Genomic DNA, 113,269 nt, shown 5'->3' on the forward strand with positions numbered 1-113,269 from the left:
CGCTGTACTTGAAGCCCGAGCAGCTTGCGAGGCAAGCGCCTAGCGCCAGGGAAATAACGAAGGAAACGTAACTTTTCATGGAAGGCCTGATGGACGGACTTAAACGAAAGGGTGGTGGCTAGCTCAATAAAACCGCTCTTCCTCAGTGTGCTTCAGCAGCTTTTTCAAATTCCAGAAGGAATACAGCACACAGAGCAACATCAACCCCAAGCAGGAAACAAAGATATAAAAGCCAGTCGTGCCTCGCTCAAACACGGCCTCGATGGCGTCCGCATCATCAAACCACCGTGAGTACACAATCTGGACCGGCTGCCCCGGAGAATAAACCGCCGGGTGGTTAACGTCGTTCTGCGAATACCCGCTCTCAATCACGCGCCCATCGGCCGTGGTGAAACGATAGTGAACGAGGCGATAGTCCCGAAAAGTCGGATGCGGCTCGACAACCCCAACCACCCCCTGCGCAGTACCCTTCGCCAGCAACACCTTCAAATGCGGAATGCCGTCGCCTTTGGACATCAGCATCAGCAAAGCCAGCGGGATCAGCAGCAGGAGTGATACGAAAGAATGGGTGTAGAGGTGGTCTTTGGTGGCTTCGCGGGGGGAGTACATGGGAGTCCTGTGGGGAACAGTTAAAAAGAGATTATGAATACAGCGGAAAGTGATGATGGAAGTATCGCTGGCAGAACCGGAAAAAAGGGGGCAGATTTATTAAATCTACTTTAATTTTGGCCGCCCTGGAACTCACCTTTCAACTCACAGCTCTGATAGATATTAAATTTTATCAACAAACGATCGGTTCCTGTTAACCGCCCCTGCTGGATGCTGGGTCTATGTAGCTCGCAAATTAGAGCTGTTTAATAAATGTGCCCCCTTTTCTTCACTATACATTTTTATTTTTCCATACGAAAAGAATTAAAGGAGAGCAATATATTTGGGCCAACATCTTTGTACTCTTCATCTAGTTGCGACCCCACATAAAATCCCTTTCTTTCACAAAGCACTGCATATACGGAGCCAGAGGGATTACTGCTAAAAACATCAAGGGAAGGACTACTAATTTCACTCCCACACCACGACAGCGTGGCGCCGCGATTCAAGAACCACCTTAGCGAGCTGTTTATATAATTGGTCCAATCGGCAGGAACCGGCCAATCGTTGACCTTTACATCGATGGATAAACTGCAATTTGTCAGGGACTGCCAGCGCCGCGCTTTCGCCTCCGCGCGCCCACACCAAATATCAATAAAACTTTGTATATCTATAGACTCGGGAACCGCACCAGACCAGTACGCATAAAAAACCAGCCCGTTTACTTCGTCCTGGTATACCTGCCCGCTCTCCGGGTCTGAGAACGACCAAAAAATACCCAAGCTATCGATAGTTTTCATAGTCCAAAATTCTTCATTTGTTGACTAGATGGTTTGATGGCGGTAACGACGTCTCAGCAGAAAAGGGGACAGATTTATTAAACTACTCTAATTTCGGCCGCCCTAGCCCTCGCCTTTGATCTCGCAGCCTTGATGGATGAATTTCATCAACGAACCGATCAGCTCCTGCAAACTGCCCGCATTGGATGCTGGGTCTATCTAGCTCGTAAATTAGAGCTGTTTAATAAATCCGTCCCCTTTTCCCCCGATAATATCTGCCCCCTTTCCTGCCGTTAGCGAATTAGAGCAGCCAAAGAAATGCGCCGCCATTTTGATTAGAGCTGTTACTCCGCAGCGTTTGTGTAACGCACTAACCGCGTCCACTCACTTCAACAGGGACACATTATCCGCCGCACAATTGCGCGCTAGCGATGGCGCCGGTGTTTTAGCCAAACGTTCGCCCGTGTCCATGTCGACGATATTCACAAAGCAACCGCTCAGTTGACCAGGCTCATCAACGATGCCACCTCCAATCACATAACGAGCGCCTGGCTTAAACTCAGTCATGAACTGCACCGTGCAACTGCGGTTAGCATTCGCCCAGCCCAGCATCACTAAATGCAATGGGCGCCCCGCCTCAATCGCTATAAATCCCGCCGGCTTTGAAACGTCTTGGTGCACTGAAAACAGCTGCGCCCCCGCCTTGACCGACACCGTACGCCCGTATTTGCAAGCCGTCGTATCCGCCTCGGAAATCTCGACGCCATTGCGGTAGTTGTCCATCGACTTCAGCTCACTGCGAATCTGCGCCTGCGGCGCCCCAGCGGGCACCGCGTAAGGCGGCGCGTGGGTACAGCCAGTAGCAGCCAATAACCCCGACACTACAAGAAACCACTTCATAACCGCTCCAATAGTTAATCACACGCTAATACTATGGCTGGTAGTAGGCTGTATCCACTCGATTACCAAATCTCGTGAGTTTCTGCTCTGTAGCCATTTTCAATGGGGATGGGGTTTTAAATATTTAGAGCGAATATTTACCTCTTAAAAACTTAATAATGTCATGCATGGCAATTAGTGGTGGCAAACCATCTTGGGAATATATGCTACAAGAAGCCATATCCTCCGGATAGTCGAAATCTGCCTAGACTTCCTGAAGTCGGCTTATTTTCTCATCATCGGTATCGTTTGAGGCTTCGATACATGATAAAAAAGCCAATCGCCACTTATCCAAATCAGAAGCACCAACCGGCCTTTCTATTTGCTGGAGCAGCAAGCCGAGCAGTTCCTCGTCGCTCAGATATTCTCCGCCCGCAATAACAGTAATATCTCTCCTGTTCGCGTCTTCGCCGCTCATAAGCAGAGTGATAGCATAGTCAAAAACGTCACCTCTTTTAACCCATCCCCTCCTAAATCCCAGAACAATCGTCGACCAACACATCAAACCTAATCCAATCAGTATCTTGAACGGAGACATTTTTTCCTCCTATTTCCTAGGGATCTGATTCGGCAGCCGCCGTGACTTTCCCGCCCGGAATAAAACGCCGATGAGTTACATTCCCGCCATCAACGATCCATTCAAATGCTCCACTTACTCAGTTGTTGCTAGCTTCAAGCTGTCTTCACAAGAAAAAGGGGACAGATTTTATTAAACCACTCCAATTTCGGCCGCCCTGGCCCTCGCCTTTCAACTCGCAGCCCTGTTAGATGTTGAATCTCATCCACAAACCGATCGGCTCCTGTTAACTGCCCGCGTTGGATGCTGGGTCTATCTAGCTCGCAAATTAGAGCTATTTAATAAATCTCTCCCCTTTTCCCCAACGCTGCATGCTTTCAAGTAGCTGCTGAACAACTAGAGCAATCAACGCGGAATGTCGTTCAGATGACTCCGTGTAAGTGATTTCTTCAATTCTATTTTCAGCATCACACAACAAAGACCTAAACCATCGTTCCTCATATGCGACAACCTCCTGCTCTGCCTTGTATAAAACAGATTGCAGGTCGCTCCCAGCCAACTTACCGCTTAGAAATAAAGCGCACGCACGCTCAACAGCCTGAACTGTCGAAGGATAGAGCCACTCATTCATTCACTGGCCCTACGAAGAATAGTAACCACAAGTTTTCCTGAATTTTCAGTTACCACGCCAACATCTCCGTAAAAAAGGGGACAGATTATTTAAACTAATAATTTGGCCAGCCCTAGCCATAGCTGATAAATAAAATTATCCCCTATTTTGGCATTTGCTTTTCCAAAAGCCGCAGCAGCTGACTTATAAATATCTACCTCGGTCAAATAGGGAATAGAGCTCCCTCTAAAATAACCTCCACTTTTTTACGATCCTCGGGGTGCAACTCCAAATATTTATCGCATGCTAACCGTATATATCTAGCGCAACCATCTTCACTTACAACAATGGTATTCTCTATTCCGGGAGGATAGCCATAGGAAAACTCAACCCCTTCAAAGTTTTCCTCTTCAAATAAACTATCAAGATCTGGGAAACTACAGGAGGCTCCATCCGTGCTACAGCCCCACCGCTTCACGATTAGCTCAAGAGCCTTAATGAAGTGCCCATCATGATACATTCGATCAAAGTAACCCTTTACTACCCAGCAGGGGTCTGATTCGTCGTAAGGCTGGCCAAATAACTCTAGCATTTTCAAACTCACTGTAAAAAGGGGCAGATTTATTAAACGACTGGTACTGCCCCCTTTCAGGGGTGTCCGAAATATCGGGGGTGGTTCAATCCGTCCCCTTTTCCCCCGCAAGTTAGAGCAACCTAATAAATCTGCCCACTTTTTTCAGCCCCTTTCTTTACTTATTTTTCTTTACGCAACCTTTCCGCCAATACGCAGTACGGGACATCAACACCGTCGACATCAACTAATAAAGAAGGCCACCTTTTTCCGAATTCAAAAGCGACTTCCAAGCATAAATCGCGCGATTTGGGCGCGTGATCTAGTCGCATTTCTATTATCGCTCTAGGCGCTCCTCTTAAATACGCCTCCCAACCTAACAAATTTTCCTCATAAAAATCTCGAAATTCATCTTCATATATTAACCCAACCCAAACGGTCGATTCATCACATGCGACCGAACCGCGAAATGGACGAATTAAATCACCGCCCAGAGAATTAATTAGTGAATGAAACTCCTCTTCTGTAACTTCATGAGAGGAAACGATCATTGCTGAGTCACTCATTACAACCCCCCTCTGCTTTTCCCGTAAGCCATAAGTTCTTCCATGCTACTCACAACTTTTATACCAGCATTTCCGTAAGCCCTTATTTGCTGTGCACTAGTTACATTTGGCGCAAATAAAACAACTTCCTTCCTTTCTGGATTAAGCAACTTGTTGTTTTGCAGCTTTTTTCAAGAAAAAGGGACAGATTTATTAAACCAATCTAATTTCGGCCGCCCCGGCCCTCGCCTTTCAACTCGGAGCCCTGATGGATGTTCAATTTCATGAACAAACCGATCAGTTCCTGTAAACTGCCCGTGCTGGATGCTGGGTCCATCTAGCTCGTAAATTACAGCTGTTTAATAAATCCCCCATTTCTCATCCATAATATTTTAGAAACTCCTTCGCCATCAGACCTTCCGAATTCGTCCCTTTGGCCAAACTCAAAAAATCGTCAAAGGAAATGAATTCTTGATTTAAGTATTTACAAAACCCTGATTCTGAGGCGGCCTCTTTGACCGCGATAACACCAAACTCCTCAAACGCACTTTCAAACGCAACCCAATCGAAGCTTTGATTAAATAGCACGATAGGATATCCGACCTTCCCACAAAAAAAATCAAGGGAATTTCTGGACAGCCACTCGATTTTCGCCTCAGATTTCTCCCGATCCACGCAAAAAAGCAAGTTTTCAGCAATCTCGCTGCCCGAAAACTTCACTAATAGATCGGTTTCATAATCGATGTAGCTTCGTAAAGCGAGGCCCTGAACGAGATCCGTATAGCCCAAAAGTGGCCTCTCGAAGAACCAAAACTTATACGTTTCTCCCTTGAAAAGGTTTAGAGGTAAATCTTTTTTAAAATCAACTATGGTCGAAAGCTTATTAATCAGATAGGTCGTTTCCGCCAAGCCAATTTGGGTAGCAGACATTTCCTTCTCCAGAAATCTGATTTCACTAATAGCTCGTTTTTAAATAATCGAAATGAACGGTGCGAAAAATGGGAAATAGTGCAATACCCCAATTTTTCTCACTCCCCTCTTCCCTCCGCCTTTTTTCTAAGCTCAGCTAATAACGCAAGAAAATCATTCTCGGTGTATTCGAACTCAGCTCCTTCCTCCATAGCTATAAGCGATAACAAAATCATGTCGAGCTTTTTGGAAATTTTAATGTCTGGATCTTGATAGATGGCCAACGCCTCTTTCGATACTGATTGAATATCAAACCCACCTTTAACCGCTAAGATAAGCCTTTCTACGATTATTTCTTCAGCTTTCATCGTTGCCCCCAGCTGTTTAATTCCGCGCCAGTTGGTGGATAGTGCTGAGCGTACACCGTTTGGCCGTTTATGCTTTTCGGATGCAAACGAATTACGGCTCCCGAATGGTCATAGCTTTCCATCCATCGTCTAGTGGAAAAAAAGGGGACAGATTTATTAAACTACTCTATTTCGGCCGCCCTGGCCCTCGCCTTTCAACTCGCAGCCCTGATGGATGTTCAATTTCATCAACAAACCGATCAGTTCCTGTAAACTGCCCGCGTTGGATGCTGGGTCTATCTAGCTCGTAAATTAGAGCTGTTTAATAAATCCGTCGCCTTTCCCCCTTCCTTTAGAGCTCATATTTAACTATCAACCTTGCCGCTTCATCCGCTTTAGCCGGATACTTCTCAGCGAGCGCCAACAACGATTCCTTGATAGCGTGACGAACCACGTCCACGCTGTACGCCCTATATTCAGGCACTATTCCGCTGAAGCTATTATCCGCTGAAAAACTATAGAGTTCACTTCCAGCGTAATTTCCTTCATAGCCAAACTCCCATCCTGGATCGCCCAATAGGCCATTTCGCACAGTCAAGAGCCTCGCCAACAAATCATCCATACCAAAATCAGCATATTGTCCAACTGCAGACCAGAGCACCCAAAACAACAAGTCTCTAGAATCACCTGGAAGAGATCCCCACTTCATTTAATCACTCCTACTGGGAAAGCTGTGGGAACATACATCTCGCCATTTCGAATGCTTATCGGAACTTCAAATCTAATATTGCCTACAACCACCTGCTGTGATGTATTTCCCGTGATCTGATATTGAACCAGAGCTCTATGAGCAGCTTCATTTGCCATGCTCGGCATATTTTGATACATCTTCGGATCATATACTGTCTTCACAGCATCCTTGGTTGATTTCGGCAGTTGATATTCAATGCGATTGTATAAAAGGGGACAGGTTTATTAAACTGCTCTAATCCGGCCTCCCTGGCCTCCCCTTTCAACCCACAGCCCTGATAGATGCTCAATCTCATCAACAAACGATCGACTCCTGTTAACCGCCCGCACTGGATGCTGGGTCTATGTGCCTCGTAATTTAGAGCTGTTTAATAGAATCTCCCCATGTTCCTGAGCAAATAACTGAGTGATGTAGCTTCGAAGCAGCTAAATTTCCAGATAAAAATATTTAGCGTGAATTTGCCAAGACACCTGTCCGCCCCCCAATGAATCGCTTAAAGAGCCTTCTAAAACGTATTCCGAGGAATCCGGACTGTCTTCTACCTCCAAATTTTGGAAGTTGGAACCTTTCAAATACATTACACCGTCCTCAATGAAAGCATTTCCAAATGTGTTTTTTTTTGCTGAAAATACCTCCTCGAAAACGAACCAGCAGCCGCCCACGTACTCGTATTTCAATATTTCCTTACTTATAGTTTTATCGAAATATTTTACTAGCTCACCCGTACCCTCAACCCGCGCTTCCAACAAATCATTATCAATTTTACATTCACTAAATTTATTTCTGGTCCAAGGATCATAAAAATACCGTCTTGGAAATAAGTCCCGGCACTCAGGGCCGACTCCAAGACCACCTTCCACATATATTTTCAACTGCTTTTCAGAACTTAAAAAACCCCCATAAACGGCTAAATACGCATCTAACAAATCAAAACTAATATTTATAATCATCTAATTCTCTCCAGGACTATGGTGCGCATACTAGAAAGATCCAGAACAGGTTTTACCCCGTCGGATTGCATAAATGTTTGACCGCTAAAGCGCTCATCCAATCGCCCAGCGTCTTGTACAACCTTAAGATTAATTGACTCTAAGACTTCTGGAGCAGGTAGTTTTCCGTACGGGTTTCTTGCATTCGCATTGATGTAAATTTTTCCGCCGACTTCCAACACGCGCGATGCCTCTGGCAAGAAATCCATCATAGTCCCTCCCGGCCCCATATAGGGGTTTGTAGCTACAATCTCTCCCAAAGACTCGTTTCTAAATGGCAGTTTCGTTGCATCAGCTCTGATCCCTGATTCTATGTCAGGACGTATGTCTATATTTATAGCTCCTGGTGTCTGCGCATTTTTACCACCAAATAACTCAACAATGGGCTTTCCAGAGCTCGTCACTTCCTTGATCGTAGAAGGAAGTTTAATCCCAGCCAACCCGCCATCGATAGCTAGCCCTATACCAATGCCAATGGCGGCACTCGTGGCTGCGTTTTCTCCAACAACGTCTAGGCCACGCCCTTGCATAATATGCAAGTTGTCGAGATATCCCTTCATGCGCATTTCTTCGGGGAGGCTCAGAACCGAGTTCCATGCATCCTCAATATCTCTTACTGCGCAGGACGGGCAATTCGCAGCTCCCATTGCCCACAGTGCTGTTTTAGAAAGGCTGCTAACGCTACCCTCGACAACGCCCGCAGCGCCTTCTGCGCTGCCCTGACCTTTGGCGTTAAGCACCGCCTGCATATAACGCCCGTCACGCTGAAAGCTGAGCGGATCTACGAGTGATACGTTCTGGAGGAGTTTTTGCAGAGCAATTTTGTCGCTGAAAAGCTCCACCAGCCCAACGCGTTCGTCGTTGTAATCTGCCAAGGTGACTTGAAATAACTGATCATTTTTCGACTGACTTAGCTCAGCTCTAAGGTAGCCGGCTGCCCGGCTGGTTTTCCCATCTTCCTCCGTCAAAACGGTGTTCCAGCCACGGTCAACCATCGCGGCGGCGGTGCGCAGAAGCTCTTTTCTCGCTTCATCCACAGTCAAACCATTTGCTTCGGCGAATTTTTTCACCCTGGCATCGTCACTAGCGAACTCAATCTCGTCGGGGTGGAGTTGGCGGTTGTAGCTTTCTACCCCCGAAGCTGTGCCGCCTGCTGTAATTTGCCCAGAACCGTTGCTTCCACTGGCCGCAACCGCGCCAACACCAGTAGCTACCAACTTGCCGAGTGCATCTTGATCGGTCTCGCTCAGCCCACTGTTTTTCAATGCATTGGCAATAGCCGGCATTAGGGCCGCTGAAGAACCGGCGCCCAGCGCTCCTTCGGCAACATTTCCCCCGGCGAGTCCTTGCATTGCGCCTGCGAGGGCGTGGAGCAACACGCGCGCAGCGCCTCCTTCACCCCAAGCTTCGGCCATTGCGGTATCGCCGGCATTCACAGCATCACGCTTTTTCTGCGCCGCATAATTGCCTATGGCGTTATACGTATCTGCGGCTGTCGTGTTAGCGACAATACCGACCGCAGTGCCGCCACTGGTGCCACCAAACCCGGCTGCTATTAACCCAGTCATCACATCGGCGATGACTCGTTTATCACCTCCGGCCTTCCATGCGTCAGCCTCATTCTGCGCGGCTACGGCGGCGGCTTTCTCGTCATCGGTTTTAGCCTTGCTGGCCTTCTCACTCGCTTCCTTCTGCTTAGCTGCCGCGACGGTATTAGCGATGCTCTCGCCCAATTCAGCGGTGCTCTGGATCAGGTCCATGCGCTCCTGCATGGCCTTCTGGTCGGGCTTGTCCAGTGCCTGATTGGCGTTGGCGGTATCGCGGTTGAGGCCGACCAAATCCTTGGCACCGTCTGCGCTGCGCACGGTGATACTGCCTTCGCTTACAGCGCTGCGAGTGGCGCTGTGGTCGTTCTCGGTGAGTTGTAGCGGAATGCCCCCGCCCATGCCCGAGCTGCCCTCAACGGGGGTATTTTTTTTGGTTGCGCCGTCAGAGCTGTAGGAGGCGCTGATGCTGGCCGCTTGGCTTGTTAGCTCGCTGCGGTTTTTGATGTCGCTGACTACAAGTCGGTCCGTACTCAGCAGGTTTTTGCCGGCGCTTGCTTCGCTGGCAATCACTGCGCCGTGCAGATCCGTGGTTTTGCCGACAATGATGTTGTAGCCGCCTTTGCCGGCAAACAAACCGCTTTGGTCCATTACTGCTTCATAGGCGCTCTTGTTTTGGCTGGCGGCAATGTTGGCGCTGCCGCTGACGGTGGAACCGTAGCAAATGGGCGGCACGCAAATGCTCATGCCTATGCCACCGCTTACTTGCTTGTTTTTGCTGTTCTCTTCGTCTTGGCGAGATGCAATATTGAGGTTGCCGCCGATTTGCGCATTGAGGGTTTCAGCATGGACTTGTGCGCCCGCCACGGTGGTGTCTTGGCCGCTGCGCAAGACCAAGGTGCCGGTATCTAGCGAGCTGTTGACCTGCTCTACCGAATTGCCGGTGCCTTTGCCTTTTGCGGCTTGCGCGCCGAGGTCGATAGTAAAGCCGTTCTGCTCGCCGATATTGAAGCTGGCACCCACGCTTACGCGGTTGGTGCTGTTTTTGTTTTCCCACTCGGCGCTGTTTTGCGCACTCTCCAAGGTGATGTTGCGCTTGGCTGCCAGTAGGGTGTCTTCAGCGGTCAGGCTACTGCCAACAACGTGGATATCGCCCTCGGTATTGGCACCCGTTGCCACGATGGACAGGCTACCGCCGCTAAGCAGAGAAGCTTGCTTAGCGGTTTCGCTGCTGTACTCGCTCATGTTTTTACTGTGGGTGGACGCTACTTCGGTCCCGATCTTGATTAACGAGCCGCTGCTGTTTGCTGGCTTGCCTTCGGAGATATTCGCCGCTGCGGTGTCACCGGTGTTGTAAGCGTTGTAGGCCGACAGCCCGGCTTGGGCAATTTTGACGGCTTTTAGGCGGCTGTCGTCGGCATCCTTCGCAGCTTGTAAGTCATTGCGAATACTTTTTGCAGCATCGACGATCTGGCCGCCAACCACTCGGCCTACAGCCAAGCTGCTAGAAGAGTCTTTGCTGCTCTGCTTGGCCGTTTCTATGCCCGCCGCAATCGTAACGTCCGAACCGGTTAAGGTCAGATCTTTGGTGCTAACCAGATCGCTGGCGACGACATCCAGTTTGCGCCCCGCCGTGAGGCTGACGCTGCCTTCGCTGGAGCCGATGGTGCTGCCGGATAGCGTGGTTTCGGCTGCGCTGCTGTTGCCCTTTCCATTGCTAATGGAGAGGTGTTGTTTGCCGGTGATGTCGTCCAGGCCCAGGTTGTTGCCGGTAAGAATGCCGGTGAAGTCACGGCTCTTGACCTTGTATTTCTCTTCACGATCAAAGGTGTTGGTCGCGGCATCCACTTTCAGATCGCGGGCGGCGACCAGTTCGACGTCATGCGTGCCCACGACACCGGAGCCCGTAACTTGGGCATCTCGCGCGGCTTGAATCGAGACGTTATCGCCGGAAATCAGGCTGCCGACAGCTTGCGTGCTGGTCTCGGATACGTCATTGGCGGCTTTGCCGGACTTGTATCCACCCCAGCTGGTTTTACTGGTTTTTTGGTTCTGTAGGCGTTGAGTCAGGTCGGATACCGCGCCAATTTGAACATCGTTACCCGCCACCAGACTGACGTCCGCTTTGGTCGACTCAATCGTGCTGCCCATCACCCGAATATCGTTTTTAGCGATAAGAACCGCATCACCTTTGCTAGTGATGGTGGAGCCGACGTTGGTGATCTGCGTCTGCTCGGTGAGTTTGGACTTCTCGCTACTCGACAAGAAGCCACTGCTCTTTTTCTTCTCATACGCGTAGCTGTAATCCTCGTTCTGCGCAGCCTCCAACTTGAGGTCGCCTTTGGCATACAAATACGCTTCCTGCCCGGCATTCACCTGACTGGAAATCAGCGTGGTATTTGCTCCTGAACTACTGGTGAAGTTGCCGCCAGCGTCGATTACCGAACCGACCTGGCTGACATGGTCTTCGGTGCGCGCGGTCTTGCGGCTGCCGCCTTTGTGTTTGCCGTCGTAGTGGCTTTCGTTGGCCGCCGCGCCGATGGTGAGGTCGCCGGCGGCTTGCAGATCAACATCGCCTTTCGCCTTGACGCTGCTTGCCACTACAGCGAGGTCTCGCCCCGTCTCAGCCGTCAAATCCCCTCCCACCTCGACCACCGAACCAAACTGCTTCACCTGCTCGCGATTGCTATACCCCTTGCGATTGCGGTTGTTGGCGACGTCGGTCTCGCTCTGGCTAACGATCAGCAGATCGCGCCCGGCACTGAGCTCGGCGTTGCCGCCGGCCTTCAGGTTGCCGCCCTGGTTAACGATGTCGCGCCCTGCGGACAAGGTCAGTGCATTGCTGGCTTCGATGCCGGCGGCGTTGTCGACGAAGTCTTCGCGGCGTTCGAAGCCTTTTTTGGCGGATTGGTGGGTGGTGACGCTGCGTTCGTTGGTGATGTCGCCGGTGAGGGCGATGGCGCTGACGTTTTTGCCGGCGATGATGCCGCCCTGGGCGTTGCGAATGCTGTCGGTGGCGAGCAGGGACAGGCGTTCGTTGGTTTGCATCAGGCCGCTGTTGGTGATGCTGTTGGCGCTGACGTTTAGGGCATTAGTGGCGCGCAAGGTGCCGCTGTTGCTGAGGTCGCTGCCGGCGATCAGGGTGACGTCGCGGCCCTGAATCAGGGCGCCGGTGGGCGCTATGCGGTCGGTGGCCTGGGCGAGGTAGAGCACCGGTACCAGCACTTTCTGGCCGTTCACTTCTTGCTCTTGCATCCACACGATGTCGTGGGTGAGCGCGGCCACTTGCTCGGCGCTCAGGGCAATGCCGGGCACCAGGTTGAGCGCGGCTTTGCTGGCGATGGCGTTGTCCATCAGGTATTTGAATTGCGCTTCGTCGGAGGCCAGGCCGTCGAGGAAGCGTTTGCCGGTGCGCTGGACAATGGCTTGTTGCACCAGACGTTGTTCGTACAGGCCGTCGCCGAGGCGGCGCTGGGTCACGTCCTGGTTGTAGCCGATGATGTTGAGCAAGTAGTCGGAGCTGAGAAAGCCACGCAGCGTGGCGAACGCCGGGTTGGTTTCGATCAGGTACGGGTGGCTGTTCTCGGTGTTGACGTGGAACAGGCCGTTTTGCCCTTGGGGCAAGGTGAAGGTGGGCAGCGTGACCGCTTGTTGGGTGGTGTCGGGCGGTAGCTGCGGGTTGATGCTGATGGCGGTGGCGAAGTTGCTGCCGGCGCTGCTGGTGTCGGCGGTGTTGCCACCGGCAACGTAGGCGAAGGTGGGGCGCACTACGCTGCTGTCGAAGTCGGCCTGGGCGGTGATGTCGACCGTGCCGGCTGTCTGGATGATGCCGGAGTAGCTGAGGTCGCCGCTGGGCATTGGGGTGATGACGCGGAAAGCCTCGTTCTCGCGTTCGGTACGGCCGATGAAGTGGGCGAGCGCGGCAATAAGGCTGTTGGAGTCGACGCTGCTCTTGTTCCAGTACGTGGCGGTGAATTGCTGGGCTTCGCGTTGCCAGCTGCCGATGTTGTCGGTGCGCTCGGATTTGAACACGCGATACGTGCGCACTTCGCCGGGTTCGATGCCGGTGTTTTGCAGGTTGGCCACACGCACGGTGAGGTCGCTGCCTGCGCTGATGGAGCTGCTCTGGTTGGTGAGCGTGGTGCCGCGCAGGTTGAGCGTGCCGCCTGCGGTGAGAGACGACGCAGCGGTGCTGTCGGCGCTGACGGCGAGGCGGTCGAATTCTTCTATTTCCCACACGCCATTGCGCTTGCCGTCACAGTCACTGGCGCCGTAGTAACGGCTGCACGGCAGCTCGGTAATGCGAGCGCTGTATTTGCTCTGGGTGGTTTTCAGCACGTCGCGGATGTTGCTGATGGTGGTGGCGTGAATGCTCAGGTTGCCGCTGCTCTCGAGGGTGCCGGAGCGGTTTTCCACCAGGGTGGCGGCATCGCCGGCGTCGTTGGCGGCGATGTCGAGGTTGCCGAGGCTGTATACATCGGCCAAGCGGTTAACAAAGCTCCCGGTACGCAACGCCATATCCGCGCCGCTGAAGATCAATCCGCCGTCGTTAAGCAAGCTGTCGGCTTCGATGCGCAAGGTGGTGGCTGCGCCAAAGGTGCCGTAGTTGTTGAGGGTGTTGGCGCGTGCGAGCAGGCGTTGGGCGGCGGTGATGTTGCCGCGGTTGATGAGGGTGCCGCCGATGCTGAAGTTGGCATCGCCACCGGCTTTCCACTGTGCGTGTGCGCCGGTGTCGACGCTGGCGGCGATTACGGTCAGGTCGCCCTGGCTGAGCAGTGCGCCGTTGCCGCTGTAGGCGCCGGTGAGGGTCAGGCTGAGGGCGCCGTCGGTTTCGATGCTGCCGTCGTTCTGCCAGGTGTCGCCGGTGGCGGTGATGCTTTGTTTGGAGAGCAGTTTGCCGGTGGCGGTTTGGCTGAAGTTGCCGACGTTGAGGCTGATGCTGTTGGCTTGCAGCTGGCTGGTGTTGGTCCAGTTGGCGACGTTGAGGGTCAGGTCGCCGTTGGTGATAAAGCTGCCGCCTGCGTTGCCGACATCGGCCAGGGCCAGGGCGAGCTGGTTGCCGAGGTGGCGCACGGTGCCGAGCTGGTTGCTGAGGCTGGCGCTGGTGAGGCTGAGGGTGGCGTTGCCGACTTCGACCAGGCCGCCATCGTTGCTGAACAGGCCGCCTATTTCGAAGGCGCTGGTGCCGCTGCTGCCGAGGGCGCGCAGTTTGCCGCCGCTGTTGCTGACGCTGCCGGCTTTGAGCTGCAAGGCGGTGGCGGATTCGACCAGACCATCGGTGTTGTCGAGGTGGCCGCCGAGGTTCAGGCCGACGGTGTTGGCGCCAACGGTGCCGTCGCTGTTGTTCAAGCTGGCGGCGTTAACGGTGAGACCGGTTTTGGCCAGCAGGCTGCCGGCCTGGTTGCTGACGGCGCCTGCGGTGAGCGTTTGTTGGCCTTGGGTGGCGGCGATGCGGCCGGCGTCGTTGGTGAGTGTTCCGGTGGTGGTGAGGTTGACGCTGTCGCCTTGCAGGTTGCCGGCGCTGTTGTCGGTATCGGTGGTGACAACGGTCAGCGTGTTGCCGTCGGCCTGCACGGTGCCGCCCGCGTTGTTCAGCGTTTTGGCGGTGAGGGTCAGGCCGTCGGCTTTGCTCAGCAGCAGGCCGTCGGCGCTGTTGTTGAGGGTGTCGGCCAAGGTGAGGCTCAGGGCTTTGTTGCTGGCGAGGGTGCCGGCGCGGTTGTCGAGGTTGTCGGCGGTGACGGTGAGGGTTTGCTGGGCGACGAGCTTGCCGCCACGGTTGTCGATGGTGGTGGCTTTTACGCTGGCATCGCCCACGGCGACGATGGTTTTGCCGGCGTTGTTGAGGCGTTGCAGATCGGTGTTCAAGCGGCCTTGGGAGCTGACGCTGCCGTTGTTGTTTAGCGTGCCGCCTTGGATATCGAGCAGTGCGGCGCTGTTGCCGCTGCCGTCGGCTTTTACGCCGGCTTCGAGGCTGCCGTTGTTGGTGATGGCGGCGCTTGTGAGGCTGAGGTTGGCGCCGCTGGCGAGGCTGCTGGCGATGTCGATCTGGTCGGCGGTCAGCGTGGCGTTCTGGCTGGCGTAAACGCTGTCGGTGAGGTCGATGTGCTTGGCATTGGCGCTCACGCTGCCGGCACTGGCGACGCGCGCAACGGTGAGTTTGCCGTTGGCGTCGATATGAATATCACCGCCGCTGGCGGCCATGTCGGCGGCGAGTTTTACGCCCACGCCGGCCTCGGTACCGACCAGGCGGATAGCGCCGGCGTACATGCCGCCCAGGGCGGAGCTGTCGATGGCGAGCATGGGCTTGGTGCTGCCGTCGTCGGCTTTGGCGGTGGCGGCCAAGGTGGTTGCATCCACCTCGTTGCGGCCGGCGATGATGTTCAGGCGCTGGGCTTGCAGCTCGGCGTTGAGTTTGGCGCTGCGGGTGATGAGGTCGAACTGGCTGATGTTCGAGGCGTTAAGGCCGGCGCCTTCGATGTTGATTGCGCCGCCGTTGACGTCGAAGTGGTCGAGCTTGCCGTTGTCGATGACCGGCGTGCCGGTGGTGAGTGTGGCGCGCGGCGTGTTGATAAAACCGCAGCCGTCGCAGGTGATGCCGTGGGGGTTGGCGACTACGACATGGGCGCCCTGCCCGGCCACTTCCGTATAGCCCTTGAGCTGGCTCTGATTGCCGCCGGTGACTTCGTTGAGGATCAGGTTCGCGGCACGACCGTTAAGGTTGCTGTTGCCGAGAATGACGCCGCCCAGTTGGGTTTCGTTGAACGCCGCGGTGCCGTTGTTGAGGATCAGGCCTTGCTGGCCGACGTTGTAGTCGGTGAATTTGTTGTGGGACAAACCGCTGCCGTTAGGCGTGGCGATGTTCACCACCGGCACGCCATTTTGCGCATTGCCAAGGCTCGTGTTGCCGCCCGCTGCCGCGTCCACCGTCAGCTCTGCAGCGGTGCTGACAATAGGGTTTAGAAACATCACCCCCATCAGGATGCAGGCGATGTTTTGGAACAGCGGGCTACGAACGTCCATTTCGGTACTCTTTTATCGGTGTTTGAAGGGCGCTACCGGTGAAGGCGTTGCCTCACTTCCAAGGTGCGTAGGCGTGCGCACACCACGCCCGCGCAGTGCGCTGCGGGGCGGTGTTTGCAGCACATAAACGGGTTAGTCGCTTTGGTACTTGGGCGAACGCGGGCCATACAGCAGGCCTGAGCCTTTGGCCGTGGAGAGCAGCCTGCCGCTGGTGGTGCCAGCGATGGGGTACGCCGCATCGTCCATGGAGCTGTTGATGATCTGCGTGACGGCAGCCGTCACCAGCATGCCAACCAGCCCGCCTCCGGAGTTGTTGTTACCTTCGTTGCTGGAGGCCGTGGCCGAACCGGTCCACAGCGTGGTGCCGGTTTTCAGGTCGACCAGCTTGGCGCTGGCGGTCACGGTGGTGGCACTGCTCAGAATCAGGTACTGGGTGCCGTACTGGCTCACGGTGATGTACAGGCCGGCATCGGCGCCGAAAATCTCGTGCAGTTTGGCGGGGGCCACCTGGTGGGCATCGTTGGCGGTGCTCAAGCCGTTCTGGCGAAAGGTTTCATCGGCCAGCGCGACCGGCACCACGTAGTAACCGGCTTCGGCGAGCGGCACGGTGACTTGCGCGAGCACGCCGTAGGTGGCTTTCACGTCGGGCGACTCGTTTACCGGCGGCAGAACCAGAATGGAGCGCGGCCGCGCTTGTTTGTACGCCGAATAATCGAGGCTCTTGGGCGGTGCGACGCAGCCGCCCAACAGTGCCAGTGCCACAAGCCATGCACAGGTGCGGTAGGTGCGCGCCATTATTTAACCTCCGAGGTTGTTTTCTTCTTCATCAAGAAGTCCATGTAGGGCGCCGACTCCGGGAACAGTGCCTTCTCGTTTTCAAACGAACGCATCGTCAGCACTTCGTCGCCCTGGCTGGAATACAACATGCCCATCTGCGCGTAGAAACCGGGCGGTATCGCGCCGTTTTTTGCCTGGATTTTCTGCAGATCGGCTTTCAACACCTCGAGCTGCGCTTCGGGTGAACCTCCGTTGAAATGCTCGCGCAGTTGGGGTTGGTAGTTGCCCCACTGGTACAGCGCTGGCTGCTGTGCGCAACCGCCCAATGCCATGCTGCCGACCAGCAACATGGCGGCCATGCCCCGCCCTGAAAACGTCAAATTCATTCCCTGCTTTCCCTGTTTTAAATGCTTCAGTTGCTCAGCGTTACGGCTTCCATGCGCCGCTATCGACTGCGCCTACGAGTTTGTCCACCGCTTCACGCATGGCCAGGTCGAGCACCTTGCCGTTCAACGTGGAGTCGTAGCTGGCGGTACCACCAAAGCCCACCACTTCGCGGTTGGAGAGCGAGTACTCGCCGGCGCCCTGGGCCGAATACACCACTTCGGAGGTGGAGATGTTGACGATGTTGAGCGCTACCTTGGCGTAGGCAACCTGGGTTTTGCCGCGGCCCAAAATGCCGAAGAGTTGGTGGTCGCCCACTTCCTTGCGACCGAACTCGGTCACATCGCCGGTCACCACGTAGTCGGCTCCGCTCAGGCGCTGAACCTGGCCTTTGATTTGGGCTTCCTGAAGGGTTTCGCCCATGTTGTCGCGGTCCAGAACTTTGAAGCGGTTGCTCTGTTGCAGGTGGGTGATAAGGATGGTTTTGGCTTGGCTGCCCAGACGATCCACACCATCCGAGAACACGCCGCGCATGTAGCTCGAGCGGTTATCAAACTTGCCCACGGCGATTGGGCTGCGGGCGCCGTTGTAGGCGGTGGTGGCACTGACTACTTGCTGCACAGGCACGCTGCGCGAGGACTCGGTGGCGCAGCCGGCCAGCCCCATTACCAACAGCGCCAGCAGCGCTGGAGAAGCCACGGTTTTATTCATCAACATGCGGTGAAACTCCCTGGGTAAACGGTTAGAAAAAAAGGTCGACGCGAAAATAGATGGGGTGCTCCTGGCGCTCGATGGCGTCGGGGCGTTCCAGCGAGCGGGCGAAGGTGACGCTGGCCGCTACGTTGCGACCGCGCGTGCTGAACTCCACGGCGTTGCCGGACAGGCGCCCGTGTTGCGCGCCGTTGTGGCCGTTGCCGTGAATCACGCCGAGGTCGTAGGCCAGCGCCACGCCGTATTCCTGCAGGAACGGGCGCAGTGGTTCGAAAGCGATGGGCCGGCGCCAGCGCACCTGGTTGCGCCAGTAGGCGCCGCTGTCGCCGGACAGTGATTGCTCCTTGAAGCCGCGCACCGAGCTGAGGCCGCCCAGGCTGATGCGCTGCGGGCTGAACAGCACGTCTTCACTGCGCTGGCCGTTGACCAGGCTGTCGACGCTGAAGTTTTCGTTCCACAGGGTGAAGGGCTGCAGGTAGCTCGCGGTGAGGCTGTATTTGTTGTAACGGGCCACCGGCTGGTTGCGGTGCGGATCACCTTCGCCCTGGGCGTCGAATGCGCCGGTGCCTTGCTGCCAGCCGACGTCGAGGTTGACGAAGGCGTTGCCGATGCGGCGGCCGTGGTTGAGGCCGAGCTGGTTTTCGGTGAGGCGTTGGCTGGAGACGTCGATCAGGTTGTTGTTCAGGTAGTTGCGGGTTTGCAGGTGCGAGACGCCAAAATTGGCGGCGGTCTTGCTCACGTCGTCGCGGTGCAACACGCGTTCGGCGCGCAGGCTATGGGTTTTGCTGTCGCCGTCAGAGCCGAACACAAAGCCCGCGCCGGCGCTGCGGGTGCGGTAGTAGCTCTGGCTGTAGCTGTAATTGAACGACCACCAGCCGTACGGCACGTTGTAGCCGACGCTTTGGTTGGCGGAGTGTTTCCAGTGATCGCTGACGGTGTCGCCACCGCCGCGCAGGCTCAGTTGGTCGGCTAGGCCCAGCGGGCTGTCCCAGGTGAAGCCGGCGCCCCACTGCTGTTCGCCGGTCGAGGTCTGGCCGTCGTTGTGGCGGTTGAGGTTGGCTTGCCACGGCTTGCCGCGCTCGCCTTGCAAGCGCACGCGGCTGCCGCCCACTTCGCTGCCGGGCACCAGTTCCATCTGCGCCGGGCGCGACGGCAGGCGATTGAGTTGGTCGACCAGTTGCTCCAGTTCGCGCAGGTCGAGCACTTCACCCGGCGTGCCAGGGAACGCCATGTTCAGCTCACGCGGGCTGGCGATGGCGGAAGGCTCCAGCCCTTCGAGGCGACCTTCCACAACGAGCACTTCCAGCGTGCCGTCGGCCAGGTCTTGCTGGGGCAGGTAGGCGCGCGAGGTGACGTAGCCGTGGTCGAGGTAGTACTGGGTGATCGTTTTCAACAATGCGTTGAGCTGCGTGCCGCCCAGGCATTGGCCTTGGTAGGGGCGCAGCAGTTCGGCCTGACGGCTGGGGGAAATCAGCGTGGCGCCTTGCAAGGTAATGCGGGTGATGGCGAAGCACTGCTCGTCCGGGTTGATGGCCGGCGCGGTGGCCTCGGCACTTTTGCCTGGCAGTTGTTGCAGGTCTTGAAGGCGTTGTTGCTGTTCTTGCAGGACTCGCTCCTGACGGTCGCGGATCAGGTCGCGGTCGGCTGGCAGCTCGGCAAATGCGGTGGAAGAAACAGCCAACAAGGTGCAGAGCAGCACCCTAAAACGTAGCGCAGGCATAAGCCTTCAATCCCTTGAAGAATAAGGTTTGGAAAAGCGAAGGCGCGGATTAAACAGGACACGCAAAAATTTGGCGACGCTTTATTGACCGAATGGCCACTATTGCGACATCACGCACAAGTCGGATAGCGAATGGCTTACATCGCGTAAGCAATTGGTACGTTAGTGCGCCGTGCAACCGTTGCGGGGCGGGGATTTCAGCGGGTTTGGGGTTGTGGTCGAGTGAGGGCAAGTAGGATTAAGGGCATCGCGGCTGAAGCCGCTCCTACGGGGTTGTGGGTGGCTGGGCTGAGGCGTTGCGAAGCAGCCTTCAATACATTGGCTGAACGCTCTCAAGGGCGGATGATCCAACCTGCACAGCGGTTGGCATCTCTGCCCCGCGTATAAAGTTAAGGAGAACGTTATGCCTTGGTATGCCTGGCTGATTTTGGCGTTGGCGCTTGGCTCGATCGTCGGCGGCTTGATGATGTTGCGCGACACGGCGAAGAAGCTGCCACTTACGGATGAGCAGCTAAGAAAGGTCCATGAGCGCAACGCGGAGATGGACGCCAAGGAAGCCCAAGACCGCTAACCGGCGGTCACGCGTTCAGGCCAGCCGCAGCACCACGGCGCCAGCAACGATGATGCTGGCGCCGACGATGCGCGCGGCGCTGAGCCGTTCTTTTAGAAACAGTCCGGCGATCAGCACGCCGAACAGAATCGAGGTTTCCCGTAGCGCCGCGATCACCGCGACCGGCGCCAGGGTCATGGCCCACAGCGCCAGGCCGTAAGAGGCTAAGGTGCCGAACGCGCTGACTACTCCCATCCGCCAATACGTTGCCGCGTAGGCCACGAACGCGCGCCTGCGCATCAGCAGCACCCAGCCGATTAACACCAAGCCCGTCAGCAGAAACAGCCACAAGGTGTAGGCCGCCGGGGCGCCAGAGCGGCGAACGCCGAGGCCGTCGACCAAGGTGTACGCGGCGATAACGCCGGCGTTGAGCAGCGCCAGCAGCAAGCCGAGCCGCTGGCTGGGCGTAGGGCGGACAGCCCGGCGCGAAAACGCCATGGCCAGAATGCCCAGGCAGATAAGCCCGATACCGAGCAGCGCCAGCGGCGGCAAATGTTCGTGAAGAAAACCCACACTGACCAGCGCCACCAGCAAGGGCGCGGTGCCGCGCATGATCGGGTAGGTCTGGCTCATGTCGGCCAGGTGGTACACCCGCGCGACCAAGATGAAATACACCACCTGCAAACCCACCGACGCGCCGATATACGGCCAGCTCGCCGCTGCCGGTTGTGCAAGCCAGGGCAGCAGCAACAGCGCCATCACCGCGCCGCAGCCGGTGAGCAAGACGGTGCTTAACAGCTTGTCGGTGCCGCCTTTGACGATGGCGTTCCAACTGGCGTGCAGCAACGCGGCGAACAGCACCACCAAGTAGACCGACAAACGTGCTCCTTAACAGCGTGGCGCTGGCGTCTTAGTGGGGCTTGTTCAATAGCGTGGCGACGGCTTCAAGCAGCGTGTCCATGGCCACCGGCTTTTGCAGGTGCAGATTGAAGCCCGCCGCCACCGCGTCGTCCACGTCCTGCTTGGTGCTGTAACCCGATAACGCAACGGCGGGCGTGTGCGGGTTGGCACTGGCTTGGCGGATGGCGCGCATCATTTGGTGGCCGTCGAGCAGCGGCATACCGATGTCCGAGAGAATCAGGTCGTAGCGGTTGTCTTTGGCCAACGCCAAGCCGCGCTCGCCGTTTTCAGCGGTGGTCACGGTGGCGTCTTCGCCTTCTAGCAGCATTTCCATGACGTTGAGAATATCGGGCGAGTCGTCGACCACCAACACCTGCACGCCGGTGAGACTGCCCGCCACGGCAGCGGCCTCGATGCCGGTTTTAAGTTGCAGCTCGGTTTGCAGACAGATCGGCAGCCACAGGCTGAAACGCGCCCCCCGCCCTCGCCCTTCAGAGAACGCTTCGATACGTCCGCCGTGGGCTTCGACCAATTGATGCACCAGCGCCAGGCCAATGCCCAGGCCGTTTTTGGAGCGGTGCACGTGTTGCATGTCGGCCTGGCCAAACAGATCAAATACCTTGCCGAGGAAATCCGGGTCGATGCCCTGGCCGGTGTCGACCACATCGAGCCGGGCGGCGTCACCATCACGGCTCACGGCCAGACTCACACGCCCACCGGCCGGGGTAAATTTCAAGGCGTTGTTGAGCAGGTTCCAGATCATTTGCTCAAGACGCGTGTTGTCGGCGTTGACGAACAGAGGCTCGCCCTCGTCGCGGTACGTAAGCTCGATGTGGTCACCTTCGGCGATGGGCTTGAACATGTCGAAGGTGTTGCGCACGGAGTCGCTGAAGTCGCGCACGGCCATGCTCAGGTTGAGCTTGCCGGTGCGCACGCGGGAAATGTCCATCAGGTCGTCGATAATGCGCGACTGGTTGCGCACGGCGGCCTGAATGGCATCGCCGGCCCGGTTAAGCGGCGGCGAAGCTTTGAACAACGGCGTGCGGGTCATCACGTCCATGTTCAGTTGAATAAGGTTCAGCGGGTGTTTGAGTTCGTGGGACAGCACGGCGAAAAACTCGTCTTTACGCTCGTTGCTGGCCTGGGCGGTGAACAACAGGTTTTCGCTTTCGTGGGCGCGGCGTTGCTGTTCGGTGAGGTCGTGCGCCACCAGTGCAAAACCGTGCAACGTGCTGTTGAACATCGGCTGCAGCAGGCAATGGCTGGGCACATGGCTGCCATTGCTGCAGACGAAACTGCGCGCCTCGCTGAGTTGACCCTCGCGCTCGGCGCGCTGGCGGTCGCGCTCCGGCAAGCCTTGGGCGCGATCTTCCTGCTGGTAGAGCAGGTCCAGCGACTTGCCAACGACCGAGCTGGCTTCGTGGCCAAACAGCAATTCAGCCCCGCCGTTCCATGAGGTGATGATGCCGGCGCAGTCCATCGTGACGATTGCGTAGGCCTTGATGCTCTGGGCCAACAATTTGGTGTGGGCTTCGCCGGCGCGCATTTTTTCTTCGGCGAAGCGCCGGCTGGTGATGTCGATAAAGGTCAGCACCGAGCCTTGGATGCGGTCGTCGGTGGTGCGGTACGGCAGGAACCGCGCCAGGTACCAGCGGCCATCGGCGCTGGTGACTTCCCGTTCGATCAGGCGCAGTTCTTCAAAGGCGCGCGTGGCATCGCTGATCAGGTCGGGGTAATCGAGGCGGTGGGTGATGTCGAGTATCGAGCGGCCGGCGTCATTGCGAATGACGTTGAAGATGTCGCCGGTGCGCGGGGTAAACCATTTGATGCGCATCTGCCGGTCGACAAACAGCGTCGCGATATCGGTGGAGGAAATCAGGTTTTGCAGGTCGTCGGTGATCTTGCTGGCTTCGTCAACTTTCACCTTCAGCTCGGCGTTCACCGTCACCAATTCTTCGTTGATCGACTGCAGCTCTTCCTTGCTCGTTTCCAGCTCTTCGGTGGCCGAGCGCAGTTCTTCGTTGATGGCCTGAAGCTCTTCGTTCGAGGCGCGCAGTTCTTCGGTGGAAGCATCGGAATGCTCCATGGTTTGTTGCAGTTGTTCTTTGGTCTGCTGCAGCTCGGCTTCCAGATGAGTCAGCACCGAATCTTTGCTGGCGCCACGTTGCAGCGGGCCCGGGTCGAGGCTGTCATCAACCTTGTCGAACAGCACCAGCACGTAGTCGCTGGCCGACTCGGAATCGCGGAACGGCTTGACCACCATGTTGACGTAACTGGCGCTGCCGCCCTGCTCCAGCTTCACACGCCGGGCGTCCACGCTCTTACCGGTCTTGATCGCCTGATACAGCGCGGTGCGCAGTTCCAGTCGCAGTTCCGGGTGCACGACCGCAGGCAAGTTGAGCGTTGGTTCGCCACCGATGTAGCGCAGGAATTCGCCCGCCCGGGCCGACATATGCACGATGTCGGAATCGAAATTAACGATCACGCTTGGCGGCGCGTACTGCTCCAGCACACGCTGGTGCACATCGGCAAACGAGGGTCTGCGCTGCGGCACATTCAGCCCTCGCGGCACGGGCATCGGCAACGGGCCGGAGAACGTGCTGATGGGCATGCTCGGCCGTTTGTGCGAAGAATTCTTAGCGCGGTAGATGCGATTTTTCTTATCCACCACAGCGAACAAATTCGGGCACGCATCGGCTGTTTCCGAACTGCCGAGAAACAGCAGGCCGCCTGGGTTCAGGGCGAAGTGGAACATGCGCAGCACTTCGGCCTGAATGTCGCGGTCGAGGTAAATGAGCAGATTGCGGCACGAGATCATGTCCAGCCGCGAGAACGGCGGGTCGCGCAGAATGTTGTGGGTGGCGAACAGGATTTTCTCGCGCACCTCTTTCTTCACTCGGTAGTAGGCCGCTTCCTTGGTGAAGAACTGGCGCAGGCGCGTGGGGCTGACGTCGGTGAGAATCGATTCCGGGTACAGACTGGAGCGGGCAATGGCCAGGGCGCTGTCGTCGATGTCGGTGGCGAACACATGCAGTTCGGCGTTGCTCATGGTTTGCTCGGCGTGTTCGCTGAGCAGCATGCACAACGAATACGCCTCTTCGCCGGTGGAACAGGCCACGGACCACACGCGAATCTGCGCGTCGCCGTCGCCGTCAATGGGTTTGTCGAACAGCGCGGGGATCACCTCGCGCTCCAGCGCTTCGAACGCTTCCACGTCGCGAAAGAAGTTGGTCACGCCGATCAACATGTCATCCAGCAGCGCCGGGGTTTCTTCCATGTGCTCGTTGAGCAGCGTGGTGTAGGCCGGCATATCGCTGATGCCGTTGACCTGCATGCGCCGCTCGATTCGACGCAGCACCGTGGCTTGTTTGTAGTGCTTGAAATCGTGGCCAGTGCGCGCTCGCAGCAGGCTGAGGATGTCGCGCAGGGCAATCTCGCTGGATTTGGCCAGTTGCGCGTCGGGCTCCTTGCGCACCTCGTCCGGGGCATCCGGCAAGGGAATGTGCAGTTCCTGAATGTTGTTGCTCAGGTGCACCAAGCGGGCTGCCAATTCGGCTACCGGCAGCACGATATCGACCACGCCAGACTCAATAGCGCTGCGTGGCATGGAGGCGAATTCGGCTTCGTCGGGCGACTGCGCGAGGGTGATGCCGCCCTTCTCTTTGATACGTGCCAGGCCCACGGCGCCATCTGCGCCAGAGCCGGACAGCACCATGGCAATGGCGTGGGTTTGGTGCACTTCGGCCAGCGCGCGGAAGAACAGGTCGATGGCGACGTGCATGCCACGGGTGCGTTGCGGCGTGGCCAGGCGCAAGTGGCCGTCGTTCATCGACAGGTCCATGCCCGGCGGAATCACGTAAACATGGTTGGCTTCGATGGGAATGGCCTGGGCCACCTCGTGCACGGGCATGGCCGTGGCTTTTTGCAGAATGTACTCAAGCTGACTTTCGTGTTCAGGCGACAGGTGCATGACCACCACAAAGGCCATGCCGCAATCGTCAGGCATTTGCTCGAAGAGTTTGATCAGCGCCTGTAAACCACCTGCCGAGGCACCAATGCCTACAACCGGAAACGTGAGATGGCTGCGCGTCAATGACGGCGAATCCGAATCGCGCGGTTCTGGGGTGTCGCTCATGAAGACCTCAGGCAGTGAGGCGGGCGACGGGAAAAGTTCCTGATCGACGGCCTTGTGATCGGTGGAAAGCAAAAATAAACGCACAGCAGGCAAACGGCTGGGCACAGAGTTTAAAGCGCAAAGACGCCTCTATGGCAGGCCTTTTTAATAGGGCTGCCCGTGGCCGGAAAGTTCAAGGGGAATACGGCACGGCGCAAGGCTGGAGCGGCTTATGCAAGCCGGCGAATCGTCTGGGTAATGGCAGTGCACGCGCGCTTATCCCACCGAGTACAACGCCAGGGTTTGCTTGAGCAGTTGCGGTTGTAACAGGCGGATGTCGGATTCGATTTCATCGATGATCCGTTCGATGTCATCGCGATGCAGGCTGGCACTGCAGGCGATGCCGGCGATGGACAGCAGCGTGGCGCCGCTGTCGGGTTGGTAGATACGCACCAGCATCGAATGGGTGCTGTCCATGCTGGCTTCCAGGCCAAGGGGTGCGAAATGCTCCTGAAGCAACACACAGGCGGCGGGAAAGGATCGTTTCACGGCCAAACCTCGCGGGTTTCGCAAAAGGTGCAGATCAGCCTAGGCGAGGTTCAGCCGCCCTGCCCCGCATTTGGTCTGATAGCACGGCAGTGCCATGGCAATTGCTCGGCTGGACACTTTCTCTCTGCGCTGTCCCCAGCTTGCTGGCGAATTTCGCTCACGCGGGAAAGAACTTCGTTTCCAGGGTTCGCCAGCAAGCTGGCGCCTACGGAGGTGCCGGCAACGCCGTTTTGATAGCGCCGTTCAATCAGCCTGATAGCAAGATTCCCTGAACCTCTGCGTACCGCCGGCTCTCGATAACCCATAAGCCCACCGTGGGGCTTAACGGGATATTCAGCGAAGGACCTGCCGTAACGGTCGCTCGCTCCCCCCAAGGACCTACCTGATCAGGAGCATCTAATGGCTACGCCGAAAAAACCCGCCGCCGGTAAACCTTCCGCCAAACAAGCTACGCAGCCGCAACCACCGGCCACCGCCGGCCAACCCGCCAGCGCAACTCCGGCACAAGCGGCACAGGCCGAGGCCGTGCACCAAACCGTTGCCGCCTGCCCGTTCAACGCCAACAAAGCCAAGGAATATGGCGCTGCCTCGACCCGGCCAAGCCCAGGCGAAACGGTCGCCGCGCCACCGGTGGTCGGCGCCAGCACCTTGAGCGAAGACAATATCAACGAGAAGATCGGCGCCGCGCAGCCGGGCTTCAATGCCAATAGCGGCGAGCTGCCGCGCGTGCAAGCTGACAGCGCTGGCCAAGGGTTGACTACCAACCAGGGCGTACCGGTGGGCGATAACCAAAGCTCGCTGAAAGCCGGCCTGCGTGGCCCGGCGCTGCTGAAAGATTTCATCCTGCGCGAGAAGATCACCCACTTCGACCACGAACGCATTCCAGAGCGCATCGTGCATGCCCGTGGCTCGGCGGCTCACGGTTTTTTTGAAGCCTACGAAGACCTCAGCGAAATCACCCGCGCTGCGCCTTTCGCCGCTGCCGGTAAACAAACGCCGGTGTTTGTGCGCTTCTCCACCGTGGCCGGTGAACGTGGCTCGAAAGACACCGCCCGCGATGCCCGTGGTTTCGCCGTGAAGTTCTACACCGACCAGGGCAACTGGGATCTGGTGGGCAACAACATTCCGGTGTTCTTCATTCAGGACGCGATGAAATTCCCTGACCTGGTGCACGCGGTCAAACCCGAACCGCACCACGGCATGCCGCAAGCCGCGTCGGCGCACGACACCTTTTGGGACTTCATCTCGCTGTCGCCAGAAGCGGCTCACATGATCATGTGGGTGATGTCTGACCGTGGCATTCCGCGCAGCTACCGGATGATGCAGGGCTTCGGGGTGAACACCTTCCGCTTCGTCAACGCGCGCGGCGAATCGCATTTTGTGAAGTTCCACTGGAGCCCGTTGCTCGGCACGCACTCGCAGGTGTGGGACGAAGCGGTGAAAGTCTCCGGGGCCGACCCGGATTACCACCGCCGCGACCTGTGGGAAGCCATCGAGGCTGGCGCCTATCCTGAATGGGAGCTGGGTGTGCAGGTGGTGAGCGAGGCGCAGGCTGAAGCGTTCAGCTTCGACATTCTCGACCCGACCAAACTGATTCCCGAAGAATTAGTACCGGTGCGGCCTGTGGGGCGCATGGTGCTCAACCGCAACCCTGATAACTTTTTTGCCGAAACCGAGCAGGTGGCGTTCTGCGCGGCCCATGTGATTCCGGGCATCGATTTCAGCAACGACCCGCTGCTGGCTGGCCGCATTCACTCGTATGTGGACACGCAAATCAGCCGTTTGGGTGGCGCGAATTTCCACGAAATCCCGATCAACTCGCCGCTAGCGCCGGTGCACAACAACCAGCGCGATGGTATGCATCGGCAAACCATCAACCGCGGCCGTGTGGCGTATGAGCCGAACTCGCTGGCTGGCGGCTGTCCGTTCCAGACCGGCGAGATGGGTTTCGTGCCCTTCCCCGAGCCGGTGCAAGGCGACGAGGTACGCGGCAAACCGGAGAAATTCGCTGAGCATTACAACCAGGCCACGCTGTTCTTCAACAGCCAAGCACCGTTCGAACAGCAGCACATCATTGACGCGCTGCGTTTCGAGCTGAGCAAAGTGACAGTGCCGGCGGTGCGCACGCGCATGCTCGCGCAGTTGCGCAACATCTCGGAAAAACTGGCCCAAGGTGTCGCTGATGGGCTGGGCGCACCGCTGCCGGAGCCGTTGCCAAAAGCATTGGTGACGCCGGTTAAGCCGGAAGTTGAGCTGTCGCCGTCATTGTCGTTGTTGGCGCGGCCGGGAGACGGCAGCATCAAGACGCGCCAGATCGCCATTCTGGTGGCCAACGGCATTGATGAGGCCAGCGTGAAAACCGTCGCCGAAGGCTTGATTGCCGAAGACGCGGTGGTGCGTTTGGTCGGTCCGCGTGTGGGTGCGTTTACCGGTGCGGCAGGCGGCGAAGTGGTGGCCGATGCGTCGCTGGAAAACCAACCGTCGCCGTTGTTCGATGCGGTGTATGTGCCCAACGGCCAAGCCGCCATCGAAGCGCTGAAAGCCGATGGCCGTGCGTTAGAGTTTCTACGCGACGCGTTCCGTCATGGCAAAACCATTGCCAGCGCGGGCGGTGGCAGTGCCTTGCTGCAACAGGCGAATATCGATATCGCCAGCAGTGTGCCGGGGGTCATCGTGGCGAAGGCGGCCGATAAAGGCTTGGTGAAATCGTTCGTGGAAGCGGTGGCTAAACACCGCCATCCAGAACGCGAAACCAATCCGCCGAAGGTGTAACCAGCAGCGGTGCAGAGCGGCTGACGACGGTGTTCGTCAGCCGCTCTGCCCTGGCGTTAGAAGAGATACCGCGCACCCAGATTGACTGCCCAGGGTTGGTCTACCTGACGGCCTTGCGCATGTTCGACATCCAGAGAAATCTTGGTTGCCTGACTCACCTGCAACACCCCACCAAAGCCGACTTCGACGCGAGCATCAGCCACCTTGTTGTCCAAGGTGTAGCCGTTGACTTCAACCGAACTTTCACCGGCGAACTCGTGCACATACGAGGCTTTCACGTAAGGCTGAAACGCCAAGCCATTGGGCTGCGTGAGCGTTCTGCCTAGCAACACTCCGACCCGGCCTTGTAACGAGCTGGCGTCGCCAGGCGCCACTTTCAGCCCGTTACTTGCGGTGTAGCGCTCGGCGCCTATGTGGGTATAGGTGAGCTCCACCTGCGGCTCGATATACCAGTTGTGTTGCAAGCTGATCTGCCGCCCGAATTCGATATCGGCGGCGTACCCGCTGGCGCGGTAACTGCCTTTGATGCGGCTACCGGTGTTGGCCTGGGTTTTAACCTCGTTCTCCATCCAGTTGTACTTCGCCACGCTGTCGAGGTAGTACCCGCGCGCATCCATCCACGTTGCGTACACGCCCAGCAGGCGGCTGTTGATCTCGCCGTTGGCGCCTGCGCCGAAATGCTGCGATGACGTTGCCGCGCCGACCATGGCGCCGAGGTACAGCTTGGCCTCTGGCAGGTCGATGGCCTGGTCGGCCCCCACTTCCAGGCCACGAACCTGCTGAGTGAACGCGCGGCTGTGGCCATTCTCGACGTTGAAGCGCTTGGCAATGCCGCGCGTCCAGACGCCGCCACGGTCATCGCCCATGCGCAACTCACCCAGGCGTTTGACCAACGCATTCATTTCCGCGCCCCACAGCACGGCAGCCGCGACCTGATTGCCCAGCGCCGCATTGCTGCCGTCGGAGATACTGTCGACCGCGTTAATCGAGGTGTTGCGCAGCAGCCAGTCGTCACCTTCCTTCTCCAGGGTGTAGCGGAACGCGCCGGCATCTACATAAGGCCGACCTGCCAGGGCAAACCTCCCCGCGCCGCCGCTGCCATCGACCACCAGCAGTTCGCCGTTGGCAGCGCCCGGCTCGCGACCGGAGTCGGCGATTATCAAGGTCTGGTCGTCCTGCACGGCGCCGAGCACGGTGAGCAGATCCCCGCGTTCGCCGGCCAAATCGGTGTTTAGGGCGAAAATGCCGGAACCGGTGAGATCACCCTGAACGGTCAACGTCTTGAAAGTTGTGCCGGGCTGGAAGGCCACGGTGCCGCTGTTGTGCAAGTCGACGAGCGTAGAGTCGCCGGTGACGTTCCAGCGACTGGTGTCCAGGACATCAAGTCGATCAAGGTGCTGGACAGCGCCAGTCAGTGTCGAGTTATCCAGATTCAGCTCGGAATCTCCGGTGCTGGCGCCAGCCACCTGGACGTCGCCTGTCAGCACGCTGTGCTGCGCCAATACCCGCACGGCGCCATGGGCGACGCTGGCGCCGTTGACCAGGTTCTCATTGATGTCGAGCAGTCGCTGCCCGCTGACGGTGGTGTTGCTCAGTGTCACGTCGAGTTTCCCGCCAATTACGGCGATGGCCGAACCCTGCCCTGCGGTCAGGCTACCGCCCTCGACCGTCGCTTGGTTCAACTGGTCATCGGCGGTGCCCACGGCGCCCAGGACAATGCTGTCCAAGCCGGCTGCACTTGCCCGAACATTCTCCAGCGTTAGCGTGGCGCCTCGGTTCATTAGGGCGGCGGCCGCGCCGTCACCCTGGGCTGTCACGTCCATGTCGGTGGCGGCAATGCGCGAATCTATCGCCGCCATCAAGCCGACTCCGCCATTGCGGGTATTAACCGTGCCCGTGTTGAGCGTGACCATGCCGCCCGATACGGCAAACGCCCCAACGCCGGCGTCATCAAGGGATATGGAGATGCCGGTGGCATCGATTCTGGCGGTATCGCCTTGGCTATATAACCCGTGGGCTTGTTCGCCCAAAGTCGTGATGGTTACCTTGCGCAAGGTCGCCGTGCCGTCCTGGCTGGAGACTCCGACAGCCCCGTCGCCCTCGGTGCGAATGCTCACGTCATCGAGATTGGCCGTGGCATCTACGCTGGCTAACCACACACCGTGGGCGTCTTCACCCGAGGTGCTGATCTGGCTGCCGCTGACTTGAACCGTGGCGTCGGAATTAACGTTGATGCCAACCGAAAAATCCCCGCGTGTGGTGACACGGCTGTCGACGATGTTGGCGGTTGCCGGCATCGCAGCACTGGTGCCCATGAGCATCAGGGCATGGGCTTCGATACCTGAGGTTTCGACTGCGCTGTGGGTCAGCACCACCCCTGCGTTGTCGAAAACCCCCATACCGATGGCCGACCCACCGGCCGTAGAGACCGTGACGTTTTCCAGTTCCACCCGGGAAGACGTATCGCTAAACACGCCGTAGCCCATGGTTTTGCTGGTAGAAACGCTGCCGTTGTTCAGCGAGATGCGTGCGCGGTCCGTCGCCGACACGCCGATAGCGCTTGAGCCCTCCGCGCTGATCTGCGCTTGTACGAGGTCGATGCGCCCGTCGTTGCTGGCTTCTACCGCCGAGGCGGTGGAGCCGGTCGTGCGCAAGGTGAGGCTGTTGCCAGTCAGCGTGCCTTCTGACTTGAGGGCCGCAGAAGCGTGGCCGCGCGTTGTGATGCTTGAGTGGGTGACCTCCACCACGTCGCCGGCATTGACCGAGACTCCCGGTGATTGGCCGGTGCTGGTATCGATGGTTTGCCCGGTGATAACGGTGGGCGCCGCGACGGCATACGTTTGCATAACCGTCAGATTGATCAGTGCCGCCAGCAACAGCTGGCGCCCCGGCGGTCGCCCCTTTTGGCATGAAAGGGTTCGGGGCATATCTAGTGGGTTCATCATTCAGACTCCGGCAATTTTGATTGCCGGCAGTCTTCTTAGTCAGGGGCACGCGACGCCATGGGAGCATTCGGTTATTGGCCCAGGAACGTTCTGAAGCTTTACAACCAACCCTTTTTCCAAGCCGCTAGTGCACCACCTGCCAGCGCACCCTTCAGCGGTGCGTACGGGTCAATCCACTAGGGACACAATTCAAGCAGTGCCTGCACTAATTCCGACTGGCTAAACGGTTTGCCTATATGGGGCAAGGCGGCGTCGGTTTCGCTGAGTTTGTCGGCGTAACCGCTGGCGAGCAGTACCGGCAAGGTGGGCCAGCGTCGTTTGATGTGTTGGGCCAGTTCGGCGCCGGTCATCACGGGCATGGCCAAATCGGTCACCACCACGTCAATGCGCGCACCGTTGCCCAGCAGGTGCAGCGCCTGGTCGGCGGACGAGGCCTGCAGGGCGGTGCAGCCCAGGTCGTCGAGCATGGCCGCCGTGCTCAACAGCACCAGCGGATCATCATCCACCACCAGCACGTTCAACGGCTGCAATACGGATGTCACCGGCAGCACAGGCGTTTCGGCGCCCAGCCCAGCCACCGGCCCGTCGGCTACCGGCAACCACATTTCTGCGGTAGTGCCCTGCCCCAGCACACTGCTAAGCAGCAGTCGGCCGCCGGATTGCTGGGCGAAGCCATGCACCATCGACAGCCCCAAGCCGGTGCCTTTGCCGACGCCCTTGGTGGTGAAGAACGGTTCGCGGGCGCGCTCCAGCGTGTCGCTGTCCATGCCTTCACCGCTGTCGGTCACGGACAGGCACACATAGCGGCCGGCTTTGAGTTCACCGTCGTCGGCGGCGAGTTCTTCTTCACGCGCGGCGATCACAATCTGGCCGCCACTGGCCATGGCGTCACGGGCGTTGACGGCCAGGTTGAGCAAGGCCATTTCCAACTGGTTGCTGTCTGCGAACAGCGGGCTCAAGCGCAGCGGAAAGCGCACTTCAATGCGGGTTTGCGGCCCCAGCGCACGTTGCAGCATGTCGGACATACCGCGCACCAGTGCCGGCGCGTCGAGTGCTTCAACCACCAATTTCTGGCTGCGGGCAAAGGCCAGCATGCGTTGGGTCAGCGTGGCGCCGCGTTGCGCGCCTTGGATGGCGTTGTCGAGCAAGTTGAGCACTTTCGGGTCGTTGGGCACGCGCCGGCGCACCACTTCCAAACTGCCCAACACCACCATCAGCAGGTTGTTGAAGTCGTGGGCGATGCCGCCCGTAAGGCGCCCCAGCGATTCCATTTTCTGCGCCTGGAACAGCGATTCGCGCGCTTTCTCCAGCGCGTGCTGGGCTTCCATGGTTTCAGTGATGTCGCGGGTGATTTTGGCGAAGCCGATCAGCATGCCGAGGTCGTTGCGGATGGGATCAACCACCACGCTGGCCCAGAAGCGCGTGCCATCTTTACGGATGCGCCAGCCCTGACTTTCAAAACGCCCTTCGCTCACGGCGCGGCTCAGGCCCCGTTGCGGCTCGCCATTGGCGGCGTCTTCGGCGCTGAAAAACAGCGAGTAGTGCTTGCCGATGATTTCCTGCGGCGTGTAGCCCTTGATGCGCTGGGCGCCGGTGTTCCAGTTGGTGATCACGCCCGTGGGGTCGAGCATGTACAAGGCGTAGTCGGTCACGCCTTCGACCAACAAGCGGAACTGCTGCTCGCTCTGCTTCAGCGATTCTTCGGCGAGTTTGCGCTCGGTCAGGTCGCGGGTGACTTTGGCGTAGCCGATCAGGGTGCCGTGGGTGTCGCGGATGGGGTCGATGACCACATGGCACCAGAAGCGCTCGCCATCCTTGCGTTGCCGCCAGCCTTCGCCCTCGAACCGCCCTTCCCCTTCGGCGGTAGACAGCGCGCGCTCGGGCATGCCGCGGGCGCGGTCTTCTTCGGTGTAGAAGCGGGAGAAGTGCTGACCGAGAATTTCGCTTTCTTCGTAGCCTTTGAAGCGCTTGGCGCCAGCGTTCCAGCTGCTGACCAGACCGTTGGCGTCGAGCATATAAATGGCGTAGTCCGTGACCGCATCGAGGAGCATCCGGTAGCGGTCGTCGCTCATGAGAGGGTCGGGCTTGCGCTTTAACTGGGGCATGCAGGTTCCGCGGAGCTGTTGAGTGAAGAAAGAGAGGGGCAAATCTTAACGGTCCTCGCAGCGGTGGGTCCATGGTCCACGCCACAGGAGGCAGTGGTGTCGGGCCTGATGAGGTGTAGAGGCCACCCTTGGGGTTTGGTTCTGTGTAAATGCACCCGCCGAAAGTTGGAAACCCCCACCGTCATACGGCATTCGCTACCGCCACGCACCAGGCTGTTACCGAATGCCCCGTGTTGACGCACCGTTTCGGTGCAATGAAAAATTATCGTTAGTTGCCAAGGTTTTACGGGGCGGGTGGATAGCCAGGCGCGGCGGCTTTCTGATCCAATATGTCGATAGCGGTACAGTGGTTCGAAAATTGCTGGCATACACTCGTTCGGGACTGTTTCCCGTCGTACTTCCGCGTTATCTCACGTGATCTACACACTAAGGACACAAGCAATGAAGAAAGCATGGCTGACTCTTTCTGCCCTGGCCCTTTGCATTGGCGCCGGTGCGCTGCAAGCCAAAGAATTCAAAGAAATCCGCTTCGGTGTCGATCCTTCCTACGCTCCCTTCGAATCCAAAGCCGCTGACGGCAGCCTGGTTGGCTTCGACATCGACTTGGGCAACGCCATCTGCGCGGAGCTGAAAGTGAAGTGCAAATGGGTTGAAAGCGATTTCGACGGCATGATCCCTGGTTTGAAAGCACGCAAGTTCGACGGCGTGATTTCCTCCATGACCGTCACCCCGGCCCGCGAAAAAGTTATCGATTTCTCGGACGAACTGTTCTCCGGTCCTACCTCGCTGGTATTCAAGAAAGGCGCTGGCCTGACCGCTGACCCGGCGTCGCTGAAAGGCAAAACCGTGGGCTACGAGCAAGGCACCATTCAGGAAGCCTATGCCAAGGCCGTGCTGGATAAAGCCGGTGTGAAAACCCAGGCCTACCAGAACCAGGATCAGGTTTACGCCGACCTCACCAGCGGCCGTCTGGATGCGTCCATCCAGGACATGCTGCAAGCCGAGTTGGGCTTCCTGAAGTCGCCACAAGGCGCTGATTACGAAGTGAGCGAGGCGATCGACAGCGAACTGCTGCCGGCCAAAACCGCTATCGGCATCTCCAAGGGCAATGACGAACTCAAAGCCCTGCTGAACAAAGGCATCAAAGCCCTGCACGACGACGGCAAATACGCTGAAATCCAGAAGAAGCACTTCGGTGAGCTGAATCTGTACCTCGGCAATAAATAAGCCGAGCGGGCCGTCGCAATAACGGCCCAGTAACCGCCCACCCCGTCATACGGGTGGGCGTTTTGTTTAGCGATGAGCGTTCCTCATGTTCGAAAACCTGCTGCAATTTCTCGGGCTGTCGGCCTTCAGCTTGAAAGGCTTCGGCCCGCTGCTGCTGCTTGGCACCTGGATGACCATCAAATTATCGGTTCTGTCGCTGCTGGTGGCCGTTGTGCTCGGCCTGCTCGGCGCCAGCGCCAAACTGTCGAGCCTGCGCGCCCTGCGCATTCCGGCGCAGCTGTACACCACCCTGATTCGCGGCGTGCCCGACTTGGTGTTGATGCTGCTGATTTTCTACAGCCTGCAAACCTGGCTGTCGTCGTTCACCGACGCGATGGAGTGGGATTACATCGAGATCGATCCCTTCGCCGCCGGGGTCATTACCCTGGGCTTTATCTACGGCGCGTATTTCACCGAAACCTTTCGCGGCGCCATTCTGGCCGTGCCCCGTGGGCAGATTGAAGCTGCCACGGCCTATGGCCTGAAACGTGGCCAGCGCTTTCGCTATGTGGTGTTTCCGCAAATGATGCGCTTCGCCCTGCCGGGCATCGGCAATAACTGGATGGTGATGCTCAAAGCCACGGCGCTGGTGTCGATCATCGGCCTGGCCGACGTGGTGAAAGCCGCGCAAGACGCCGGCAAGAGCACCTATCAGTTGTTCTACTTTCTGGTGCTGGCGGCGCTGATTTACCTGGCGATCACCAGTGCGTCGAACTTTGTTTTACGACGCCTCGAACGGCGCTACGCGGCTGGCGCGCGGGAGGCGGTGCGATGATCGAGTTACTGCAGGAATACTGGAGACCGTTTCTCTACAGCGATGGCGTCAACATCACCGGGCTGGCCATGACCATGTGGCTGCTCAGTGCGTCGATTTTTTTCGGCTTTCTGGTCTCGATTCCGTTATCGATTGCCCGCGTTTCGCCCTCACGCCTGGTGCGCTGGCCGGTGCAGTTTTACACCTACCTGTTCCGTGGCACGCCGCTGTATATCCAGCTGCTGATTTGCTACACCGGCATCTACAGCATTGCCGCCGTGCGCGAAGTGCCGGTGCTCGACTCGTTCTTCCGCGACGCCATGAACTGCACGATTCTGGCCTTCTCGCTGAACACCTGCGCCTACACCACCGAGATTTTCGCCGGTGCCATTCGCAGCATGAACCACGGCGAAGTCGAAGCGGCCAAGGCTTATGGCCTTAACGGCTGGAAGCTGTATGCCTACGTGATCATGCCCTCGGCGCTGCGCCGTTCGTTGCCGTATTACAGCAACGAAGTGATTCTGATGCTGCACTCCACCACCGTGGCCTTCACCGCCACCGTGCCAGACATTCTCAAAGTCGCGCGGGACGCCAACTCGGCCACCTTCCTGACCTTTCAATCGTTCGGCATCGCAGCGCTGATCTACTTGGCCATCACCTTCACCCTGGTAGGCCTGTTTCGCTTGGCGGAAAAACGCTGGCTGGCCTTCCTCGGTCCCGCGCATTAAGGGTTGCCCATGCGTCATCAACAACACGAGCTTCTCGCCCCGGTGCCCGGCACCGCGCGGCAGATTCATAGCTTTCATTTCGGTTCGGCCTCGGTCGATCCGGCGGCCAAGCGCGCCTACATTCAGGCCTCGCTGCACGCCGACGAGTTGCCCGGCATGTTGGTGGCCTGGCACCTCAAGCAGCGGCTGACCGAGCTGGAAAACGCGGGCCAGATACTGGGTGAAGTGACCCTGGTGCCAGTGGCCAATCCCATCGGCCAGGCGCAAGTCGTCATGGATATGCCGCTGGGCCGCTACGAGCTGGAAACGCGCGAGAACTTTAACCGCGCCTTTATCAACGTCAGCCAGCACGTGGGCGACGAAGTGGAGTCGCTGCTCAACGACGACGCTGCGCACAACCTGCAACTGATCCGCGCCAGCCTGCATCAGGCGCTTACCCACGCCACGCCGACCACGCAATTGCAGTCGCAACGCCTGACCTTGCAGCGCCTGGCCTGTCAGGCCGATGTGGTGCTCGATCTGCACTGCGACTTCGAAGCCGTCGCGCACCTGTACACCACGCCCGAAGCCTGGGAGCGGGTCGAACCGCTGTCGCGCTACATCGGCGCCGACGCCAGCCTGCTGGCCAGCGATTCCGGCGGCCAGTCGTTCGACGAAAGCTTCAGCCTGTTCTGGCTACAGATGCAGCAGCGCTTCGGCGAGCGCTTCCCGATTGCCCAGGGTGCCATTGCCGTAACGGTGGAACACCGTGGCGTGCTCGACGTTTCCCACGCGCAGGCGGCCGCCGATTGCCAGGCCATTCTCAATTACCTGACCCACGTTGGTGTGCTGGCCGGTGAAGCCCCTGCCCTGCCCGCGTTGCGCCAGCCGGCAACGCCGCTGGCCGGCGTGGAACCGGTGACCACGCCGGTGGGCGGCTTGCTGGTATTTTGCGCCACGCCCGGGCAAGTGATGGCGGCGGGCGATCAGATTGCCGAAGTCATCGACCCGATCAGCGACAGCGTTACGCCCATTTATTGCAGCACGGCGGGCCTGCTGTACGCCCGTTCGATGCGCCGCATGGCCACGGCCGGCATGGCCATCGCCCACGTGGCCGGCAGCCAGGCCTACCGCAGCGGCTACCTACTTTCGCCTTGAGGTTTTTCGTCCATGTACAAACTGACCATTGATGGCCTGCATAAAAGCTATGGCGACAATGAAGTGCTCAAAGGCGTTTCACTGAAGGCCGCAAGTGGCGACGTGATCTGCCTGATCGGCGCGAGCGGCTCGGGCAAAAGCACGTTTTTGCGCTGCATTAACTTCCTTGAGCAACCCAACGACGGCGCCATGAGCCTGGACGGCCAACAAGTGCGCATGGTCGCCGACCGTGGCGGCATGCGTGTGGCTGATGAAGACGAACTGCAACGCCTGCGCTGCCGCCTGGCGATGGTGTTCCAGCACTTCAACCTGTGGAGCCACATGACGGTGCTGGAAAACATCACCATGGCGCCACGGCGGGTGCTGGGCGTGAGCAAGGAAGAAGCGGAAACCCGCGCGCGCCGTTACCTGGAAAAAGTCGGCTTGCCGGAGCGCGTCGCCAACCAATACCCGGCGTTTCTTTCCGGCGGTCAGCAACAGCGCGTGGCGATTGCCCGGGCCTTGGCCATGGAACCGGAAATCATGCTCTTCGACGAACCCACCTCCGCCCTTGACCCCGAACTGGTGGGCGAAGTGCTGAAAGTGATTCAGGCGCTGGCCGAAGAAGGCCGCACCATGATTTTGGTGACCCACGAAATGGGCTTCGCCCGTCAGGTGGCAAGCCAGGTGGTGTTTTTGCACCAAGGCAAAATCGAAGAACAAGGCGCGCCGAAGGATGTACTGGATAACCCGCAGAGCGAGCGCTTGCGGCAGTTTTTGAGCGGGAATCTGAAATAATCTTTTCCAGGAATCGAGGCTGAAGCCTCTCCCACAAAGGCCACGATCTCTGTGGGAGAGGCTTCAGCCTCGAGTCCCGCAAACGAACAGCTCGACCCAATAAAAAACCGGGCACATGGCCCGGTTTTTTTATCTTCGCTGCACGCTATCAAGCCTTGGGCAAGGTCACGCCCAGTTGGCCTTGGTATTTACCGCCACGGTCTTTGTACGACACTTCGCACGCTTCATCCGATTGCAGAAAGAGCATCTGCGCCACGCCTTCATTGGCGTAAATCTTCGCCGGCAAGGTGGTGGTGTTGGAGAACTCCAACGTCACGTGACCTTCCCATTCCGGCTCCAGCGGCGTGACGTTAACGATGATGCCGCAGCGTGCGTAGGTGCTTTTGCCCAGGCAGATGGTCAGCACGTCGCGCGGAATGCGGAAGAACTCGACGGTGCGTGCCAACGCGAAAGAGTTTGGCGGAATGATGCAGACATCGCTTTTAACGTCGACGAAGCTCTTTTCATCAAAGTTCTTCGGATCGACGGTGGCCGAGTTGATGTTGGTGAACACCTTGAATTCGTCGGCGCAGCGCACGTCGTAACCGTAACTCGACACCCCGTAAGAGATCAGCGCATTCGCGCCTTCTGCCCGTACTTGACGCTCCACAAAGGGCTCGATCATGCCGTGCTCTTGGGCCATGCGGCGAATCCACTTATCCGATTTGATGCTCATGGCGAGGTGTCCTGAATAGCGAGGTGAAAAAGTGTGGGCATCTTACCGGGAGCCACGGCGAGGTTCAAAGGGGCGCACGCCAGAACCCGCAATCCGCCCCGCCACCCACTCGGAGGCACGCGCCGGAATTGTGGGAGCGACTTCAGTCGCGATGGCCGTTACGCAGTCTCGCGCAAGATCACCTTTTCCAGGGAATCGCGACTGAAGTCGCTCCTACAGGTCTGTGGCTGCTGCCTGAATTTGTAGGAGCGACTTTAGTCGCGATGGCCGTTACGCAGTCTTCCGCAAGATCACCTTTTTCAGGGCTCGCCAGCAAGCTGGCTCCTACGGGTACACCGGTGCGTCAGAACTGCGGGGTGTATTTGACGGTGAACATGACGTTGCGCGGGTCGCCGTAGTAGTTGCCGCCATCAACGTCGTTGTACGCGGTGATGTAGTACTTCTTGTCGAACACGTTGTTAAGGTTCATCGCCAGGCCAATTTCATCGCTGGCCTGGTACGCCACGCGCGCGCTCCATACGGCCAGACCGGGCAATTCGAATTTGTCGTCCTGGCTGGGTGTATGGCTGCTGGCGTTGACGCCGGCGCCAAGGCTCACGCGGTTGAAATCGCCCGGCAGCTTGTAGCTCGACCACACGCGCAGCATGTGCTTGGGCGTCCAGGTGCTGAAAATTTCGCCTTCTTTCTGCGGATCTTTCAGGTATTTGGTGGTGTTGTAGGTGTAGCCGGCCGAGAGTTCCAGATCGGTTAACACCTCGCCACTGACCTCGGCTTCAAAGCCTTGGCTGCGTACTTCGCCCGCCGCTCGCGAACACAGCGAGCCGTTGCAGATATAGCCCAGGCTGGAGATCTGCGTGGCGCGGTTTTGGTGGTCGTAGCGAAACAGCGCAAAGGACACATTGACCCGCCCGTCAGCCAGCTCGCCTTTCAAGCCGGTCTCGTAGTTGCGGCCTTCGATGGGTTTGAGCGGTTTGTTGTCGAGCGTCGGTTCTGGTTGGGGAATAAATACTTCGGCATAGCTGACGTAGGCCGACCACTCGGGCGTGAGTTCATAAACCAGGCCGCTGTACGGGGTGAAACGTCCGGTGCTGCTGATTTGTGAATCCACGTCCCAGCCGGGCTGGCGCTGGCCGAGTTTTTCCTGGTAGGCGGTGTATTGGTAGTCATACCAACTGGTGCGCCCGCCCAAAATCAGGGTTAGCGGCTCCAGCAGTTTTACCCGCCAGGTGCCGTAAAGGCCTTTCTGGCGAACGTCGTATTCGCTGGGGTTGAGGCTGGCATTCGGTTTGCTGAGGATGTTTTCCATGTCCTCGTACGGCCGGTGGTGGTCGATATCCAAAATGCTTGCCGTCCAATCTCGGTAAGCGGCGTAAGCCCCTTCGCTGGTGTACTTCGAATAGTTGCCGCCCACGACCAGAGACTGCTCAAACCCCAGGCCCTCGAATTTGCCATCCACGAACATGTCGAGGCCGACGTTCTTGCTTTGATAGTCAGTGGCGTAGTCGAAATAGCCAGAGCCGCTGCCCTCGGCAACGACCAGATACTGATAGGTCGCCTCATTGCTCTCAACCATGCCAAACGCCGAGCTCTTGAATTTCCAGTCGTCGTTGAAGCGGTGCTCCAGATCCAGATAAACCGAGGTCTGGTCATTCATGCCGCGGTTCCATGTGGAGCCGGTGAAAGTCGAGCGCGGGAGGCCGATGTCGCTGCCGTCGGCATAACGCACCAGTCCGAGAAAGAACGGCCGGTAATGCCCTTGATGGTGATTGAAGCCAACGCCTACCGTGGTGCTGTCGCTGAGGTCGACATCCAGCGCGCCGTATACCGTCTGGTCCCAGTTCCATTTGTAGTCGACGAACGAGTCGCCTTGGGAATAGTCCACCACGGTGCGACCACGCACCGTGCCGGCTTCGTTCAGCGGGCCGCCGGCGTCCAGTTGCAGGCCGTAGCGGTCCCACGAACCGGCCTTGCCGGTGATGCTGACGGTGGGTTTGCCCTGCCCGCGCTTGCGCACCAGATTGACCGCGCCACCCGGGCTGTTGGCGCCTTGCAGCAGGCCCGCTGAGCCGCGCAGAAATTCCAGACGGTCGTAGATGGCCATCGATTCGGTCAGGTAGCTGCCCAGCGAGTAAATGTTGCGGGGCGTCGGCACGCCGTCGTATTGCAGCGCTTCGATATCGAAGCCGCGCGAGAACATGAACATGCCCGGGCCTGGCGACTTGGTGGAGGTCATGCCGGTGGTGTTGACCAGCGCTTCGGTGAGGCTGGTGATGTTCTGGTCGTCCATGCGTTGGCGGGTGAGCACGCTGACAGACTGGGGAATGTCTTTGAGCTTCTGCTCGCTTTTGCCGATGCTCAACGCGCCGGTGGTGTACGAGCCGCTGCCTTCGGTGGTAGTGCCGAGGGTTTGGCCGTTGATGTCGGTGGCGCCCAACTCCAGCGCCGAACCGGCTTGCACCGTGACCAGGCTATAGCGGCTGGCGCCCTCCTCGCGCAGTTGCAGATGGCTGCCGGCGAGTAGCTTGGCAAACCCTTCCTGAACCGAGTATTCGCCCCGCAAACCCGGCGAGCTGAGGCCGGCTGTTTGCGTGGAAGCGAACGACAGCATCACCCCACTGGCCGCCGCAAACTGGCTGAGCACGGTGCCCAACGGGCCAGCGCCGATGGTGTACTGGGTGCGGCTGGCATCGGTTTGCGCCCAAGCGGGCTGCGCACTGCCAAGTAACAGCGGGCCGCCGAGGGCGAAGCCGAACAATGCCAGGCGAACGCCTTTTGCCAGAAGGGGGTAATGCTGAGTCATCAATCTCGATCCTTGTGCCGTGGGCAGATTTAGTGGCGGTTAAACCGCTCTACTGCTTGAGCCGGACGAGATTCGAAATCGGCAACCCAGATAAGAAATATTTTCATCGGCGCGGTACATCACGCCTCAATACGCACCCAATAGCGGGAAAAACTGCGCAGCCGCACCGGCAGCGAAGCCGTCAGGTTGGCGAGCACGGCGTCGGTATCGTCGAGAGTGAAGGCGCCCGACACGCGTAAATCCGCCACGGCTGGCGCACAGCTCAAGTGCCCGGGGCGATAGCGCGCCAGCTCGTCGATAAAATCGCCCAGACGCCAGTCGATGGCGACCAGCATGCCGGTGGTCCAGGCGCTGCGATTGGGGTCGGCCGGTTGTACGGCGCCCAATTGGCTCGCGCTGAATTGCAGCTGCTCGCCGGCGTTTACCCGCTGCGCAGTCTGCGGCATCTGCTCGCTGCGCACTTCGACCGTGTGTTCGAGCACGCTCACCGAGGTGAAATGTTCGCCCAGGCGCACGTTGAAATCGGTGCCCAGCGCGCGCACGCGACCGTGGCGGCTCTGCACCAGCAAAGGTCGGGGCGCGGCAGTTTGCGTGTCGGCGGCCGTGCGCAGGCGAATTTCGCCATGGCGCAGGGTGATCAGGCGTTCGCTGGCGCTGAAGTGAACGTCGACCTGCGTGTCAGTGTTCAGGTCCAGACGGCTGCCATCGGCAAGCATGACCTGCCGGCGCTGGCCCGTGCGCGAGGCGTAATCGGCGCTCATTGGCGAAAACTGGTAGCCCGCCCCCACCGCCCCAACGGCGGCAAACAGCACCAGCGATTTCATCGCCAGACGCCGCTCCACGCCGGCCTGGGTCAGCACGGGCATGGCAAGTTCCATAGGCACGCCGCGCAACTGCCGTTGCAGTTTCTCCACCCGCGCCCAGGCGCGGGCGTGATCGGGCGAGGCGGCCAGCCAGCGCTGCCAGGCCTGGCGCTGCGCCTCGTCGGGCGCGCCGTCGTTGAGCTGCACGTACCAGTGCACCGCCATTTCCAGGCAATGGGCGGTCAGCGCTTGGGCGGCGGGGCTGGCCATCAATCTTCGACCAGCAGCAGGCATTGCAGCAGCGCTTTGCTCAAATGGTTTTTGACCGTGGTGACGGACACGCCAAGGCGCTGGCCGATCTCCACGTAGCTGAGTTCTTCCAGCTGAGCCATGAGAAAAATCTGCCGCGTGCGTGGCCCGAGGCCGTCGAGCATGGCGTCAATGGCCAGCAGCGCCTCAAGAATCAGGTGGCGGTTTTCCAGGCTTTCTTCATAAGCCTCGGGGCGTGCAGCCAGCGCGTCGAGGTAAGCATTTTCCACGGCGCGCCGGCGAAACAGATCCACCAGCAAGCCACGGGCAATGGTGGTGAGGTAATGACGGGGTTCGCGAATGCTCGGCGCCGTGCGGGCATTGAGCAGCCGCACAAAAGTGTCTTGCGCCAGGTCAGCCGCATCCGCGGAGTTGCCGATACGGCTGCGCAGCCATTTTTGCAGCCAGCCGTGATGCTCGCCGTAAAGGCTTTCCACGCTGTGCAACGGGAAGAAGTTGTCGGTAGACATGCCGCCAGAAACGCCACAGATGAGATTTCATCTCATCTTCCACGATTTCTCATCTGCGGCGCAACGGCTGTGTGCAGGCGACTGCTGCATTGGCGCTCGGACGAACGCCAATGTGCAGGCCGATTAGTCGTCGGAAATCACAATATTCGGCATACCTGGCGCGCTCTGCCCGCTTTGCGCAATGCGCGCGCCAACGGCACGGGCGACTTCCTGATAGAGCATGGCGATCTGGCTTTCCGGGTCGGCGATGGCGGTGGGTTTGCCGCCGTCCGATTGCATGCGAATCGCCATGGACAGCGGCATCGAGGCCAGCAGATCGACGTCGTATTGCGCCGCCAGCTTCTCGCCGCCGCCCTCGCCGAACAGGTGCTCGGCATGGCCGCAGTTGGAGCAGATATGAACGGCCATATTCTCCACCACGCCCAGCACCGGAATGTTCACTTTGCGGAACATTTCCACGCCTTTGCGGGCGTCGAGCAGGGCCAGGTCTTGCGGGGTGGTGACGATCACGGCGCCGGCCACCGGCACTTTTTGCGCCAGGGTCAGTTGGATGTCGCCAGTGCCGGGCGGCATGTCGACCACCAAGTAATCCAGGTCGCCCCACGCGGTTTGCGTGACCAATTGCAGCAACGCACCGGACACCATCGGACCGCGCCAGACCATCGGCGTGTTGTCGTCGGTGAGGAAGGCCATGGACATCACTTCAACGCCATGCGCCTTGATCGGCACAAACCACTTCTGCTCTTTCACCTGCGGGCGGGTGCCCTCAGGAATGCCAAACATGATGCCCTGGCTCGGGCCGTAGATATCGGCATCCAGAATGCCGACCTTGGCACCTTCACGCGCCAGCGCCAGGGCCAGATTGGCAGCCGTGGTGGATTTACCCACGCCGCCCTTGCCCGAGGCCACGGCGATCACGTTTTTCACATTGGCCAAACCGGGCACCTGAGCCTGGGCCTTGTGGGCGGCAATGTGGGTGTCGATCTGCACCGTGGCGCTGTCGATACCGTCGACATTTTCCAGGGCCATTTGCAGCATTTGCGCCCAACCGTTTTTGAACAGGTCGGCGGCGTAACCCAGTTCCAGGCGCACGCGCACCTTGGCGCCGTCGATGCTGACATCGCGCAGGCAACCGGCGCTGACGGGGTCTTGATTGAGGTTGGGATCAGTGAACTGGCGCAGGGTCGCTTCGACCAGCTGGCGGGTAACGGTGCTCATGGGGCAACTCCGAAAGGCTGAGCAAAACAGGCGGGCATCTTACTTCAAGCCAATAGGGTGTGGATTAAAAGCATCGCGGCTGAAGCCGCTCCTACACAACGGTGCGTCTTAGGAGCGGCTTGAGCCGCGATGCGGGTGAAAAAAAACCGCCACGCCTTTATAGTTGCCGACTTCCCTCGTAATGCCAGTGCAGCCGATTACCATGTCCGAGCCCCGCAAAATCCTCGTCACCAGCGCCCTGCCCTATGCCAACGGCTCCATTCACCTTGGCCATATGCTCGAGTACATCCAGACCGATATCTGGGTGCGCTTCCAGAAGCACCGCGGCAATCAATGCATTTATGTCTGCGCAGACGACGCCCACGGCTCGGCCATCATGTTGCGCGCCGAAAAAGAAGGCATCACCGCGCAGCAACTGATCGACAACGTCAAAGCCGAGCACAGTGCCGACTTCGCCAGCTTTCTGGTGAACTTCGACAACTTCCACTCCACGCACTCGGAAGAAAACCGCGCGCTGTCGACCTCGATTTACCTGGCCCTGCGCGACAAAGGCCACATCGCCACCCGCTCCGTGACGCAGTACTTCGACCCGGAAAAAGGCATGTTCCTGGCCGACCGTTTCATCAAGGGCACCTGCCCGAAGTGCGGCACCGAAGACCAGTACGGCGACAACTGCGAAAAATGCGGCGCCACCTACGCGCCTACCGAACTGAAGAACCCGCGCTCGGCCATTTCCGGCGCCGTGCCGGTGCTGAAAGATTCCAAGCACTTCTTCTTCAAGCTGCCTGAATTCCAGGCCATGCTGCAAAGCTGGACCCGCAGCGGCACCTTGCACGACGCGGTGGCGAACAAGCTCGCCGAGTGGCTGGATTCCGGCTTGCAAGAGTGGGACATCTCCCGCGATGCGCCATATTTCGGCTTCGAGATTCCGGACGAGCCGGGCAAATATTTCTACGTATGGCTCGATGCACCCATTGGCTACATGGCCAGCTTCAAGAACCTGTGCGACCGCACGCCAGAGCTGGATTTCGACGCCTTCTGGAACAAGGATTCGACCGCCGAGCTGTACCACTTCATCGGCAAAGACATCGTCAACTTCCACGCCCTGTTCTGGCCCGCCATGCTCGAAGGCGCCGGCTACCGCAAGCCGACCGGCATCAACGTGCACGGTTACCTGACGGTCAACGGGCAGAAAATGTCGAAGTCGCGCGGCACCTTTATCAAGGCGCGCACCTACCTCGATCACCTGTCGCCGGAATACCTGCGCTACTACTACGCGGCCAAGCTCAGCCGTGGCGTGGACGATCTGGACCTGAACCTCGAAGATTTCGTGCAGAAGGTCAATTCCGACCTGGTCGGCAAGGTGGTGAACATCGCCAGCCGCTGCGCCGGTTTCATTCACAAAGGCAACGGCGGCGTGCTGGTCGATACCAACGCCGCGCCGGAACTGACCGACGCCTTCCTGGCCGCCACACCCAGCATTGCCGAAGCCTACGAAGCGCGTGACTTCGCCCGCGCCATGCGCGAAACCATGGCGCTGGCCGACCGCGCCAACGCCTGGATCGCCGACAAAGCGCCGTGGGCGCTGGCCAAACAGGAAGGCAAGCAAGACGAAGTGCAGGCCGTATGCGCCCTGGGCATCAACCTGTTCCGCCAGTTGGTAATTCTGCTCAAGCCGGTGCTGCCAACCCTGGCGCGCGATGCCGAAGCGTTCCTCAACGTGCCGCCGCTGACCTGGGACGACCACAAAACGCTGCTGGCCAACCATCAGCTCAACGCGTTCCAGCCCCTGCTCACCCGTATCGACCCAAAAGCCGTGGAAGCCATGACCGAAGCCTCGAAAGAAGACCTGGCCAGCAGCGAAACCGCCGCACCGGCTGCCGCTGGCAATGGCGAACTGAGCAAAGACCCGCTGGCGGCTGAAATCGCTTTCGACGCCTTCGCCGCCGTCGACCTACGCATTGCCTTGATTGAAAAATGCGAGTTCGTTGAAGGCGCCGACAAGCTGCTGCGCCTGACCCTCGACATTGGCGATGCCAAGCGCAACGTGTTCTCCGGCATCAAAAGCGCCTACCCGGACCCAAGCAAATTAGAAGGTCGCCTGACCCTCTACGTGGCCAACCTGGCTGCACGCAAGATGAAGTTCGGCGTGTCCGAAGGCATGGTGCTGGCCGCCGGCCCTGGCGGCGAAGAAATTTACCTGCTCAGCCCGGACAGCGGCGCCAAGCCGGGTCAGCGCGTTAAGTAACGTCACCATCAGACGGGGCTGAGCGATCAGCCCCGTTTTTTATTTCTGCAAGGAAGCGACGATGAAAGCTTTATGGATTGTTCCCCTTCTGCTGTTGGCGCTGGCGGGCTGCGGCAAACAAGACGGCTACTCGAGCGAGAACGCCGTGTCGGGCAGCGCCGATGTTCAGGGCGAGAAAGCCAAAGCCGGTGCGTTCCTCGCTTACGAGCACTACGTCACCCTTGAACTGGACAAAGCAGCCGTGCGCCAGCGCTTGGCTGATACCCGCGAAGCCTGCACCAGCGGCCGCTTTGGCCAATGCGACCTGCTTGGCATTGAACAAGGCGACAGCGACTACAACGCCGGCCAATTGCGCGTGCGCATCGTGCCCGAGGGTGTTGAAAAACTCGTCTCGCTCGCTGGCGAAGGCGGCAAGTTGGTCAGCCGCACCACCCATGCCGAAGACCTCGCTCAGGCCGTCTCCGACAACAACCAAGTGCGCGAGCGCCTGCAGCGCCAATACAAAACCCTGGAACAGTTTCAGGACCGCAAAGACCTCAGCGTCAGCGACATGCTCGCCCTCGCCCGGGAGATGGCCGAGGTGCAGGTGCAACTGGACGCCACCTCCCAGGAAGCCGCGCAGCAGCAACGGCGCATCAACACCAACCTGCTGACCCTATCCTTTCGCACCGAAACACAACGCGAGGGCCGCTTCAGCCGCATCGGCGAAGCCTTCGGCAACCTGCTCGACAACGCCACCGACGGCACCGCCAAAGCTCTGGAAGTGCTGGGCTACAGCATTCCTTTCCTGATCGTGCTGTTCCCGCTGGCGCTGCTGGTGCGCTGGTTGTGGCGCAAGGTGACGCGGCGCCGGTCCAGCTGATTTACGCGTGGCTGTACCGAGCTGGCGCCATCCCCGATAATGGCGCCCCTCTCTGGCAACACAACGACACCCGCACGCAATGAGCGCTTTTTTCCTCGCCCTGCTTGGCGCCGCCCTGGTGAATAACCTATTGGTGCTGCTACCTGCTGGCGCCGACGCTTTGGCCGCGCGCCCGGCGCGCATGGCGCAGTTGGGGCGCATGAGCGCGGTGCTGATTGCCCTGGCCACGCCGCTGGGCTGGCTGCTGTTTCACGGCGTGTTGCAGCCGCTGAATCTCGATTTCCTGCGCTTGTTTCTGTACGCACCCATGCTGGCCGCACTCGCTTGGCTAACGGTTTCGGTTTTCCGTAGCAGCGAGCTTGCTGGCCAAGCGTCGCCCTTGTTTATCGCCGGCGCCGCCGCACTGGGCAGCGTATTGCTAGCCGAGCCAAAAACCTTCGCGCTGGCCGTGGCCCAAGGCATCGGCGGCGGCCTGGGTTTCTGGCTGGCCTTACAACTTCTCGGCGATCTGCTCGCCCGCGTCGATCATCACGCCGTGCCGGCAGCGTTTCGAGGGGCGCCGTTGTTGCTGGTTTGCGCAGGTTTGGTTGGCCTTGTGCTGCTTGGTCTACAAGGGCTTGCACCGCTATGAGCAGCCTGATCACCGCCATCGACGCCTTGTTGCCGCAAACCCAGTGCGGCAAATGCGGGCACCCCGGCTGCAAGCCTTACGCCGAGGGCATCGCTCAGGGTGAAGCGATCAATAAATGCCCACCCGGCGGCGAAGCCACCATCGAAGCCTTGGCGCAGTTGCTGAAGGTGCCGGTGCTACCACCGGAACTGCCGCCCATTGCCCCGCAAGTGGCCTTTATTCGCGAGGCCGAATGCATCGGCTGCACCAAGTGCATTCAGGCATGCCCGGTGGATGCCATTGTCGGCGCGGCCAAGCTGATGCACACCGTGATCACGGACGAATGCACCGGCTGCGAATTGTGCGTAGCGCCCTGCCCGGTTGACTGCATCGACTTGCTGACGCTGCCCGAGCCGGCCGCGCAGGAACAGCGTCTGCGTGCTGACCATTTCCGCTGGCGCCATGAGAACCACCAGGCTCGCTTGCAACGGGAAGAAGCGCGTCGCCAACGCGACCGTGCAGCCCGCGCTGAGCGTCAGGCACAACCTCAAGCGATGGCGTTGGATCCGGTGCAAGCGGCCATCGAACGAGTGAAAACACAGAAATCCGCCAGCCTCGATGAGCGGGTCAAGCGCCTGAAAATCGAAGCGGCCATGGCGCAGGTGGCCTACAGCAAGGCGCAAAAACAGCTCGCCACCTATGGCACACCGGAGCTTGCGCAGCAGGTTGAGGAACTGGGCCAGGCTGCGGCGGCGGCGCAAGCAGCCCTGCAAGCGGCCAAACCTGCGGCCAGCGAAGACAGCCAGGTGGCGCTGAAGAAAGCCAAGGTCAATCTCGCCGTCGCTCGCGCGGCGCTGAAAACCGCCGAAGGCAGCGGCGCCGGCGCAAGCGAATTGCAGCCGTTGCAAGCGGCTCTGCTGGCGGCCGAAACGGCGTTGCACCAGGCCGAAGACGCCTGCAACAAGCCGGCGCCAGACCTGCAGCGCATCGACAAACGCCCCATTGATACTGGCTTGCGAGACTTGAAAACCGCCCTCGTGATGGCCCGCGCCGAGGTGAGCAAGCTGCAGCGGCGCGAGCCTGTCGATGAGGTCGCGCTGGCAAAGGCGCAGCAGCGTCTGCACCAGGCGCAGGAAAAGCTCGATGCCTACCAGCCCGGCTAATCCGGCGTTCGACCCGCGCCCCAGCATGCGATGGGTAATGCTGGCGTGCGTGCCCGGCGCGTTGGTGCTGTGCTGGCAGTTCGGTTGGGGCACGTTGCTGCAACTGCTGCTCGGCATGGCCACGGCAATAGCGTGTGAAGCGCTGGCGCGACGTGTGCAAGGAGCAGCGCACTTTTCGCTCGGCGATGTCGCGTGGTTGGGTGATGGCAGCGCGCTGGTGACCGCCGCCTTGCTGGCGTTGGCGCTGCCGCCGTACGCGTCGTGGTGGCTGAGCGTCAGTGCAGCGGCGTTTGCTCATGTTGGCGGTAAAGCGCTGTTCGGCGGCTTCGGTAAAAACCCGTTTAACCCGGCCATGCTCGGCTATGCCTTTGCCCTGCTGGCCTTTCCCGCGCAGATGACGCAGTGGCCCGCGCCGGGCGATGCCCACGGTTTGCTTGCCGGGTTACAGCACATTTTTATCGGGCCGGTGGCGGTGGACGGCTGGAGCCAGGCCACGGTGCTCGACAGCCTCAAGCACAACGACCGGCTGACGGTGGACGAACTGTTCCAACGCAACCCAGCGTTCAGCCATTGGCAGGCCGGCTGGGTGAATGTGGCGTTTCTGCTTGGCGGCCTGTTGCTGATTCAGCGCAAGGTCATTCGTTGGCACACGCCGGTGGGCGTGCTCGGGGCGTTGTTTGCGGCCAGCTTGCTGTGCTGGAACGGCTCCGGCTCGGACTCGAACGGCTCGCCGTTCTTTCATCTGTTCTCCGGTGCCACCATGTTGGGCGCGTTTTTTATCGCCACCGAGCCGGTGTCCGGCGCAGGCAGCGACCGCGCCCGCCTGTGGTTCGGCATCGGCGTTGGGCTGTGGCTGTACGTGATCCGCACCTGGGGCAACTACGCTGACGGCATGGCCTTCGCCGTACTCGGCATGAACCTGTTGGTGCCGATCATCGAGCGGCGGGCCCTGAAACCCATCGCGGAGGTGACGAATGACTAGGCGCAATGCGCTGGTTATCGGCGCGTTATTGCTCGCGCTGATGACCGCCGTGGTCGGCGTTCAGCATCTGCTCGGCGACCAGATCGCCCGCGAACGCCAAGCCGCCAGCGAGCGCGCCTTGTTGGATTTATTGGCGCCCGGCAGTTACGACAACCACCCGATTGCGGCGCCGATCGCTTTGGCCGATAGCGAGCAGCTGCGCCTGCCGGAGCCGTCGTTTGGCTACCTCGCCACCTTGAGCGGCGTGCCTGTCGCGGTGCTGCTTCCAACGCGCGGCGAAGGGTACGAAGGCAGCATCGAGTTGCTGTTGGCCATCGCGCCGTCGGGGCAGTTATTGGCCGTCAAGGTGCTGAGCGAACGGGAAACGCCAGGCCTGGCAGACCTCAGCAACGCGGCGAGAAGCCCGTGGTTGCGCGGTTTTTCCGGGCGCAGCGCCGGCGATGCGGACTGGCGGATGAAAGCCGATGGCGGCCCATTCGACCAAATGGCGGGCGCCACCGTGACATCGCGGGCGGTCAGCCAGGCGGTACAACGAGGCCTGCGGTATTTCGATGCGCATAAAGCTCACCTGCTTCAAGCGGTGGCGCCATGAGGCCGCTTAATTGGCTGGCCCTGGCGCCGTTGCTGGGTGCCAGCGATTTGCTGGTTAAAAGCCTGGGGCTGAGCGTCGTGGCGCTGCCGCTGCTGATCACTCTGGGCGTGCTGGCCGGGCTGTTGCGCCGATTGGACGCCACGTTACAGCGCGCGGTTCTGCTACTGGCGGCGTGCGCCCTGCTGACCGTCGCGGACTTGCTTTTGCAAGCCACAGCGCTGGAGCTGCGCAATGCCTTGGGGATTTTTTTGCCACTGCTTCTGCTCGCCGTAGTGCAGGCGCCGGCAAACGCGTTACAAGGGCTGCGCCACGGTTTGCTGTTTAGCGGCGTCGCCCTGCTGCTCGGCGCGCTGCGGGAATTGCTCGGCCGCGGCACACTGCTCAGCCACGCCGAGTGGCTGCTTGGGCCGACCGCTGCCGGTTGGTCTGCTCCCAGCTTCAGCGGTTTGCCGTTGTTCGCCCTGGCGCCGGGCGCGTTTTTAGTGCTGGGCGCGCTGTGGGCGTTGTCCCGGTTAGTGTTTCCCTCTTCCCAACCCTCTTCTCTTTCTGCCGACCAGACCGCCGATGAACGCCGCTAAACGCTACGAAATTTTTCGCCGCTTGCACGAAGACAACCCCGAGCCGAAGACCGAACTGGCCTACACCACGCCGTTCGAATTGCTGATTGCGGTGATTCTTTCGGCGCAGGCCACTGACGTTAGCGTCAACAAAGCCACGGCCAAGTTGTACCCGGTGGCCAATACCCCGGAGGCGATTTACGCGCTGGGCGTGGAGGGCCTGAGCGAATACATCAAGACCATCGGCCTGTACAACAGCAAAGCCAAGAACGTGATCGAAACGTGCCGGCGCCTTATTGAGCTGCACGGCAGCCAGGTGCCAGAAGATCGCGAAGCGCTGGAAGCCTTGCCAGGCGTGGGCCGCAAGACCGCCAACGTGGTTCTCAACACCGCGTTCCGGCAGTTGGCGATGGCCGTGGATACGCACATTTTCCGCGTCAGTAACCGCACCAACATCGCGCCGGGCAAGAACGTGGTTGAAGTGGAAAAGAAGCTGCTGAAGTTTGTGCCCAAGGATTTTCTGATGGATGCGCACCATTGGCTGATTTTGCATGGCCGATATGTGTGCCTGGCTCGCAAGCCACGGTGCGGCAGTTGCCGGATTGAAGACCTGTGCGAGTACAAAGCCAAAACCTCGGACGATTGACTTTTTAATGTTCTTGCTATGGCCCGATTGAAAAAATCTTTTTTACCCGTCCCGAATTTGCCTATATAAGGTGCGCCAATGGCCCTGTAGCCGGAGTGGACGTCAATGAGCACTAGCAAAGAAGAACTGGAACTCGACGAAGACGTAGTAAGTGACGAAAGCGAGGAAGTGGTGGAAGCCCCGGTCGAGGTGGCAAAAACCAACCTGACCAAGCGCCGCATCATCGACAACCTCTTGGAAGAGCGACGGTTGCACAAACAACTGGCCGAATACGATTTTGATTTCTGATCTGCCAATAAAAAGCCCGACATGATGTCGGGCTTTTTATTGGGCGCTGCCTAGCTTTTGTAGGAGCGACATTGGTCGCGAACCCTGGAAACCTCGGAAATCAGCGTTTGCAGGGTTCGCTAGCATGCTAGCTCCTACAGAGCTGGTCAGTCGCCGCGCGAGGGCGACAGCAGTTCAATTTTGTAGCCGTCGGGGTCTTCAACGAAGGCCAGAATGCTGGTGCCATGCTTCATCGGGCCGGGTTCGCGCGTGATTTTTCCGCCACGGGCTCGGATGTCTTCGCAGGCCTTGTAGACGTCGGCTACTTCCAGCGCGATATGACCGTAACCGGTGCCTAGCTCGTAGCTCTCGACGCCCCAGTTGTGGGTCAGTTCGATCACGCTGTTGTCCGCTTCGTTGCCGTAGCCCACGAACGCCAGGGTGAATTGGCCGTCGGGGTAGTCTTTGCGGCGCAGCAGGGTCATGCCCAGCACTTCGGTATAAAACGCGATGGATTTGTCCATATCGCCGACGCGCAGCATGGTGTGCAGCAGTCTCATCAGTCGTTCCTCATCGGTTGCCTGTGACAGGCTTATAAATGCAAACCCCGGCTCGTGGCCGGGGTTTGGTCAGCCGCAAAAGCTTATCAGAACAGCTTGCGACCCTTGTTGGCGGCGATGCGCATGCGCAAGGCGTTCAACTTGATAAAGCCAGCCGCGTCGGCCTGGTTGTACGCGCCGCCGTCTTCTTCGAAGGTGGCGATGTTGGCGTCGAACAGCGAGCCTTCAGACTTACGACCGGTCACGATGACGTTGCCTTTGTACAGCTTCAGACGAACCACACCGTTCACGTGGGCCTGCGAGGCGTCGATCATCTGCTGCAGCATCAGACGTTCCGGGCTCCACCAGTAGCCGGTGTAGATCAGGCTGGCGTACTTGGGCATCAGCTCGTCTTTGAGGTGAGCGACTTCGCGGTCCAGGGTGATCGATTCAATGGCGCGGTGAGCACGCAGCATGATGGTGCCGCCGGGCGTCTCGTAGCAGCCACGGGATTTCATGCCGACGTAACGGTTTTCCACGATGTCGAGACGACCAATACCGTTTTCGCCGCCGATTTTGTTCAGCGTGGCGAGCACGGTGGCCGGGGACATTTCCACGCCGTCGAGGGCGACGATGTCACCGTTGCGGTAGGTCAGTTCCAGGTAGGTCGGCTTGTCTGGAGCGTTCTCAGGGGAGACGGTCCATTTCCACATGTCTTCTTCGTGCTCGGTCCAGGTGTCTTCCAGCACGCCGCCTTCGTAGGAGATGTGCAGCAAGTTGGCATCCATGGAGTACGGCGATTTCTTTTTGCCGTGACGCTCGATCGGGATGGCGTGCTTTTCGGCGTAGTCCATCAGCTTCTCGCGCGAGAGCAAATCCCACTCACGCCACGGAGCAATCACTTTTACCCCAGGCTTGAGCGCATAAGCGCCGAGCTCGAAGCGAACCTGGTCGTTGCCTTTGCCGGTGGCGCCGTGGGAAATGGCGTCAGCGCCGGTTTCGTTGGCGATTTCGATCAGACGCTTGGCGATCAGCGGACGGGCGATGGACGTACCCAGCAGGTACTCGCCTTCGTACACGGTGTTGGCGCGGAACATGGGGAAAACGAAGTCGCGAACGAATTCTTCGCGCAGGTCGTCGATGAAGATTTCCTTGACGCCCATGGCCTGTGCCTTGGCACGGGCTGGCTCAACTTCTTCGCCTTGACCGAGATCGGCGGTGAATGTCACCACTTCACATTGATAGGTGTCTTGCAGCCACTTGAGAATCACCGAAGTGTCCAGGCCACCGGAATACGCCAGGACAACCTTCTTTACGTCCGCCATGCCATCACTCCACGGGGTTCTACGGAAAACCCGCGATTCTACTGGCCGCGCCGCACAATTTACAGAGGCGCGACAGCTAATGACGATGAAGCGACGGATTCTTTCGTCTAAACGACGGGAAGCGCACAACCTGCAATCAGGACGTGGCAGCGGGTTTTATTGGCGCGGTCGCGGGAGTGGTGGGCGCTGGCGGCATTGGTTCGCGGGACAAATGCACGGTTACCCGGCGATTTTTCGCACGGTTAGCGGCATTAGTGTTGGGCACCAACGGGTAACGCTCGCCGTGGAAGCGAACGATAAATTGGCTTTCAGGGATGCCATTGGCCTTGAAATATTCCTGCACGGCCAACGCGCGACGGCGGGACATGTCCAGATTGGTGAGGCGGTTGCCGCCATTGTCCGAATGGCCGTCCAGCTCGATATGGTTAACGCTCGGATCAGCCTTGAGGTACTGCAGGATGATTTCCAGCTTGGCGCGAGAAAGTTCATCCAGGTCGGCGCCGCCACCCGGAAAGGCCACTTGCACTTGTTTGATCTGGTCGAAATTGACTGGCAGCAGCTTGGTCGTGCAGTCCAGGTAATCGTGGTAGGCCTTGTTGAACTTGACCGGCAGCAGGCGAACTTCAACGCCCTCGCCGCCGTCCGGCATGCGGTGGCGCACTACGGGACTGCGACCTTCCAGTAACCCGGTGAGCATGCGCGCGCCTTGCTGCTGGCTGCTGTTAAAAGGCATGGCGCCGTTGTCGACCGTGACCCGGCCCAAATTGATGTCGCCTCGCCCTGGTTGCCACGGTGCTGCGGCAGCAACCAGGGTGGCGGAACCTGCACCCAGCCAGCGTTCGCGGGCTTGCAGACGGAAAGTGACCTGTTCACCGGCACGGCGTACGAATTGGCCTTGGCCGAAATCGGTGATGTCCTGCGACAAGCGGCACTCGAACTGATCGCCGTCGACCTTCCATTCGACCTTTTCCAGGCGCGTTTGAAAGGTGATCGCCATGGCCGGCAGGCTGGCGAATAAGCTGAACAAGGCGAGATAGCGCTGGCGCACGGTAGGCTCCATGAAGAATTACGGCGTTCTGAGTGGGGTATCGGTTGGCGTTGGGAAAACTTGATAGCGGGTGCCGCTACCAGGCTTTTCCGGTAGCATTCGCAGCAGTTTTTACCGCACAAATTTCGCTGATCTGGTATCGCCCCCCATGACTGACCGCCTCACCCTGCTGCGTCCGGACGACTGGCATATTCACCTGCGCGACGGCGCGGTGCTGCCTCATACGGTCGCCGACGTCGCGCGCACCTTCGGTCGCGCCATCATCATGCCGAACCTGGTGCCGCCGGTGCGCAACGCCGCTGAAGCCGACGGCTATCGCCAGCGCATTCTTGCCGCCCGCCCGGCCGGCAGCCATTTTGAACCGCTGATGGTGTTGTACCTCACCGACCTCACTAGCCCGGACGATGTTCGCAGCGCCAAGGCATCCGGTTTCGTACACGCCGCCAAGCTGTATCCGGCCGGCGCCACGACCAATTCCGATTCAGGCGTAACCAGCGTCGACAAGATTTTTCATGTGTTGGAAGCCATGGCCGAAGTGGGCTTGCCACTGCTGGTTCACGGTGAAGTGACGCGCGGCGAGATCGACGTGTTCGACCGCGAGAAGGTGTTTATCGATGAGCACCTGACCCGCGTAGTGGAGCGTTTTCCGACGCTCAAAGTGGTGTTCGAACACATCACCACTGGCGATGCGGTGCAGTTCGTCAACAGCGCCCCAGCCAACGTCGGCGCAACGATCACGGCCCACCACCTGCTGTACAACCGCAACCATATGCTGGTTGGCGGCATCCGCCCGCACTTCTATTGCCTGCCAATTCTCAAGCGCAACGTGCACCAGGAAGCCCTGCTGGACGCGGCCACCAGCGGCAGCGCCAAATTCTTCCTCGGCACCGACTCGGCGCCCCACGCTCAGCACGCCAAAGAAGCGGCTTGCGGTTGCGCCGGCTGCTACACGGCCTACGCGGCGATTGAGCTGTACGCCGAAGCATTCGAGCAACGTAACGCGCTGGACAAGCTGGAAGGCTTTGCCAGCCAGCACGGCCCGGACTTCTACGGTCTGCCGCGCAATACCGACACCATTACCTTGGTCCGTGAAGAATGGACTGCCCCGACCAGCCTGCCGCTTGGCGAGCACAGTGTCGTCCCGCTGCGCGCCGGTGAAAAACTGCGCTGGCGCTTGCTGGAGCAAACCGCGTGAGTGAAGACAACTACGACGACGAACCGGAAGGCGGCAGCAGTAATTCGCGCCATCCAATGGCCGCGCGCTTTCGCGGCTATTTGCCGGTGGTGGTCGATGTGGAGACTGGCGGTTTCAACTCTGCCACCGACGCGCTGTTGGAAATTGCAGCCGTCACCGTGGGCATGGACGAAAAGGGTTTTCTGTTTCCGGAGCACACCTATTTCTTCCGTATCGAGCCGTTTGAAGGCGCCAACATCGAGGCCGCCGCGCTGGAGTTCACCGGCATCAAGCTCGACCACCCACTGCGCATGGCAGTTAGCGAAGAGTCGGCATTGACCGATATTTTCCGTGGCATCCGCAAAGCGCTGAAAGCCAACGGCTGCAAACGCGCCATTCTGGTGGGCCACAACAGCAGTTTTGACTTGGGCTTTCTCAATGCGGCCGTCGCGCGTAATGACCTGAAGCGCAATCCATTTCACCCGTTCTCCAGCTTCGACACCGCCACCCTCGCCGGCCTTGCTTACGGGCAGACGGTGCTGGCTCGGGCGTGTCAGGCGGCTGGCATGGATTTCGACGGTCGCGAGGCGCACTCGGCGCGTTACGACACTGAGAAAACCGCCGAGCTGTTCTGCGGCATTGTGAACCGCTGGAAGGAAATGGGCGGCTGGCAGGATTTCGACGACTGATCGCTGCCCTGCTCCGCTTCAAAAAAACCGGCCTCTGCGCCGGTTTTTTTATGCGCGCAAATTATGTGTGGGACCGTTCATCGGCCCGAGGGAATATCAATGAGAAACGCCCGGTCTAGTTTTGACAAGCATTCTCATTAACATTAATATCCTCCGCATCAAGTCACTTTGAGTCCGGGCCTTATATGTACGTATGCCTCTGCATGGGTGTCACCGACGGTCAGATCCGCGATGCAATCTACGAAGGTTGCTGCAGCTACCGCGACGTTCGTGAGTCGCTGGAAGTCGCCAGCCAATGCGGCAAATGCGCGACGCTGGCCAAGAAAGTGGTACGTGAAGCGCTGACAGAAGTACAAAGCAGCCAAGCTGCGCTCGGTTATCCAGCACAATTTTCTGCGGCTTAAAGTAGTCAAATTCCGAAAACCGGACCGAGTGTCCGGTTTTTTTATGCCTGAAATTCAAGTAGTTAGCGCCAAGACGCAGAATCTAAACATTCGTATTCGGGTTTATTTTCCGTTTAAATTCAATTACTTACATTTGACAGCGTAATGATGCAGGGGCAGACTCTCACGCTATCACCCCTTTGCACGGCAGGCCGCAGACATGAAAGGCGACAAGAAAGTCATCCAGCACCTCAACAAAATCCTCGGCAACGAGCTGGTCGCCATCAACCAATACTTCCTGCATGCGCGCATGTACGAAGACTGGGGCCTGAAGAAACTGGGCGAGCACGAATACCACGAGTCCATCGACGAGATGAAACACGCGGACAAGCTGATCAAGCGCATCTTGTTCCTGGAAGGCCTGCCGAACCTGCAAGACCTCGGCAAGATTCTGATCGGCGAGAACACCAAAGAGATGCTCGAGTGCGACCTGAAAATCGAACACAAAGCGCACATCGACCTTAAGGAAGCCATCGCTTACTGCGAGAGCATTGGCGACTACGCCAGCCGCGAACTGCTCGAAGACATCCTCTGCTCCGAGGAAGAGCACATCGACTGGCTGGAAACCCAACTCAGCCTGATCGACAAAGTAGGCCTGCAGAACTACCTGCAATCGCAGATGGACGAGTAAATCGTCAGGCAATAAAAAGCCCCGCTTCGGCGGGGCTTTTTATTGTGCGTCGGCTAATCAAGCGTCGGCTTTGGCAGCGGCGGCTTTAACCATAGTTTGCAGCTCACCGTTTTCAAACATCTCAACCATGATGTCGCTACCGCCAACCAGCTCACCACCGACCCACAATTGCGGGAAGGTTGGCCAGTTGGCGTATTTCGGCAGGTTGGCGCGAATTTCGGGGTTTTGCAGGATGTCGACGTAGGCGAATTTTTCGCCGCATGCCATGACAACCTGAGCGGCTTTCGACGAGAAGCCACATTGCGGGGCGTTCGGCGAGCCTTTCATGTACAGCAGGATGGCGTTGTTCGCGATCTGCTCTTTGATAGTTTCGATGATATCCATGGGTACCTCAGCACTAAGGCCTATCTGACAGTCAACTCGCCGACTCACGGGCCGACACGGTGACGCGCATTGTATCGGAAAGCCGCGCACTTGGCGCGACCCTCCTATCGTCGTAGTGAGCGTGCCTACGCCGCTGCCACCACAACCGGCACGCCATTGAGCGCCGCGTTGCCGGACAGCATGTCGAGGTGGCGTTCATCCGTCAGGTCGTTGGCGCTGGCGCCGGGTTGTGCGCTGGCAATCGCCATTTGCACGCCCGGCCGGCCGTGGCCCCAGCCGTGCGGCAAGCTCACTACGCCAGGCATCATGTCATCGCTGCCGGCGACTTCTACTTCAATCATGCCTACACGCGAACGCACACTGACGCGCTGACCATCGCTCAGCGCGCGGCTGGCCATGTCGGCCGGATTCATCAGCAGTTGATGACGTGGTTTGCCCTTCACCAGCCGGTGATAGTTGTGCATCCAGGAATTGTTGCTGCGCACATGGCGGCGGCCAATCAGCACCAGCTCACCGGCTTGCGGTACCGGCTGCGCCGCGAAGCGGGCGATGTCATCGAGCAAAATCTGCGGCGCCGCCAGCACGGTTTTGCCTGGAGTTTTCAAACGCGCCACAAGATTGGGCTTCAAAGCGCCCAGGTCGATGCCATGGGGGTGTTCGCGCAACATGGCGACCGACAACTTGTGCTCGGAGCTGTCGCCATACAGGCCCATGCGCAGGCCCATGTCGATCATTTGCGCCGGTTCCATGGTTGGCTTGAGCGTTGCCTCGGTTTTGCTGGCAAAGGCCTTGGCCAGTCCGACGAAAATTTCCCAGTCGTGCAGCGCGCCCTGCGGTTTGGCCAGTACCGGCTCGTTGAAGCGGGTGACGTTGCGCACGGCGAATACATTGAAGGTGGTGTCGTAATGATCGTGCTCAAGCGGCGCGGTCGGCGGCAGAATCAGGTCGGCGTAGCGGGTGGTTTCGTTGATATAGAAGTCGATGCACAGCATGAACTCCAGGCCATCCAACGCCTGCTCCAATTGGCGGCCGTTGGGCGTCGACAGCACGGGGTTGCCCGCGACAGTGATTAACGCGCGAATCTGCCCTTCTCCCGGCGTCAGCATCTCTTCGGCCAGTGCCGAAACCGGCAATTCACCGCCGTACTCCGGCAGCCCAGAGACCCTGCTCTGCCAGCGATTGAAATGACCGCCCGACGTGCTGGCCACCAAATCCACCGCCGGCTCGGTGCACAGCACGCCGCCGACCCGGTCGAGGTTGCCAGTCACCAGATTGATCAGTTGCACCACCCACTGACAGAGCGTGCCAAACACCTGCGTGGAAACGCCCATACGGCCGTAGCACACCGCCGAATCGGCGGCGGCAAAATCTCGCGCCAGTTGGCGAATCGTCTCGGCCGGCACGCCGCAGCGCGCGCTCATGGCCTCTGCGGTGAAGGCCGCCACGGCGCTGCGCACCTCGTCCAGCCCTTCGATTGGCAGATGGCTGACGCGGGTCAGGCCTTCTTCAAACAGGGTATTGAGCACGCCAAACAGCAGCGCCGCATCTTGCCCCGGACGGACGAAAATATGTTGGTCGGCAATAGCCGCCGTTTCGCTGCGGCGCGGATCGACCACCACCACTTTGCCGCCGCGCGCCTTGATGGCCTTCAGGCGTTTTTCCACGTTGGGCACGGTCATGATGCTGCCGTTGGACGCCAGCGGATTGCCGCCCAGGATCAGCATAAAGTCGGTGTGATCGATATCGGGGATCGGAATCAGCAAACCGTGGCCGTACATCAAGTGGCTGGTGAGGTGATGAGGCAATTGATCCACCGACGTTGCCGAATAACGGTTGCGCGTTTTCAGTTGGCCTAGAAAGTAATTGCTGTGGGTCATCAGCCCGTAGTTGTGCACGCTCGGGTTGCCCTGATAGACCGCAACGGCGTTCTGCCCATGGCGGGTCTGAATGTCGGCCAAGCGGCTAGCGACCAGTTCGAAGGCTTCGTCCCACTCAATGGCGTGCCATTCGCTGCCGACGCGGCGCATCGGTTGGCGCAGGCGGTCGGGGTCGTGCTGGATATCTTGCAGGGCAACGGCTTTGGGGCAGATGTGGCCTTGGCTGAAGCTGTCCAGGGCATCGCCTTTAATAGAAAGGATCTGCTGGGTGCCGTCGGGCTGGGTTTCGGTCTCAATGCTCAGCCCACAAATGGCTTCGCATAAATGGCACGCACGGTGATGGAGGGTCTTGGTCACGGCCTAGCCTCTTTTTTATTTGGCACGACGCATTCGGTCGTTAAGTGCTGACTATGGAGCGCATCAGGCCGCTGCACCATAGGCTTAAGCCCCATGAATTGGGGCTCATCAGGAGAATCCATACCGTTCTTCAGACGGTCCTTACAGCGTTTTTTACTGCCAACGGAGCCGCGTTTCGGCAGATATATGCCATTTATATCGATTACAGAGGCTTCGCTAGTCGCATTACTCCAACAAAGTGCGTATCTTTAGGCCACTGTGCTGCATGTGTACCGCGAATCGCAACTTGGTGTTTAGATCTCGATCCAACCATCTACACGTATTCCGATAACTCTTTGCACTCAGTACTGGCTGGGCCTGTAGCCCGCCGCAATCCACTCTGTTCAAGGATCTACACCATGGCTAATCGCGAAACTGGTACCGTTAAATGGTTCAACGATGAAAAAGGCTTCGGCTTCATCACTCCAAGCAACGGCGGCGCTGACCTGTTCGTGCACTTCAAAGCTATCCAATCCGATGGCTTCAAAAGCTTGAAAGAAGGTCAGACCGTATCTTTCGTGGCCGCTAAAGGCCAGAAAGGCATGCAAGCTGAAGAAGTACAGGTAGTCTAAGACTCCCCGCGCTTCAAAAAAAACCCCGCTTCGGCGGGGTTTTTTTATGCCTGGAAAACAGGCCAGGCCTAGGCGCATAAAGGACCGAGACATCTCGTATAAACGCAACGCGCGCCAAAGATGACACGGCGCGACATTTCCTTATAAGATCCCGCCTCCCCATTTCGTCGCACCGTGCGGCCCACAGCCGCTGGTAGAGCCCTTTTTTCTTTGAAAACCTTTTCCCGAAAAGGCCCGGCTTGTTCACCAGCGCAATCGTTGTACAAAAGGTAGTGAATGATGAGCGCAAGACACTTTCTCTCGCTAATGGACTGCACGCCCGATGAGTTGCTGGGCCTGATCCGTCGTGGCATCGAGCTGAAGAGCCTGCGCAATCGAGGCATCCTTTTTGAGCCGCTAAAAAATCGCGTGCTCGGCATGATTTTCGAAAAAGCCTCCACTCGCACCCGCCTCTCTTTTGAAGCCGGCATGATCCAGCTCGGCGGCCAGGCTATTTTCCTGTCGCCTCGTGATACCCAGCTCGGCCGTGGCGAGCCGGTGAGCGATGCCGCCATCGTCATGTCGCGCATGCTCGATGCCGTAATGATCCGCACCTTCGCCCACAGCACCCTCACCGAGTTCGCTGCCCATTCGCGCGTGCCGGTGATCAATGGCCTGTCGGATGACCTGCACCCCTGCCAGTTGCTGGCCGATATGCAGACCTACCAAGAACTGCGCGGCCCGATTCAGGGCAAAACCGTGGCCTGGATCGGCGACGGCAACAACATGTGCAACAGCTACATCGAAGCCGCTCAGCAGTTCGATTTCCACTTGCGCGTGGCCTGCCCTGAAGGCTATGAGCCCAACGCCAGCTTCCTGGCCGCCGCCGGCAGCCGCGTGACCATCGTGCGCGACCCGCGTGAGGCCGTGGCCGGCGCCCATCTGGTGAGCACCGACGTCTGGACCTCCATGGGCCAGGAAGAAGAAGCCGCCGAACGCCTTGCGCTGTTCACGCCGTACCAAGTTACCCGCGCCCTGCTCGACCAGGCCGCCAGCGACGTATTGTTCCTGCACTGCCTGCCCGCTCACCGTGGCGAGGAAATCAGCGAAGACTTGCTCGACGACCCGCGCTCCGGCGCGTGGGACCAAGCTGAAAATCGCCTTCACGCGCAGAAAGCGCTGCTGGAAATGCTGGTCGAGCCCGGCTACCGCCCGGCATGAGTGCGGCGCCACTGCTGACCCTGCGAAACCTCAGCTGCGGCTACCGCGACCACCTCGTGGTGCAGCAGCTGGATCTCACGCTGCACGAAGGTGAAATCGGCTGCTTGCTTGGCCCTTCGGGCTGCGGCAAAACCACGACGCTGCGTGCCATCGCCGGGTTTGAGCCGGTGCTCAGTGGCGACATCCAGCTCGCTGACACCCTACTCTCGCGCCCCGGCTTCACCTTGGCGCCCGAGAAGCGCCGCATTGGCATGGTGTTCCAGGACTACGCGCTGTTCCCGCATTTAACCGTCGCCGACAACGTCGCCTTTGGCATCCGCCAGCAGGCCAATTGCGCCCAGGTCACAGCGGAATTGCTTGAGCTGGTGAAGCTGTCGACGTTAAGCAAACGCTTTCCCCATGAATTGTCGGGCGGCCAGCAGCAGCGCGTGGCGTTGGCGCGTGCGTTGGCCCCGGAACCGCAATTGCTGCTGCTGGATGAGCCGTTTTCCAACCTCGACAACGAACTGCGCCGCCGCTTGAGCCAGGAAGTGCGCGAGATCCTCAAAGCGCGCGGCACCAGCGCCATTCTGGTCACCCACGACCAGGAAGAAGCGTTCGCCGTTAGCGATCAGGTTGGCGTGTTCAAAGAAGGCCATCTGGAGCAATGGGACACGCCGTACAACCTCTACCACCGCCCGCAAACGCCCTTCGTGGCCAGTTTTATCGGCCAGGGCTATTTCATTCGCGGCGAGCTGCTCAGCCGCGAATCGGTCCAGACCGAACTGGGCGTGGTCAATTGCCAGGCCCGTGATTGGCCCAGCGGCAGTCCGGTGGATGTGTTGTTACGCCCCGACGATCTCACCTTCGCGGAACCGGTTGAGCAACAGGCGCAGGTGCTGAGCAGCAGCTTTCAGGGCGCCAGCACGTTGTACCGCTTGCGCCTGGCTACGGGCGCGCATGTGGACGCGTTGTTTCCCAGCCATGTTCAGCGCCAACCCGGTGAGTACGTTGGCGTGCGGATCGCGGCGCAACAGGTGGTCACCTTCGCCGCGCCCGGCAGTCAGCTCTAAAGCACAACCACCCGATCGCGGCCGCTGTCCTTGGCCTGATACAACGCGCTGTCACTGCGCTGCAAGGTGGTTTGCCACGGTTCGGGGCTCACATAGCGGCTGATGCCCACCGACAACGTCAGCCGCAGCTGTGGGAAGCCTTCCCACTGCGTAGTTTTCAGCGCCTGGCGCAACCGCTCCATGGCGTACGCAGCGCCGGCTTCGTTGGTGTTCGAAAGCACCAGCAAGAACTCCTCGCCGCCCATCCTTGCGACAAAATCCACGTCTCGCACCATGCGTTGCAGAATCTTCGCCAACTGGCACAGCACCGCGTCGCCACCGGGATGCCCGTAGGCGTCGTTAACGTGTTTGAAGAAATCCAGGTCGAGCATGCACACCACAAAATCGTAGGTGCCGCGATCAGCCAGGGCTTTTTGCTGATCGAGGATGTCATTGGCGAAGCGGCGGTTGTACAAGCCGGTGAGCTCGTCCGTAATGGCCAATTGCTGGATGCGCTCAAGCGCTACCTGCAGGTCGCGGTTGCGCTCCTGCAGAATATTGCGCAACCGGCTCATCTCCAGACCGAGCATCGATACCCCGCCGGTGAGCACGAAAAACGCCAACGCGCGAATTGCCTCCACGTGCCAGTCGAAACGCACGCCGCGATACAGCAGCGCGGTCATCAGCACCGCGTAACAGCCGACGGTGAACACGCCAATGCGCACGAAGCCGCCCAACGTTAGCCGGAAGGCGCCGAACATCAGCACCACCAACACCATCATCAAGAACAGCGAACGCAGGCTGTCGGCGTAGTAGACGCTGACGAAAATCACGCCAATCGCCCAGCTCATCTGCGGCACCGTCAGGCTGGGGTCACGAAAACGCAGATTGAAATTGAACCAGGTCAGGGCCAGAAAACCGGCCGTGCTGGCGACCACGGCGATGGTCAGCAGCAACATGCCGGCCATGGTCAACTGCATAAAACCGCCGGCAAATGCCAACCAGCACAGCAACAGATAGCCCAGCGAAGCGCTGCTGGCTAAGAGGATTCGGCGCACACGCAGCAGCTGGTGGCGAGACGGCATTGGCAATCCTTTTCCATAAGGAACGTTAGGCCAGTATAACCAGCCCCCCGCGCCTCGCCCGGCTGCTCAGCGGTACGCAGTCACAGATGCAACGTACCGCTGGCCACCAATACCGCGTGGCCGCCAATGCTCACGCGTTCGCCATCGAGACGGCAAAACAGCTCACCGCCGCGCGCCGAGCACTGGAATGCCTCGAACTGGCTTTTGCCCAGACGTTCTGCCCAATAGGGAATCAGGCTGCAATGGATTGAGCCGGTCACCGGGTCTTCATCAATGCCGATGGCCGGGGCGAAATAGCGGGAGACGAAGTCGTGCCGCTCGCCCGGCGCGGTGACGATCATGCCCAGCCACGGCAGCTGCGCAACGGCAGCCAGGTCGGGTTGGCAGTCGCGCACCGCTTGTTCGGTTTCAAGCACCACCAACAGCTCTTTGCCGGTGTTGAGCACTTCAACAATCGGCCCATTTACCGCCGCTTTGATCGCCGCGCTGGCATCGAAGCGTTCGCCGGGCAGGCTAGGAAAATTCAGCACCAACCGCTCGCCTTCGCGGCTCACGCTCAGTGCGCCCGACTGGCAGGTGAAATTCAGTTGATCGGCGGTTTCGCCATGCACGGTGAACAACGCGAAGGCCGTGGCCAGCGTGGCATGGCCGCACAACGGCACTTCACACGCGGGCGTGAACCAGCGGATGTGCCAGACCTCGTCCTCTTTCACCACGAATGCGGTTTCCGCCAGGTTGTGCTCGGCGGCGATGGCCTGCATGCGCGCCTCGTCCAGCCAACGATCCAGCCGGTAAACAATGGCCGGGTTGCCGGCAAACGGTCGCTGGGTAAAGGCGTCGATCTGGTGAAAGGCGAGGGACATGGGCGCGCTCCGAGCTGATGAAGGCGCTCACGATACCGAGAATGTCAGCGGCCGGCCTGATACAGCCGCCGCTTTTTCCAGCGCAACAGCCGGCGTATCAGCCGTCGCTGCGCACGCGTTTTACCGCGTCCAGCCAGCCGGCGTAGAGCTTCTCGCGATGGGCTGTGGCCATGCGTGGGCCAAACAGATGCTGGCGGTGCCAATGCTGGGCGATGGCGTCGAGGTCGGGATAGATGCCCGCTTGCAAGCCGGCCAGATACGCAACGCCCAACGCGGTGGTTTCGGTCACTTCAGGACGCTCCACCGGCACGCCGAGAATGTCGGCGAGGAACTGCATCACCCAGTTGTTCTCGACCATGCCGCCGTCTACGCGCAAGGCACTGGGCGCTGCGGCGCCGTCCTGGCGCATGGCTTCAAGCAAGTCGCGCGTTTGGTAGCACACCGACTGCAAGCCGGCGGTGACGATTTCCTTGATGCCGGTGTCGCGGGTCAATCCGAAGATCGCGCCGCGAGCTTTTGGATCCCAGTACGGCGCACCCAGGCCCGTGAAGGCCGGCACCAAAAACACACCGCTGGCGTCGCCGGTTTGCTCGGCCAACGCTTCCGTGTCGCGGGCATGGCTGATCAACTTGATGCCATCGCGCAGCCACTGCACCGCCGCACCGGCGACGAAAATCGAGCCTTCTACCGCGTACGTCACTTCGCCCTTCAGGCGATAACCGACGGTGGTCAGCAAGCGGTTCTGCGACACCACCGGTTGCTTGCCGGTGTTTTGAATCATGAAGCAGCCGGTGCCGTAGGTACTTTTCACCATGCCCGGCTGGAAGCACGCCTGGCCGACCAGCGCCGCTTGCTGGTCGCCAGCCATGCCCAACACGGGAATGCTGCTGCCGAACCAATTGGCCTCGGTTACGCCGAAGTCGGCGGCGCAGTCCAACACTTCCGGCAACACGCTGACCGGGATGTCGAACAGCGCCAGCAGGTCGGCGTCCCATTGCTGGGTGTGGATGTTGAACAACATGGTGCGCGAGGCGTTGCTGGCGTCGGTTTTATGCGACTTGCCGCCGGTGAGGCGCCAGAGCAGAAAGCTGTCGACTGTGCCGAAGCGCAATTCGCCCTGCTCCGCGCGCTCCCGGGCGCCCGGCACGTTCTGCAAAATCCAGCGCAGCTTGGTGGCGGAAAAATACGGGTCGATCACCAAGCCGGTTTTCGCCGCCACGGTTGCCTCGTGCCCGGCCTCTTTCAAGCCCGCGCAGTAATCGGCGGTGCGACGATCTTGCCAGACGATGGCGGGATAAATCGGCGTGCCGGTCGCAGCGTCCCAGACCAAGGTGGTTTCGCGCTGATTGGTGATGCCGATGGCGGCCACTTCAGACGCCTGCAAGCCGCTTTGACGCAGTGCTTCGCGGCAGACCTTCAGGGTACTGAGCCAAAGGTCTTCGCCGTCGTGCTCAACCCAGCCGTCTTTGGGGAAATACTGTTTGAATTCCTGTTGAGCGCGAGACACCGGCGAGCCCTGGGCACTGAAGACAATGGCGCGGCTGCTGGTGGTGCCTTGATCGATGGCAAGAAGGTACTGGGACATCTGCGCTTCCTTGTTATTTTGGGTGGGGACATCGCCGAGGCGACGCCACGGACCGACCGTTTACTCGCGGCCAATGGCCGCAAACTGCCCCTGGCAATGCGCCGCCAATACCTCGGCAGCTAATTCCACTTCCAGGCCACGGCGGCCGGCGCTTACATAAATGTGGGTGTGCTGGTTGGCGCTGTCGTCGATAAACGTGCGCAGGCGTTTCTTCTGCCCCAGCGGGCTGATGCCTCCAAGCAAATAACCGGTAGAACGCTGAGCAGCGGCCGGGTCGGCCATGTCGGCCTTTTTCACCCCGGCAGCGTGCGCCAAGGCTTTCAAATCCAGCGTGCCCGCCACTGGCACCACCGCCACCAGCAACTCACCTTTCTCACTGGCGGCCAGCAGGGTTTTGAACACCTGGGCCGGCTCCAGGCCCAGTTTTTCCGCTGCTTCCAAGCCATAAGAGGCGGCCTTCGGATCGTGGCTGTAACTCAGCACGCGATGGGCGGCGCCGGCTTTTTTTAACAGGTCGATGGCTGGGGTCATGTTCGAATGTGAAAATTCCGACAAAGTTCGCGTACCTTAGAGGCAGACCCGGCAAAAGTCGAGCGCCTGTAGACGGCGCCCCAGCCGATGCCCGAGCGCCTATAATGCGGCGCAAAAAAGGAAGCCCTTAATGACCCTGGCGCCCCGGCAGCAAGACATTCTCGACCTCGCCCGCGAACGCGGTTACGTCAGCATTGACGAGCTGGCCCAAGCCTTTGCCGTCACCCCGCAAACCATCCGCCGCGACATCAACCAGCTCGCCGAACAGGGCCTGCTGCGGCGCACCCACGGCGGCGCGGCGAGCGAAGCGTCAAGCACCCAAAACACCGCCTACGCCATGCGCGCCGGGCTGATGCGTGACGAGAAACAGCGTATCGCCGAGGCGATTGCCGCCCAGGTGCCGGACCACGCTTCGGTATTTATCAACATCGGCACCACCACCGAAGCCATTGCCCGCGCGCTGCTCAATCACCGTGGTTTGAAAGTGATCACCAACAACCTGCACGTGGCCGCGCAGCTCAGCGACAAAGCCGACTTCGAAGTGCTGGTGGCCGGTGGCACGGTGCGCAGCGACGGCGGCATTGTTGGGCAGACGGCGGTGGATTTCATCCAGCAATTCAAAGTGGACTTCGCCCTTATGGGCATCAGCGGCATCGACGACGACGGCAGCCTGCTCGACTTCGATTACCAGGAAGTGCGCGTGTCGCAAGCCATCATCGACAACGCCCGGCAAGTGCTGCTGGCCGCCGACTCGAGCAAGTTCGGCCGCAACGCCGTGGTGCGCCTGGGCTCCATCAGCCTGGTCAACCAGTTGTTTACCGACCACACGCCCTCCCCCGCGCTGGCCCGTCTGCTGGCCCAGCACAAAGTGCAGCTCAAGCTGGTTTAACCCCGCCCTTCGGCAATCTCTGGTGCCATTCGGCGTGCAATCGCACGCCCGACTGGTCAGTGGCAAAACATTCCGCTACCATTTTCGGAAACGAACATTCCTACGTTCACTTTCGACTTCAGAGGCTTGCCATGCACGCGAAGCAGAACCCCACCAGCTCGGTTGCCGAAATCTATGACCTCGCGGTAGTTGGCGGCGGCATCAATGGTGTGGGCATCGCGGCAGACGCAGCGGGCCGAGGTTTGTCCGTGTTCCTTTGCGAAAAGGACGACCTGGCGCAACACACCTCCTCTGCCAGCAGCAAGCTGATCCACGGTGGCCTGCGCTACCTCGAACATTACGAATTCCGCCTGGTACGCGAGGCACTCGCCGAACGCGAAGTGCTGCTGGCCAAGGCGCCGCACATCGTTAAGCCCATGCGTTTTGTATTACCCCATCGCCCGCACCTGCGCCCGGCGTGGATGATTCGCATGGGCCTGTTTTTGTACGACCACCTCGGCAAGCGGGAAAAGTTGCCCGGCTCGCGTGGCCTGCGCTTCGGTGCCGGCAGCCCGTTGAAAGCGGAAATTGCGCGCGGTTTCGAATACTCCGATTGCTGGGTCGACGACGCGCGTCTGGTGGTATTGAACGCCATGGCCGCCCGTGAAAAAGGCGCCCACATACACACCCGCACCCGCTGCGTCAGCGCTCGGCGCAGTAAAGGCTTGTGGCATATCCATCTGGAACGTGCCGACGGCAGCCTGTTCTCCATTCGTGCACGCGGTTTGGTAAACGCCGCCGGCCCCTGGGTGGCGCGCTTTATCAAAGACGACCTGCAGCAGAAATCGCCCTACGGCATTCGCTTGATTCAGGGCAGCCATATCGTGGTGCCGCGCCTGTACGACGGCGAGCAGGCGTACATCCTGCAAAACGAAGACCGCCGTATCGTGTTCGCCATTCCGTATCTGGAACGCTTCACCCTGATCGGCACCACCGACCGCGAATATCAGGGCGATCCGGCGCACGTGGCGATCAGCCCGGAAGAAACCCAGTACCTGCTCGACGTAGTCAACGCCCACTTCAAAAAGTCCATCAGCCAGGCGGACATTCTGCACACCTACTCCGGCGTGCGGCCGCTGTGCGACGACGAGTCCGACGACCCTTCCGCCGTTACCCGCGACTACACGCTGGCGTTGTCTGCGCAGCCGGGCGACGCGCCGTTGTTGTCGGTGTTTGGCGGCAAGTTGACCACCTACCGGAAATTGGCCGAGTCGGCGATGAGTCAACTGGCGCCCTTCTTCAGCAACATGACCGCCAGCTGGACCGCCGCCTCGCCGTTGCCCGGCGGTGAGCAGATGAGCAGCCGCAGTGCGCTGGTCGAGGCGCTGAGTAATCAGTACGGCTGGTTGCCGACGCAGGTGGCGCGGCGTTGGGCCAGCACCTATGGCAACCGCAGTTTTGCCCTGCTCGAGGGTGCCAGCTCGCTTGAGGATCTGGGCGAACATTTGGGCGCCGGGCTGTATGGGCGTGAGGTCGATTATCTGTGCCGTGAGGAATGGGCCCGCGAGGCGCAGGACATTCTGTGGCGGCGCAGCAAGCTCGGGCTGTTTATGACGCCGGGGCAGCAAGGCCGGTTGAGTGCCTATTTGCAGGCGGAGCATCCGCGCAGCCCGCAGGGGGCGCATGCCGCGTAGGTTTGAATTCTGTGTGTGCTAAGCAAGACCTTGGCCCCGCGATTGCGGGGCTTTTTTATGTCGATCAAAAGCATCGCGACTGAAGTCGCTCCCACAGGAGGGCCAGCATCATCCTCGCGAACGCGGTGGTCCGACAATTCGGGATCCAGAATCTCAAGCCGTACACCGGTGTGAAGTGCGACGCTATTTGTCACCGCATGCGCCGAACTCAGCGAAGCACAACGCAATGGTCGCCCAAACCTCCGTCATCCTCGCGCAGGCGGGGATCCAGAGTTTTCAGTCGTGCACGGTGTGAAGTACGGCGGTATTCATTACCGCGTGCGCTGAACGTTTTGTTTCGCGCCTTACGCGCGAGTCACTTTCCAAGTCGCGGGAAAGTAACCAAAGCGCTTGCCCCTACCTTGGGTCTGCGCTTCGCTCCGACTCCCCTCCTTGCGCTGCCACTCCGGGGGCCGTCACAACGGGCCATCCATGGCCCGATGTTCCTTTCGCGGCTCCCGGCCGCTCACCCCCCTGCGCGTCGACTCCACTCGGCCTGCGATGAACGGGGCGGGTAGATCACGAGCGAGATCAAAGGCCAGATCAACATCTCGCGACTAAAGTCGCTCCCACAGGTTGCATTGGTCCTGGAGCGACCGGGCAGCGTTCCGTTTTAGTCGCGATTCCTGCAAACGAAAATCCCGCCTGGGCCGCTATTTAACGATCGCCAATTCGAACCCACCCTCGTCGCTGTGCGCGTGGCTTTGCATGCCGGCTTCGTCCAGTGCCAGGTCTTGCAGCGGTCGTTTGAAGGGTTTGTTGTCGAGGGTTTGCAAGTGTTTGTCTTCTTCGGTGGTCAGCAGCAGTACGTAGCGCTCGCCTTGCGCGGCTTTGACCGGAACGGTGCCTTCGATGAAGGCGTAGCGGTACCAGGTTTCGCCGTGCAGTTGGTACACGGCGTCGCTCACCAGGCGCGTCGGGCGTTTGGCTTCGTCGAGGAATAGCAGCGAGGGGTAGACGACTTTTTTGTTGGCGAAACTGCGCACGCGCAGGCCATAGGTGCGGCCGGCGGCGGGCAGTTTCATGGCGGCGTAGTAGCTGCGGCCCATGGGGAAGTTGAAGCTGGGGGAGAAACGGTTGAGCTCTTCGTAGCGCGGTTCGTCGCTCGACAGTTCGGTGAAGTCGCCTTCGGCCAGTTGACCGCAGCATTGCTGTACGAGGTTTTGGTACAGCCCGTCGCTGTCGCCCCCGCCGCTGCCGGCCAGCAGTGCTTGCATGGCGGCGGTGGGCTGACCGTCGAGGCCGGGCAGCACGCTGCCTTTGTTGTTGAATTCGATTTGCCGGCCATCGCTGTAGCGCACGTTCGAGGGGGCTTCCACACGCTGCGGTGCGTTGCTGCCCGGCACGGCGGAGTTGCGCATGCGCCCCTGCTCGTCAACCCAGGTGTAGTAAGGCGTGCCGTTTTCCGGGCGGGCGAAGTTGCGCCCTTCCAGCACGTCGGCGTCGATGTAGTCGCCCGTTCGCTCGCCGTTGGCTAACAGGCTGTCGCTCTTGGCACCCGCTACCTGAGCACCGGCGTAGAAGCTGTTTTGCAGGTTGCCGCTGGCGTCGACCCAGGTGAAGTAGCGGCGTTTGCTCTCGTTGCTGTTTTTCGCGCCGGGCCATGTGGTGCCCTGGCTGCCGCCCGCTTGGCTCATGCGTTCCTGGTCGCTTTGGGTAATGCGCTTGGCGGCTTGGCGTTGCTGTTCGCTGTAGTGGCTGTCAACGAAGGTGTTGTGCACGCGCCCTTGGTCATCCACCCAGGTCAGGTAGCGGCCGGGCGCGGCCTCGGCGGTGGCGGCCAGCAGCAGTGCGGCGAGCAGAACGATGCGCGGCATAAGCAGACCTCAAAAGGTGGTGGTGTAGGTCAGGGCCATGATGTACGCCTTCACGGTGGTATCGATGTCCAGGTCGGCGTAGGGGTTGTAGACCAGGTTGTCGATGCCGGTGCAGTTGACGTTGCAACTGGTGCCCGCCGGAATGCTTTGTTTGGACACGAAGTAGTTAAAGCCGAAGTCGATGGTGGTGTCTTTGTCCCAGCGATAACCGAAGCCCAGGCCGTAGAGGTTGGCGTCGCCGATGGGCACCAGCACGTCGGCTTTGTCTTTGGGAATCGCCGAGGGCCGGTATTCGTAGCCGGCACGCAGGGCCAGGCGGTCGCTGATGTCGTACTGGGCGCCGACGGCGAAGCTCCAGGTGTCTTGGTAGCCTCGGTCGAGAATGATCGAGTGATCGGTGGCGTTGCCGCCGCCGAAAATCTTGGCGATGCGCAGCAAGTCCAGCTCGCGGTCGAACTCGATTTCAAATTTGTTCCAGTCGCTGTAGTCGCTCCACTTGGCGTCGAAGTTGAACTGCCATTTGTCGAAAGGCCGCAGCTTGATGCCGGTACTGAAGTTATCGGGCAGCACCATGTTCAGCGAGGCGTTGCCGCTTTCTTCACTGGCGTTGCCGTAAGGGAACAACGGGCTGAGCACCTGGCCGAATACCGAGCCTTGCAGGCCGGACCAGAAGCCTTGCCAGTCTTTGCTGTATTCCATGCGGTACTTGCCTTGAAGGTGCATACGCGCCTCGCTCTGGTACGTCGCGCCCCAGGCGAACCAGTCGGTGGGTTCCCACAACACGCCAAGGTTGTAGGTCGGCGACAGGCTCTGTTGCAGGTCCAGGTCCATGTTGGCCAAGGTGCTGTAGGGGCCGATCTTGCCGCCGCACAGGTTGATCAATGGGCTGAGGATGTCGTCGATGCCGGGCTGGCAGATGGCTTGGTTGAGCATCCGCACCACGCCCGTGAGCATCCCCGGATTACGAAAATCCTGGTTCAGCGCCATCGCCTGGTGCGAGAAACCCACCGACAACCCCAGCGCCAGCGTGTCGTTGGCCTGATAGCCCACAGACGGCGAGAAATACGTGATGCGCTGCAACGCCACTTCCTTGCCTTGGTAGCGCCCGGCGTCGTCGCCCGAGTCGCGCGAATACCCGAGGGCCATCGGTGCATAAATGTTGGTGGCAAAGGTGAATTTCGAACCGGGCGGGTTGATGGAAACCCCGGCCAGTGGCGCCATCAGCACCGGCAGCTCGGTCATGCCGCCCATGCCCGGCAAGTACATCACCGGCGTGAGCGTGCGGCTGCTGGAGTTCTTTATCGGGTCGTCGTCGAAGCCCAGCGTGTTACTGCCGTAGTCGGGCGGCGCTCTGAATTTGGCGCGAATGTCCATCACGCCGCTGAGCAGCTTGATGGTGCTCTGCCGGCCTTTGAGTTTGGTTAGCGCGGCCGGGTTGTAGTGCACGGCGTCGATGCCGGTGGAATCGGCGGTCACGGCGTTGCCCATGGCCATGGCTTTGGGGTTGCCGATGGTCAAATCGTTGGCCAGTTGCGCCTGCACCGAGCCGGTGTAAGTCCCGGCAGCAAGCCAGCAGAGCCCGGAAATCGCCCACACCTGCGGCGACGTTCTGATCGTCATGACGGTGGTCGCTCCTGGCTTATTGGGCCTTTAAACCCTGAATATCCAGTGGCATCGACACCCCCAGCAGTACGTCGGGAGAGTCTTCCGTCATGCCGAACCCGGCATTGATGTTGACGATGTAATTGGGCGAGGTGCGCAGGCCCAGCGAGAAGTTCATCAAGGCGCTGGTTTGCTCTTTGCCCTCCAGCGTGGTGTCGGAGAAGGTGTAGGTCGGCTTGAAGGTCTGCGCCATTTGGTACGAGGTGGACAACGACACGTCATACGACAGCGCGTAGGCAAAGCCCATGCTCATGGACATGCTCGAACCCGGATCGACCTTTTCCAGATGCCGCCCGCCGCGCTCCTGATCGACATTGGCCGGCACGTTGTAGGTGTAACCGACCGAGCCGAACAGCACGACCGGGTCGATCACGTACGACACGTTCACCCCGCCGCCGATGCTGTAAAAGCCGTTGCCAGTGGACAGGTCATGCTCGGGGTTGATTTCGTAAGGGCTGGTGCCGGTTGGCAAGCCGATGGTGCCGTACAACGTGGTCACCGGCTTGCCACGGTGGGAGGCCCACGGCTGCCAGCGCAGGCTGGCCGACAGGTCGCCGAGGCTGTACACGTTGAGGTCGCGCTCGGTGTCGTACTTGGCGATCAGCGGAATGCGCATGCTGAAGGTGAGGTTGTCCCACACGCCGTAGTCAAAGGTGAACGAGTTGGTGAAGGTGTGCTGCGCTTCGCTTTCGCCGATCACGCTGTAGACGTTGTTGCCGGTGCGGTACGTGGTGATCTGAGTATCGCGCAGCAGTGAATAATCGAAGCCGTAGGTCAACGTGCGCTCGCCTTGCTTGAGCAAGGTGTAGCTTTTCTCGGCGGCCTGAAACACCTCGGCCAAGGCCTTGGAGCTGTCGGCATCGTCTTCTTTTTTGCTCAAGGCTTCGCGGGCTTCGTCTACCGATGGCTCATCGCTCCAGGCAGGCGCGCTCAGCGTTAGCGTCAGCATGGCCACGCAGGCCACTCCCTTAATCCCCATGACGCCAATCCCCAGTTATTTTTTTGTTATGCCGGGCAGGTCTTGCCGTACGTGTTGGCCTTTATGTTTTTCAGGTGCTGCTATTTGCGGCGGATGTGGCGAATGTCGCCGCCCGAACCCAGCTCGTCGGCCTGGTTCGTGGTGAATTTGGTTATCTGGGGAAACTCGCGAAACGCCAGCAGGCTTACGGTGCGGTCGTCCACCAGACGCAGGTCTTTCTCGGTCAAGGCCATGGCGTTTTTCGGTTCCTGGCCACTGGGATAAATCACGAACAACACGTTCTGGTCCCAGATTTCTTCAAAGCGCGCGCGGGTAAAACTGATGTTGCCCAGCGCCGGATCGGCGACGAACACGTGCTCGTTGTACACATCGCGAACCACCACAAAATGCTTGAAGCCGGCATATTCGATGGGCACCAAGGCCGGGTGCTCAAGCTCATCCAGGTCGGAAAACGCCGCCCGGAAACCGCCGCTTTTGTAGCCAAGCGCGGCCACGAAACGCTTCATGTCCAGCAGGGAAAAGCCCCGCCGCTCAACAATCTTGTCGGCCTCGCCGTAGCGCAACAGCCCTTCCATGACTTGCCGTTCCTGTAAGTCGCGGCCCAGGAAATAGTCGAGCATGGACGTCAGCGCCGCCGAACCACAGCTGTAGTCGTAGGCCTGACGGATGACGTTGCGAAATTGCAGTTGGCTCATGGGCTCCAGCGTCACCGACTCACGCATGGGCATGCCGGGGGTCAGCTGTTGGGTCAGGTTGACCGTGCCCTGGGCCGGCGGTTTGGTGTCCACCGCTTCGGTGAAACCCAGTACGCCCAGCAAGCTGCCAATCAGAATTTCGATCATTACAGGTCCAAAAACCGTCTGCGCTTCGGCCATGCCTCGTTAAAAAGCCTGACCGTCGCTCGACGCGTTTTAAATCTGAGTATTGGAAAAAGCCTTACCGGCGCGTACCGATAAGGCTTCGGGTTAGCAAGGGGTGTTGCTAACTCAGTGTCCCCATACCTTGACGGTGGTGCCCGCCATGTTGATATCGGAGATCGCCAGCGAGCCGATGCTGGCAGCGCCGGTGGTTGCGCCGTTGGCGTAAGTACCGCCCACGTAGATACCGCCGACCGACACGGTACCGGTCATGTTTGGCAGGCTGATGGCCAGTTGCTGAGTGTCGGTGCCACCGATAGAGGTGGTTACTACGTCGATTTTCAGCGGGTTGGCGTCGGAGATGGTGAAGCCGGTGAAGCCTACGTTGGTGATGTTCAAGCTACCGCCGCCGGTGTCGTTGTCGGTGTACTTCACGTTACCAACGCTACCGCCGAAGTTACCGGAGATGCTGATCCCGTCCTGGCCGGTTACGCTCGACAGCGCGGAATCATCCATTGCGCGCAGATCGGCTTGAGCCATGAAAGGTGCAGCCAGTACTGCTGCAGCAAGAGCGAGCTGTTTGAAACTTTTCATTGTTTTTATCTCCAAGATCACAGGTGGGTATCCCCGGGTGTTGCCGGCCACTCCTGTAACCGACAACTGGATCAACTCGCGTCGATCCCCATGCCTGTCGCGCCCTTCCTGGTAACGACAGACCTGGATTCATGAAGCGTGATGCTTCGCGCCCTGTGACAAAGCTACTGAGTGCAGACCCGGCTGCCAGCCCATCCAAGGGATGGACGATGGCCATGCGCTAAAGGGCGGTAGCACATCGCCAGCCTTTGCCTGATTAAAAACGTAGCGAGCGACGGTTAGGCAAGGCAAAAACGGGCGAAAAAGCGCAGTTGGCTGCAGCCAATGAGCATTTGTAGCCCGTTTTTAACGCCGCCAAACCGAGCGCAGCAGTTTTTTTAGGCCTCGCTGAGTAGGCCCATGCTTTTGCCTTTAAGCACGGCTTGGGTCCGGCTGCGTACACCAAGCTTGTTAAAGAGGTTATGCAGATGCCACTTGATCGTGGCTTCGGAGAGGTGCACCGCCTGGGCGATGTCGCGGTTGGAAAGCCCCGCCGCCACGAAGCGCAGAATCTCCCGCTCGCGGTGACTAACGTCCTGATTTTCATTGAAACTTTCCGGGTCTACCGACAGCCGACGGCATTGCTCGCGCAAGGTTTCGGCCAGCCCTTGCCAGGGCGCGGCGCGCTTCGGTTCAGCCGCGCGCCACGCGTCCCAGAGCGGTAGCAGCCACAAAGCGTCGTCTTGAAACAGGCGGCGGTAACCGCTGTTCCAGGCGTCTTCGAGGGTTGGCTGAAACAAGGCAAAGGCTTTTTCGCTGTTACCTTTGCGCCAATACGCCACAGAAAGTAACAGCGACAAACGCAGGCGACGGTCGCGCTGGTGCTCGGCGGTCTGTTTCGCCAGGCACGCTTCCAGGCTGGCCTGGGCTTTGTCGGCACGCCGCTCGCACAAGGCCAGGCGCCCTTCCGACAACGCCAACGCGGTTTCCGCGTCCAGGTAGCGCCCGGGCGGCAATACGGCCAGGTGCTGCTGCATTTGCAGGCAAATACGTTCGGCTTCGTTGGGCCGCTGTAACCACAACAGAAACTGCACTTTGCAGCTCATGCCCAGGGCAAACACGCGCTCGTAACCGGCGCCGTGCAGTTCCCCCAGCCATTCGTCCAGCTGAGCCAAACCCTGCTCCGGCTCGCCGGCAAAGAAGCGCGCACGGGCCATCACCAACTTGCCCCGACTGATCAATTCGGTGGGCGTGGCCACATCGCGCCACGTTGTCGCCAGTGGCAGCTCGGCCAAAATCGCCGCGTGGCGATCCTGCTCATACAGCAGGTCGGCATAGGCCAACGCCAGCGGGCCACCCACTCGGCTGCGACGGCCGAACACACGCTCAACCCGGCTGCGCGCTGCCTCGGCCAGTTCACGGCCGCGCTCCAGCTCACCGCTTTCTTTGCAGATCAGCGATTCGATCAGGCTGGTCATCGCGTGCAGGTATTCGCTTTCGGTCTGGCGCAGGTTCTCCCGCGCCAGGGCGATGGATTTCGCCGCCTCGCCGAAGTCACCGAGCAAGGCGTACGCCGCCGCCTGCACGCACGACAGGCTGACGCGAAACACCGGCTGGTTGTCCGGCGCCATGCCCAGCCAATGGCGCGCCACTTTCAGGCAGGCTTCGAGTTTGTCCTGATACAGCAGCACCAACGCTTTGAGCACTTGCGCGGCGGCAAGCAACTCGACCAGCGCGAAGTGCAACGTCTGCCCGCGGCCTTGCAGCAGGCGCGTGCTGACCTCCTCGATCAAGGCTTCGGCGTCGGCGAATTTCTGCTCGAAGGCCAACTGCCAGGCGTAGAAAATCTGGAACACCGGGTGCTCACGGATCACGTCGGTGGGCACACTTTTGAGGATTGCCAGAATGCCGTACACGCGGTTGCTGGCGATCAGCTTGGCGCCCTGGCGTTCCAGCAGTTCGGCGGCGAACGCATAGTCGCGAGCACGCAGGGCATATTTGATTGAGCGGTCGGGCAAGTCGTGGCTTTCGCACCAGCGCGCGGCGGAATGCAGCAACGTGGTCGGGTCGCCGTGTTTGGCCAAACGACCCTGGAGGAATTCGGCGAACAGGTGGTGATAACGGAACCACTCGCCGTGCTCGTCCAGGGGAATGATGAACAACTGCTCGGTTTGCAGCCGCGCCAACATCTCGATGCCGTCGCGGTGCCCGGTCAAGGCATTGCACAGCTCGGCGTTGAATTCATCGAGCACCGAGGTGTGGTCCAGAAACAGCTGCAAGCTGTCCGGCAGGCTGGCAACCACGTCTTCAGCCAGGTAGTCGGCAATGTTGCGCTCGGTACCGGAAAGCCCGGCGAGAAACGCCGCGCGGTCCGGGTGGCGCGCCAAGGCCAGCGCCGCCAGGTGCAGCGCGGTAATCCAGCCCTCGGTGCGGTTCTGCAACAGCGTCAGCTCGTCGCGACTGAGCACCAGCTGTTTCACTTCGCGGAAATAAGCCGCGGTTTCCTCAAAGCTCAAGCGCAAGTCTTCGGCTTTAAGCCACAGCGTCCAGGGTTTCAGGGACGGTTCTTCCACCAGCAATTGCGCCTGATAACGGGTGCTGGCGAGCAGGTGCACGGTGGTCGGCAAGTGCTCGATCAGGTAGCGCACCGCCGGCCCCATGGCCGCGTGGCGAATGTGGTGGAAGTCGTCGAGCATGATGTACACGTCGCCGTCCAGGCGCTTGAGGTCGGCGAGAAAGGCATCGATCAGCGCTTCTTGCGGCCAGCTCACATCGCCTTGCAACAGGCTCGCCGTGTTCGTGCCAAAGCCCGGTGCCACCGCGTTAATCGCCGCCACCAGGTATTGCAGCAGGCGCTGCGGCTCGCTGTCGGCTTCATCGCAAGACAGCCACGCCACGCGGGCATTGGTACTGAGCAAGCGCTGGCGATACTGGGCCAGCACCGTGCTTTTACCAAAGCCGGCCGGTGCGCTGAGGATGACCAGGCGCTGCGAGCGCGAGGCGTACAAGCGTTCGATAAGCGCCTGGCGCAGCAACTGCGGGCGCCCGCCTGCATCGGCAGGAAACAGCTTGGTGCGCAGCAGCGGCAAGGTGGGCAAATGAGCGAGTGAACCGGTGACAGAAGTGTTCATTGCAGCAGCCCCAATTCACGGGCGCGGCGGATGGCTTGCGTCCGATTGCGCACCTTGAGCTTCTCGTAAATGTTGTGCAGGTGCCATTTCACCGTGCCCAGCGCCAAGGCCAGTTGCTGGCCGATTTCTTCGTTGGACATGCCCTTGGCCGCCAGCAACACCACGTCGCGCTCGCGCTCGGTGAGTCCTTCCTCCAGCACTTCCAGCGATTTGCGCGCGTCCTGTCCCGGCCACACGGCCAGCAGCCCGCGAATAAAGCCTTGCAGCGCCGGCTGACGCTCCGCCGCTTCGAGGTTTTGCAGCAGCAGGCGAATGCCCTCGCCTTCCTCGATAAACAAACTGCGCACCCCTTCACGCTCGGCGCTGATCAGGCACTGCACCAACAACGATTGCGCCCGTTCCTGATAGCCGAGGCGCTGATAACTCAGCGCCGAAAGCAGGTCCAGACGCAGGCGTTGCAGGCCGTGCCAGCCGTTCTGCAGTTGGCCGCGCAGTTGGGTAATTTCGTGCAGCGCCTCGCTGTAATGGGCGCGCGCCTGTTGCAAGCGGATGCGGGTCAGGCCGTGCACCCACATCACCGGGTTGAAGCTCATGGCTTTATAGGGCGCGGCGAGTTTGGGCCAGTCGACGCCTTGAAAACGCGCTTCGGCGCGCTTGATGCGGTCGGTGGCCTGCTCTTGCAAAATCAGGGCAATTTCCTCCCCGGCCGCCTGGGCGTAGAAGCGCCAGGACTGGTTGCGCGCGGCCAGGTTTTGCATCAGCACCAGGGTGTTCTGCGCGTCTTTGGGCTTTTCCAGAATGCGCTGGGTGCGCGCCAGGCTGAGCATGCCCTGAGCGTAGAGGTCGATGGGGTTGATGACGTCGAGCTTGCCCAACGCCCAACCGAGGTTTTCCTCCAGCGCCTGGAAGCGCCCCTGTTGATACGCCACCAGCGATTCGGTGATGGTGGGCAGCGCCAGCGCCCGGGACTTCTCGCCAAACCAGGGAATCAGCCGCGCGCGCAGTTGATCGAACAACAGCTGCGCCTGCTTCACCTGCCCTTGCTCCAGGCACAACAGAATTTCGACGTTGGCCAGTTGCATGTCGAGGTAACGGCCTTCGAGGAAGTGTTTGCGTTGCTGGGCCAAGGCCAGCAACCGTCGCGCCTGCTCGGGTTGCGCCAGCATCACCAGGGCCAACGCGCCGATAATCAGCAGTGCCACCTCCAGAAACGCGGTGTGTTGGCCGAGCTGCGCTTCCACTTTGCGGGCCAGGGCGACGCAGGTGTCGAGGTCGTCTTTTTGCAGGGCCAGCACGGCTTTGATCGCCAGAATCGCCAGCACCTTGTCGCTCAGCGGCCCTTCGGATTTGTGCTTGCCCCAACGCGCCAGCAGCTCGTCGAGCATGCCGTTAGCCTCGGGCAACGACAGCTCGGCGGCACGGCTCCAGACGTCGGCCAGCACCAATACGGGGAAGCGCTCGGCAATTTCATCCGGCACGCGCTGACGCCAGCGGTAAATCAGGTTGAGCTGCCCACGGTTAATCAATTCCAGGCCACAGCCATCCACCAGCGCCGCAAGCATTTGCGGGTCATCGGCCAGGCAGGCGTGCTCAATGGCCAGGTTTTGCATGTGGTGATTGGTGAACCACAGGCTGGCGTTGAAATGCAGTTGGCTGAGGCGGTCGGGGTCGCGCTCTTTCAGGCGTGAGCGGAGGAAATCGGCGAACAGGTTATGGAAGCGGTACCACTGGCGTTCGCGGTCCAGAGGCAGCAAGAACAGCTGCATGGCTTCGAGTTTTTCCAGCAGCTTTTGGCCATCCTGGCGCCCGGTCAGGGCGTTGGCCAGGTCGCCACTCAGTTGCGTGGCCACGCCCAGTGCCAACAGCACGTCTTGCATCTCGGCGTTCAATTGCTCGAAAACGCTGCGCAGCAGGTAGTCGCCGACCGCAACCTGATCACCGCCCAGTTCGACCATCTGCTCGGAGGCTTGCGGTTGATGGCGCAGCCACAGACTGGCCAGGTGCACGCCGACCACCCAGCCTTCGGTGCGCGAATGCAGGGCGTCGAGGGCCACTTCATCCAGGTGCAGACCGCCGCGATCGAGGTACTCGCGGGTTTCAGCCTTGCTCATGCGCAGCTCCGTTGCGCCGATTTCCAGCAGCACTTCCTTGGCGCGCCAGGTGGCCAGGTTCAGCGATGGCGTGGAACGGCTGCCCACCGCCAGCACAAAGCCCACCGGGGCCAGTTTTATCAGGCGATTAAGGCTGCTTAACAGCTCGGCGTCCTGCACCAGATGCAAATCATCGAGCACCAGCAACAGCGGCTGTTCACGCTGCGCGAGGTCGGCCAGCAGGCTTTCCATCAGGGCGGCGGCAGGCACGCGCATGGTGTTTTGCAGGTACGCGAGAGCGTCTTCACCCACCCCCGGTATCGCCGCGCGCAGGGCGTCGATCAGTTGCTGGAAAAAGCGTGAGGGGTCGTCGTCTTCGGCGCTCAGGGAAAACCACGCCACGGCGGTGCCAGCATTGGCATAGTTCTGCGCCAACGCAGCCAGGGCGCTGGTTTTGCCGAAGCCGGCCGGGGCCGAGAGGAGAATTAGCCGAGCATGCGGATTGGCTGCCAGCGCGGCTTTGAGGTGCGGGCGCGGCAAATAATCAGCGGGAACATGAGGAGGTCGCAACTTCGAACGAAGGAGGCTACCGGCGGCTGGATTGTGCACTTCATCCATGACCTGGATCCCTTGAAAATTATTATTCTGATAGGAAATTTCGTACCCTTGGGATCTGTCCATACTAATCAGCTCGCTATCTCCGAGTAAACCCACTCACTCGCTCTAGGATCAATGCTGGCGGCCCTCTACAATCGGCGCCCGCGCCCGACTGACCGTGCCCATGCCTACCTGTTCGTTGCATCCGCTGCCTTATCGGGCAGACCCAGCCGAGTACTTTTCCTACATCCGCCACGCGCCTGGTGCGCTGCTGCTCGACGGCGGTCGGCCGACTTCCCAGCGTGCACGCTATGACCTTATGAGCGCCTGGCCATTGGCAGCGCTGGCACCGGCCGCTGACGAATCGGCCAACGACTTTATCCAGCGCCTGCGCGCCGCCCTGGCGCAGCTGGGCCCGGCGGACGTTCCAGCCGGCTATGAATTGCCGTTCGCGGGCGGCCTGATGGGTTACTTGAGTTACGACTTCGGTCGTCGTCTGGAAACCTTGCCGACCAATGCGGTGGACGACTTGCACCTGCCCGACGCGCAACTGGGTTTGTATGGCTGGGCGCTGATCAGCGACCACCACATCGGCAGCAGCCAGTTGCTATTTCACCCGGCGCTGGCCGAGGCTGAGCGCCAACGTTTGATCGCCTTGTTTGGCGGTGACGCGCCGGCCAACAGCGCACCGTTCAACCTGAGCGATGACTTCAGCGCCGACCTCAGCGAAGCCGATTACCACCAGGCGTTCGAGCGCATTCAGGCGTATATCCACGCCGGCGATTGCTACCAGGTGAACTTCGCCCAACGCTTTCGCGCGCCGTGCCAGGGCGACCCGTGGAGTGCCTACCAAGCATTGCGACAGGCGTGCCCTACGCCGTTTTCCGGTTACGTGGCGCTGGGCGATAACCAGGCGATTGTGAGTTTTTCGCCCGAGCGATTTGTGCAAGTACACAACGGCCAAGTCGAAACCCGCCCCATCAAAGGCACCCGGCCTCGGGGCCAGACGACCGCCGAAGACCAAGCCTTCGCCGACGACCTGCTCGCCAGCCCAAAAGACCGCGCCGAGAATTTGATGATCGTCGACCTGCTGCGCAACGACCTCGGCCGCAGCTGCGCCACCGGCTCGGTGCGCGTGCCGCAATTGTTCGCACTGGAGAGCTACCCCAACGTGCATCACCTGGTGAGCTGCGTAACCGGCACCCTGGCGCCAGGCAACGACGCGTTGGACGTACTTGCCACCAGTTTCCCCGGCGGCTCCATAACCGGCGCACCGAAAATTCGCGCCATGCAAATCATCGACGAGCTGGAGCCGACCCAGCGGGCGATCTACTGCGGTTCGTTATTGTTTGTGGACGTGCGCGGCGAAATGGACAGCTCGATTGCGATCCGCAGCCTGCTGATCAAAGACGGGAAGGTGAATTGCTGGGGCGGCGGTGGCATCGTCGCCGACTCGCAGTGGCGGTCGGAATACAACGAATCGATCACCAAAGTGCGGGTGTTGTTGCAGACACTGGAAGGGTTGTAGCCAACAAACAACCCTGTGGGAGAGGCTTCAGCCTCGATGCTTTTCAGCTAGCAGCATCGAGGTTAATCGGCCTCTCCAACAGGTGCTGGTCTTACAAACTCAGCTCGCGGTTCGACGCTTTCAAGAACTCTTTCTTCAAGTCTTCAAACGTATGCACCGCCGGGAACTGCGGGAATTCGCGTATCACGTTTTCCGGGGCATGGAACAGGATGCCGGCGTTGGCTTCGCTGAGCATGGTGGTGTCGTTGTACGAGTCGCCAGCGGCGATCACGCGGTAGTACAGGCTTTTGAACGCCAGCACCGACTGACGCTTGGGGTCTTTCTGGCGCAGTTGGTAGCTCACCACGCGGTCGGTTTCGTCGGTGATCAGCTTGTGGCACAGCAGCGTCGGGAAGCCCAGTTGGCGCATCAGCGGCTGGGAGAACTCGTAGAAGGTGTCCGACAGAATCACCACCTGGAAACGCTCGCGCAGCCAGTTAACGAATTCCACGGCGCCATCGAGCGGCTTGAGGGTGGCGATCACTTCCTGGATGTCGGCGAGCTTGAGGCCGTGCTCATCAAGAATGCGCAGGCGCTGCTTCATCAGCACGTCGTAGTCCGGAATGTCCCGGGTGGTGGCTTTGAGCGCGTCGATACCGGTTTTTTCCGCGAAGGCGATCCAGATTTCCGGAACCAACACACCTTCCAGGTCGAGACAGGCGATTTCCACAGGGCACTCCTAAACAGGATTCAGAAAGAAGGCGGCACTCTAGCCGCTCTCCTGCGGCCACGCAACGCGGCTCCGGGCGATGTTCGACAGCGCTGATAGTGCCTATCAGCACGGCGCGCTGCAGGCTCGCGGCGGTTTTTGCTACCATCGCCCTCCCCGCCGAAATGAACCTGGAGCCCCTCATGGATCTTGATCTGGACAAGCTGAACGCCGAATTCGCCAACCAGCCGGAAAAGCTGGTGGAGTGGGCGCTCGGCCTGGGCAAGACGGCCATTTGCACCACCAACTTCCGCCCCTTCGAAGCGGTGATTCTGCACATGGTCAGCCAGGTGAAACCGGACATTCCGATCATCTGGATGGACAACGGCTACAACACCGAAGCCACCTACAAATTCGCCGACGAAGTCACCCGCGCGCTGAACCTGAACCTGATCACCTACCTGCCCAAACGCAGCCGCGCCCACCGCGAAGCGCTGGAAGGCCCGGTGCCGACGCTGGACGATCCGCGTCACGAAGCCTTTACCGAAGAAGTGAAACTGGAACCCTTCACCCGCGCCCTGCGTGAAACCGCCCCGCAAGTGTGGTTCACCGCCCTGCGCGCCACCGACACCGCCGTTCGCGCACAGATGGAGCCGATCAGCGTCAACCCGGATGGCTTGATCAAGGTTGCGCCGCTGCTGCATTGGTCGTCGAAGGATCTTTATCAGTACCTGACCCAGCATAATTTGCCGAACAACTTCGACTACTTCGACCCAACCAAGGGTGAAGATAATCGCGAGTGTGGCTTGCATATTAGTCACTAAGCGATCGGCTGCGCGTCGGCGGTGCTGCGTTAAAAACGCTTTTTGAATGCTCATTGGCTACAGCCAACTGCGCTTCAAAAAGCGTTTTTGCCCGGGCCGTATTGGCCTTGCTCCGCTCTAGCTCGCTCGATCTGGATTTGCGAGGCGGCTGGAATTTAAAAAAGCTCGCGGCTAAAGCCGCTCCTACAGGTTTGCATTGCTACTGTGGGAGCGGCTGGGCGGCATTCCGATTAGCCGCGATGCTTTTGGGGGCTAACCGCGCAACCCGCTGATTAGCTTGCCCAGCAATTCGCTCAGCTGCGTCTGCTCCGTTGGCGCCAGCACTCCAAGCGCGCGCTGTTCGTTGTCGACGTGCAACGGCAGCACTTTATCGATCAGGGCCAGGCCCGACGGGGTCAGTTGCACCAGGGTGCTGCGCCGGTCGCTGGGCGATGGCAGGCGTTCGATCAGGCCGCTGCGTTCCAGGCGGTCGAGGCGGCTGGTCATGGCGCCGGATGACAGCATCAATCCTTCGTAGAGTTCAGTGGGCATCAATTGGTACGGCGCGCCCGCACGGCGCAACGTGGCGATGACGTCGAACTCGCCTTTTTGCAGCCCGAACTGCGCCGCCAATGGCGACAGTATCTGCCGCTCCATCAATTGCGCCGCTTCCAGCAACCGGCCGACGGTGACCATCACGGCGGCGTCGATATCCGGACGCTCGCGTCGCCATTCTGCTTCTGCCTGTTGCGCTCGATCGTTCATTCGGGCCTCGCTTGATAAAACCATCTCGATATAAAGCTAATAATAATGCCTTGCGCCACGGCACGCTCGAACTTTAATCTTAATGTCGAGATACTTTACGACGAGATAGAAGACATGAGCGTAACCCCGCGTACCCACCTATTTATTGTGCTGGCCGTAGTCGGGCTGGCGTTGAATCTGCGGCCGGCTTTAGCCGCCATCGGTCCATTGCTCGACAGCATCGAATCGGCCACCGGCATGAGTTCCACCCAAGCCAGCCTGCTGACCACCGTGCCGGTGTTCGTGATTGGCGTGTGCGCCCTGGCCGGTGGGCGGCTGCGGCGCTGGCTGGGCGAACGCAACGGCATTGGTTTAGGTATCGCGTTGATTGCGCTGGCGTGCGGCCTGCGTCTGGCTGCCTCGGGCCGCTATGGGTTGCTCGCCACCGCCGTAATGGCCGGCGCCGGCATCGCGCTGGTGCAAACCTTGTTACCGGCTTTTATTAAGCGCTGCTTTGGCGCGCGGGCGGGCAATGTCATGGCGCTGTACACCACCGGCATCATGGCCGGTGCGGCAGTTGCCGCCGCGGCTGTAGCGGGTGTGGCGGCGGTCGGCGGTTGGCCAATGGCGCTGGCGGTGTGGGCGGTGCCGGCCGTGCTGGCGGTGCCGCTGTGGTATGTCGCGTCACGTCAGCAGCGCGTGAATCACATGCAGGAAACCCTGGCTGCCTGCGCGCCGCCTGCGTTCTGGCGCAACGGCCGAGCCTGGCAGTTGATGGTGTTTTTCGGCATCGGCACGGGCGCGTACACCTTGGTGCTCGCGTGGCTGCCGCCCTTTTATACCGGCCTCGGTTGGCAACCGTCCGCTGCGGGTTTTCTGCTCGGCGCGTTAACGCTGACTGAGGTGGTCGCCGGCCTGGCGGTGTCGGCGTTGATCGGCCGTTTCCCGGATCGTCGTGTGCCGTTGTACAGCGTGCTGCTGATGCTGCTGGCCGGCCTGCTCTGTCTGATCATCGCTCCCCTGCCCTTGGCGCTGCCGGCGTGTTTGTTGCTGGGCTGCGGCATTGGCGCGCTGTTTCCGCTGTCGCTGATCGTGGCGCTGGACCACGCCGATAGCCCAAGCCGCGCCGGCGAATTGGCCAGCTTCGTTCAAGGCGGCGGTTACATCATTGCCAGCTTTATGCCGCTGTTGGCGGGCGTGCTGCGCGACCGCTTTGCCGACCTCACGCAAGCCTGGATGATGATGGCGCTCGGCGCCGTGGTGCTGATTGGCTTGAGCACGCGCTTTGCGCCGGCCACTTACGGGCGCATCACGAACCTTCGCCCATAAAAAAGGCGCCGATCAAGGCGCCTTTCTCATCTGTGTACCGGGCTTAGTGCACCGGCAACTCAACGCCGTGGAACAACTCTTCAAGCTCCACTTTGTTGTGGCATTGCACAGCTTTGGCCATGACGTCGCGGGTCAGGTGCGGGGCGAATTTTTCGATGAAGTCGCACATGAAGCCGCGCAGGAAGGTGCCGCGACGGAAGCCGATTTTGGTCACGCTCGGCTCGAACAATTCGCTGGCATCCAGCACCACCAAATCCGGATCGAGTTTGGCGTCGACCGCCATCTTGGCCACGATGCCCACGCCCAGACCAAGGCGAACGTAGGTTTTGATCACGTCGGCATCGGCAGCGGTGAACACCACTTTTGGCGTCAGGCCACGGTGGCTGAAGGCTTCGTCGAGCTTCGAGCGGCCGGTAAAGCCGAACACGTACGTAACGATGGGGTATTCGGCCAAGGCTTCGAGGGTGAGTTTCGGCAGCTTGGTCAGCGCGTGGCCTTGAGGCACCACCACGCAGCGGTTCCAGGTGTAGCACGGCATCATGATCAGGTCGTTGAACAGTTCTAGACCTTCCGTGGCGATGGCGAAGTCGACGGTGCCGTCGGCGGCCATTTCGGCAATCTGCATCGGCGTGCCCTGGTGCATGTGCAGGGCCACGTCGGGGTATTGCTTGATGAAGTTGCTGATCACCGCCGGCAAGGCGTAACGCGCTTGGGTGTGGGTGGTGGCAATGGAAAGCGTGCCTTTTTTCTCGTTGGAGAATTCCTGGGCAATCTGCTTGATGCTTTCGACCTTGCGCAGAATTTCGCCAGCGGTGGTGATGATGCGCTCGCCAGCCGGCGTCACGCGGGTGAGATGCTTGCCGCTGCGGGCGAAAACCTCGACACCCAATTCATCCTCCAGCAGGCGGATCTGCTTGCTGATACCCGGCTGCGAGGTATACAGGCTCTGCGCCGTGGCGGACACGTTGAGATCGTGGTGCGCGACTTCCCAGATGTAGCGCAGTTGCTGGAGCTTCATAGATATCCCTCAAAGCGAAAAGGCGATGCAGCAGACGCCAAAGGCGTTATATAACCATAGTAGAGGTTAGAAGGCTAAATCTAGACTATTTTATTAGCATACGCAGCCCCATGCGTGTGCGGCGTGCAGCAAAACGTTTCTTAGAAATCGGCCCGCGTGCGGTGCTGCAGCATCGGCACCAGGTACACCGGCACTTCCGCGAGCTGCACCAGGCGCGTTGCGGTTCTGCCCAAGGGAATGTCCTGCGCCCCCGTATGGCTGCTATGGCTGCCGATTACCAGTAAGTCCACATTAAAGCGCTGCGCCTCGGCCAGAATCACTTGTGGCGGGTCGCCCTGCACCACCCGCACGGCGCGCACCATCTGCATGTCTTGTTGGGCATCGCCCATTTCATCTCTGAAGCCTTCAAACACCCGCTGCTCAATGCTGGCCAGCACGCCGCTGAGGCCGTTGGTGCGAATTTCCGTGAGCACCGCTTCATCCAGGTAGGTTTTCAACACCGATTCGGCGAACAACCCCAACGGTTCCACGGCGTGCACGACATACAAATCCGCTTTGAAGGCGCGCGTCATGGCCAGGGCGTGTTGCAACACATACGGGGCGTAAAGGCCTAAATCGGTGGCGTAAAGAATCGATCGAATCATGCGGCCTCCTAACTGCATTCTTAACGGCCTGGGTTGAGCTTAGCAGCGCTGGCTATAAATCCAGCCGCTGTTAGTAGCGCAAGACGAACGGGCAGCAAAACGGCCGGGAGACTAGAGCTGTGGCTCGTTGCTGATGCCGTGGGGCACGTGGCCGGTGGCAACCACTTCGCGGCTTTTCTCGCAGTGGCCCGGTTGGTCGTCAAAAAACACGTCGGCGCCGAAGGTTTCCAGAATGGCGGTTTTCTCCAGGCCGCCGAGAAAGTACGACTCGTCCAAGCGAATATTCCACTCGCGCAAGGTGCGAATCACGCGCTCGTGCGCCGGCGCTGAACGGGCCGTCACCAGTGCCGTGCGGATCGGGCAATTTTCCGGCGCGAACTCCTGCTGCAAGCTGTGCAGTGCAGCCAGGAATGGCTTGAACGGCCCGCCGCCCAACAACTCGCGCGCCGATTCGCGCTCATGGGTCTGGAAAGCCACCAGCCCGCCGGCCTGGTACACACGCTCGGACTCATCGGAAAACAGCACCGCGTCACCGTCGAAGGCGATGCGCAGTTCCGTGCTGGCCGCGCGCCGTGCGCCACCAGAAAGAATGGTCGCCGCGCCAAAGCCGGAACGCAGGGCGCTGCGCACGTCTTCGGCGTGGGTAGACAGAAACAGGTGGCAGCCAAACGCCGCCAGGTAAGGATCGGGGCTGCGGCCGCCAACAAAGGCGGCGCGGGTGATGTCCAGGCCGTAATGGCTGATCGAGTTGAACGCGCGCAGGCCGGTGTCGGCGCTGTTGCGCGAGACCAGGATTACCTCGACGCGCTGCTGGCCGAGGGTGGTGTTCAGCGCCAACAGTTTTTGCACCAGCGGAAACGCATCGCCCGGCTCAAGCACTTCGTCCTCGTGCTCGATCTGGTATTGGCGATACGCCTCCACGCCTTCGCTTTCGTAAATGCGGTGGCTTTCGCGCAGGTCGAACAGCGCCCGCGAGGAAATTGCCAACACCAGTTTGTCCGCCAGCCCTTTGCTCATAAATGCCTCAGTCCGGGTCGGTTGCTCAGTGATTGCGCGCGTCGATAAATGCCAGTTGCTGCGCCAGGGCGCGAATGCGCGGCAGCTCGACCCCGGCGCGTTCGGCGGCGGCCAGCGGCTCGGCGTAGATGTACTGCAACTCCAGCGGACGTTTCTCAACAAAGTCGTGGTACATGCTCGGCAAGTAGTCGGGCATACGGTCGGTGGAGGCCAGCAGTTTCTCGGCGAACACCTCGGGAATGGCGTAACCGCAGGCAGCGGCGCCTTGAATGACTTCGTTCATGATCGCCAGAATCAACGCGCGGGTTTCGCTGTGGCCCATCAAAGCCGTGGTGCCGGCGTTGAGCACCACCGACAGGCCGTTGTAGGGCACGTTCCACACCAGTTTCTGCCAGCGCGCCTGGGCCAGATTCGGCATGGCAGTGGAGTCGAGGCCGGCGTGTTTGAACAGCGCGGCGCCCTCCTCGGCGATGGCGAGTTGAGCTTCGGCGGCGCTCGCCGGGCCGCTGTGGTAACCGAGGTTCACGCCGCCAAGTGCCTGGTGCTCGATAACGCCCGGTGCCGAGCGGTGGACGCAGATGTAGCAAAGGCCGCCCAGCAAGTGCAGCGAGTCGGGCAGCAACGGTTGCACGCCCTCTTCCACTGCCAGGCCGTTTTGCAGAAGCACCACTTTTGCGCCGGGCGCGGCGGCCTGGGCAATTAGCGGGGCCAAGTCGGCGTTACTGGTGCTCTTGGCGCCGACGAGCAGCCAGTCGCACGCCGGCATCTCAGCGACATTGCAATATGCCTGAACGTTTTCAAGCTGCAGTGCACCATGCACGGCGCTGTTCAATTGCAGGCCGCGTTCAGCCACTGCGGCGTATTCGCTGCGCAGCAGGAAATGCACGTCAAAGCCGGCCCGCGCCAGCATCAGCCCATAAAAGCCGCCAATTGCGCCGGTACCGATAATGCCGATGCGTGGACCGGTGCCGGATTCAGGGGAAAACGCCATCAGGGAAGCTCCTCAGGTAAACGGGCCAATGCCGCATTAATGGCGGCCTTCAGCTCCACAGGCTGCAAGCGCGACTGCACTGCGCCGAAAAATTGACCATCGCGCACGACAAACAGCGCAGGCAAGTGAAATACCTCATAACGCTCGACCAAACCGCCATTGTTGGCGGCGTCGATCCAGCCCAAGCGCGCCACGGGAAGCCCCATGCCCGGCAGCTCGCGGCGGGCAAAGCGGCAACTGGCACAACCTATGCTGGTAAATATCAGCAGTGAAACGCCCGGCCAATCGAGCAACAGGCGATCCGCGTCGAAATCGGTCAGCTCGGATTGCGTGGCTATACTGCTAGCAGTGATGTCCATGAGCCATCATCCGAACGTGTGGAGTTTTCTGGTAATGCGTCAGTTTTTGCGTCATCCCAGTGATATGCCAGTTGAGCTGATTCAGCGCAAGCACGCCTTCCTGCCGCGTCAGCGGTTGAACAATATCAGCCTCGGCGGCGTGGCCTGCAATTCCCCCAAAGGTTTTCGCCGTGGCACGGCGGTGGAACTGCGCATTCCGCTGCTGGGCGATCAGGCCCGCTACAGCGGTGTGGTGGCCTGGTGTAAGAAGCAGCCCAGCGATTACCTGGTCGGCATTGCCTTTGTGGACGAAGAAACGCTGTTTCGCGCGCGCATGGTCGAGCAGGTGTGTCAGATCGAGCACTACCGGCATCTGCGCGAACAGGAGCTTGGTCAGCCGCTGCCGGTGGAAGCCATTGCCAAGGAATGGATCGCCGAACACGCGGCGACGTTCTCCACCTTCAGCGGCCTGCATTAATAGTCGTGCCGATAGCGCCCGCTTCGGCCTATTGATTCCCCCTTATAAGCACGACCGCCCCATTGTCGAGGCGGGCCGTACGCGCTAAGGTTCCCACCCCCGTTACGCTCCGCGCTCTGTCGCCAATGGCTGACGGCCAACCTCCGTGACCTGACTGACGACCTGACCAACGAGTAGCACGATGGCTGATTTACCGATCGATGACCTTAACGTCGCCTCCAACGACACCCTCATCACCCCCGACCAGCTCAAGCGTGATATTCCGCTGACTGAAGCCGCCCTGCACACCGTGGTGCAAGGCCGTCAGGTGATCCGCAATATTCTCGACGGCAAGGACCACCGCCTGTTCGTGGTGGTGGGCCCTTGCTCGATTCACGACATCAAAGCTGCCCATGAGTATGCCGAGCGCCTGAAAGTGCTGGCCGCCGAGGTGTCGGACACGCTCTATCTGGTGATGCGCGTGTATTTCGAAAAGCCGCGCACCACCGTCGGCTGGAAAGGCTTGATCAACGATCCGTATCTGGACGACTCCTTCAAGATTCAGGACGGTCTGCATATCGGTCGCCAACTGCTGCTCGACTTGGCTGAAATGGGCTTGCCCACCGCCACCGAAGCGCTTGACCCGATTTCCCCGCAATACCTGCAAGACCTGATCAGCTGGTCGGCCATTGGCGCGCGCACCACCGAATCGCAAACCCACCGCGAAATGGCGTCGGGCTTGTCGTCGGCAGTCGGCTTCAAGAACGGCACGGACGGCGGTTTGACGGTCGCCATCAACGCGCTGCAATCGGTTTCCAGCCCTCACCGTTTCCTCGGTATCAACCAGGAAGGCGGCGTGTCCATCGTCACCACCAAAGGCAACGCCTACGGTCACGTGGTGCTGCGCGGCGGCAACGGCAAGCCGAACTACGATTCGGTGAGCGTGGCCGTTTGTGAGCAGGAACTGACCAAAGCCGGCATTCGCCCGAACATCATGGTCGACTGCAGCCACGCCAACTCCAACAAAGACCCGGCGCTGCAACCGCTGGTGATGGAAAACGTTGCCAACCAGATTCTGGAAGGTAACCAGTCGATTGTTGGCCTGATGGTGGAAAGTCATTTGGGTTGGGGTAATCAGTCGATCCCCAAAGACCTCAATGCGTTGAAGTACGGCGTGTCGATCACCGACGCCTGCATTGACTGGGACACCACCGAGAAAACCCTGCTGGGTATGCACAGCAAACTCAAAAGCGTATTGCCCAAGCGTCAACGCGGCTGATTCAAACCGCGCACACAAAAACGCCGGGCTCAGCCCGGCGTTTTTTTTAACTGCAGAAATCAGTGCCGATTGCGCCGTTCCATGTAGCGCTCTACGTACGAGCACGATGGAATCACGGTGTACCCCATGCGTTCGGCATATTCCAACGCGCGCTCGGTTAATGCCGCAGCAATGCCACGGCCACGTAACGAGTTGGGCACAAACGTGCGGTAGATATCGAGCGTCTGCTTACCCAGATCCATATAGGCAAGGTAAGCACGATCACCATCCACGGTGGTCTCGAATTGATGACCTGCCTGGTCATGGTTGATAGACAGCGCCTCGCTCATCACAACTCCTCAGCGGGTCTTAGAACATGACCCTTACCTTATCGATCTTATCCAAGCGCAGAAACATCTCCGCCGACCCCGAGCCAAATTGGACACTGAGGTAGGCTTTGCCGTTCTCCACTTTGCGCAGCACACCCTGATAATAAGTACCTTCGTGGGTAATGAACTGCAAACGCTTGCCAGCGTAATCGGGCAGGCTGGCGACACTCACAAACTCATATTGCTGCGTCGTGGCATTTGACTCAACTTTTTCTGCGACGATCATTTCATTGGGCAATGGCTCTTTGCGCGCGCCCGGGTCGAACCAGGTGAAACTCACCGGCGAGACCGCTTGCTGATTCACCAACAGCGCCGGGTGCAACATGCCCACCACGTCATTGGCTTCGAAGAACTGTAGGCCATCCCAGCTCACCCCGGCGTTCGGATTAAGTTCCAGCCGCAACGATTGTGGGTCTTTCAGATAACGGCCATAGGCTTCAAGCACCGACGGGGCCAGCGCCACACGTTGGCTGCGCATCACCTTGTCGAACTGTTCCACCGCCGTCTTCAGGTACACCTCACTGGTCTGCCCCATCTTGCCGGCGCAGTATTCCAGCACTTTGCGCTGGTACTGGTTGTCATTGATTTCCATGGCTACCAACGACAACTCCGGCGGATGCACACGCATGTCGCCCGGGTTATCCGACATATTGGCCAAGGCCAGCGTCAGCTTCACTTCGGCCATGTCGCGCGTGTCGGCGGTCATGGAAAAGTGCACGGTCTTTCGTGCCGGCTCAAAGCGATACGAGAACTCCGCATCGCTTTCAAAGGTGCGATAGCCCATGTCCAACAGTTCGGTGGTGCCAATGAAGCGAACCTTGCCGCAGCTCACTTCACTCATCGCCGTAAACAGGCTGCGCTCAGACGGCGCGTCGTAAAGCTGCTGCATAAACGGGCCATGAACATCGAGCGCCAGGCCTTTAAGGTTGACTGCCATTTGTTCCGGAAACTTACCCTCGGCCAGGCTTTCCTTGAAGCGCAACAGTTCACCCAGGCCATTGAACTTCAATTGCGCATGCTGAACCCGAACACTGTCGCCCATCATGGGCACACGTACAGTAAGGTTTTCCAACCCTACGCGGCCATCGAACGATGAGGTAATGCCGCCGTAAGTGATATCCATAAAAGGCGATAACTGCGCGATCGCATCGTTCATGATCGAACGCACCGATAGCCACAGCGACAGCTTGATTAATACGGCAAGGGCAATTACCGAAAGCAAACCCCATTTAACGATTCTGGCCACGCTGACGTCCTTTATGTCACGACACGCACGATGCTGTAGGTCTTGTGCGGCGCAGCTTAACAGGCCGGCAAAGTGCCAGCTACTGCTGAAAATGGGCGCTGCGACACGCTGCTTAAAAGACGCTAAACCACACTTCAAACGAAGCGTTTGTTGGTCCGCTAGTTGCGGCAAAAAGAAGGCGCTGGGTGCGCAAAAGTGTGGCGACGACAATAACCGTCAGCGCTGCGTTTTACCTGTCGTAAATGCGCACGTCGCAGCCGCAACTGGATACTTTTCATCCAGCACTATTACGGCTTGCTTACATAGCACTCAATTTCACCAAAAAAAGTAGGGCGCTGGCGTTACGTCCGTTTACTTACTACAAGTAATGAGTAGTATGTAGACCGGCCAATTACCTCGAGCTCGGGGTAATTCGCTTTATGGAAAAAATGCACCTTAAGGGGAACACAATGAACAACGTTCTGAAACTTTCCGCTCTGGCTCTGGCTGCCGTTCTGGCAACCGGCTGCAGCAGCACCACCAAAGAAACCGAAGCTCGTCTGACCGCTACCGAAGACGCTGCTGCTCGCGCTCAAGCTCGTGCTGACGAAGCCTACCGCAAAGCTGACGAAGCTCTGGCTGCTGCTCAGAAAGCTCAGCAAACTGCTGACGAAGCTAACGAGCGTGCTGCTCGTATGCTGGAAAAAGCAAGCCGCAAGTAATTGCGCTAAGAACCGAGCCCTATGGCTCGGTTTTTTTTCGCGTGTAAAAAAGCGATCGGCTGCGCGTCGGCGGGGCTGCGTTGAAAATCACTTTTCAATGCTCATTGGCTACAGCCAACTGCGCTTGAAAAGCGCTTTTCGCCTTGCCCCGCTCTAGCTCGCTCGATCTGGAGCGGCGTGATGGCTGAGAGGGGAAAATCAAAAGCTCGCGGCTAAAGCCGCTCCTACAGCTTTTGATTTTCCTACACGCAACAAAAAGCCCGCTGCGGGGTTAACCGGCAGCGGGCTTTTTGTTGTGTGGCGGCTTACTGCACAACTGCCGCCGTGTTCGGCACTACCGAACCCGGCGTGGCGATTTCCACGGGCAGGCCGTCTTCGGCAGCAACCACGTCGCGCACCACTTCCCAGTCCAGACTCACGCTGTTGGTGAGGTCTTCGCGCTTGAGCAGGGCGTTGATCACGGCGGTGTGTTTATCCACCACGGACGGGTTGCCGTTGTCGTCCAGCGGCGTGTGCGCTTCCAGGTAGACCTTGCCGTTGCTCACGCCGAATTTGTACGGGTCGTTGAGGATGCGCACTTTGGTACCCACCGGCACCAGCTTCGCCAGCTCCAACACGTTGTTGTTGAGCATGCGGAAGCAACCGTGGCTGACGCGCATGCCAATGCCAAATTTCTTGTTCGAACCGTGAATCAGGTAACCCGGCAGGCCGAGGTTGAATTTGAACGGACCGAGCGGGTTGTCCGGACCTGGCGGCACCACGCTCGGCAACGGATCACCGTCGGCGGCGTGTTCAGCGCGAATCGAGGCCGGTGGGTACCACGCCGGGTTGGCGGTTTTGGCGGTAATGGTGGTGACGTTGATCGGCGAACCCCAGCCTTCACGGCCAATGCCCAACGGATAGGTGTGCACCACGTTCTGCCCTTTCGGGAAGTAATACAGGCGGTACTCCGCCAGGTTGATCACGATGCCTTCGCGCGGGCCAGGTGGCAGCACGAAGCGCGTCGGCAAAATAATTTGCGTGCCCACGCCCGGCAACCATGGGTCAACGCCCGGGTTGGCGGCGACCATCTCCAGGTAGCCCAGATCATTCGCCACACCGATATCGGCGAAGGTGTCTTCGTACTTGGCGGTGATGACTTGAACCTGGCCAATGATGTCTTCGCCCGGTGGCGGCAGCGGAAATTCCAACGCTGCGGCAGGGCCGACCGCGAACAGCGCGGCGAGTGACAGGGAACGGGCGACTGCAGGAGCGCGCGACAACATCCGGTGATCCTTGGCTGAATAGCGAGTGAGAAAAGAACGCGATTGTACACGCGCTCACGGGCGGCCGGGAGTGGCCTAAACGCCCGGCCAGCGTGGGCGGTCGCCGTCACGCTGGGCCTGGAGCGTGGCGTAGCACGCCGTGCACAGGCGCTTGTCGCGCAGCAGCGGTTTTTCCAGATTCACCCATTTGGGCTGGGCCGGCAGCAAACCGCCGCACAAGGTGCGGTCGGCATGGCCGCTCAATTCGAGCTGGCGAGCCACCAGGTGCACACGCACTTCACGGCACGCGAACAGGTCGAGCTGCTCGTCGGGTTCGATCAGTTGGTAAGCGTGTAAAGACCAAGCGGGGCGCGGCATTGAAGGCTCCTGGAGACGGCGCCACCTTAGCCGAAAGGTGGCGCATAAAAAAGCCTTCTCAGCAGACCTTTTAAAACGTTTCGTCCATCAGCCGCGTCCGAAGAACGACGGCGAAAACAGCCAAGCGTATCGCCCTACAACAACGGCTTCAGCGCCGGCCAGGCGTTGTCGAGCAACTTCGATTGCGCACCCGCAGCCGGGTGAATGCCATCGGCCTGCATCAGCTCCGGCACACCGCCCACGCCTTCCAGGAAGAACGGCACCAACGGCACCTGCTTCTGCGCCGCCACTTCAGTGAATGTTGCGGCGAAGGCCTTGTTGTAGCGCTCACCATAATTGGGCGGCAGGCGCATGCCGAGCAGCAGCACCTTGGCCCCGGTCTTCTGGGCCTGGTCCACCATCGCCGCAAGGTTCTGTTGCAATTGGCCCGGCGGCTGGCCACGCAGCCCGTCATTACCGCCCAACTCGATCACCACCACGTCCGGCTTATGCTCGGCGAGCAGCGCCGGCAGCCGCGCGAGGCCGCCTGCGCTGGTGTCGCCGCTGATGGAGGCATTGACCACGTTGCCGTCGAACCCATCGGTGCGCAGGCGTTTTTGTAACAAGTTGACCCAGCCCTGACTGGTTTCCAGGCCCAAACCGGCGCTGATACTATCGCCGACGACCAGCACCGTGCTTGCCACCGCCCCTTGTGCCCAAAGCATTACCACCAGGGCACTCGTTACCCACCATGTACGCATTGGAATCTCCATGACTGCGAGCATTCTTACTGCGCGGAACCTTAGCAAAGTGGTTCCTAGCGCGGAAGGCGATTTGACCATCCTGCACGACCTCTCCCTCGACCTGCTGCGCGGCGACAGCCTCGCCATCGTCGGCACGTCCGGTTCGGGGAAATCCACCTTACTCGGTTTGCTGGCGGGCCTCGACCTGCCCAGCAGCGGCGAAATCATCCTTGCCGGCCACACCCTCAATACCCTCGACGAAGACAAACGCGCTCGCGTGCGCGCCGAGCATGTGGGCTTTGTGTTCCAGTCATTTCAGCTGCTCGACAGCCTTAATGCGCTGGAAAACGTAATGCTGCCGCTGGAGCTTGAGGGCCGCCGTGATGCCCGCGAGCGTGCCCGCGACTTGCTTGAGCGCGTGGGCCTGGGCAAACGCCTGACCCACACGCCGCGCCAGCTGTCCGGCGGCGAGCAACAGCGCGTGGCCATCGCCCGCGCCTTTGCCGCCGAACCCGCCGTGCTGTTCGCCGACGAGCCCACCGGCAACCTCGACACCCACACCGGCGAGCACATCAGCGACCTGCTGTTCGAAATCAACCAGGAACGCGGCGCCACCTTGGTGCTGGTGACCCACGACGAACGCCTGGCCCAGCGCTGCCATCGCCGCATTCGCCTGGAAGCCGGGCACATCGTGCAGACAGCGGAGGCGTGATGACGCGCCTACCCTTCTCCCGCCTGCTCAACCTCGCCGCCCGCCAGCTCCGTCGCGACACGCGTGCGGGCGAATTGCGCGTGTTGTTTTTCGCCTTGGTGATTGCCGTGGCAGCCAGCACCGCCATCGGCTTTTTCAGCGCACGCCTGAACGCTGCCATGCAACTACGCGCCACCGAGTTTCTCGGCGCCGACATGCTGCTCACCGGCAGCTCGCCCGCCACACAGGCGCAACTCGACGCCGGCCTGCAAGCGCAGTTGCAACACGCGCAGTTGGTGGAGTTCTCCAGCGTAATCGCCGCCGACACAGGCATTCAGCTAGCCAGCGTCAAAGCCGTAAGCAGCAGCTACCCGTTGCGCGGCCAGTTGAAAAGCGCACCCGCGCCCTACGGCGAAGAAACCACCGGCGGCGGCCCGGCGCCTGGTGAAGCCTGGGTCGAAGCGCGGCTGCTGGTGGCGCTGAACGTGAAGGTGGGCGACAGCGTGGATGTGGGCGCGAAAACCTTGCGCCTGAGCCGCGTGCTCACCTACGAACCCGACCGCGCCGGCGACTTCTACAGCCTCACGCCGCGCCTGCTGATGAACATGGACGACCTGGCCGCCACGGGCGTGGTTCAGCCCGGCAGCCGCGTGCGCTACGCCGAACTGTGGACCGGCAGCGCTGAAAACCTCGAGCAGTACCGCCAGGCGTTGAAACCGATGCTTGCGCCTAACCAGAAAATTGAAGGCGCGCGCGACGGCAACCGCCAGGTCGGCGGCGCGCTGGGCCGTGCCGAGCGCTACCTGAACTTGTCCAGCCTGGCTGCCGTGTTGCTGGCCGGCGTTGCCGTGGCCTTGTGCGCGGCGCGGTTTGCCGCCAAACGCTTCGACGCCAGCGCCCTACTGCGCTGCCTGGGCTTGTCGCGCCGCGAAGCGCTCACCGTGTTCACCTTGCAGTTAGCTATGCTCGGGCTGCTGGCTGCCGGCTTCGGCGCGCTGCTCGGCTGGTTGGGCCAATTGGGCTTGTTTCATCTGCTTGGCGGCTTGTTGCCGGCCACCGTGCCCAGCGGCGGCTTTATGCCCGCTGTTGCCGGCATCGCCACCGGTTTGGTTGCTCTCGCCGGCTTTGCGCTGCCGCCATTGGCAGCGCTGGGCCGCGTGCCGCCGCTGCGGGTATTGCGCCGCGACCTGATGCCCGTGCCGCCTAGCTCCTGGCTGGTCTACGGCGCCGCGCTGGGCGCGCTGACCTTGATTATGTGGCGCCTGAGCCTCGACCTGCCGCTAACCCTCGCCCTGCTGGGCGGCGGCCTGGTGGCGGCGTTAGTGCTCGGCGGTGCGCTGGTGTTGGGCCTGCAAGGCTTGCGTCGCCTGCTGGCTCGCGCGCCCTTGCCGATGCGTTTGGGGCTTGGCCAACTGCTGCGCCACCCGTTGGCCGCTGCCGGGCAGTCGCTGGCCTTCGGCTTGATTCTGCTGTCCATGGCGCTGATCGCGTTGCTGCGCGGCGAGCTGCTGGATAACTGGCAGCAGCAATTGCCCAAAGACGCCCCCAACTATTTCGCCCTCAACGTGCTGCCCGGCGACAAAGACGCCTTCGCCGCGCACCTGGCGAAGCTCTCACCCCACCCTGCTCCGCTGTATCCGGTGGTGCCGGGTCGCCTGATCGCTATCAACGGCCAGCCGGTTAAACAAGTGGTGAGCAAAGACTCCACTGGTGACCGCGCCGTGCGCCGCGACCTGAGCCTGACCTGGGCCGCCGACATGCCGGTCAGCAACACGCTGGTGGCTGGGAGCTGGTGGGGCGCTGAGCCGAAAGCCGACGTACCGGGCGTGTCGATTGAAAGCAAGTTGGCCGAAAGCCTGAAAGTGAAACTCGGTGACCGCCTGAGCTTCAGCGTGGGTGGCCTCAACCGCGATGCGCAAGTCACCAGCCTGCGCGAAGTCGACTGGGACACCTTCCAGCCCAACTTCTACATGATCTTCGAACCCGGCACGCTGCAGGACTTGCCCGTGACCTACCTCACCAGCTTCTACCTGCCGCCGCAGCAAGAGCAGGCGCTGGTAGAACTGTCGCGGGCGTTTCCGGCGGTGACCTTGCTGCAGATCGAAGCCATTCTGGCGCAGCTGCGCAGCATCCTCGCCCAGGTGACGCTGGCGGTGGAGTACGTGCTGTTGTTTGTGCTGGCGGCCGGGCTCACCGTGCTGTTCGCCGGCTTGCAGGCCACCCTGGACGAGCGCATCCGCCAAGGCGCCCTGCTGCGCGCGCTGGGTGCCGAGCGCAAGGTGCTGCAACGGGCGCGGCTGGCGGAGTTTGGCGTGCTGGGGATTGCCAGCGGCTTGCTGGCGGCGCTGGGCAGCGAAGTGGTGAGTTTTCTGCTCTACCGCTTCGCCTTCGACATGGCCTGGGCGCCGCATTGGTGGTTGCTGATACTGCCGCTGATCGGCGCCCTGCTGGTCGGCACTGCTGGTGTGATCGGCACCCGCCGCGCCTTGAATGCCAGCCCGTTGACGGTGTTGCGCGAGGGTTGATTAAAGGTCAACAGCATCGCGGCTAATCGGAATGCCGCGATGCTTTTTAATCAAGCCGGCTTCACGTACTCGATCACATTCACCCACCACCACTTCTCGCCTTCCGGCGTCTGCACCATAAACTCGTCGCCCACTTCCTTTTTCAGCAGGGCGCGGGCCATGGGGGAGTCGATGGAGATGTAGTCGTTGCGGCCATGAATTTCGTCGTAGCCAACGATGCGAAACCGCTTGGTCTCGCCTTCGTCATTTTCAATTTCTACCCACGCGCCAAAGAACACGCGGCCTTCCTGTTCGGGCGAATAGGCGACCACGCGCATGTCTTCCAAACGCTTGCGCAAATAACGCACGCGGCGGTCGATTTCGCGCAGCAGTTTCTTGTTGTACTGGTAGTCGGCGTTTTCGCTGCGGTCGCCAAGCGAGGCCGCCCAGGTGACTTTTTGCGTGGTGTCCGGCCGTTTCACGCGCCAGAGATAATCCAGCTCTTGCTTGAGCGCTTCATGGCCTTCGGTGGTGATGATTGGCGTGCTCACGCTGCGGTACTTCCCAAAACCTCGAAGCGCCGGATGTTAACGCGTCAATCGCGTCGCGCCAAAGCCGCCGTCATGCTAATCCACGCAGATAGTCCCACGGATAAATGCCGCGCTCGTGCCCGTCGCTGAACACCAGCTGCACGCCATAGCCCTGCGGATGAATACCGGTCAGTTGCACGCTTTCGTCAACCAGCGCGATGCGCCCGCCCAGCCGCGCGGCCTTGCAGCCGGAACACGGGCAGGCGCCGCGCAACTGCGCGTGGCTCAATTCAACAGCAACGCCGGCCGTCCACTCGATCAGCAACTGCCGTTCTTGCCGGCGATTGCGCAAGGCCACGGGCGCGTCCATTACCCCTGCACCTGAAGCTGGGCGATGGCGATGCGTACGGCTTTGCGCACTTCCGGATCGCTGTCGTGCTCGGCGGCTTGCAACCCGGGCAGTGCTGCGCTGTCGGCCAGCTCGCCCAACGCCAGCGCGGCTTCTTTACGCAAGTTGCTGATGGAATGGCCCAGCACCTCGACCAGCGCCGCCAAGGCCCCGGCAAAGCGCAATTTCCCCAAGGCTCGCGCCGCACGCAGGCGCACTTGCCAGTAGTCGTCTTGCAAGGCGGCGATCAGGCTTGGGCCGGCATCCGTGGCGCCGACTTTGCCGAGCGTGGTGGCCGCCTCTTCGCGCACTTGCCACGCCGGATCGACCAGCGCTGCCTGCAACGCCGGCAGCACGCTGGCATCGGTAGCCAGACCGAGGGCGCCGGTGGCGGCGCGGCGCACTTCAGCGTCCGGGTCGCCGCTGGCCAGGCGCGCCAGCTCGGGCAACGCGCTGTGCTGCTTGAGCCAACCCAGAATGCCCACCGCCTCGCGGCGCACAAAAGCATCGCCGTCGTTCAGCGCCAACACGGCGGCCGGCGCGCTCTCCGGCAGGCGCAGCTCGCGCAACGCACGCAAGGCGCTGGCGCGCACAAACGCATCGCCATGGGCGGCCCACGGCAGCACCACGCGACCGGCCTCGAGGGTTTTCAGCTCGCTCAAGCTTTGCGCCGCCGCGCCGCGCACCGCTTCGTCGGCATCGGCCAGCGCGGCGCACAAGGCGTTTACCACCTCGTCTTCTTCCCAGGCTTCGAGCAAACGCGCGGCTTCGCTGCGCACCTCGGCGGCGCTGTCGCTGGCCAAGGCGCGGGTCAGCCACGGCAGGCCGTCCGGGTCTTCGAGGTCGGCCAACTCGATCAGGGCGATGCGGCGCACGCCCGCATCGCTGCTGTCCAGGCGCGGTTGCAGGGCCAGAATGTCGGGGTTGTCGGTGTGCAGTTCAGTCAGATCAGTCATAGGGCTATTCGCAGAGGCGGATGATCGCTGGGCAAACCCAGCGGGGTAAGCCGAGGCAACTCGCGCCCTTCTTCGTGGCGCAGCAGTTCCAGGCAGTGACGTTTGAGGTGGGTGAAGGCCGGACTGGTCAGCAGCTCGGCGCGGCGCGGGCGGGAAAAGTCCACGCGCAGGTCTTCGATAAAACGGCCGGGACGCGGGCTCATCACCAGAATGCGATCGGCCAGAAACAGCGCCTCGTCGATGTCATGGGTGACGAACACCACGGTGGTGCGGATGCGTCCCCAGATGTCCAGCAGCAGTTCCTGCATCCGCCCACGGGTTTGCGCGTCGAGGGCGCCGAAGGGTTCGTCCATCAGCAACAGGCGCGGCCGATTGATCAGTACCCGGGCGATTTCGGCCCGTTGTTGCATGCCGCCGGAAAGCTGATTGGGCCAGCGGCTGGCGAAATCCTGCAGGCCGACCACGCGCAGAAAATCCTGCGCTTGCTGGCGGCGCGCGGTCTTGTTCAGGCCCTGCATCTTCAAGCCGAAGGCGACGTTATCGAGCACGCTGCGCCAGGGCAGCAGGGTGTGGTGCTGGAACACCATGCCGCGCGCCGGCGACGGGCCATCGACCACCTCGCCATCCACGCGCAGCAAGCCAGCGCTGGGCTGCAAGTGCCCCGCCAGCGCGCCGAGCAAGGTCGATTTACCGCAACCCGACGGCCCGAGAATGCACACAAACTCGCCCGCCGCGACGCTGAAATCCAAGCTTTGCACCGCCTCGAACGCCTGCGCGCCCTGCCCCAGGCGAATGGTCAGGCGCTCGACATCGATGCGCCCGGCCGCCAGAAAATGTTCGTGACTGGTCATCAATTGTTCCCCCGATACCACGGCGTCACCCGCGCGCCCAGGCGTTTAACCAGGGCGCTGCTGCCCATGCCCAGCACGCCGATCAGCAGCATGCCGACAATGATGTCCGGGTAGTTTTGGATGGTGTAGGACTCCCACGTGTAGTAGCCGATGCCGAACTGCCCGGAGATCATTTCCGCCGTCACCAGGCAGAACCACGAGGTGCCCATGCCGATGGCCAAGCCGGTGACGATGCTCGGCGCCGCGCCCGGCAACACCACCTCACGCAAAATGGCCCAACGTCCCGCGCCCAGGCTGCGCGCCGAGGCGATCAGGCGCGGGTCAACGCCTTCAACGCCATGCACCGTATTGAGCAGCACCGGGAACAGCGCGCCGGTGAAGGTGATAAACACCATCGACAGCTCGGACGAAGGAAACATCAGAATCGCCAGGGGAATCCAAGCCACTGCCGGAATCGGCCGCAGCACTTCCAGCGGTGGCAACAGCGTGTCTTGCGCCCATTTCCAGCGGCCGATGGCCACGCCCAGCAGCACGCCGAACAACGCGGCCGCCAGGTAACCGGCGAATACCCGCATCAGGCTGCTCGACAAGTGCGCCCACAGCTTGCTGCTTTCCACCAACGCCACGGCGGCCTGCGCCACGGCGCTTGGGGTGGGCACGTAGGTGAACGTCAGCAGGCCCAAGTCCAGATGATGGCTGGCGGCCAGGTGCCAGAACAACAGGCAGGCGGCCAATGAGGTTAGGCGTAGGGGCCAGCGGTAAAGGGTGGAACGGATCACTGCGTACTCCTACAAAATTCTGGATTCCGGCCTTCGCCGGAATGACGGTGGTTGGATGAAATGACGCCGTCATCCCCGCGTAGGCGGCGGTCGGACGTTCCGGGATCCAGGGGTTCACGCCTTGCGCGGTCTCGGCGAACTCAAAGCCCCGCCACGGACGGTTGGTTAACGCTGGCAAAATCCAGCGCCGTGCCGCCGTTGGCGCTGGCATACGCAACCGCCTGATCCTTCAACAAAAACGCGTTCACCTCGCCCTTGTCGTTGCGCACAAACCAGGCCTGGCTGGCGAGCAGCTTGATGCCGCTGTCGGCTGCCTGGGCGTAGATGGCGCGAATGTCTTTGCCTTCTTTTTCCAAGCTGGCCAGTGCCTTCAGCGCTTCTTCCGGCGAGCTGTAGTGGCGCACTTTGTCTTCGCCGCGCACCCAGATTTGCGCCAGGCGTTTGAAGTCGGTGATCGGTTTGCCGGTGATCGCGTCGTTGGCCTTGAGCGGCGCCGGCGAATAGTTGGTCAGCGCTTTGTCGTAGTCCTGGCCGGACTGTTTGAAGGCCGCGCGGATGTACTGGTCGTCGACGAACTTGTCGACATCCAGGCCCTTATCGGTCTTCTTCAGCAGCTTGAGCGTGTCGATCGCCGTGGCCACCGCTTTGCGGTATTCCGGCTTCCAGGTCAAATCGCGCGTCTGCAAACCGAGCGGGCCGTGGAACAGGTAATTCACCTCGGCTTCAACGCCAGTGACCTTCTCGATCAGCTCGCTGTATTTCTCCGGCTCGGCGGCAATCAGTTGGTCCGCCTCCAGGCTGGCGCGCAGGTAGGCGGTGACGATTTCCGGGTACTGCTTGGCGTAATCCGCTGCCACCAAGGCGCCATGGAAGGTCGGCGCATTGGCTTGCGAGCCGTCGTAAATTTTTCGTGCAAAGCCGCGGTTAGGGAACAACTCGGCGAACGGCACGAAGTCGGCGTGGGCTTCGATGCGGTTGCTGCGCAGGGCCGAACCGGCGATTTCCGGGGCCTGGGCGATGATCTTCACGTCTTTCTCCGGGTCCCAGCCCTGAGCCGCGACAGCGCGCAACAACATGCCGTGGGCGGTGGAGGCGAACGGCACGGAAATGGTCTTTCCCTTCAACTGCGCCAACGACTGCACACTGGATGAAGCCGGCACCACAATGCCGTTACCGCTGCCCGTAGTGCTGCCGGACAACACGCTGATAAACAGGCTCTGCTTGCCGGCATCGCGGAACGCCACGCCATTGAACGAGCCGGGGAAGTCGGCCATGGCGCCGAAATCCAACTTGCCGGCCACCATCTCATTGGTCAGCGGCGCGCCGCTGGTGAAGTTCTTCCACTGCACGTCATAGGTGGCGTCTTTGTACTTGCCGTCGTGGGGCAGGTATTTGTCCAGCAGGCCCAACTCCCGAATCAGCAGGCCGCCGGTGGCGCAGTTGATGGTGGTGTCCTGGGTGCCGATGGCGATACGGATTTTCTCCGCGTGGGCCTGGGTGGAAGCCAGGCCGATGGCCAGCGCGAGGCCGGCTAGAGTGCGTAAGTGCATGGGTGTTTCCCCTCGAATCGTTGGTTGTTTTATGTCGTCTCCGCCACGGTTTTGGTGGTGGGAAACGAGGGGGTTTTGCGGGCAAGGCGTCCGGGGGTCCGGATGGCAATTTCTAAACTTTTTCCGCCGTCGTCTGAGTTTTCACCGTCGGCTGACTTCTCACCGTCATCCTCGCGAACGCGGCGGTCCGACGATTCGGGATCCAGGCTCTCCGATTAAGCCGAAATTCTGGATCCCCGCTTTCGCGAGGATGACGGAGGTTGGTTTTAGGTTTTTGCGTTTAACCGAACCTCGGACTCAACACGTGCGTCCCTTCAAAAGCATCGAGGCTAAAGCCTCTCCTACAGGGACGGTGGCGGCGTCGGGATCACCTCAACAAATACGGAATCTCAACCTTCACCGCCCCGGTCGGGCAGTCTTTCTCGCAAGGCATGCAGTACCAGCATTCGTCGAAGGCCATGTAGGCCTTTTGCGTGGCCGGGTTGATGGCCAGCAGGTCCATGGGGCAGACCTCGACGCAGACGGTGCAGCCTTTTTCGGCGATGCATTTGTCTTCGTCGATGGTCACCGGCGCGTTGCTGCGGAAGAAAATTTCCTGGGGCTGATAGGCCATGACACGGTGTCCTCGGAGCCTCTGGCTCTCTCGTTAGGTTCAGGCGGCCGCTTCGGCCTTTACGCGCAGGCGGTTGTAGGCCTGCTGCTCTTCGTCATCGAGGGCGATCAGGTACGGTTCGACCGGTTTCTTGAAGCTGGTCATGCGCCCATCAGCGCCTTTGTGCAGGTGGCAGTGCACGAACCAGTCGGCGTCGTTGCGCTGCGGGTGGTCGACGCGGTGGTGGTACAAACCCCAGCGGCTTTCGGCGCGAAACAGCGAAGCGCGGGCGGCCATTTCAGCGCAGTCGCGGATGACGCTTACTTCCAAGGCGCGCATCAGTTCGTGCGGGTTGTTGGCCTTGAGCTGGTCGAGGTCGTGTTCGATAGCAGCGAAACGGTCGAGCCCCAGCTGCATTTTCTTGGTTACTTTTGGCGGCTGCAGGTAGTCGTTTACGAAGCGGCGCAGTTTGTATTCCACCTGCGCCGGCGGCAGGCCGTGTTCACGCAGCAGCGGTGCGTACACCCGCGCACGCTCACGTTCGATCTGCTCGGCATTGAGCGCGGTGAAGTCGCGTTCGGCCACATAGTCGGCCGCGTTGTGACCGGCAAACCAGCCGTAGGTGAAGGCGCCGAGCATGTAGTTATGCGGCACGGCAGCCATGTCGCCGGCCGAGTACAAACCCTTCACCGAGGTTTCCGCGCGCTCGTTCACCCACACGCCAGAGGCGCTGTGGCCGGAGCAGAAACCGATTTCCGAGATGTGCATTTCCACCATGCTCTGGCGGTAGTCGGTGCCCCGGTTGGCGTGGAACTGGCCACGGCTGGGGCGCTCGTTGCTGTGCAGAATTTCTTCGATGTTCTGGATGGTTTCTTCAGCCAGGTGATCGAGCTTGAGAAACACCGGGCCGTTGCCGCTTTCCAGCTCCTGGTGAAACTCCCACATCATTTGCCCGCTCCAGTAGTCGCACTCGATAAAGCGCTCCCCTTTGTTATTCGCGGTGTAGCCGCCCAGCGGCCCGGTGACGTAAGCGCACGCCGGGCCGTTGTAGTCCTTGATCAATGGGTTGATCTGAAAGCATTCCAGGTTCGCCAGCTCCGCCCCGGCGTGGTACGCCATGGCGTAGCCGTCGCCGGCGTTGGTGGGGTTTTCGTAGGTGCCCATCAGGTAACCGGAGGCCGGCAAACCAAGGCGCCCGGCCGCGCCGCAGCAGAGAATCACCGCCTTGGCCTTGATCAGATGAAAGTCGGCGGTGCGGCTGTCAAAGCCCATCACGCCATTGACCGTGCCTTCGGCGTCGGTGAGCAAACGGGTGGCGATCACGCGGTTGGTGATTTCTACCCGGGCGCGTTTGAGCTGGCGGTACAGCACCTTTTTAATGTCGTGCCCCTCGGGCATCGGCAACACGTAGGCGCCCATGTGGTGCACCTTTTTCACCGCGTAGTCGCCGGTTTCATCTTTCTCGAACTTCACGCCCCAGCGGTCCAGTTGCTCGATGGTTTCGAAGCTGTGGGTGGCATAGGCGTAGACGGCGGCCTGGTTGACGATGCCGTCGTTGGCCACGGTGATTTCCTTGGTGTACTGCTCGGGCGTGGCGTGGCCGGGAATGATGGCGTTGTTGAGGCCGTCCATGCCCATGCTGATGGCGCCGCTGCGTTTCACGTTGGCTTTGTCCAGCAGCAACACGCGCAGGTTTTTGTTGCGCTCCTTGGCCTTGATCGCCGCCATGGGGCCGGCCGTGCCGCCGCCGATGATGACGATGTCGTACTCGCGCTCGAGGGTTTGGTACTGGCTCATGCGTGACGTCCTTTGTGGCGGTCGATGCGCAGGCGGTACTGGAAAGCATCGCCGCGGTAATAGAGGTGTTCGAAATCCAGCGGCGTGCCGTCGGCGTCGTGGGTCAGGCGTTCGATACGCATGATCGGCGCGCCCTCTTCCACGTTCAGCGCCCGGGTTAAATCGGCGTCGGCGAGAATGGCGTCAATCGCCAAATCGGCGTGGCCCAGGGCGATGCCGCAGTCGTTTTCCAGAATCAGAAAGATGTCGCGGGTAACCAGATCGGCCTTTTCCAGGCGCTCACCCAAATGGGCCGGCACGTACGTCACTTCCAGGGAAATGGGTTCGCGATTCACCAGGCGCACGCGTTTGATTTCGGTCACTGGCGCCCCCTCTTCCACCTTCAGCCGCTCGGCCACCAACGCCGACGCGGGAATGTGCTTGACGCTGTGCAGGCGGTTAATCACCTCGTAGCCCATCTGCCGCATCGACTCGCCGAGGCCCTGCAAGGTGCTGACGTTCTGAAACGCCTTGGGCTTGGCCACAAATGTGCCCTTGCCGTGAATCTTGAAAATCAGCCCCTCTTTCTGCAAATCGCCCAGCGCCTGACGCACCGTAATGCGGCTGACCGCAAAGGCCGCGCCCAGCTCGCTTTCGGATGGCATACGGCTCAGCGCCGGGTACGTGCCATCGAGAATGCGCGCGCGCAGCACGTCTTTGAGCTGGCTGTATAAGGGAACGGGGGACAGGGGGATCAACTCGGCCATGGGATTTCTCGTCAGTCTTTCGGCACTTGTTATAACAAGTTATGGCGCGACGATAAGGGCATAAGTGCGAGGGGCCAAGGAATTTAATGGCATAAGGATATGAATGATTTTTTCGCGGCTAAAAGCATCGCGGCTAAAGCGGAATGCCGCGATTCCTGGAAAAGGCGAGCTCGAATTGTAGGAGCGACCTTGGTCGCGAACCCTGCAAACACCTTTACCAGCCAAGGTTTGCAGGGTTCGCCAGCAAGCTGGCTCCTACGAAAATCAAAGGAAAAAAAAGCCCACCAATTGGTGGGCTGTAAAAGCTTCCTCTCTCGTGAAGAGGCAGTAAACCGTAAAACTTAATTAGCCATGCGCAGGCTTGCTCTCGCCTTCAACCGCCACCACTTCAGCGGTAGCGCCTTGTTCCAGCTCGCGTTGCAGCGTTTCGTTATCAACCTGGCCGCACCATTTGCCGACCACGATGGTCGCCACGCCGTTGCCGACGAGGTTGGTGAGGGCGCGGGCTTCGGACATAAAACGGTCGATGCCGAGAATCAGCGCCAGACCGGCAACCGGCAGGTGGCCGACGGCCGACAAGGTGGCAGCCAATACGATAAACCCGCTGCCGGTAACGCCCGCTGCGCCCTTGGAGGCGATCAGGAGCACCAGAATCAGGGCAACCTGGTGCGAGATGTCCATCGGCGTGTCGGTGGCTTGTGCGATAAACACGGCAGCCATGGTCAGGTAGATGGAGGTGCCGTCGAGGTTGAACGAGTAACCGGTTGGAATCACCAAACCCACAACCGATTTGTTCACGCCCAGTTTCTGCATCTTGTCGATCATACGCGGCAGCGCGGTTTCGGAAGACGAGGTGCCGAGCACGATCAGCAGTTCTTCACGGATGTAACGCACGAACTTGAGAATGCTGAAACCGTGGAAGCGTGCAATGCCGCCCAGAACCACCAGCACGAACAGCAGGCAGGTGACGTAGAAGCACGCCATCAGGTAGCCCAGTTGCACCAGCGAACCCACACCGTATTTACCGATGGTGAAGGCCATGGCACCCAGGGCGCCCAGCGGTGCGACTTTCATGATCACGCCGATGATGCCGAAGAACACTTGCGAGATGCGTTCGATGAAATCAAACACCGGACGACCGTAGTCACCCGCGCGGTGCAAGGCGTAGCCGAACAGGACCGAGAAGAACAGCACTTGCAGGATGTCACCACCGGCAAAGGCACCGACCACAGTGGCCGGAATCACGTTCATGATGAACTCGATGGTGCTTTGTTTTTCACCGGCCGCTGCGTAAGCCGCGATACCCGAGGTATCCAGCGACGCGGGGTCGATGTGCATGCCAACGCCAGGCTGCACGATGTTGACGACAAACAGGCCGATCAGCAGGGCGATGGTGGAAACGATTTCGAAATAGAGCAGCGCGTAACCGCCGGTTTTGCCGACTGCTTTCATGCTCTGCATGCCGGCAATACCGGTAACCACGGTGCAGAAAATGATGGGGGCGATGATCATTTTGATCAGCTTGACGAACCCGTCGCCGAGCGGCTTGAGGGCAACAGCAGTGTCTGGGTAGAAGTGCCCAAGCAACACGCCGATAGCGATGGCTACCAGCACTTGAACATAAAGAACCTTATAGAACGGTTTGCGGGTCATGGCATGTTCCTCAACGACTGCACGGCGTCATTCCAAACGCGCGCGCTGCCTGTGCGCTAACCCTCCTGAACCGGAGGGATTTGTTGTTGGCCAGCCTGCATAGCTGCAAGCCTTGATCGCCTATTGCAGAGGTCATGCCATCCTTAAACTATTGCACCAATCCCTTTAAATTCAGCGTGTTGCAAACAAAACCCGAGCAAAATGGCGTCGCTTTTGGCGGCTTTCCGCCAGCCACTGGCGGATATCCCCCGCCACCGCCGCACGGCTGGGGGAAAACCGCCTACAAAAAGCATAGCCAAGGACACAACCCTTGTTCCGCTGCAACGCCGTGCTTACCATCGACCGGCCTTTTCTGCCGAGCCCCGTCCATGCGTGAACGCACCATCGCCAGCCATTTCGTTCGTGCCGCCCTGCGTGGCGCCGAGCGCCAAGGTGTGGACTGCACGGCGCTGCTGCGCGAGGCGAACATTCAGCCAGCGCTGCTCAGCGAGCCACGCGCCCGCGTGGCGCCGGAGCAGTTCGCCAGGCTGATGCAGTTGCTGTGGGAAAAACTCGCCGACGAATACATGGGCTTTGGCCGCAGCCGCAGCAAGCCCGGCACCTTCGCGATGATGTGTTACGCCCTGATCCACTGCCACACGCTGGAAAAGGCGCTGCTGCGCGGCACCTTGTTTTACAGCCTGTTCGACGACGCGCCGAAGATCACCCTCAGCCGCGAAGGCGAATGGGCGCGGCTGACGGTGGACGACAGCAACTTGCTCGACCCGGACCACTTTCTGGTGGAAAGCCTGCTGGTGATCTGGCACCGCCTGGCCAGTTGGCTGATCGGGCAACGCATTCGCTTGCAAGAAGCCACCTTTCGCCACGCCGAACCGGACCACAGCGCCGAATACGACCTGCTGTTCCCCAACGCGCGGCGCTTTTCGGCCGACAGCACCAGTCTGCTGTTTCAGGCGCGCTACCTGGCGATGCCGCTGCTGCAAGACGAGCGCACGCTCAAGCATTTCCTCGAACACTCGCCCGCCGACCTGCTCGCCCGCCCCGACGGCGGCGATAGCCTGATCAGCCAAATCCGCCGCCTGCTCGGGCGCGACTGCAGCGAATGGCCGGACCTCGACACCGTGGCTCAGCACCTGCACATGAGCCCGCAAACCCTGCGCCGGCACCTGCGCGAAGAAGGCTCAAGCTTTCAGGAACTCAAAGACCACCTGCGCCGCGACTTGGCGATTTACCACCTGGGCCGCGACAACCTGGCGATTCAGGATATTGCCGAGCAGCTGGGGTTTTCCGAACCGTCGGCGTTTCATCGGGCGTTCAAAAAATGGACCGGATTAACCCCCGGCGCGTATCGCGCGCAGGAAAGCTAAACGGCGCGCCCGCACCGCCTCTCCTACAGGTTGCGGGTCCCGCAAAATCTTGCGCAAACACAGGTAGAATTCCGCCTCTTTTTCTGGCGCTTTTTCATGTCCCACCCCGCCCGTCGCAGCACCTTGTACCTTCCCGCCGGCCCGTGGCTCACGGTGCTGGATTGCCTGTGCGCGCACTTCTCGGCGATGAGCCGCGACACCTGGTTGGAACGCATGGCGCGCGGCAAGGTGCTGGATGAGCACGAGCAGCCCATCGGCCCCGGTCATCCGTACAAACAAGGCCTGCGCATTTATTACTTCCGCGAAGTGCCGAACGAAACCCCGGTGCCGTTCGAGGAAACCGTGCTGTATGCCGATGAGCATTTGATCGTCGCCGACAAGCCGCACTTCCTCTCGGTAACGCCCGCTGGCGAGTACGTTGAACAAACCTTGCTCGCGCGCTTGAGCAAACGCTTCAACAGCCATGACCTGGTGCCGCTGCACCGCATCGACCGCCTCACCGCGGGCCTGGTGTTGTTCTCCGTTCAGCCAACAACCCGCGCCGCGTACCAGCGTTTATTCGCCGACCGCGCCATGCATAAGACCTACGAAGCCATCGCCCCCGCCCTGCCCCACGTGCAATTCCCTCACCTGCACAAAACCCGCATGGTGGCTGGCGAGCCGTTCTTTTTAATGAAGGAAGGCGACGGCACGCCCAACAGCGAAACGCTGATGGACGTGCGCGAGCGCAACGGCGAGCTGTGGCGTTATGGCTTGTACCCGGTGACCGGCAAAAAACATCAACTGCGCCTGCACATGGCGGCGCTCGGCGCAGGCATTTGCAACGACCCGTTTTATCCGGTGCTGGTGGAGGATGCGGTGGATGACTACAGCAAGCCGCTCCAGTTGCTGGCGCAGAGCTTGCGGTTTATCGACCCGCTGAGTGGGGTTGAGCGGGAGTTCCACAGTCAGTTGACGTTGGATTGGTAGGTTGGCCAACCCCTCAACTGTAGGAGCGGCTTTAGCCGCGATTGGCCAGGCCTGGAAACCAGTGTCTTGGGCAGAAAACAGATCAACAGCTTCGCGGCTAAAGCCGCTCCTACAGGGGTTTGGGGTGGCCACTGCCACGCGGTTTCTTGCGCAGCGGCGTCAACAATTCCCACAGGCCGTT

Annotated in this window: 102 protein-coding genes and 1 pseudogene (2 of these 103 running past the window's edge); 36 read left to right on the plus strand and 67 right to left on the minus strand. The window is 60.2% G+C overall.

Going from position 1 to position 113,269, the window contains the following annotated elements; genetic code table 11:
* From AC0IW7_RS15240 to AC0IW7_RS15325, 18 genes and pseudogenes are all read right to left on the minus strand, one after another.
* A protein-coding gene (locus AC0IW7_RS15240; protein WP_471819132.1) for a hypothetical protein crosses the window boundary here: on the minus strand, positions 1-79 show its start. It extends 461 nt beyond the left edge of the window; the window shows 79 of its 540 coding nt (coding positions 1-79); its start codon is at positions 77-79; its stop codon lies off the left edge, out of view.
* A 44-nt stretch (positions 80-123) separates the two neighbouring features.
* The gene (locus AC0IW7_RS15245) at positions 124-609 is read right to left on the minus strand and encodes a hypothetical protein (protein WP_471819134.1); all 486 of its coding nucleotides are present in this window, start codon (positions 607-609) and stop codon (positions 124-126) included.
* Between the two features lie 281 nt (positions 610-890).
* Complete coding sequence (locus AC0IW7_RS15250; RefSeq protein WP_471819136.1) at positions 891-1,388, minus strand: hypothetical protein; 498 nt, start codon at positions 1,386-1,388, stop codon at positions 891-893.
* A 363-nt stretch (positions 1,389-1,751) separates the two neighbouring features.
* Positions 1,752-2,267 (minus strand): hypothetical protein, encoded by a 516-nt coding sequence (locus AC0IW7_RS15255; RefSeq protein WP_471819138.1) that lies wholly within the window; start codon positions 2,265-2,267, stop codon positions 1,752-1,754.
* Positions 2,268-2,511: 244 nt separating this feature from the next.
* Positions 2,512-2,844, minus strand: coding sequence for a DUF2247 family protein (locus tag AC0IW7_RS15260; protein ID WP_471819139.1), 333 nt, complete (start codon positions 2,842-2,844; stop codon positions 2,512-2,514).
* Positions 2,845-2,978: 134 nt separating this feature from the next.
* Positions 2,979-3,143, minus strand: a pseudogene (locus tag AC0IW7_RS15265) (hypothetical protein); the annotation flags it as partial.
* Positions 3,144-3,157: 14 nt separating this feature from the next.
* The gene (locus tag AC0IW7_RS15270) at positions 3,158-3,454 is read right to left on the minus strand and encodes a hypothetical protein (protein WP_471819141.1); all 297 of its coding nucleotides are present in this window, start codon (positions 3,452-3,454) and stop codon (positions 3,158-3,160) included.
* A 202-nt stretch (positions 3,455-3,656) separates the two neighbouring features.
* Complete coding sequence (gene cdiI, locus AC0IW7_RS15275; RefSeq protein ID WP_471819143.1) at positions 3,657-4,025, minus strand: ribonuclease toxin immunity protein CdiI; 369 nt, start codon at positions 4,023-4,025, stop codon at positions 3,657-3,659.
* Between the two features lie 161 nt (positions 4,026-4,186).
* Positions 4,187-4,570 carry a hypothetical protein gene (locus AC0IW7_RS15280; protein ID WP_471819145.1) on the minus strand — a complete coding sequence of 128 codons (384 nt, stop codon included), beginning with the start codon at positions 4,568-4,570 and terminating at the stop codon, positions 4,187-4,189.
* Between the two features lie 357 nt (positions 4,571-4,927).
* Positions 4,928-5,479: a hypothetical protein gene (locus tag AC0IW7_RS15285; protein WP_471819147.1), complete on the minus strand. Its 552-nt coding sequence runs from the start codon at positions 5,477-5,479 to the stop codon at positions 4,928-4,930.
* A 98-nt stretch (positions 5,480-5,577) separates the two neighbouring features.
* Positions 5,578-5,826 carry a hypothetical protein gene (locus AC0IW7_RS15290; RefSeq protein ID WP_122495293.1) on the minus strand — a complete coding sequence of 83 codons (249 nt, stop codon included), beginning with the start codon at positions 5,824-5,826 and terminating at the stop codon, positions 5,578-5,580.
* Between the two features lie 331 nt (positions 5,827-6,157).
* The gene (locus tag AC0IW7_RS15295; protein WP_471819149.1) at positions 6,158-6,514 is read right to left on the minus strand and encodes a hypothetical protein; all 357 of its coding nucleotides are present in this window, start codon (positions 6,512-6,514) and stop codon (positions 6,158-6,160) included.
* Between the two features lie 467 nt (positions 6,515-6,981).
* Entirely contained in the window at positions 6,982-7,506 is a 525-nt protein-coding gene (locus AC0IW7_RS15300; protein ID WP_471819151.1) for a hypothetical protein, read from the minus strand.
* Positions 7,503-16,109, minus strand: coding sequence for a two-partner secretion domain-containing protein (locus AC0IW7_RS15305; RefSeq protein WP_471819153.1), 8,607 nt, complete (start codon positions 16,107-16,109; stop codon positions 7,503-7,505). The genes AC0IW7_RS15300 and AC0IW7_RS15305 overlap by 4 nt, the downstream gene beginning before the upstream one ends.
* A gap of 132 nt (positions 16,110-16,241) precedes the next feature.
* A complete protein-coding gene (locus AC0IW7_RS15310; RefSeq protein ID WP_471819155.1) occupies positions 16,242-16,904 on the minus strand; it encodes a DUF799 domain-containing protein in 663 nt (220 codons plus the stop codon).
* The gene (locus AC0IW7_RS15315; protein WP_471819157.1) at positions 16,904-17,272 is read right to left on the minus strand and encodes a DUF4810 domain-containing protein; all 369 of its coding nucleotides are present in this window, start codon (positions 17,270-17,272) and stop codon (positions 16,904-16,906) included. Before AC0IW7_RS15315 ends, AC0IW7_RS15310 begins: the two co-directional genes overlap by 1 nt.
* A gap of 40 nt (positions 17,273-17,312) precedes the next feature.
* Entirely contained in the window at positions 17,313-17,981 is a 669-nt protein-coding gene (locus AC0IW7_RS15320; protein WP_122496498.1) for a CsgG/HfaB family protein, read from the minus strand.
* A 31-nt stretch (positions 17,982-18,012) separates the two neighbouring features.
* Positions 18,013-19,701, minus strand: coding sequence for a ShlB/FhaC/HecB family hemolysin secretion/activation protein (locus AC0IW7_RS15325; RefSeq protein ID WP_471819159.1), 1,689 nt, complete (start codon positions 19,699-19,701; stop codon positions 18,013-18,015).
* 403 nt (positions 19,702-20,104) lie between these two features.
* Between AC0IW7_RS15325 and AC0IW7_RS15330 the strand changes: the two genes are divergently transcribed.
* Positions 20,105-20,272, plus strand: a complete 168-nt coding sequence (locus tag AC0IW7_RS15330; protein WP_122450515.1) for a DUF2897 family protein — start codon at positions 20,105-20,107, stop codon at positions 20,270-20,272.
* A gap of 15 nt (positions 20,273-20,287) precedes the next feature.
* Here AC0IW7_RS15330 and AC0IW7_RS15335 read toward each other — a convergent pair whose 3' ends face one another.
* From AC0IW7_RS15335 to AC0IW7_RS15345, 3 genes are all read right to left on the minus strand, one after another.
* Complete coding sequence (locus AC0IW7_RS15335; RefSeq protein WP_471819161.1) at positions 20,288-21,130, minus strand: EamA family transporter; 843 nt, start codon at positions 21,128-21,130, stop codon at positions 20,288-20,290.
* Positions 21,131-21,161: 31 nt separating this feature from the next.
* Entirely contained in the window at positions 21,162-25,286 is a 4,125-nt protein-coding gene (locus AC0IW7_RS15340) for a chemotaxis protein CheB (protein WP_471819163.1), read from the minus strand.
* Between the two features lie 255 nt (positions 25,287-25,541).
* Positions 25,542-25,814, minus strand: a complete 273-nt coding sequence (locus AC0IW7_RS15345; RefSeq protein WP_471819165.1) for a DUF1652 domain-containing protein — start codon at positions 25,812-25,814, stop codon at positions 25,542-25,544.
* A 399-nt stretch (positions 25,815-26,213) separates the two neighbouring features.
* Here AC0IW7_RS15345 and AC0IW7_RS15350 point away from each other — a divergent pair, with 399 nt between their 5' ends.
* The gene (locus AC0IW7_RS15350; RefSeq protein WP_471819167.1) at positions 26,214-28,586 is read left to right on the plus strand and encodes a catalase; all 2,373 of its coding nucleotides are present in this window, start codon (positions 26,214-26,216) and stop codon (positions 28,584-28,586) included.
* Between the two features lie 56 nt (positions 28,587-28,642).
* Here the strand turns inward: AC0IW7_RS15350 and AC0IW7_RS15355 are convergent, their stop codons facing one another.
* Both AC0IW7_RS15355 and AC0IW7_RS15360 read right to left on the minus strand, forming a co-directional pair.
* Positions 28,643-31,432 (minus strand): autotransporter outer membrane beta-barrel domain-containing protein, encoded by a 2,790-nt coding sequence (locus tag AC0IW7_RS15355; RefSeq protein WP_471819169.1) that lies wholly within the window; start codon positions 31,430-31,432, stop codon positions 28,643-28,645.
* Positions 31,433-31,707: 275 nt separating this feature from the next.
* Positions 31,708-33,636 (minus strand): hybrid sensor histidine kinase/response regulator, encoded by a 1,929-nt coding sequence (locus AC0IW7_RS15360; RefSeq protein WP_471819171.1) that lies wholly within the window; start codon positions 33,634-33,636, stop codon positions 31,708-31,710.
* A gap of 441 nt (positions 33,637-34,077) precedes the next feature.
* Here AC0IW7_RS15360 and AC0IW7_RS15365 point away from each other — a divergent pair, with 441 nt between their 5' ends.
* The 5 genes from AC0IW7_RS15365 to AC0IW7_RS15385 all read left to right on the plus strand — a co-directional run bounded on the left by AC0IW7_RS15365 (position 34,078) and on the right by AC0IW7_RS15385 (position 38,298).
* Positions 34,078-34,863: a transporter substrate-binding domain-containing protein gene (locus tag AC0IW7_RS15365; protein ID WP_122495268.1), complete on the plus strand. Its 786-nt coding sequence runs from the start codon at positions 34,078-34,080 to the stop codon at positions 34,861-34,863.
* An 85-nt stretch (positions 34,864-34,948) separates the two neighbouring features.
* A complete protein-coding gene (locus AC0IW7_RS15370) occupies positions 34,949-35,677 on the plus strand; it encodes an ABC transporter permease (RefSeq protein WP_122495266.1) in 729 nt (242 codons plus the stop codon).
* Complete coding sequence (locus tag AC0IW7_RS15375; RefSeq protein ID WP_122495264.1) at positions 35,674-36,384, plus strand: ABC transporter permease; 711 nt, start codon at positions 35,674-35,676, stop codon at positions 36,382-36,384. Before AC0IW7_RS15370 ends, AC0IW7_RS15375 begins: the two co-directional genes overlap by 4 nt.
* Before the next feature lie 9 nt (positions 36,385-36,393).
* Positions 36,394-37,521 (plus strand): succinylglutamate desuccinylase/aspartoacylase family protein, encoded by a 1,128-nt coding sequence (locus AC0IW7_RS15380; protein WP_471819174.1) that lies wholly within the window; start codon positions 36,394-36,396, stop codon positions 37,519-37,521.
* Positions 37,522-37,533: 12 nt separating this feature from the next.
* Positions 37,534-38,298 carry an ATP-binding cassette domain-containing protein gene (locus AC0IW7_RS15385; RefSeq protein ID WP_122495260.1) on the plus strand — a complete coding sequence of 255 codons (765 nt, stop codon included), beginning with the start codon at positions 37,534-37,536 and terminating at the stop codon, positions 38,296-38,298.
* Positions 38,299-38,446: 148 nt separating this feature from the next.
* On the opposite strand, the gene dcd is transcribed toward AC0IW7_RS15385, so the two are convergent.
* The 5 genes from dcd to apbC form a co-directional block, all read right to left on the minus strand.
* A complete protein-coding gene (gene dcd, locus AC0IW7_RS15390) occupies positions 38,447-39,013 on the minus strand; it encodes a dCTP deaminase (RefSeq protein WP_108097498.1) in 567 nt (188 codons plus the stop codon).
* Between the two features lie 343 nt (positions 39,014-39,356).
* The gene (locus AC0IW7_RS15395; protein ID WP_471819176.1) at positions 39,357-41,813 is read right to left on the minus strand and encodes a TonB-dependent siderophore receptor; all 2,457 of its coding nucleotides are present in this window, start codon (positions 41,811-41,813) and stop codon (positions 39,357-39,359) included.
* A gap of 119 nt (positions 41,814-41,932) precedes the next feature.
* The gene (locus tag AC0IW7_RS15400; protein ID WP_471819178.1) at positions 41,933-42,886 is read right to left on the minus strand and encodes a FecR domain-containing protein; all 954 of its coding nucleotides are present in this window, start codon (positions 42,884-42,886) and stop codon (positions 41,933-41,935) included.
* Entirely contained in the window at positions 42,886-43,395 is a 510-nt protein-coding gene (locus AC0IW7_RS15405) for a sigma-70 family RNA polymerase sigma factor (RefSeq protein ID WP_122495253.1), read from the minus strand. Before AC0IW7_RS15405 ends, AC0IW7_RS15400 begins: the two co-directional genes overlap by 1 nt.
* Before the next feature lie 123 nt (positions 43,396-43,518).
* Positions 43,519-44,613 carry an iron-sulfur cluster carrier protein ApbC gene (apbC, locus tag AC0IW7_RS15410; RefSeq protein ID WP_122450504.1) on the minus strand — a complete coding sequence of 365 codons (1,095 nt, stop codon included), beginning with the start codon at positions 44,611-44,613 and terminating at the stop codon, positions 43,519-43,521.
* 202 nt (positions 44,614-44,815) lie between these two features.
* On the opposite strand from apbC, the gene metG reads away from it, so the two are divergent.
* From metG to AC0IW7_RS15455, 9 genes are all read left to right on the plus strand, one after another.
* Positions 44,816-46,861, plus strand: a complete 2,046-nt coding sequence (metG, locus tag AC0IW7_RS15415) for a methionine--tRNA ligase (protein ID WP_471819180.1) — start codon at positions 44,816-44,818, stop codon at positions 46,859-46,861.
* A gap of 61 nt (positions 46,862-46,922) precedes the next feature.
* The gene (locus AC0IW7_RS15420) at positions 46,923-47,723 is read left to right on the plus strand and encodes a DUF4349 domain-containing protein (RefSeq protein ID WP_471819182.1); all 801 of its coding nucleotides are present in this window, start codon (positions 46,923-46,925) and stop codon (positions 47,721-47,723) included.
* 79 nt (positions 47,724-47,802) lie between these two features.
* The gene (locus tag AC0IW7_RS15425) at positions 47,803-48,354 is read left to right on the plus strand and encodes a hypothetical protein (RefSeq protein ID WP_471819183.1); all 552 of its coding nucleotides are present in this window, start codon (positions 47,803-47,805) and stop codon (positions 48,352-48,354) included.
* Positions 48,351-49,496, plus strand: coding sequence for an electron transport complex subunit RsxB (rsxB, locus tag AC0IW7_RS15430; RefSeq protein WP_471819184.1), 1,146 nt, complete (start codon positions 48,351-48,353; stop codon positions 49,494-49,496). Before AC0IW7_RS15425 ends, rsxB begins: the two co-directional genes overlap by 4 nt.
* On the plus strand, positions 49,477-50,478 hold the full coding sequence (locus AC0IW7_RS15435) for an RnfABCDGE type electron transport complex subunit D (RefSeq protein WP_471819186.1): 1,002 nt from the start codon (positions 49,477-49,479) through the stop codon (positions 50,476-50,478). Before rsxB ends, AC0IW7_RS15435 begins: the two co-directional genes overlap by 20 nt.
* Positions 50,471-51,070: an RnfABCDGE type electron transport complex subunit G gene (locus AC0IW7_RS15440; RefSeq protein ID WP_471819187.1), complete on the plus strand. Its 600-nt coding sequence runs from the start codon at positions 50,471-50,473 to the stop codon at positions 51,068-51,070. The genes AC0IW7_RS15435 and AC0IW7_RS15440 overlap by 8 nt, the downstream gene beginning before the upstream one ends.
* Positions 51,067-51,648, plus strand: a complete 582-nt coding sequence (locus tag AC0IW7_RS15445; RefSeq protein ID WP_471819189.1) for an Rnf-Nqr domain containing protein — start codon at positions 51,067-51,069, stop codon at positions 51,646-51,648. The genes AC0IW7_RS15440 and AC0IW7_RS15445 overlap by 4 nt, the downstream gene beginning before the upstream one ends.
* The gene (gene nth, locus AC0IW7_RS15450; protein ID WP_471819191.1) at positions 51,635-52,273 is read left to right on the plus strand and encodes an endonuclease III; all 639 of its coding nucleotides are present in this window, start codon (positions 51,635-51,637) and stop codon (positions 52,271-52,273) included. Before AC0IW7_RS15445 ends, nth begins: the two co-directional genes overlap by 14 nt.
* Positions 52,274-52,378: 105 nt before the next feature.
* The gene (locus AC0IW7_RS15455; RefSeq protein ID WP_122495234.1) at positions 52,379-52,561 is read left to right on the plus strand and encodes a PA3496 family putative envelope integrity protein; all 183 of its coding nucleotides are present in this window, start codon (positions 52,379-52,381) and stop codon (positions 52,559-52,561) included.
* A gap of 146 nt (positions 52,562-52,707) precedes the next feature.
* Here the strand turns inward: AC0IW7_RS15455 and gloA are convergent, their stop codons facing one another.
* The 3 genes from gloA to AC0IW7_RS15470 all read right to left on the minus strand — a co-directional run bounded on the left by gloA (position 52,708) and on the right by AC0IW7_RS15470 (position 55,452).
* The gene (gene gloA / locus AC0IW7_RS15460; protein WP_122450494.1) at positions 52,708-53,100 is read right to left on the minus strand and encodes a lactoylglutathione lyase; all 393 of its coding nucleotides are present in this window, start codon (positions 53,098-53,100) and stop codon (positions 52,708-52,710) included.
* 86 nt (positions 53,101-53,186) lie between these two features.
* Complete coding sequence (locus tag AC0IW7_RS15465; RefSeq protein WP_108097514.1) at positions 53,187-54,404, minus strand: argininosuccinate synthase; 1,218 nt, start codon at positions 54,402-54,404, stop codon at positions 53,187-53,189.
* Between the two features lie 136 nt (positions 54,405-54,540).
* The gene (locus AC0IW7_RS15470; protein ID WP_471819193.1) at positions 54,541-55,452 is read right to left on the minus strand and encodes a flagellar protein MotY; all 912 of its coding nucleotides are present in this window, start codon (positions 55,450-55,452) and stop codon (positions 54,541-54,543) included.
* A gap of 148 nt (positions 55,453-55,600) precedes the next feature.
* Here AC0IW7_RS15470 and pyrC point away from each other — a divergent pair, with 148 nt between their 5' ends.
* The 4 genes from pyrC (at position 55,601) to bfr (ending at position 58,389) form a co-directional block, all read left to right on the plus strand.
* Positions 55,601-56,647, plus strand: coding sequence for a dihydroorotase (gene pyrC / locus AC0IW7_RS15475; protein ID WP_463383050.1), 1,047 nt, complete (start codon positions 55,601-55,603; stop codon positions 56,645-56,647).
* Entirely contained in the window at positions 56,644-57,315 is a 672-nt protein-coding gene (gene rnt / locus AC0IW7_RS15480) for a ribonuclease T (RefSeq protein ID WP_122450490.1), read from the plus strand. Before pyrC ends, rnt begins: the two co-directional genes overlap by 4 nt.
* A 185-nt stretch (positions 57,316-57,500) precedes the next feature.
* The gene (locus tag AC0IW7_RS15485; RefSeq protein ID WP_122495230.1) at positions 57,501-57,719 is read left to right on the plus strand and encodes a bacterioferritin-associated ferredoxin; all 219 of its coding nucleotides are present in this window, start codon (positions 57,501-57,503) and stop codon (positions 57,717-57,719) included.
* Between the two features lie 199 nt (positions 57,720-57,918).
* Positions 57,919-58,389, plus strand: coding sequence for a bacterioferritin (gene bfr / locus AC0IW7_RS15490; RefSeq protein ID WP_122495228.1), 471 nt, complete (start codon positions 57,919-57,921; stop codon positions 58,387-58,389).
* Between the two features lie 57 nt (positions 58,390-58,446).
* Here the strand turns inward: bfr and grxD are convergent, their stop codons facing one another.
* Positions 58,447-58,773: a Grx4 family monothiol glutaredoxin gene (grxD, locus tag AC0IW7_RS15495; RefSeq protein ID WP_122450487.1), complete on the minus strand. Its 327-nt coding sequence runs from the start codon at positions 58,771-58,773 to the stop codon at positions 58,447-58,449.
* 125 nt (positions 58,774-58,898) lie between these two features.
* A complete protein-coding gene (locus tag AC0IW7_RS15500; RefSeq protein ID WP_471819196.1) occupies positions 58,899-61,007 on the minus strand; it encodes a molybdopterin oxidoreductase family protein in 2,109 nt (702 codons plus the stop codon).
* A 398-nt stretch (positions 61,008-61,405) separates the two neighbouring features.
* Here AC0IW7_RS15500 and AC0IW7_RS15505 point away from each other — a divergent pair, with 398 nt between their 5' ends.
* From AC0IW7_RS15505 to AC0IW7_RS15515, 3 genes are all read left to right on the plus strand, one after another.
* Positions 61,406-61,618, plus strand: coding sequence for a cold-shock protein (locus tag AC0IW7_RS15505; protein ID WP_108097521.1), 213 nt, complete (start codon positions 61,406-61,408; stop codon positions 61,616-61,618).
* Positions 61,619-61,897: 279 nt separating this feature from the next.
* Positions 61,898-62,818 (plus strand): ornithine carbamoyltransferase, encoded by a 921-nt coding sequence (gene argF, locus AC0IW7_RS15510; protein WP_463539262.1) that lies wholly within the window; start codon positions 61,898-61,900, stop codon positions 62,816-62,818.
* On the plus strand, positions 62,815-63,870 hold the full coding sequence (locus AC0IW7_RS15515; RefSeq protein ID WP_471819198.1) for an ABC transporter ATP-binding protein: 1,056 nt from the start codon (positions 62,815-62,817) through the stop codon (positions 63,868-63,870). The genes argF and AC0IW7_RS15515 overlap by 4 nt, the downstream gene beginning before the upstream one ends.
* Here AC0IW7_RS15515 and AC0IW7_RS15520 read toward each other — a convergent pair.
* From AC0IW7_RS15520 to ybaK, 4 genes are all read right to left on the minus strand, one after another.
* Positions 63,867-64,934, minus strand: a complete 1,068-nt coding sequence (locus tag AC0IW7_RS15520; RefSeq protein WP_471819200.1) for a GGDEF domain-containing protein — start codon at positions 64,932-64,934, stop codon at positions 63,867-63,869. The two genes, AC0IW7_RS15515 and AC0IW7_RS15520, sit on opposite strands and share 4 nt — an antisense overlap.
* Positions 64,935-65,014: 80 nt before the next feature.
* Complete coding sequence (locus AC0IW7_RS15525) at positions 65,015-65,797, minus strand: PhzF family phenazine biosynthesis protein (RefSeq protein ID WP_471819202.1); 783 nt, start codon at positions 65,795-65,797, stop codon at positions 65,015-65,017.
* A gap of 97 nt (positions 65,798-65,894) precedes the next feature.
* Entirely contained in the window at positions 65,895-67,382 is a 1,488-nt protein-coding gene (gene glpK / locus AC0IW7_RS15530) for a glycerol kinase GlpK (protein ID WP_122495215.1), read from the minus strand.
* 60 nt (positions 67,383-67,442) lie between these two features.
* Positions 67,443-67,913: a Cys-tRNA(Pro) deacylase gene (ybaK, locus tag AC0IW7_RS15535; RefSeq protein WP_471819260.1), complete on the minus strand. Its 471-nt coding sequence runs from the start codon at positions 67,911-67,913 to the stop codon at positions 67,443-67,445.
* Between the two features lie 130 nt (positions 67,914-68,043).
* Here ybaK and AC0IW7_RS15540 point away from each other — a divergent pair, with 130 nt between their 5' ends.
* Both AC0IW7_RS15540 and glpD read left to right on the plus strand, forming a co-directional pair.
* On the plus strand, positions 68,044-68,802 hold the full coding sequence (locus AC0IW7_RS15540) for a DeoR family transcriptional regulator (protein WP_122450480.1): 759 nt from the start codon (positions 68,044-68,046) through the stop codon (positions 68,800-68,802).
* 131 nt (positions 68,803-68,933) lie between these two features.
* The gene (gene glpD, locus AC0IW7_RS15545; RefSeq protein ID WP_471819204.1) at positions 68,934-70,475 is read left to right on the plus strand and encodes a glycerol-3-phosphate dehydrogenase; all 1,542 of its coding nucleotides are present in this window, start codon (positions 68,934-68,936) and stop codon (positions 70,473-70,475) included.
* Positions 70,476-71,167: 692 nt separating this feature from the next.
* Here glpD and AC0IW7_RS15550 read toward each other — a convergent pair.
* The 7 genes from AC0IW7_RS15550 to AC0IW7_RS15580 form a co-directional block, all read right to left on the minus strand.
* Positions 71,168-72,331: a MalM family protein gene (locus tag AC0IW7_RS15550; RefSeq protein ID WP_471819205.1), complete on the minus strand. Its 1,164-nt coding sequence runs from the start codon at positions 72,329-72,331 to the stop codon at positions 71,168-71,170.
* Positions 72,332-72,340: 9 nt separating this feature from the next.
* Positions 72,341-73,951, minus strand: a complete 1,611-nt coding sequence (locus AC0IW7_RS15555; protein ID WP_471819206.1) for an outer membrane protein transport protein — start codon at positions 73,949-73,951, stop codon at positions 72,341-72,343.
* 19 nt (positions 73,952-73,970) lie between these two features.
* Complete coding sequence (locus AC0IW7_RS15560; protein WP_122495205.1) at positions 73,971-74,972, minus strand: transporter; 1,002 nt, start codon at positions 74,970-74,972, stop codon at positions 73,971-73,973.
* A gap of 80 nt (positions 74,973-75,052) precedes the next feature.
* Complete coding sequence (locus AC0IW7_RS15565) at positions 75,053-75,814, minus strand: C39 family peptidase (RefSeq protein WP_463539270.1); 762 nt, start codon at positions 75,812-75,814, stop codon at positions 75,053-75,055.
* 144 nt (positions 75,815-75,958) lie between these two features.
* Positions 75,959-76,423 (minus strand): DUF6160 family protein, encoded by a 465-nt coding sequence (locus tag AC0IW7_RS15570; RefSeq protein ID WP_108095687.1) that lies wholly within the window; start codon positions 76,421-76,423, stop codon positions 75,959-75,961.
* A 377-nt stretch (positions 76,424-76,800) separates the two neighbouring features.
* A complete protein-coding gene (locus AC0IW7_RS15575) occupies positions 76,801-79,533 on the minus strand; it encodes a helix-turn-helix transcriptional regulator (RefSeq protein WP_463383063.1) in 2,733 nt (910 codons plus the stop codon).
* Positions 79,530-82,241, minus strand: a complete 2,712-nt coding sequence (locus AC0IW7_RS15580) for a winged helix-turn-helix domain-containing protein (RefSeq protein WP_471819208.1) — start codon at positions 82,239-82,241, stop codon at positions 79,530-79,532. The genes AC0IW7_RS15575 and AC0IW7_RS15580 overlap by 4 nt, the downstream gene beginning before the upstream one ends.
* Positions 82,242-82,404: 163 nt before the next feature.
* On the opposite strand from AC0IW7_RS15580, the gene pabB reads away from it, so the two are divergent.
* Positions 82,405-83,748, plus strand: a complete 1,344-nt coding sequence (gene pabB / locus AC0IW7_RS15585) for an aminodeoxychorismate synthase component I (protein ID WP_471819210.1) — start codon at positions 82,405-82,407, stop codon at positions 83,746-83,748.
* A 91-nt stretch (positions 83,749-83,839) separates the two neighbouring features.
* Here the strand turns inward: pabB and thrH are convergent, their stop codons facing one another.
* Positions 83,840-84,457, minus strand: a complete 618-nt coding sequence (gene thrH / locus AC0IW7_RS15590; protein WP_463383065.1) for a bifunctional phosphoserine phosphatase/homoserine phosphotransferase ThrH — start codon at positions 84,455-84,457, stop codon at positions 83,840-83,842.
* Between the two features lie 182 nt (positions 84,458-84,639).
* Between thrH and AC0IW7_RS15595 the strand changes: the two genes are divergently transcribed.
* Positions 84,640-85,260, plus strand: a complete 621-nt coding sequence (locus tag AC0IW7_RS15595; RefSeq protein ID WP_471819212.1) for a phosphoadenosine phosphosulfate reductase domain-containing protein — start codon at positions 84,640-84,642, stop codon at positions 85,258-85,260.
* Between the two features lie 252 nt (positions 85,261-85,512).
* Here AC0IW7_RS15595 and AC0IW7_RS15600 read toward each other — a convergent pair whose 3' ends face one another.
* Positions 85,513-86,004 carry a MarR family winged helix-turn-helix transcriptional regulator gene (locus tag AC0IW7_RS15600; RefSeq protein ID WP_471819213.1) on the minus strand — a complete coding sequence of 164 codons (492 nt, stop codon included), beginning with the start codon at positions 86,002-86,004 and terminating at the stop codon, positions 85,513-85,515.
* A gap of 114 nt (positions 86,005-86,118) precedes the next feature.
* Between AC0IW7_RS15600 and AC0IW7_RS15605 the strand changes: the two genes are divergently transcribed.
* Positions 86,119-87,312 (plus strand): MFS transporter, encoded by a 1,194-nt coding sequence (locus AC0IW7_RS15605; protein ID WP_471819215.1) that lies wholly within the window; start codon positions 86,119-86,121, stop codon positions 87,310-87,312.
* Positions 87,313-87,355: 43 nt separating this feature from the next.
* On the opposite strand, the gene cysB is transcribed toward AC0IW7_RS15605, so the two are convergent.
* From cysB to AC0IW7_RS15630, 5 genes are all read right to left on the minus strand, one after another.
* Entirely contained in the window at positions 87,356-88,330 is a 975-nt protein-coding gene (cysB, locus tag AC0IW7_RS15610) for an HTH-type transcriptional regulator CysB (protein WP_122495187.1), read from the minus strand.
* 140 nt (positions 88,331-88,470) lie between these two features.
* Entirely contained in the window at positions 88,471-88,974 is a 504-nt protein-coding gene (locus AC0IW7_RS15615) for a universal stress protein (protein ID WP_122495185.1), read from the minus strand.
* Between the two features lie 111 nt (positions 88,975-89,085).
* The gene (locus tag AC0IW7_RS15620) at positions 89,086-89,991 is read right to left on the minus strand and encodes a 5'-nucleotidase (RefSeq protein ID WP_471819217.1); all 906 of its coding nucleotides are present in this window, start codon (positions 89,989-89,991) and stop codon (positions 89,086-89,088) included.
* A 25-nt stretch (positions 89,992-90,016) separates the two neighbouring features.
* Complete coding sequence (locus AC0IW7_RS15625) at positions 90,017-90,982, minus strand: putative 2-dehydropantoate 2-reductase (protein ID WP_471819219.1); 966 nt, start codon at positions 90,980-90,982, stop codon at positions 90,017-90,019.
* Positions 90,982-91,341, minus strand: a complete 360-nt coding sequence (locus AC0IW7_RS15630; protein WP_471819220.1) for a YbbN family protein — start codon at positions 91,339-91,341, stop codon at positions 90,982-90,984. Before AC0IW7_RS15630 ends, AC0IW7_RS15625 begins: the two co-directional genes overlap by 1 nt.
* A 34-nt stretch (positions 91,342-91,375) precedes the next feature.
* Here AC0IW7_RS15630 and AC0IW7_RS15635 point away from each other — a divergent pair, with 34 nt between their 5' ends.
* Both AC0IW7_RS15635 and AC0IW7_RS15640 read left to right on the plus strand, forming a co-directional pair.
* A complete protein-coding gene (locus AC0IW7_RS15635) occupies positions 91,376-91,798 on the plus strand; it encodes a PilZ domain-containing protein (protein WP_471819262.1) in 423 nt (140 codons plus the stop codon).
* A 181-nt stretch (positions 91,799-91,979) separates the two neighbouring features.
* Positions 91,980-93,056: a 3-deoxy-7-phosphoheptulonate synthase gene (locus AC0IW7_RS15640; protein ID WP_471819222.1), complete on the plus strand. Its 1,077-nt coding sequence runs from the start codon at positions 91,980-91,982 to the stop codon at positions 93,054-93,056.
* A gap of 59 nt (positions 93,057-93,115) precedes the next feature.
* Here AC0IW7_RS15640 and AC0IW7_RS15645 read toward each other — a convergent pair whose 3' ends face one another.
* Together AC0IW7_RS15645 and AC0IW7_RS15650 are read right to left on the minus strand one after the other, a co-directional pair.
* On the minus strand, positions 93,116-93,385 hold the full coding sequence (locus AC0IW7_RS15645) for a GNAT family N-acetyltransferase (protein ID WP_122450458.1): 270 nt from the start codon (positions 93,383-93,385) through the stop codon (positions 93,116-93,118).
* A 19-nt stretch (positions 93,386-93,404) separates the two neighbouring features.
* Complete coding sequence (locus AC0IW7_RS15650; RefSeq protein ID WP_471819224.1) at positions 93,405-94,670, minus strand: hypothetical protein; 1,266 nt, start codon at positions 94,668-94,670, stop codon at positions 93,405-93,407.
* A gap of 449 nt (positions 94,671-95,119) precedes the next feature.
* Here AC0IW7_RS15650 and AC0IW7_RS15655 point away from each other — a divergent pair, with 449 nt between their 5' ends.
* Positions 95,120-95,371 (plus strand): Lpp/OprI family alanine-zipper lipoprotein, encoded by a 252-nt coding sequence (locus AC0IW7_RS15655; RefSeq protein WP_122450457.1) that lies wholly within the window; start codon positions 95,120-95,122, stop codon positions 95,369-95,371.
* Positions 95,372-95,676: 305 nt separating this feature from the next.
* Here the strand turns inward: AC0IW7_RS15655 and AC0IW7_RS15660 are convergent, their stop codons facing one another.
* From AC0IW7_RS15660 to AC0IW7_RS15670, 3 genes are all read right to left on the minus strand, one after another.
* Complete coding sequence (locus AC0IW7_RS15660) at positions 95,677-96,636, minus strand: L,D-transpeptidase family protein (RefSeq protein ID WP_122495172.1); 960 nt, start codon at positions 96,634-96,636, stop codon at positions 95,677-95,679.
* Positions 96,637-96,711: 75 nt separating this feature from the next.
* Positions 96,712-96,993, minus strand: coding sequence for a hypothetical protein (locus AC0IW7_RS15665; RefSeq protein WP_122450455.1), 282 nt, complete (start codon positions 96,991-96,993; stop codon positions 96,712-96,714).
* Positions 96,994-97,127: 134 nt separating this feature from the next.
* Entirely contained in the window at positions 97,128-97,733 is a 606-nt protein-coding gene (locus AC0IW7_RS15670; RefSeq protein ID WP_471819227.1) for an arylesterase, read from the minus strand.
* 10 nt (positions 97,734-97,743) lie between these two features.
* Here AC0IW7_RS15670 and AC0IW7_RS15675 point away from each other — a divergent pair, with 10 nt between their 5' ends.
* Positions 97,744-98,427 (plus strand): ABC transporter ATP-binding protein, encoded by a 684-nt coding sequence (locus AC0IW7_RS15675; protein WP_471819228.1) that lies wholly within the window; start codon positions 97,744-97,746, stop codon positions 98,425-98,427.
* Positions 98,427-100,931: an ABC transporter permease gene (locus AC0IW7_RS15680; RefSeq protein ID WP_471819230.1), complete on the plus strand. Its 2,505-nt coding sequence runs from the start codon at positions 98,427-98,429 to the stop codon at positions 100,929-100,931. The genes AC0IW7_RS15675 and AC0IW7_RS15680 overlap by 1 nt, the downstream gene beginning before the upstream one ends.
* Positions 100,932-100,981: 50 nt before the next feature.
* Here AC0IW7_RS15680 and greB read toward each other — a convergent pair whose 3' ends face one another.
* The 9 genes from greB to AC0IW7_RS15725 all read right to left on the minus strand — a co-directional run bounded on the left by greB (position 100,982) and on the right by AC0IW7_RS15725 (position 109,099).
* Positions 100,982-101,461: a transcription elongation factor GreB gene (greB, locus tag AC0IW7_RS15685; protein WP_471819232.1), complete on the minus strand. Its 480-nt coding sequence runs from the start codon at positions 101,459-101,461 to the stop codon at positions 100,982-100,984.
* Between the two features lie 70 nt (positions 101,462-101,531).
* Positions 101,532-101,810, minus strand: coding sequence for a DUF971 domain-containing protein (locus AC0IW7_RS15690; RefSeq protein WP_471819234.1), 279 nt, complete (start codon positions 101,808-101,810; stop codon positions 101,532-101,534).
* Positions 101,810-102,775, minus strand: a complete 966-nt coding sequence (locus AC0IW7_RS15695) for a HEAT repeat domain-containing protein (protein WP_471819264.1) — start codon at positions 102,773-102,775, stop codon at positions 101,810-101,812. Before AC0IW7_RS15695 ends, AC0IW7_RS15690 begins: the two co-directional genes overlap by 1 nt.
* A gap of 5 nt (positions 102,776-102,780) precedes the next feature.
* Positions 102,781-103,635: an ABC transporter ATP-binding protein gene (locus AC0IW7_RS15700; RefSeq protein WP_471819236.1), complete on the minus strand. Its 855-nt coding sequence runs from the start codon at positions 103,633-103,635 to the stop codon at positions 102,781-102,783.
* Positions 103,635-104,411, minus strand: a complete 777-nt coding sequence (locus tag AC0IW7_RS15705) for an ABC transporter permease (RefSeq protein WP_471819266.1) — start codon at positions 104,409-104,411, stop codon at positions 103,635-103,637. The genes AC0IW7_RS15700 and AC0IW7_RS15705 overlap by 1 nt, the downstream gene beginning before the upstream one ends.
* Before the next feature lie 143 nt (positions 104,412-104,554).
* Positions 104,555-105,964 (minus strand): ABC transporter substrate-binding protein, encoded by a 1,410-nt coding sequence (locus tag AC0IW7_RS15710; RefSeq protein ID WP_471819237.1) that lies wholly within the window; start codon positions 105,962-105,964, stop codon positions 104,555-104,557.
* Between the two features lie 367 nt (positions 105,965-106,331).
* Positions 106,332-106,577: a 4Fe-4S dicluster domain-containing protein gene (locus tag AC0IW7_RS15715; protein ID WP_108096737.1), complete on the minus strand. Its 246-nt coding sequence runs from the start codon at positions 106,575-106,577 to the stop codon at positions 106,332-106,334.
* A 39-nt stretch (positions 106,578-106,616) separates the two neighbouring features.
* Positions 106,617-108,353 (minus strand): fumarate reductase/succinate dehydrogenase flavoprotein subunit, encoded by a 1,737-nt coding sequence (locus AC0IW7_RS15720; RefSeq protein WP_471819239.1) that lies wholly within the window; start codon positions 108,351-108,353, stop codon positions 106,617-106,619.
* Complete coding sequence (locus tag AC0IW7_RS15725; RefSeq protein ID WP_471819240.1) at positions 108,350-109,099, minus strand: GntR family transcriptional regulator; 750 nt, start codon at positions 109,097-109,099, stop codon at positions 108,350-108,352. Before AC0IW7_RS15725 ends, AC0IW7_RS15720 begins: the two co-directional genes overlap by 4 nt.
* 99 nt (positions 109,100-109,198) lie before the next feature.
* Between AC0IW7_RS15725 and AC0IW7_RS15730 the strand changes: the two genes are divergently transcribed.
* Positions 109,199-109,444, plus strand: a complete 246-nt coding sequence (locus AC0IW7_RS15730) for a hypothetical protein (RefSeq protein ID WP_471819242.1) — start codon at positions 109,199-109,201, stop codon at positions 109,442-109,444.
* Here the strand turns inward: AC0IW7_RS15730 and AC0IW7_RS15735 are convergent, their stop codons facing one another.
* A complete protein-coding gene (locus AC0IW7_RS15735) occupies positions 109,445-110,752 on the minus strand; it encodes a dicarboxylate/amino acid:cation symporter (RefSeq protein ID WP_471819244.1) in 1,308 nt (435 codons plus the stop codon). It lies immediately after the preceding gene.
* A gap of 368 nt (positions 110,753-111,120) precedes the next feature.
* Between AC0IW7_RS15735 and AC0IW7_RS15740 the strand changes: the two genes are divergently transcribed.
* Positions 111,121-112,119: an AraC family transcriptional regulator gene (locus AC0IW7_RS15740; protein ID WP_471819245.1), complete on the plus strand. Its 999-nt coding sequence runs from the start codon at positions 111,121-111,123 to the stop codon at positions 112,117-112,119.
* 96 nt (positions 112,120-112,215) lie between these two features.
* Positions 112,216-113,088 (plus strand): pseudouridine synthase, encoded by an 873-nt coding sequence (locus tag AC0IW7_RS15745; protein WP_471819246.1) that lies wholly within the window; start codon positions 112,216-112,218, stop codon positions 113,086-113,088.
* 109 nt (positions 113,089-113,197) lie between these two features.
* Here the strand turns inward: AC0IW7_RS15745 and AC0IW7_RS15750 are convergent, their stop codons facing one another.
* Positions 113,198-113,269 carry the 3' portion of a DUF3820 family protein gene (locus AC0IW7_RS15750; protein WP_471819247.1) on the minus strand. The gene runs 171 nt beyond the window's last position, so only the last 72 of its 243 coding nucleotides appear in the window; the start codon falls outside the window, past its right edge; the stop codon is at positions 113,198-113,200.

The sequence above is a fragment of the Pseudomonas sp. AC229 genome (assembly GCF_979254655.1).

What these genes read in the sequence shown, in the direction of transcription:
- AC0IW7_RS15365 (WP_122495268.1), top strand. Translation starts at nt 34,078, where the DNA reads ATGAAGAAAGCATGGCTGACTCTTTCTGCCCTGGCCCTTTGCATTGGC.
- AC0IW7_RS15670 (WP_471819227.1), bottom strand. Translation starts at nt 97,733, where the DNA reads ATGCGTACATGGTGGGTAACGAGTGCCCTGGTGGTAATGCTTTGGGCA.
- pabB (WP_471819210.1), top strand. Translation starts at nt 82,405, where the DNA reads ATGCCTACCTGTTCGTTGCATCCGCTGCCTTATCGGGCAGACCCAGCC.
- AC0IW7_RS15485 (WP_122495230.1), top strand. Translation starts at nt 57,501, where the DNA reads ATGTACGTATGCCTCTGCATGGGTGTCACCGACGGTCAGATCCGCGAT.
- AC0IW7_RS15620 (WP_471819217.1), bottom strand. Translation starts at nt 89,991, where the DNA reads ATGAGCAAAGGGCTGGCGGACAAACTGGTGTTGGCAATTTCCTCGCGG.
- AC0IW7_RS15605 (WP_471819215.1), top strand. Translation starts at nt 86,119, where the DNA reads ATGAGCGTAACCCCGCGTACCCACCTATTTATTGTGCTGGCCGTAGTC.
- AC0IW7_RS15420 (WP_471819182.1), top strand. Translation starts at nt 46,923, where the DNA reads ATGAAAGCTTTATGGATTGTTCCCCTTCTGCTGTTGGCGCTGGCGGGC.
- AC0IW7_RS15715 (WP_108096737.1), bottom strand. Translation starts at nt 106,577, where the DNA reads ATGGCCTATCAGCCCCAGGAAATTTTCTTCCGCAGCAACGCGCCGGTG.
- AC0IW7_RS15285 (WP_471819147.1), bottom strand. Translation starts at nt 5,479, where the DNA reads ATGTCTGCTACCCAAATTGGCTTGGCGGAAACGACCTATCTGATTAAT.
- AC0IW7_RS15295 (WP_471819149.1), bottom strand. Translation starts at nt 6,514, where the DNA reads ATGAAGTGGGGATCTCTTCCAGGTGATTCTAGAGACTTGTTGTTTTGG.
- AC0IW7_RS15250 (WP_471819136.1), bottom strand. Translation starts at nt 1,388, where the DNA reads ATGAAAACTATCGATAGCTTGGGTATTTTTTGGTCGTTCTCAGACCCG.
- bfr (WP_122495228.1), top strand. Translation starts at nt 57,919, where the DNA reads ATGAAAGGCGACAAGAAAGTCATCCAGCACCTCAACAAAATCCTCGGC.
- AC0IW7_RS15380 (WP_471819174.1), top strand. Translation starts at nt 36,394, where the DNA reads ATGCGTCATCAACAACACGAGCTTCTCGCCCCGGTGCCCGGCACCGCG.
- glpD (WP_471819204.1), top strand. Translation starts at nt 68,934, where the DNA reads ATGCACGCGAAGCAGAACCCCACCAGCTCGGTTGCCGAAATCTATGAC.
- nth (WP_471819191.1), top strand. Translation starts at nt 51,635, where the DNA reads ATGAACGCCGCTAAACGCTACGAAATTTTTCGCCGCTTGCACGAAGAC.
- AC0IW7_RS15260 (WP_471819139.1), bottom strand. Translation starts at nt 2,844, where the DNA reads ATGTCTCCGTTCAAGATACTGATTGGATTAGGTTTGATGTGTTGGTCG.
- AC0IW7_RS15655 (WP_122450457.1), top strand. Translation starts at nt 95,120, where the DNA reads ATGAACAACGTTCTGAAACTTTCCGCTCTGGCTCTGGCTGCCGTTCTG.
- AC0IW7_RS15635 (WP_471819262.1), top strand. Translation starts at nt 91,376, where the DNA reads ATGCGTCAGTTTTTGCGTCATCCCAGTGATATGCCAGTTGAGCTGATT.
- AC0IW7_RS15645 (WP_122450458.1), bottom strand. Translation starts at nt 93,385, where the DNA reads ATGAGCGAGGCGCTGTCTATCAACCATGACCAGGCAGGTCATCAATTC.
- AC0IW7_RS15625 (WP_471819219.1), bottom strand. Translation starts at nt 90,982, where the DNA reads ATGGCGTTTTCCCCTGAATCCGGCACCGGTCCACGCATCGGCATTATC.
- AC0IW7_RS15595 (WP_471819212.1), top strand. Translation starts at nt 84,640, where the DNA reads ATGGATCTTGATCTGGACAAGCTGAACGCCGAATTCGCCAACCAGCCG.
- AC0IW7_RS15740 (WP_471819245.1), top strand. Translation starts at nt 111,121, where the DNA reads ATGCGTGAACGCACCATCGCCAGCCATTTCGTTCGTGCCGCCCTGCGT.
- AC0IW7_RS15290 (WP_122495293.1), bottom strand. Translation starts at nt 5,826, where the DNA reads ATGAAAGCTGAAGAAATAATCGTAGAAAGGCTTATCTTAGCGGTTAAA.
- AC0IW7_RS15575 (WP_463383063.1), bottom strand. Translation starts at nt 79,533, where the DNA reads ATGAACACTTCTGTCACCGGTTCACTCGCTCATTTGCCCACCTTGCCG.
- AC0IW7_RS15385 (WP_122495260.1), top strand. Translation starts at nt 37,534, where the DNA reads ATGTACAAACTGACCATTGATGGCCTGCATAAAAGCTATGGCGACAAT.
- AC0IW7_RS15525 (WP_471819202.1), bottom strand. Translation starts at nt 65,797, where the DNA reads ATGTCCCTCGCCTTTCACCAGATCGACGCCTTTACCCAGCGACCGTTT.
- AC0IW7_RS15660 (WP_122495172.1), bottom strand. Translation starts at nt 96,636, where the DNA reads ATGTTGTCGCGCGCTCCTGCAGTCGCCCGTTCCCTGTCACTCGCCGCG.
- AC0IW7_RS15505 (WP_108097521.1), top strand. Translation starts at nt 61,406, where the DNA reads ATGGCTAATCGCGAAACTGGTACCGTTAAATGGTTCAACGATGAAAAA.
- AC0IW7_RS15310 (WP_471819155.1), bottom strand. Translation starts at nt 16,904, where the DNA reads ATGGCGCGCACCTACCGCACCTGTGCATGGCTTGTGGCACTGGCACTG.
- AC0IW7_RS15425 (WP_471819183.1), top strand. Translation starts at nt 47,803, where the DNA reads ATGAGCGCTTTTTTCCTCGCCCTGCTTGGCGCCGCCCTGGTGAATAAC.
- AC0IW7_RS15600 (WP_471819213.1), bottom strand. Translation starts at nt 86,004, where the DNA reads ATGAACGATCGAGCGCAACAGGCAGAAGCAGAATGGCGACGCGAGCGT.
- AC0IW7_RS15245 (WP_471819134.1), bottom strand. Translation starts at nt 609, where the DNA reads ATGTACTCCCCCCGCGAAGCCACCAAAGACCACCTCTACACCCATTCT.
- AC0IW7_RS15455 (WP_122495234.1), top strand. Translation starts at nt 52,379, where the DNA reads ATGAGCACTAGCAAAGAAGAACTGGAACTCGACGAAGACGTAGTAAGT.
- AC0IW7_RS15615 (WP_122495185.1), bottom strand. Translation starts at nt 88,974, where the DNA reads ATGATTCGATCGATTCTTTACGCCACCGATTTAGGCCTTTACGCCCCG.
- AC0IW7_RS15540 (WP_122450480.1), top strand. Translation starts at nt 68,044, where the DNA reads ATGACCCTGGCGCCCCGGCAGCAAGACATTCTCGACCTCGCCCGCGAA.
- grxD (WP_122450487.1), bottom strand. Translation starts at nt 58,773, where the DNA reads ATGGATATCATCGAAACTATCAAAGAGCAGATCGCGAACAACGCCATC.
- AC0IW7_RS15725 (WP_471819240.1), bottom strand. Translation starts at nt 109,099, where the DNA reads ATGGCCGAGTTGATCCCCCTGTCCCCCGTTCCCTTATACAGCCAGCTC.
- glpK (WP_122495215.1), bottom strand. Translation starts at nt 67,382, where the DNA reads ATGTCCCAGTACCTTCTTGCCATCGATCAAGGCACCACCAGCAGCCGC.
- AC0IW7_RS15330 (WP_122450515.1), top strand. Translation starts at nt 20,105, where the DNA reads ATGCCTTGGTATGCCTGGCTGATTTTGGCGTTGGCGCTTGGCTCGATC.
- pyrC (WP_463383050.1), top strand. Translation starts at nt 55,601, where the DNA reads ATGACTGACCGCCTCACCCTGCTGCGTCCGGACGACTGGCATATTCAC.
- AC0IW7_RS15270 (WP_471819141.1), bottom strand. Translation starts at nt 3,454, where the DNA reads ATGAATGAGTGGCTCTATCCTTCGACAGTTCAGGCTGTTGAGCGTGCG.
- AC0IW7_RS15395 (WP_471819176.1), bottom strand. Translation starts at nt 41,813, where the DNA reads ATGACTCAGCATTACCCCCTTCTGGCAAAAGGCGTTCGCCTGGCATTG.
- apbC (WP_122450504.1), bottom strand. Translation starts at nt 44,613, where the DNA reads ATGAGCACCGTTACCCGCCAGCTGGTCGAAGCGACCCTGCGCCAGTTC.
- AC0IW7_RS15305 (WP_471819153.1), bottom strand. Translation starts at nt 16,109, where the DNA reads ATGGACGTTCGTAGCCCGCTGTTCCAAAACATCGCCTGCATCCTGATG.
- AC0IW7_RS15405 (WP_122495253.1), bottom strand. Translation starts at nt 43,395, where the DNA reads ATGTCTACCGACAACTTCTTCCCGTTGCACAGCGTGGAAAGCCTTTAC.
- AC0IW7_RS15370 (WP_122495266.1), top strand. Translation starts at nt 34,949, where the DNA reads ATGTTCGAAAACCTGCTGCAATTTCTCGGGCTGTCGGCCTTCAGCTTG.
- AC0IW7_RS15550 (WP_471819205.1), bottom strand. Translation starts at nt 72,331, where the DNA reads ATGCCGCGCATCGTTCTGCTCGCCGCACTGCTGCTGGCCGCCACCGCC.
- ybaK (WP_471819260.1), bottom strand. Translation starts at nt 67,913, where the DNA reads ATGACCCCAGCCATCGACCTGTTAAAAAAAGCCGGCGCCGCCCATCGC.
- AC0IW7_RS15465 (WP_108097514.1), bottom strand. Translation starts at nt 54,404, where the DNA reads ATGGCGGACGTAAAGAAGGTTGTCCTGGCGTATTCCGGTGGCCTGGAC.
- AC0IW7_RS15435 (WP_471819186.1), top strand. Translation starts at nt 49,477, where the DNA reads ATGCCTACCAGCCCGGCTAATCCGGCGTTCGACCCGCGCCCCAGCATG.
- AC0IW7_RS15360 (WP_471819171.1), bottom strand. Translation starts at nt 33,636, where the DNA reads ATGCCCCAGTTAAAGCGCAAGCCCGACCCTCTCATGAGCGACGACCGC.
- AC0IW7_RS15300 (WP_471819151.1), bottom strand. Translation starts at nt 7,506, where the DNA reads ATGATTATAAATATTAGTTTTGATTTGTTAGATGCGTATTTAGCCGTT.
- AC0IW7_RS15665 (WP_122450455.1), bottom strand. Translation starts at nt 96,993, where the DNA reads ATGCCGCGCCCCGCTTGGTCTTTACACGCTTACCAACTGATCGAACCC.
- AC0IW7_RS15520 (WP_471819200.1), bottom strand. Translation starts at nt 64,934, where the DNA reads ATGCCGTCTCGCCACCAGCTGCTGCGTGTGCGCCGAATCCTCTTAGCC.
- AC0IW7_RS15375 (WP_122495264.1), top strand. Translation starts at nt 35,674, where the DNA reads ATGATCGAGTTACTGCAGGAATACTGGAGACCGTTTCTCTACAGCGAT.
- AC0IW7_RS15355 (WP_471819169.1), bottom strand. Translation starts at nt 31,432, where the DNA reads ATGCAAACGTATGCCGTCGCGGCGCCCACCGTTATCACCGGGCAAACC.
- AC0IW7_RS15315 (WP_471819157.1), bottom strand. Translation starts at nt 17,272, where the DNA reads ATGAATTTGACGTTTTCAGGGCGGGGCATGGCCGCCATGTTGCTGGTC.
- AC0IW7_RS15680 (WP_471819230.1), top strand. Translation starts at nt 98,427, where the DNA reads ATGACGCGCCTACCCTTCTCCCGCCTGCTCAACCTCGCCGCCCGCCAG.
- gloA (WP_122450494.1), bottom strand. Translation starts at nt 53,100, where the DNA reads ATGAGACTGCTGCACACCATGCTGCGCGTCGGCGATATGGACAAATCC.
- AC0IW7_RS15630 (WP_471819220.1), bottom strand. Translation starts at nt 91,341, where the DNA reads ATGGACATCACTGCTAGCAGTATAGCCACGCAATCCGAGCTGACCGAT.
- AC0IW7_RS15720 (WP_471819239.1), bottom strand. Translation starts at nt 108,353, where the DNA reads ATGAGCCAGTACCAAACCCTCGAGCGCGAGTACGACATCGTCATCATC.
- cdiI (WP_471819143.1), bottom strand. Translation starts at nt 4,025, where the DNA reads ATGCTAGAGTTATTTGGCCAGCCTTACGACGAATCAGACCCCTGCTGG.
- AC0IW7_RS15325 (WP_471819159.1), bottom strand. Translation starts at nt 19,701, where the DNA reads ATGCCTGCGCTACGTTTTAGGGTGCTGCTCTGCACCTTGTTGGCTGTT.
- AC0IW7_RS15445 (WP_471819189.1), top strand. Translation starts at nt 51,067, where the DNA reads ATGAGGCCGCTTAATTGGCTGGCCCTGGCGCCGTTGCTGGGTGCCAGC.
- AC0IW7_RS15555 (WP_471819206.1), bottom strand. Translation starts at nt 73,951, where the DNA reads ATGACGATCAGAACGTCGCCGCAGGTGTGGGCGATTTCCGGGCTCTGC.
- AC0IW7_RS15560 (WP_122495205.1), bottom strand. Translation starts at nt 74,972, where the DNA reads ATGGGGATTAAGGGAGTGGCCTGCGTGGCCATGCTGACGCTAACGCTG.
- AC0IW7_RS15565 (WP_463539270.1), bottom strand. Translation starts at nt 75,814, where the DNA reads ATGATCGAAATTCTGATTGGCAGCTTGCTGGGCGTACTGGGTTTCACC.
- AC0IW7_RS15350 (WP_471819167.1), top strand. Translation starts at nt 26,214, where the DNA reads ATGGCTACGCCGAAAAAACCCGCCGCCGGTAAACCTTCCGCCAAACAA.
- AC0IW7_RS15675 (WP_471819228.1), top strand. Translation starts at nt 97,744, where the DNA reads ATGACTGCGAGCATTCTTACTGCGCGGAACCTTAGCAAAGTGGTTCCT.
- AC0IW7_RS15710 (WP_471819237.1), bottom strand. Translation starts at nt 105,964, where the DNA reads ATGCACTTACGCACTCTAGCCGGCCTCGCGCTGGCCATCGGCCTGGCT.
- AC0IW7_RS15440 (WP_471819187.1), top strand. Translation starts at nt 50,471, where the DNA reads ATGACTAGGCGCAATGCGCTGGTTATCGGCGCGTTATTGCTCGCGCTG.
- rsxB (WP_471819184.1), top strand. Translation starts at nt 48,351, where the DNA reads ATGAGCAGCCTGATCACCGCCATCGACGCCTTGTTGCCGCAAACCCAG.
- AC0IW7_RS15255 (WP_471819138.1), bottom strand. Translation starts at nt 2,267, where the DNA reads ATGAAGTGGTTTCTTGTAGTGTCGGGGTTATTGGCTGCTACTGGCTGT.
- AC0IW7_RS15400 (WP_471819178.1), bottom strand. Translation starts at nt 42,886, where the DNA reads ATGGCCAGCCCCGCCGCCCAAGCGCTGACCGCCCATTGCCTGGAAATG.
- AC0IW7_RS15735 (WP_471819244.1), bottom strand. Translation starts at nt 110,752, where the DNA reads ATGACCCGCAAACCGTTCTATAAGGTTCTTTATGTTCAAGTGCTGGTA.
- cysB (WP_122495187.1), bottom strand. Translation starts at nt 88,330, where the DNA reads ATGAAGCTCCAGCAACTGCGCTACATCTGGGAAGTCGCGCACCACGAT.
- argF (WP_463539262.1), top strand. Translation starts at nt 61,898, where the DNA reads ATGAGCGCAAGACACTTTCTCTCGCTAATGGACTGCACGCCCGATGAG.
- AC0IW7_RS15690 (WP_471819234.1), bottom strand. Translation starts at nt 101,810, where the DNA reads ATGGACGCGCCCGTGGCCTTGCGCAATCGCCGGCAAGAACGGCAGTTG.
- dcd (WP_108097498.1), bottom strand. Translation starts at nt 39,013, where the DNA reads ATGAGCATCAAATCGGATAAGTGGATTCGCCGCATGGCCCAAGAGCAC.
- AC0IW7_RS15280 (WP_471819145.1), bottom strand. Translation starts at nt 4,570, where the DNA reads ATGAGTGACTCAGCAATGATCGTTTCCTCTCATGAAGTTACAGAAGAG.
- AC0IW7_RS15730 (WP_471819242.1), top strand. Translation starts at nt 109,199, where the DNA reads ATGAATGATTTTTTCGCGGCTAAAAGCATCGCGGCTAAAGCGGAATGC.
- AC0IW7_RS15580 (WP_471819208.1), bottom strand. Translation starts at nt 82,241, where the DNA reads ATGGATGAAGTGCACAATCCAGCCGCCGGTAGCCTCCTTCGTTCGAAG.
- AC0IW7_RS15570 (WP_108095687.1), bottom strand. Translation starts at nt 76,423, where the DNA reads ATGAAAAGTTTCAAACAGCTCGCTCTTGCTGCAGCAGTACTGGCTGCA.
- AC0IW7_RS15320 (WP_122496498.1), bottom strand. Translation starts at nt 17,981, where the DNA reads ATGAATAAAACCGTGGCTTCTCCAGCGCTGCTGGCGCTGTTGGTAATG.
- AC0IW7_RS15700 (WP_471819236.1), bottom strand. Translation starts at nt 103,635, where the DNA reads ATGACCAGTCACGAACATTTTCTGGCGGCCGGGCGCATCGATGTCGAG.
- metG (WP_471819180.1), top strand. Translation starts at nt 44,816, where the DNA reads ATGTCCGAGCCCCGCAAAATCCTCGTCACCAGCGCCCTGCCCTATGCC.
- AC0IW7_RS15515 (WP_471819198.1), top strand. Translation starts at nt 62,815, where the DNA reads ATGAGTGCGGCGCCACTGCTGACCCTGCGAAACCTCAGCTGCGGCTAC.
- AC0IW7_RS15340 (WP_471819163.1), bottom strand. Translation starts at nt 25,286, where the DNA reads ATGAGCGACACCCCAGAACCGCGCGATTCGGATTCGCCGTCATTGACG.
- AC0IW7_RS15745 (WP_471819246.1), top strand. Translation starts at nt 112,216, where the DNA reads ATGTCCCACCCCGCCCGTCGCAGCACCTTGTACCTTCCCGCCGGCCCG.
- AC0IW7_RS15640 (WP_471819222.1), top strand. Translation starts at nt 91,980, where the DNA reads ATGGCTGATTTACCGATCGATGACCTTAACGTCGCCTCCAACGACACC.